The sequence below is a fragment of the Hydrogenophaga sp. genome, from assembly GCF_050250835.1.
Classification (GTDB): domain Bacteria; phylum Pseudomonadota; class Gammaproteobacteria; order Burkholderiales; family Burkholderiaceae_C; genus Hydrogenophaga.
The window spans coordinates 505,148-615,842 of the sequence record NZ_JBFWNX010000001.1 but is presented as its reverse complement, the minus strand read 5'-3'; the positions used below and the strand labels follow the sequence as shown (position 1 = coordinate 615,842).

General features: G+C 66.7%; 113 protein-coding genes (2 of these 113 cut by a window edge). 59 read left to right on the top strand and 54 right to left on the bottom strand.

Translation table 11 applies throughout. The annotated features are described in order from the left end of the window. Nucleotides 1–102, top strand: the end of a protein-coding gene (locus AB7F11_RS02950; RefSeq protein WP_428289225.1) for an ankyrin repeat domain-containing protein. 312 nt of this gene lie to the left of the window's left edge; 102 of the gene's 414 nt are visible here — the last part of the coding sequence; the start codon falls outside the window, past its left edge; the stop codon is at nt 100–102. Here the strand turns inward: AB7F11_RS02950 and atpE are convergent. Next, nucleotides 97–339, bottom strand: coding sequence for a F0F1 ATP synthase subunit C (atpE, locus tag AB7F11_RS02945; protein WP_428289226.1), 243 nt, complete (start codon nt 337–339; stop codon nt 97–99). The genes AB7F11_RS02950 and atpE overlap by 6 nt on opposite strands. Nucleotides 340–1,337: 998 nt before the next feature. Here atpE and AB7F11_RS02940 point away from each other — a divergent pair. The 13 genes from AB7F11_RS02940 to AB7F11_RS02880 all read left to right on the top strand — a co-directional run bounded on the left by AB7F11_RS02940 (nt 1,338) and on the right by AB7F11_RS02880 (nt 13,183). Beyond that, nucleotides 1,338–1,784, top strand: a complete 447-nt coding sequence (locus tag AB7F11_RS02940) for a lytic transglycosylase domain-containing protein (RefSeq protein ID WP_428299782.1) — start codon at nt 1,338–1,340, stop codon at nt 1,782–1,784. 132 nt (nt 1,785–1,916) lie between these two features. Next, the gene (locus tag AB7F11_RS02935) at nt 1,917–2,390 is read left to right on the top strand and encodes a CesT family type III secretion system chaperone (RefSeq protein WP_428289228.1); all 474 of its coding nucleotides are present in this window, start codon (nt 1,917–1,919) and stop codon (nt 2,388–2,390) included. A 200-nt stretch (nt 2,391–2,590) separates the two neighbouring features. Beyond that, entirely contained in the window at nt 2,591–3,112 is a 522-nt protein-coding gene (locus AB7F11_RS02930; protein WP_428299783.1) for a hypothetical protein, read from the top strand. Nucleotides 3,113–3,295: 183 nt separating this feature from the next. Next, complete coding sequence (locus AB7F11_RS02925; protein WP_428289230.1) at nt 3,296–3,661, top strand: TrbC/VirB2 family protein; 366 nt, start codon at nt 3,296–3,298, stop codon at nt 3,659–3,661. Nucleotides 3,662–3,685: 24 nt separating this feature from the next. Then, a complete protein-coding gene (locus AB7F11_RS02920) occupies nt 3,686–3,811 on the top strand; it encodes a hypothetical protein (protein WP_428289231.1) in 126 nt (41 codons plus the stop codon). Nucleotides 3,812–3,838: 27 nt separating this feature from the next. Then, nucleotides 3,839–4,204 carry a type IV secretion system protein VirB3 gene (locus AB7F11_RS02915; protein ID WP_428289232.1) on the top strand — a complete coding sequence of 122 codons (366 nt, stop codon included), beginning with the start codon at nt 3,839–3,841 and terminating at the stop codon, nt 4,202–4,204. Nucleotides 4,205–4,215: 11 nt separating this feature from the next. After that, entirely contained in the window at nt 4,216–6,669 is a 2,454-nt protein-coding gene (locus AB7F11_RS02910) for a VirB4 family type IV secretion/conjugal transfer ATPase (protein WP_428289233.1), read from the top strand. Then, nucleotides 6,666–7,757, top strand: a complete 1,092-nt coding sequence (locus tag AB7F11_RS02905; RefSeq protein WP_428289234.1) for a type IV secretion system protein — start codon at nt 6,666–6,668, stop codon at nt 7,755–7,757. Before AB7F11_RS02910 ends, AB7F11_RS02905 begins: the two co-directional genes overlap by 4 nt. 14 nt (nt 7,758–7,771) lie before the next feature. Then, complete coding sequence (locus tag AB7F11_RS02900; protein WP_428289235.1) at nt 7,772–8,485, top strand: VirB8/TrbF family protein; 714 nt, start codon at nt 7,772–7,774, stop codon at nt 8,483–8,485. Nucleotides 8,486–8,493: 8 nt separating this feature from the next. Continuing rightward, nucleotides 8,494–9,339, top strand: a complete 846-nt coding sequence (locus AB7F11_RS02895) for a TrbG/VirB9 family P-type conjugative transfer protein (protein ID WP_428289236.1) — start codon at nt 8,494–8,496, stop codon at nt 9,337–9,339. A gap of 50 nt (nt 9,340–9,389) precedes the next feature. Then, nucleotides 9,390–10,514, top strand: coding sequence for a TrbI/VirB10 family protein (locus AB7F11_RS02890; RefSeq protein ID WP_428289237.1), 1,125 nt, complete (start codon nt 9,390–9,392; stop codon nt 10,512–10,514). 11 nt (nt 10,515–10,525) lie between these two features. Beyond that, nucleotides 10,526–11,539 (top strand): P-type DNA transfer ATPase VirB11, encoded by a 1,014-nt coding sequence (gene virB11 / locus AB7F11_RS02885; protein ID WP_428289238.1) that lies wholly within the window; start codon nt 10,526–10,528, stop codon nt 11,537–11,539. Nucleotides 11,540–11,548: 9 nt separating this feature from the next. Continuing rightward, nucleotides 11,549–13,183 (top strand): type IV secretion system DNA-binding domain-containing protein, encoded by a 1,635-nt coding sequence (locus tag AB7F11_RS02880; RefSeq protein WP_428289239.1) that lies wholly within the window; start codon nt 11,549–11,551, stop codon nt 13,181–13,183. Here the strand turns inward: AB7F11_RS02880 and cls are convergent. Further along, nucleotides 13,180–14,565, bottom strand: a complete 1,386-nt coding sequence (gene cls, locus AB7F11_RS02875; protein WP_428289240.1) for a cardiolipin synthase — start codon at nt 14,563–14,565, stop codon at nt 13,180–13,182. The genes AB7F11_RS02880 and cls overlap by 4 nt on opposite strands. Nucleotides 14,566–14,744: 179 nt before the next feature. On the opposite strand from cls, the gene AB7F11_RS02870 reads away from it, so the two are divergent. Next, complete coding sequence (locus AB7F11_RS02870) at nt 14,745–15,791, top strand: TRAP transporter substrate-binding protein (protein WP_428289241.1); 1,047 nt, start codon at nt 14,745–14,747, stop codon at nt 15,789–15,791. Between the two features lie 6 nt (nt 15,792–15,797). Here AB7F11_RS02870 and AB7F11_RS02865 read toward each other — a convergent pair whose 3' ends face one another. From AB7F11_RS02865 to AB7F11_RS02850, 4 genes are all read right to left on the bottom strand, one after another. After that, on the bottom strand, nt 15,798–16,856 hold the full coding sequence (locus AB7F11_RS02865; RefSeq protein ID WP_428289242.1) for a pyridoxal phosphate-dependent aminotransferase: 1,059 nt from the start codon (nt 16,854–16,856) through the stop codon (nt 15,798–15,800). A 40-nt stretch (nt 16,857–16,896) separates the two neighbouring features. Then, complete coding sequence (locus tag AB7F11_RS02860; protein ID WP_428289243.1) at nt 16,897–17,712, bottom strand: S1 family peptidase; 816 nt, start codon at nt 17,710–17,712, stop codon at nt 16,897–16,899. Between the two features lie 143 nt (nt 17,713–17,855). Beyond that, nucleotides 17,856–20,366 (bottom strand): ABC transporter permease, encoded by a 2,511-nt coding sequence (locus tag AB7F11_RS02855; RefSeq protein WP_428289244.1) that lies wholly within the window; start codon nt 20,364–20,366, stop codon nt 17,856–17,858. Continuing rightward, a complete protein-coding gene (locus AB7F11_RS02850) occupies nt 20,350–21,039 on the bottom strand; it encodes an ABC transporter ATP-binding protein (protein WP_428289245.1) in 690 nt (229 codons plus the stop codon). The genes AB7F11_RS02855 and AB7F11_RS02850 overlap by 17 nt, the downstream gene beginning before the upstream one ends. 142 nt (nt 21,040–21,181) lie before the next feature. Between AB7F11_RS02850 and AB7F11_RS02845 the strand changes: the two genes are divergently transcribed. The 5 genes from AB7F11_RS02845 to AB7F11_RS02825 are packed head-to-tail and all read left to right on the top strand — an operon-like array spanning nt 21,182 to nt 26,052. After that, complete coding sequence (locus tag AB7F11_RS02845) at nt 21,182–22,171, top strand: ABC transporter substrate-binding protein (RefSeq protein WP_428289246.1); 990 nt, start codon at nt 21,182–21,184, stop codon at nt 22,169–22,171. Then, nucleotides 22,168–24,048 (top strand): sensor histidine kinase, encoded by a 1,881-nt coding sequence (locus AB7F11_RS02840; protein ID WP_428289247.1) that lies wholly within the window; start codon nt 22,168–22,170, stop codon nt 24,046–24,048. Before AB7F11_RS02845 ends, AB7F11_RS02840 begins: the two co-directional genes overlap by 4 nt. Beyond that, complete coding sequence (locus AB7F11_RS02835; protein ID WP_428289248.1) at nt 24,045–24,467, top strand: response regulator; 423 nt, start codon at nt 24,045–24,047, stop codon at nt 24,465–24,467. Before AB7F11_RS02840 ends, AB7F11_RS02835 begins: the two co-directional genes overlap by 4 nt. Before the next feature lie 36 nt (nt 24,468–24,503). Beyond that, nucleotides 24,504–24,953, top strand: a complete 450-nt coding sequence (locus tag AB7F11_RS02830; protein WP_428289249.1) for a universal stress protein — start codon at nt 24,504–24,506, stop codon at nt 24,951–24,953. 7 nt (nt 24,954–24,960) lie between these two features. Further along, entirely contained in the window at nt 24,961–26,052 is a 1,092-nt protein-coding gene (locus AB7F11_RS02825) for a hypothetical protein (protein ID WP_428289250.1), read from the top strand. Nucleotides 26,053–26,110: 58 nt separating this feature from the next. On the opposite strand, the gene AB7F11_RS02820 is transcribed toward AB7F11_RS02825, so the two are convergent. Further along, the gene (locus tag AB7F11_RS02820) at nt 26,111–27,655 is read right to left on the bottom strand and encodes a methyl-accepting chemotaxis protein (RefSeq protein WP_428289251.1); all 1,545 of its coding nucleotides are present in this window, start codon (nt 27,653–27,655) and stop codon (nt 26,111–26,113) included. A 196-nt stretch (nt 27,656–27,851) separates the two neighbouring features. Here AB7F11_RS02820 and AB7F11_RS02815 point away from each other — a divergent pair, with 196 nt between their 5' ends. After that, nucleotides 27,852–28,454: a hypothetical protein gene (locus AB7F11_RS02815; protein ID WP_428289252.1), complete on the top strand. Its 603-nt coding sequence runs from the start codon at nt 27,852–27,854 to the stop codon at nt 28,452–28,454. A 23-nt stretch (nt 28,455–28,477) separates the two neighbouring features. Here AB7F11_RS02815 and AB7F11_RS02810 read toward each other — a convergent pair whose 3' ends face one another. The 6 genes from AB7F11_RS02810 to AB7F11_RS02785 form a co-directional block, all read right to left on the bottom strand. After that, nucleotides 28,478–29,569 (bottom strand): protein-glutamate methylesterase/protein-glutamine glutaminase, encoded by a 1,092-nt coding sequence (locus AB7F11_RS02810; RefSeq protein WP_428289253.1) that lies wholly within the window; start codon nt 29,567–29,569, stop codon nt 28,478–28,480. An 18-nt stretch (nt 29,570–29,587) separates the two neighbouring features. Next, on the bottom strand, nt 29,588–30,214 hold the full coding sequence (gene cheD, locus AB7F11_RS02805) for a chemoreceptor glutamine deamidase CheD (RefSeq protein ID WP_428289254.1): 627 nt from the start codon (nt 30,212–30,214) through the stop codon (nt 29,588–29,590). A 135-nt stretch (nt 30,215–30,349) separates the two neighbouring features. Next, nucleotides 30,350–31,234, bottom strand: a complete 885-nt coding sequence (locus tag AB7F11_RS02800; RefSeq protein ID WP_428289255.1) for a CheR family methyltransferase — start codon at nt 31,232–31,234, stop codon at nt 30,350–30,352. Between the two features lie 52 nt (nt 31,235–31,286). Then, a complete protein-coding gene (locus tag AB7F11_RS02795; RefSeq protein WP_428289256.1) occupies nt 31,287–33,389 on the bottom strand; it encodes a chemotaxis protein CheA in 2,103 nt (700 codons plus the stop codon). 123 nt (nt 33,390–33,512) lie between these two features. Continuing rightward, nucleotides 33,513–33,875, bottom strand: a complete 363-nt coding sequence (locus AB7F11_RS02790) for a response regulator (protein WP_428289257.1) — start codon at nt 33,873–33,875, stop codon at nt 33,513–33,515. Nucleotides 33,876–33,953: 78 nt separating this feature from the next. Further along, entirely contained in the window at nt 33,954–34,397 is a 444-nt protein-coding gene (locus AB7F11_RS02785) for a hypothetical protein (RefSeq protein WP_428289258.1), read from the bottom strand. Nucleotides 34,398–34,554: 157 nt separating this feature from the next. Between AB7F11_RS02785 and AB7F11_RS02780 the strand changes: the two genes are divergently transcribed. From AB7F11_RS02780 to AB7F11_RS02770, 3 genes are all read left to right on the top strand, one after another. After that, nucleotides 34,555–35,703, top strand: a complete 1,149-nt coding sequence (locus AB7F11_RS02780; RefSeq protein WP_428289259.1) for a response regulator — start codon at nt 34,555–34,557, stop codon at nt 35,701–35,703. Then, nucleotides 35,681–36,310 carry a response regulator gene (locus AB7F11_RS02775; protein WP_428289260.1) on the top strand — a complete coding sequence of 210 codons (630 nt, stop codon included), beginning with the start codon at nt 35,681–35,683 and terminating at the stop codon, nt 36,308–36,310. Before AB7F11_RS02780 ends, AB7F11_RS02775 begins: the two co-directional genes overlap by 23 nt. A gap of 145 nt (nt 36,311–36,455) precedes the next feature. After that, the gene (locus AB7F11_RS02770; protein ID WP_428289261.1) at nt 36,456–38,030 is read left to right on the top strand and encodes an MFS transporter; all 1,575 of its coding nucleotides are present in this window, start codon (nt 36,456–36,458) and stop codon (nt 38,028–38,030) included. A gap of 16 nt (nt 38,031–38,046) precedes the next feature. Here AB7F11_RS02770 and AB7F11_RS02765 read toward each other — a convergent pair whose 3' ends face one another. After that, a complete protein-coding gene (locus AB7F11_RS02765) occupies nt 38,047–38,601 on the bottom strand; it encodes a glycine zipper 2TM domain-containing protein (RefSeq protein ID WP_428289262.1) in 555 nt (184 codons plus the stop codon). 188 nt (nt 38,602–38,789) lie between these two features. Continuing rightward, nucleotides 38,790–39,122, bottom strand: a complete 333-nt coding sequence (locus AB7F11_RS02760; protein WP_428289263.1) for an RNA recognition motif domain-containing protein — start codon at nt 39,120–39,122, stop codon at nt 38,790–38,792. A gap of 228 nt (nt 39,123–39,350) precedes the next feature. On the opposite strand from AB7F11_RS02760, the gene AB7F11_RS02755 reads away from it, so the two are divergent. Both AB7F11_RS02755 and AB7F11_RS02750 read left to right on the top strand, forming a co-directional pair. Beyond that, on the top strand, nt 39,351–40,373 hold the full coding sequence (locus AB7F11_RS02755) for a methionine synthase (RefSeq protein ID WP_428289264.1): 1,023 nt from the start codon (nt 39,351–39,353) through the stop codon (nt 40,371–40,373). Between the two features lie 2 nt (nt 40,374–40,375). Continuing rightward, entirely contained in the window at nt 40,376–41,584 is a 1,209-nt protein-coding gene (locus tag AB7F11_RS02750) for a serine hydrolase domain-containing protein (protein WP_428289265.1), read from the top strand. 195 nt (nt 41,585–41,779) lie between these two features. Here AB7F11_RS02750 and AB7F11_RS02745 read toward each other — a convergent pair whose 3' ends face one another. Together AB7F11_RS02745 and AB7F11_RS02740 are read right to left on the bottom strand one after the other, a co-directional pair. Beyond that, nucleotides 41,780–42,673, bottom strand: a complete 894-nt coding sequence (locus AB7F11_RS02745) for a c-type cytochrome (RefSeq protein ID WP_428289266.1) — start codon at nt 42,671–42,673, stop codon at nt 41,780–41,782. A gap of 60 nt (nt 42,674–42,733) precedes the next feature. Beyond that, the gene (locus AB7F11_RS02740) at nt 42,734–43,261 is read right to left on the bottom strand and encodes a DUF2889 domain-containing protein (RefSeq protein WP_428289267.1); all 528 of its coding nucleotides are present in this window, start codon (nt 43,259–43,261) and stop codon (nt 42,734–42,736) included. A 130-nt stretch (nt 43,262–43,391) separates the two neighbouring features. Between AB7F11_RS02740 and AB7F11_RS02735 the strand changes: the two genes are divergently transcribed. Next, nucleotides 43,392–43,877 carry a cupin domain-containing protein gene (locus tag AB7F11_RS02735; protein WP_428289268.1) on the top strand — a complete coding sequence of 162 codons (486 nt, stop codon included), beginning with the start codon at nt 43,392–43,394 and terminating at the stop codon, nt 43,875–43,877. 22 nt (nt 43,878–43,899) lie between these two features. Here AB7F11_RS02735 and AB7F11_RS02730 read toward each other — a convergent pair whose 3' ends face one another. Beyond that, entirely contained in the window at nt 43,900–45,117 is a 1,218-nt protein-coding gene (locus AB7F11_RS02730; RefSeq protein WP_428300718.1) for an MFS transporter, read from the bottom strand. Between the two features lie 95 nt (nt 45,118–45,212). Between AB7F11_RS02730 and AB7F11_RS02725 the strand changes: the two genes are divergently transcribed. Beyond that, a complete protein-coding gene (locus AB7F11_RS02725) occupies nt 45,213–46,166 on the top strand; it encodes a LysR family transcriptional regulator (RefSeq protein ID WP_428289270.1) in 954 nt (317 codons plus the stop codon). Here AB7F11_RS02725 and AB7F11_RS02720 read toward each other — a convergent pair. The 14 genes from AB7F11_RS02720 to fliF form a co-directional block, all read right to left on the bottom strand. Beyond that, on the bottom strand, nt 46,120–47,682 hold the full coding sequence (locus AB7F11_RS02720) for a methyl-accepting chemotaxis protein (protein ID WP_428289271.1): 1,563 nt from the start codon (nt 47,680–47,682) through the stop codon (nt 46,120–46,122). The genes AB7F11_RS02725 and AB7F11_RS02720 overlap by 47 nt on opposite strands. Nucleotides 47,683–47,796: 114 nt before the next feature. Beyond that, a complete protein-coding gene (fliR, locus tag AB7F11_RS02715; RefSeq protein ID WP_428289272.1) occupies nt 47,797–48,564 on the bottom strand; it encodes a flagellar biosynthetic protein FliR in 768 nt (255 codons plus the stop codon). Nucleotides 48,565–48,688: 124 nt separating this feature from the next. Further along, a complete protein-coding gene (gene fliQ, locus AB7F11_RS02710) occupies nt 48,689–48,958 on the bottom strand; it encodes a flagellar biosynthesis protein FliQ (protein ID WP_428289273.1) in 270 nt (89 codons plus the stop codon). 10 nt (nt 48,959–48,968) lie between these two features. Next, entirely contained in the window at nt 48,969–49,820 is an 852-nt protein-coding gene (fliP, locus tag AB7F11_RS02705; RefSeq protein ID WP_428289274.1) for a flagellar type III secretion system pore protein FliP, read from the bottom strand. Beyond that, entirely contained in the window at nt 49,813–50,166 is a 354-nt protein-coding gene (locus AB7F11_RS02700; RefSeq protein ID WP_428289275.1) for a flagellar biosynthetic protein FliO, read from the bottom strand. The genes fliP and AB7F11_RS02700 overlap by 8 nt, the downstream gene beginning before the upstream one ends. A gap of 19 nt (nt 50,167–50,185) precedes the next feature. After that, nucleotides 50,186–50,611, bottom strand: a complete 426-nt coding sequence (fliN, locus tag AB7F11_RS02695; protein WP_428289276.1) for a flagellar motor switch protein FliN — start codon at nt 50,609–50,611, stop codon at nt 50,186–50,188. Further along, complete coding sequence (fliM, locus tag AB7F11_RS02690; RefSeq protein ID WP_428289277.1) at nt 50,601–51,605, bottom strand: flagellar motor switch protein FliM; 1,005 nt, start codon at nt 51,603–51,605, stop codon at nt 50,601–50,603. The genes fliN and fliM overlap by 11 nt, the downstream gene beginning before the upstream one ends. 15 nt (nt 51,606–51,620) lie before the next feature. Continuing rightward, on the bottom strand, nt 51,621–52,160 hold the full coding sequence (locus tag AB7F11_RS02685) for a flagellar basal body-associated FliL family protein (RefSeq protein WP_428289278.1): 540 nt from the start codon (nt 52,158–52,160) through the stop codon (nt 51,621–51,623). 265 nt (nt 52,161–52,425) lie between these two features. Further along, nucleotides 52,426–53,733, bottom strand: coding sequence for a flagellar hook-length control protein FliK (locus AB7F11_RS02680; protein WP_428291595.1), 1,308 nt, complete (start codon nt 53,731–53,733; stop codon nt 52,426–52,428). Next, complete coding sequence (gene fliJ, locus AB7F11_RS02675) at nt 53,730–54,209, bottom strand: flagellar export protein FliJ (protein ID WP_428291594.1); 480 nt, start codon at nt 54,207–54,209, stop codon at nt 53,730–53,732. The genes AB7F11_RS02680 and fliJ overlap by 4 nt, the downstream gene beginning before the upstream one ends. Before the next feature lie 134 nt (nt 54,210–54,343). Beyond that, the gene (gene fliI, locus AB7F11_RS02670) at nt 54,344–55,807 is read right to left on the bottom strand and encodes a flagellar protein export ATPase FliI (RefSeq protein ID WP_428291593.1); all 1,464 of its coding nucleotides are present in this window, start codon (nt 55,805–55,807) and stop codon (nt 54,344–54,346) included. Continuing rightward, nucleotides 55,800–56,486: a FliH/SctL family protein gene (locus tag AB7F11_RS02665; RefSeq protein WP_428291592.1), complete on the bottom strand. Its 687-nt coding sequence runs from the start codon at nt 56,484–56,486 to the stop codon at nt 55,800–55,802. The genes fliI and AB7F11_RS02665 overlap by 8 nt, the downstream gene beginning before the upstream one ends. 104 nt (nt 56,487–56,590) lie before the next feature. Beyond that, nucleotides 56,591–57,589, bottom strand: coding sequence for a flagellar motor switch protein FliG (gene fliG, locus AB7F11_RS02660; RefSeq protein WP_428291591.1), 999 nt, complete (start codon nt 57,587–57,589; stop codon nt 56,591–56,593). 30 nt (nt 57,590–57,619) lie between these two features. Further along, nucleotides 57,620–59,311, bottom strand: a complete 1,692-nt coding sequence (gene fliF / locus AB7F11_RS02655; RefSeq protein ID WP_428291590.1) for a flagellar basal-body MS-ring/collar protein FliF — start codon at nt 59,309–59,311, stop codon at nt 57,620–57,622. A gap of 188 nt (nt 59,312–59,499) precedes the next feature. On the opposite strand from fliF, the gene fliE reads away from it, so the two are divergent. Then, nucleotides 59,500–59,814 (top strand): flagellar hook-basal body complex protein FliE, encoded by a 315-nt coding sequence (fliE, locus tag AB7F11_RS02650; protein WP_428291589.1) that lies wholly within the window; start codon nt 59,500–59,502, stop codon nt 59,812–59,814. A 118-nt stretch (nt 59,815–59,932) separates the two neighbouring features. Here fliE and AB7F11_RS02645 read toward each other — a convergent pair whose 3' ends face one another. From AB7F11_RS02645 to AB7F11_RS02630, 4 genes are all read right to left on the bottom strand, one after another. Further along, nucleotides 59,933–60,235, bottom strand: coding sequence for a flagellar protein FliT (locus tag AB7F11_RS02645; protein ID WP_428299785.1), 303 nt, complete (start codon nt 60,233–60,235; stop codon nt 59,933–59,935). 2 nt (nt 60,236–60,237) lie between these two features. Further along, a complete protein-coding gene (gene fliS / locus AB7F11_RS02640) occupies nt 60,238–60,651 on the bottom strand; it encodes a flagellar export chaperone FliS (protein ID WP_428291588.1) in 414 nt (137 codons plus the stop codon). A 240-nt stretch (nt 60,652–60,891) separates the two neighbouring features. Beyond that, nucleotides 60,892–62,301 (bottom strand): flagellar filament capping protein FliD, encoded by a 1,410-nt coding sequence (gene fliD, locus AB7F11_RS02635; protein WP_428291587.1) that lies wholly within the window; start codon nt 62,299–62,301, stop codon nt 60,892–60,894. A gap of 147 nt (nt 62,302–62,448) precedes the next feature. After that, entirely contained in the window at nt 62,449–63,240 is a 792-nt protein-coding gene (locus AB7F11_RS02630) for a flagellin (RefSeq protein ID WP_428291586.1), read from the bottom strand. Between the two features lie 483 nt (nt 63,241–63,723). Between AB7F11_RS02630 and flhD the strand changes: the two genes are divergently transcribed. The 15 genes from flhD to AB7F11_RS02555 all read left to right on the top strand — a co-directional run bounded on the left by flhD (nt 63,724) and on the right by AB7F11_RS02555 (nt 76,744). Further along, nucleotides 63,724–64,059: a flagellar transcriptional regulator FlhD gene (gene flhD / locus AB7F11_RS02625; RefSeq protein ID WP_428299786.1), complete on the top strand. Its 336-nt coding sequence runs from the start codon at nt 63,724–63,726 to the stop codon at nt 64,057–64,059. Between the two features lie 150 nt (nt 64,060–64,209). After that, the gene (gene flhC / locus AB7F11_RS02620) at nt 64,210–64,746 is read left to right on the top strand and encodes a flagellar transcriptional regulator FlhC (protein ID WP_428290436.1); all 537 of its coding nucleotides are present in this window, start codon (nt 64,210–64,212) and stop codon (nt 64,744–64,746) included. Between the two features lie 158 nt (nt 64,747–64,904). Further along, nucleotides 64,905–65,762 carry a flagellar motor stator protein MotA gene (gene motA / locus AB7F11_RS02615; RefSeq protein ID WP_428290435.1) on the top strand — a complete coding sequence of 286 codons (858 nt, stop codon included), beginning with the start codon at nt 64,905–64,907 and terminating at the stop codon, nt 65,760–65,762. A 117-nt stretch (nt 65,763–65,879) separates the two neighbouring features. Then, a complete protein-coding gene (gene motB, locus AB7F11_RS02610; protein WP_428290434.1) occupies nt 65,880–66,860 on the top strand; it encodes a flagellar motor protein MotB in 981 nt (326 codons plus the stop codon). 46 nt (nt 66,861–66,906) lie between these two features. Further along, nucleotides 66,907–67,293: a chemotaxis response regulator CheY gene (cheY, locus tag AB7F11_RS02605; RefSeq protein WP_428290433.1), complete on the top strand. Its 387-nt coding sequence runs from the start codon at nt 66,907–66,909 to the stop codon at nt 67,291–67,293. 14 nt (nt 67,294–67,307) lie between these two features. Then, a complete protein-coding gene (locus tag AB7F11_RS02600; RefSeq protein ID WP_428290432.1) occupies nt 67,308–67,922 on the top strand; it encodes a protein phosphatase CheZ in 615 nt (204 codons plus the stop codon). A gap of 172 nt (nt 67,923–68,094) precedes the next feature. Further along, complete coding sequence (locus AB7F11_RS02595; RefSeq protein WP_428290431.1) at nt 68,095–69,252, top strand: EscU/YscU/HrcU family type III secretion system export apparatus switch protein; 1,158 nt, start codon at nt 68,095–68,097, stop codon at nt 69,250–69,252. Next, entirely contained in the window at nt 69,249–71,327 is a 2,079-nt protein-coding gene (gene flhA, locus AB7F11_RS02590) for a flagellar biosynthesis protein FlhA (RefSeq protein ID WP_428290430.1), read from the top strand. The genes AB7F11_RS02595 and flhA overlap by 4 nt, the downstream gene beginning before the upstream one ends. Nucleotides 71,328–71,347: 20 nt before the next feature. Further along, a complete protein-coding gene (flhF, locus tag AB7F11_RS02585; RefSeq protein ID WP_428290429.1) occupies nt 71,348–72,868 on the top strand; it encodes a flagellar biosynthesis protein FlhF in 1,521 nt (506 codons plus the stop codon). After that, entirely contained in the window at nt 72,861–73,661 is an 801-nt protein-coding gene (locus tag AB7F11_RS02580; RefSeq protein ID WP_428290428.1) for a hypothetical protein, read from the top strand. Before flhF ends, AB7F11_RS02580 begins: the two co-directional genes overlap by 8 nt. Nucleotides 73,662–73,663: 2 nt before the next feature. Then, nucleotides 73,664–74,380, top strand: a complete 717-nt coding sequence (locus tag AB7F11_RS02575) for an RNA polymerase sigma factor FliA (protein ID WP_428290427.1) — start codon at nt 73,664–73,666, stop codon at nt 74,378–74,380. A gap of 208 nt (nt 74,381–74,588) precedes the next feature. Beyond that, complete coding sequence (locus tag AB7F11_RS02570; protein WP_428290426.1) at nt 74,589–74,858, top strand: DUF1272 domain-containing protein; 270 nt, start codon at nt 74,589–74,591, stop codon at nt 74,856–74,858. Nucleotides 74,859–74,880: 22 nt separating this feature from the next. Continuing rightward, entirely contained in the window at nt 74,881–75,291 is a 411-nt protein-coding gene (locus AB7F11_RS02565; RefSeq protein ID WP_428290425.1) for a PaaI family thioesterase, read from the top strand. 92 nt (nt 75,292–75,383) lie between these two features. Next, nucleotides 75,384–75,941, top strand: coding sequence for a hypothetical protein (locus AB7F11_RS02560; RefSeq protein WP_428290424.1), 558 nt, complete (start codon nt 75,384–75,386; stop codon nt 75,939–75,941). Nucleotides 75,942–75,943: 2 nt separating this feature from the next. Beyond that, nucleotides 75,944–76,744 carry an alpha/beta fold hydrolase gene (locus AB7F11_RS02555; protein WP_428290423.1) on the top strand — a complete coding sequence of 267 codons (801 nt, stop codon included), beginning with the start codon at nt 75,944–75,946 and terminating at the stop codon, nt 76,742–76,744. A 72-nt stretch (nt 76,745–76,816) separates the two neighbouring features. Here AB7F11_RS02555 and AB7F11_RS02550 read toward each other — a convergent pair whose 3' ends face one another. The 3 genes from AB7F11_RS02550 to flgA form a co-directional block, all read right to left on the bottom strand. Continuing rightward, nucleotides 76,817–77,194 (bottom strand): hypothetical protein, encoded by a 378-nt coding sequence (locus AB7F11_RS02550; protein ID WP_428290422.1) that lies wholly within the window; start codon nt 77,192–77,194, stop codon nt 76,817–76,819. 22 nt (nt 77,195–77,216) lie between these two features. Further along, on the bottom strand, nt 77,217–77,540 hold the full coding sequence (gene flgM, locus AB7F11_RS02545; RefSeq protein WP_428290421.1) for a flagellar biosynthesis anti-sigma factor FlgM: 324 nt from the start codon (nt 77,538–77,540) through the stop codon (nt 77,217–77,219). Nucleotides 77,541–77,671: 131 nt separating this feature from the next. Continuing rightward, nucleotides 77,672–78,415, bottom strand: a complete 744-nt coding sequence (gene flgA, locus AB7F11_RS02540) for a flagellar basal body P-ring formation chaperone FlgA (RefSeq protein ID WP_428290420.1) — start codon at nt 78,413–78,415, stop codon at nt 77,672–77,674. Nucleotides 78,416–78,600: 185 nt separating this feature from the next. Between flgA and flgB the strand changes: the two genes are divergently transcribed. From flgB to AB7F11_RS02480, 12 genes are all read left to right on the top strand, one after another. Further along, a complete protein-coding gene (flgB, locus tag AB7F11_RS02535) occupies nt 78,601–79,002 on the top strand; it encodes a flagellar basal body rod protein FlgB (RefSeq protein ID WP_428290419.1) in 402 nt (133 codons plus the stop codon). Nucleotides 79,003–79,019: 17 nt separating this feature from the next. Further along, on the top strand, nt 79,020–79,424 hold the full coding sequence (flgC, locus tag AB7F11_RS02530) for a flagellar basal body rod protein FlgC (protein ID WP_428290418.1): 405 nt from the start codon (nt 79,020–79,022) through the stop codon (nt 79,422–79,424). A 3-nt stretch (nt 79,425–79,427) separates the two neighbouring features. Then, nucleotides 79,428–80,090 (top strand): flagellar hook assembly protein FlgD, encoded by a 663-nt coding sequence (locus AB7F11_RS02525; protein WP_428290417.1) that lies wholly within the window; start codon nt 79,428–79,430, stop codon nt 80,088–80,090. Nucleotides 80,091–80,142: 52 nt separating this feature from the next. Next, complete coding sequence (gene flgE / locus AB7F11_RS02520; RefSeq protein WP_428290416.1) at nt 80,143–81,366, top strand: flagellar hook protein FlgE; 1,224 nt, start codon at nt 80,143–80,145, stop codon at nt 81,364–81,366. A gap of 37 nt (nt 81,367–81,403) precedes the next feature. Continuing rightward, nucleotides 81,404–82,141 (top strand): flagellar basal-body rod protein FlgF, encoded by a 738-nt coding sequence (gene flgF / locus AB7F11_RS02515; protein WP_428290415.1) that lies wholly within the window; start codon nt 81,404–81,406, stop codon nt 82,139–82,141. A gap of 123 nt (nt 82,142–82,264) precedes the next feature. Beyond that, the gene (gene flgG / locus AB7F11_RS02510; protein WP_428290414.1) at nt 82,265–83,047 is read left to right on the top strand and encodes a flagellar basal-body rod protein FlgG; all 783 of its coding nucleotides are present in this window, start codon (nt 82,265–82,267) and stop codon (nt 83,045–83,047) included. Between the two features lie 9 nt (nt 83,048–83,056). Continuing rightward, complete coding sequence (locus tag AB7F11_RS02505) at nt 83,057–83,749, top strand: flagellar basal body L-ring protein FlgH (protein ID WP_428290413.1); 693 nt, start codon at nt 83,057–83,059, stop codon at nt 83,747–83,749. Nucleotides 83,750–83,795: 46 nt separating this feature from the next. Beyond that, nucleotides 83,796–84,920 carry a flagellar basal body P-ring protein FlgI gene (locus tag AB7F11_RS02500; protein WP_428290412.1) on the top strand — a complete coding sequence of 375 codons (1,125 nt, stop codon included), beginning with the start codon at nt 83,796–83,798 and terminating at the stop codon, nt 84,918–84,920. A gap of 244 nt (nt 84,921–85,164) precedes the next feature. Beyond that, nucleotides 85,165–86,016: a flagellar assembly peptidoglycan hydrolase FlgJ gene (gene flgJ, locus AB7F11_RS02495; protein ID WP_428290411.1), complete on the top strand. Its 852-nt coding sequence runs from the start codon at nt 85,165–85,167 to the stop codon at nt 86,014–86,016. Nucleotides 86,017–86,031: 15 nt separating this feature from the next. Then, nucleotides 86,032–87,945 carry a flagellar hook-associated protein FlgK gene (gene flgK, locus AB7F11_RS02490; protein WP_428290410.1) on the top strand — a complete coding sequence of 638 codons (1,914 nt, stop codon included), beginning with the start codon at nt 86,032–86,034 and terminating at the stop codon, nt 87,943–87,945. An 11-nt stretch (nt 87,946–87,956) separates the two neighbouring features. Next, entirely contained in the window at nt 87,957–89,174 is a 1,218-nt protein-coding gene (flgL, locus tag AB7F11_RS02485; protein WP_428290409.1) for a flagellar hook-associated protein FlgL, read from the top strand. A gap of 13 nt (nt 89,175–89,187) precedes the next feature. Continuing rightward, complete coding sequence (locus AB7F11_RS02480; protein WP_428290408.1) at nt 89,188–90,387, top strand: HDOD domain-containing protein; 1,200 nt, start codon at nt 89,188–89,190, stop codon at nt 90,385–90,387. A gap of 23 nt (nt 90,388–90,410) precedes the next feature. Here the strand turns inward: AB7F11_RS02480 and AB7F11_RS02475 are convergent, their stop codons facing one another. Beyond that, nucleotides 90,411–91,568 (bottom strand): ankyrin repeat domain-containing protein, encoded by a 1,158-nt coding sequence (locus tag AB7F11_RS02475; RefSeq protein ID WP_428290407.1) that lies wholly within the window; start codon nt 91,566–91,568, stop codon nt 90,411–90,413. A 329-nt stretch (nt 91,569–91,897) separates the two neighbouring features. Beyond that, a complete protein-coding gene (locus AB7F11_RS02470) occupies nt 91,898–93,151 on the bottom strand; it encodes an ankyrin repeat domain-containing protein (protein ID WP_428290406.1) in 1,254 nt (417 codons plus the stop codon). A gap of 232 nt (nt 93,152–93,383) precedes the next feature. Here AB7F11_RS02470 and queC point away from each other — a divergent pair, with 232 nt between their 5' ends. Beyond that, nucleotides 93,384–94,139 carry a 7-cyano-7-deazaguanine synthase QueC gene (queC, locus tag AB7F11_RS02465; protein WP_428290405.1) on the top strand — a complete coding sequence of 252 codons (756 nt, stop codon included), beginning with the start codon at nt 93,384–93,386 and terminating at the stop codon, nt 94,137–94,139. Here the strand turns inward: queC and AB7F11_RS02460 are convergent. The 13 genes from AB7F11_RS02460 to gspG form a co-directional block, all read right to left on the bottom strand. After that, a complete protein-coding gene (locus AB7F11_RS02460; RefSeq protein WP_428290404.1) occupies nt 94,118–95,890 on the bottom strand; it encodes an ABC transporter ATP-binding protein/permease in 1,773 nt (590 codons plus the stop codon). The two genes, queC and AB7F11_RS02460, sit on opposite strands and share 22 nt — an antisense overlap. A gap of 12 nt (nt 95,891–95,902) precedes the next feature. Then, entirely contained in the window at nt 95,903–96,799 is an 897-nt protein-coding gene (locus AB7F11_RS02455; RefSeq protein ID WP_428290403.1) for a 5'-nucleotidase, read from the bottom strand. 2 nt (nt 96,800–96,801) lie between these two features. Continuing rightward, nucleotides 96,802–98,031: a type II secretion system inner membrane protein GspF gene (gspF, locus tag AB7F11_RS02450; protein ID WP_428290402.1), complete on the bottom strand. Its 1,230-nt coding sequence runs from the start codon at nt 98,029–98,031 to the stop codon at nt 96,802–96,804. A gap of 8 nt (nt 98,032–98,039) precedes the next feature. Continuing rightward, complete coding sequence (gene gspE / locus AB7F11_RS02445; RefSeq protein WP_428290401.1) at nt 98,040–99,482, bottom strand: type II secretion system ATPase GspE; 1,443 nt, start codon at nt 99,480–99,482, stop codon at nt 98,040–98,042. A gap of 10 nt (nt 99,483–99,492) precedes the next feature. Then, entirely contained in the window at nt 99,493–101,697 is a 2,205-nt protein-coding gene (gene gspD, locus AB7F11_RS02440) for a type II secretion system secretin GspD (RefSeq protein ID WP_428290400.1), read from the bottom strand. A 59-nt stretch (nt 101,698–101,756) separates the two neighbouring features. Then, nucleotides 101,757–102,539 (bottom strand): type II secretion system protein N, encoded by a 783-nt coding sequence (gene gspN / locus AB7F11_RS02435; protein WP_428290399.1) that lies wholly within the window; start codon nt 102,537–102,539, stop codon nt 101,757–101,759. A gap of 37 nt (nt 102,540–102,576) precedes the next feature. Then, nucleotides 102,577–103,110, bottom strand: coding sequence for a type II secretion system protein GspM (gspM, locus tag AB7F11_RS02430; protein ID WP_428290398.1), 534 nt, complete (start codon nt 103,108–103,110; stop codon nt 102,577–102,579). A gap of 3 nt (nt 103,111–103,113) precedes the next feature. Further along, on the bottom strand, nt 103,114–104,427 hold the full coding sequence (gene gspL / locus AB7F11_RS02425; RefSeq protein WP_428290397.1) for a type II secretion system protein GspL: 1,314 nt from the start codon (nt 104,425–104,427) through the stop codon (nt 103,114–103,116). Nucleotides 104,428–104,540: 113 nt separating this feature from the next. Further along, entirely contained in the window at nt 104,541–105,614 is a 1,074-nt protein-coding gene (gene gspK, locus AB7F11_RS02420) for a type II secretion system minor pseudopilin GspK (protein ID WP_428290396.1), read from the bottom strand. A gap of 425 nt (nt 105,615–106,039) precedes the next feature. Then, nucleotides 106,040–106,735, bottom strand: coding sequence for a PulJ/GspJ family protein (locus AB7F11_RS02415; protein WP_428290438.1), 696 nt, complete (start codon nt 106,733–106,735; stop codon nt 106,040–106,042). A 362-nt stretch (nt 106,736–107,097) separates the two neighbouring features. Continuing rightward, nucleotides 107,098–107,466 carry a type II secretion system minor pseudopilin GspI gene (gene gspI / locus AB7F11_RS02410; RefSeq protein ID WP_428290395.1) on the bottom strand — a complete coding sequence of 123 codons (369 nt, stop codon included), beginning with the start codon at nt 107,464–107,466 and terminating at the stop codon, nt 107,098–107,100. Further along, nucleotides 107,463–107,927, bottom strand: coding sequence for a prepilin-type N-terminal cleavage/methylation domain-containing protein (locus AB7F11_RS02405; protein ID WP_428290394.1), 465 nt, complete (start codon nt 107,925–107,927; stop codon nt 107,463–107,465). Before AB7F11_RS02405 ends, gspI begins: the two co-directional genes overlap by 4 nt. A gap of 548 nt (nt 107,928–108,475) precedes the next feature. Then, nucleotides 108,476–108,946, bottom strand: a complete 471-nt coding sequence (gene gspG / locus AB7F11_RS02400; RefSeq protein ID WP_428290393.1) for a type II secretion system major pseudopilin GspG — start codon at nt 108,944–108,946, stop codon at nt 108,476–108,478. 99 nt (nt 108,947–109,045) lie between these two features. On the opposite strand from gspG, the gene AB7F11_RS02395 reads away from it, so the two are divergent. Both AB7F11_RS02395 and AB7F11_RS02390 read left to right on the top strand, forming a co-directional pair. Further along, nucleotides 109,046–109,558 carry a type II secretion system protein N gene (locus tag AB7F11_RS02395; protein WP_428290392.1) on the top strand — a complete coding sequence of 171 codons (513 nt, stop codon included), beginning with the start codon at nt 109,046–109,048 and terminating at the stop codon, nt 109,556–109,558. A 169-nt stretch (nt 109,559–109,727) separates the two neighbouring features. Further along, nucleotides 109,728–110,695, top strand: partial view of a DUF294 nucleotidyltransferase-like domain-containing protein gene (locus AB7F11_RS02390; protein ID WP_428290391.1) — the 5' portion only. The gene runs 832 nt beyond the window's last position; the window shows 968 of its 1,800 coding nt (coding positions 1–968); its start codon is at nt 109,728–109,730; the stop codon falls past the right edge of the window.

The following is a 110,695-nucleotide window of genomic DNA, read 5'->3' as shown; positions in this document are numbered from 1 at the left end:
CGGATGGACGTGCGCAACCACGGCGGGCTCACACCCGCGGACCTCGCCGACCTGTACGGGCACGTGGCCATCCTCGACTGGACGAGAGGCCCCGCCTCATGAGCTGAAGGGGTCCGCCATGGCGAACCACACGCCCAGCGCCACCGAAATGATGAACGCGCCGTCGAGCAGGCCCGCCAGCAGGAAGACCTTGGGTTGCATGGCTTCCATCATCTCGGGTTGCCGGGCCGACGCCTCCAGGTACCTGCTGGCCATGATGCCGATGCCGATGCAGGAACCGAGTGCGCCCAGGCCGATCATGTGACCGACCGCGAGGGGGAGGCTGCTGAGCTCTGACATGGTGGGCTCCTTTCGCTGAGTTGACTCCACTGTGCCGGTGCGGCGCGCAGAAATCCATGACCTCACAGGTGATGGCGTGTATGGCGTTCAAGTGACGGCGCTTCGTGGTGCATGGGTCTTGTTTCATGCCTTGGACAGGCGTTTGGTGACAATTTCCAATCACCTCGCCAGCCATGCCCTATCTTGCTGACTCATTTGCTCGAGCCATGCCACCAGCCGAAAATTACATTCCTCCCCCGTCCGGAGCCGTCGATGCCAATTCCGGTCGGCGTGCCACCATTGCAGGTGTCGCGCGCAACTTGCTCACTTCGTGGGGAGGCGTAGTGGCACTTGCAGGCCTGGTGCTGACCGTCATCGGTCTGTGGCCAATCGGGGTGATCCTGATGGGTGCGGGCGTTGTAAAGAGCGCGCGGGACGGGGTTCGCCACACGCCAGTGCCTGCCGGGAGCGAGTTCAGCCCCGGCTCTCACCGGCCGTCTGACGCAGCTCCGCAGCTTGGCGAACATCTGCAGCTTGGCGCAGCTCCGCAGCTTGGTGCAGATCCGCAGCTTGTTGCAGCTTCGCAAGTTGACGCAGCTCCCTCACTGCACTATGCAGATGTGCGGCAAGGCCCCCCCCACTGCGAACGGGTGCCCAGGGTCCGGAATCCGTCAGTTCCATCGGCAGGGCGTTGATCGCCAACGACATGGAAGACCCGCTTCTGATCAAGCGCACAGCGCGGCTGGTACAACCCTTGGCGCTTCTGCCAGCTCCGTTGGCCGAGTCGCATTCCGCCGAGCTCGGCACCTTGGCCCCCGAGACGACCGGGCGCGAAGCGCCAAGCGCCCCTCAATCGCCTTCGAGCCCCTCGCCTGCGCGTGGCGGCCTGCACTACGCCGAACTTCTCCGCGATGTCAGCCGCAAGCGGGGCGAGCCCTGAAGGTTGCAGCTGTACCGTGCTGAAGGACTGGCGGCTCCTCGGCAGCGCTCTGGCTCGCACGCGGTGGCCCTTGCTGGCGATGGCCGCCCTGTTGGGTGCGCTGTGCGGTGATGCCCTGGCCAGGCAAGCGGCGGGCGAAGACCGGGGCATTGGCAAATGCGTGTCGGCCGCGAGTCTGCGGCATGGGGTCAATCCCGACCTGCTGCGGGCCATTCTTCAGGTCGAGTCCGGCTTGCAGGCCCATCCCGTACGCCGCAATGCGAATGGGAGCATCGACGTTGGCATCGCGCAAATCAACAGCATTCATTTCCCCGAGCTTCGCCGTCACGGCGTTGAGTGGCCGCATCTGCTGCAGCCCTGCGTTGGCATCCACGTGGCCGCCTGGCACCTGAAGAACCAGATCCTGCGCCACGGCAACACCTGGTTTGCGGTGGGGGCCTACCACAGCGTCACGCCTGCCCACAACCGCGCCTATCAAGACCGCGTCGTTCGCGCATTGAAGCGCATGGGCCGCCTTCCATCCTGAGTTCCGCTGCTTGAATGGACCGTTCGTGGCAAAAAACTGTTCACTCGTTCCTTTAATCTGACGAAGTGAAGCTTTGCCGTCATGATCCGCGTCGCACCCAACAAGAGCGTCGAGACACGGGAGGCAAACGGCATGTCAGATTCCAGCGAAACGGCCATCTACCGGCAGGTGATCGGCGATTTCTGCGCGCGCATGGACTTGAGCGACCAGGAGGCTGTGGCCCAGGGTGCATCCATTGCCATTGAAGGTGTGCAAATGGCCATCACCCTGAACCAGTTGGTTCCCAGGGCGCCTGCCGTTTCGATCTATGTTGATGTGGGCCTGCCGCCGCGCGGGGGCGAGGCATCGGTGCTCCGCATGTTGTTGCAGCAAAACTTCAACAACTCCAGCAGCCGCGGCCTGACCTATTGCATTTCTCCGGCCACCGGGCATGTGGTCGGCGCCATCCACGTTGGCCTGGGTGGTTTGGAAGGGCAGGGCCTGGAGGCCATGGTGAACATGCTGGTTGACGTGTCGCTCGAGTTTCGCGAGACCTATTTTCTGTGGGACAGGTCTGCCGCGCCACAGGTGCGTGCAGGTGGTGCCACCCCTGGCAGTCTGTGCTGAGGTGCGGGTTCATGTTTCCCCAAAGGAATGCCCTGCTCCCACCCCTTTCCAGGAGCGACACCGGGCACGTGTGCGCTCCGGCCGTGCCAGTATCTGCTGCCCTCGATGCGCGCATCGCGGACCCTGACTACAACCTCACTTTTGATCAGGTCCGAGGTGCCGTGCGCGCATACGTATCCGGCGTTGCGAGTCCCAAGGATATGGATTTGCTGTTTTCCCGCAACCCCTGGCACCAATCCATTGCGCATTGGGCCGCCGCCAACGATCGCTCTGATGTCCTGGTCGCGATCGCCGCGCCGCTGGCGACGCGAACACCGAGCCTCGGCCAGCGCGAGGCGCTGCGCAGATTGCTCATGCAGACCGACGAGGGCCCGATGAGAAAGTCCCCCGCTCACGTCGCCAGCGCTTGCGGCCGCCTGGGCATGCTGAGGCTGTATGCCCACCCCCGCCTGGGCATCTCTGCTGCTCTGGAGGCTCCGGATGCCACCGGCAACAACGTGGCGCACCAGTGGGTGTTGGGCGGGCGCAGCGTGCAGGACCTGCACGGCCTGGCTCGTCACATGCAATTGCCCCGTGGGCACTCTTTGCAGATGGCCTTGACCCGCAGGAACGGGCAGGGGCTGTTGCCAGCAGACATGAGTCGCGAGGCATCGCCCGTGCCGGAGGTCCGCCCTGCCGCTCAGGCCAGGAGCGGGGACAGATCGACTGGTCCCAGCCCATGACGCCAAATCCGGTCATTGCGGCGGTGCCTCGTCTGCGCTTGAGCGCTTCTCGCCAACGCCTGATGCTTGTATTTCCGTGTTTCGTGAGGAAGGTCAACCGACTTTGCTCATTTGCTTAAATTCGACCCGCCGCGCGAGCCGACTCCCGCGCGATCCAGCGCAGCATCCAACAGGAAGTTTTTCATGAAAGAAGTTCATTGCTTCGGTCCCGGCCCGGTCCGTTTTGAATGCAGTGCTCAGCGCCTCGCTGTCTTGTGTGTGGTCGCCGTGGCCTTGTTCGTCTTCAGCCATCCGGCGCTGGCACAGACCGCTGCTACCGCAGATCCCTTCGCCAAGACCGCACTGGCCACCGCGCTGGGCAGCCTGGTGGCCGCATTGAACGGCGCCATTGCGCGTTCTCTTGCGATCATTGCCGTCATCGGCATGGGCATTGCCGCGCTGACCGGGCGAGTGGAATGGAGCCGTGCCATTGTGGTGGTGCTGGGCGTCGGCCTGATCTTCTCGGCTGGGGTCATCATCAACGCGTTGTTCCCTGTGCCGACGACCTGAATGAAACACCTTGTCGCTTCCCTGATGATCGTTCTGCTCCTCCAGGCCTGCACCGCTGGCAGACTGGCAGCGCCCCCCACGCCTTGCGCCTCCACCGAGCGCGATTGTGGGCCAGCCCAGCCGCTCAACACCACGGCTGCACTGGCCTGAGCGCCTGGCAGACAGTTCACACGCCACATGGCCGACGCATCGCTGAAATGTGAGTCCGACCCCGTGTTCCTGGGGCTCACCCGACCGCCCATGTTTTTCGGGATCACCGACGCTTATGCCGTGTTCATGACCTTCGTCGTCATGCTGGTGTTTCTCGGCCTCGGGGGCATGAAGGGCATCGTGTACGGGCTGATGTGCGCACCCTCGCTGTATGTGTTTGGCTACGCCATGTGTGAACGCGACGCCCGGGTGTTCCAGCTCTGGACCACCAAGCTGTCCCAGTTCTCCCCGGGCAGGCGCCGCGCCGCGTACTGGGGTGGCACGTCCTTCGATCCGGGTGGCGCATCGCCATCGGCGAAGCCGTTGCGTGCCAGGCCGGTAGCGCCGCGCTGAGGGGCACTCCCATGTGGCGCCACCTCAGCAGCGGGGCGGACGAAGCTGTCCGCAAGGTCGATCACGAGGCCCAGGCCTCGCGCTGGTGCGTTCCCTACGTGTCGCACTTCGACGCGAACACGCTCAGGACGCAGGATGGCAGCCTGTTGCAGGTGCTGCACCTGGGTGGGCTTCCCTTTGACACGGCGGACGCCGATGAACTGGATCTGTTCAAGCGCATCCGCAACCAGCTCTGGAAAACGTTCAGCACCTCCAACCTGGCGGTTTACCACCACCTGGTGCGCCGCCGCCGTGTGACGTTGCCGGAAGGCCATTTCGATGCGAACGGAGGGTTTCCGGCCCAGTTGAACGACGCCTGGTGCGAGCGCCTGGGGCAGCGCAGGCTCTACGCCAATGACATTTACCTCACGCTGGTGCACAAGCCCGGCGAAGGCGTGGCCAAACGACTGGACCACCTGCTCAGGTCGCTGTCGGAGCGGCTGGACGACCAGGAGCGCGAGCAGTACGAGCGCAAGGCGTTGCAGGCGCTCAACGACGCCATGCGTGCCCTGCTCGAAGTGTTCAAGGCCTACCAGCCCCGGTTGCTGGGCGTGCAGCCCAGTGAGAACGGCGTGCCGTGCAGCGAGCTCATGCAGCTCTATGGCTTTTTCATCAACCTGCAGGATCGGCGCTACGCGGTGCCCGAGCGCCCGGTCTGCGAAATCCTGCCGGTGGCGCGTGCCATCTTCCGCAATGAAATCGTGGAGCTGAGGCACGCGGCGCGCACGTTGTATGCAGGCGTGGCATCGGTCAAGGAATACCCTTCCCGGACCGCAGCCACCATGTACGACCGGCTGTTGACGCTGCCGTTCGAGTTCTGCGCCACCCAGTCGTTCCGCTTTGAAGAACGCTCGCGCAGCGAAGCCGCCATCAAGCAGCAGCAAAACCGGTTGCTGAACGCGGGCGACGTCGGCCAGTCGCAGATTCGAGCACTGGACATGGCCATGGAGGAAACCAAGGGTGAAGCCGGCTTTGGCCTGCACCACCACACTCTCATGGTCTGGGACGAGGATGCCGCTGCCGTGGCGGGCAGGCTCGCCACCGTGGATGCCGAGCTGGCGGAAAACGGCATCACCAGCGTGCGCGAAGACGTCAACCTGGAGGCGGCCTTCTACGCGCAACTGCCGGGCAACTTCCGCTTCATCGCCCGGGGCGCGCGCATCTCCACCAAGAACTTTGCCTCGTTTGCCAGCTGCCACAACTACCTGGGTGGCCGGTCCCGCTCCATCTGGGGGCCCGCCATCACCGTGCTGCCCACCGCCTCCGGCACGGCGTACCACTTCAACCTGCACGTGGCAGACCGGGGCAACACCCTGGTGCTGGGCCCCACCGGCCAGGGCAAGACGCTCACCACCTCGTTCCTGTTTGCGCAGAGCCTCAAGCTCGGTGGGCGCCGCGTCTTTCTCGACAAGGACCGCGGCATGGAAATTTTCGTGCGCGCCATTGGCGGGAGCTACTTCCGCATCGAAAGCCAGCGGCGCACCGGCTGGAACCCCTTGCAGCTGCCCGACACGCCGACAGCGCGCGGCTTTCTGGTGGACTGGTTCGAATCGCTGCTCACCGATGAAGGCGGTGCGCCGGTGGACGCCGAAGACCGTCAGCGCATCCGCCAGATTGTCTCCAGCGTGTTCGACCTGGCGCCCGAGCTGCGTCAGCTCTGCCACGTTGCGCCCATGTTTGGCAACGCGGAGCAGGACAAGCTGGCCAAGCGCCTGCTCGACTGGTATGTGCACCCGCGCTATGGCCGTGGGCAGCATGCCTGGGTGTTCGACAACCCGCACAACGCGCTGGACATGAGCAACCCGGTGGTGGGCTTTGACATGACCTATGTGCTCGACGCCCGGCAGATTCGGCCAGCGGTGCTCACCTGGCTCTTTTACATCGTCGAGAGCCTGCTCGATGGCCAGCCCATGGCCATCTTTGCCGACGAAGGCTGGCGCCTGCTCGACGACGAGATCGTGGCCCGGCGCATCGAAAATTTCGAGTTTGTCATTCGCAAGAACAACGGCCTGCTGGTGTTTGCCACGCAAACGCCCGAGACGGTGATGCAGTCGCACATTTCGGCCGCGCTCAAGCAGCAGTCCGAGACTTTCATCCTTTTTCCGAACCCCAAGGCTGAGGAGGATGTGTACCGCGGCTATCTGGGCTTGAACGAAACGCAGTTCGACATGATCCGCAACGACCTGCCAATGCGCCCGGGACGTGGCTGGTTTCTGGTGAAGAACAGCCTGGGGGTGAGTGTGTGTCAGCTCGACATGCAGGGCATGGACGGCCACATCGCGGTGCTCTCGGGCAACAAGAACACCGTGGCGCTCATGGACCGCCTGATGGCGCAGCACGGCGAAGACCCGGCCGCCTGGCTTCCGCATTTCATGGCGGGGCATCGCAGTGCGGACAGCGCAGAGGTGGTGGGGAGGTTGGTTTGATTTTCTATGTGCTGGAGGGCGTTGACCTGGCGTTGGTGACCAAAGTGATCAAGCCCGGCTATGGCGCGCTCAGTTCATTTGTTGCTGCGCCCTTGAGATCGGGCATGGTCCTTCTGGTAGCGGTTCACGGGTTCAACCTGATGAAAGGGCACACCCAGGGGCTGTCCGCTGTCGACGTCGGTTGGCTGATCCTCAAGATGGGTCTGGTGTCCGAACTGCTGATCAATTGGGGTTTCTTCAACACCTGGGTTTACGGAACGATCTGGAGCACCTATACCGGGCTTGCGGATGTGCTTGCCAAGCCACTGATCGCCGCCGGATTGAGCAGCCCGCTCGGTCTCGGTTCAAGTGCGCTCGACAGCGCTTTCATGGCGCAAATGAAGTCTGCCTTTTTGCAGATGGTGAGCGTACCCACCGACTCCGTGTCGATCGCATTTATTGATATCCCCATTCCTTTGCTCGGAGAAGCACTCAAGATACCCACTGGGATTCCGTTCCCGAACCTCATCCAAAACATCGCCGGACTGATCAAGTTCGTCATGACGATCGTTCTCTTCGCCAGCGTTTTCATCGTCATGCTGCTGTCCCGCCTGGGTCTGACCAGTTGCCTGGCCGTCGCGCCTGTCTTCATCGCGTTGGCCCTTTTTCAACACACCCGTTCCTATACCGATGCCTGGTTCCGTGGCATGTTGGGCTTTGCGCTGACGCCAGCGCTGCTGATGTTGGTGCTGATGGTGGCCAATGCGAGCATCGCCGTGTTCAACGCGGGGCCGCCTGCGGGTTGGGCACCGATTCCCGCCGCGGTGGGCGTGATCGGCCCGGCTATCGCCTACCTGATTCTCTACTACGCGCTCGCCAAGTCCGTCGCCAGCATTCCGCAGTTCGCCTCGGGCATGGTGGGCTCCTTGCTGACGCACATTGGTGATGGCGCTGCGCACCAACTCATCGGTGGCATCCACAAGGGCCTTGACGTTGGCATTGGAGCCGCCAAGGGAGCTGCGGGGGGCTTCGTCAAGGGGGGGCCGGCCGGGGCGAAGGTGGGCGCTGCTCAGGGCGCTGCGGCCGCCATGGGATCCGCTACCCGTTAACCCCACGAGACCACATGCCGCCAGTCCCCATGAACCCGATGACGCATCCCGAGACCGAACGTTCGCCCGCCGAGGCGCACTACTACGCGGCCGCTTCCACCTGGGACGCCGAACTGATCCGCAATGTCCGCGTGGCCCGCAATCGGGCCTACGTGTTTGCCGCTCTGAGCTGGGTGGTGACCTTCGCCGCCACCATCGCCATGGCCTTGGTGTTCTCGCGCGAGAAGGTGGAGGTGGTGACCATCGCCTACAACGACGCGACGCAGACCGTGCGCCATGTTCGCTACAACGTGGACGATGCGCAGCGCCTGACCGGCATGGAAGCGGTGCGCAAGTTTCACATCAACCAGTGGATGATGGCCGCCGAAACCTGGAGCCATGCGGACGTGCAGAGCCGCGTCAAGACCTTGCGCCTCTTCGCTTCTCCCACCGTCGAAACCCGGTTGTCGTCGCTGTTTGGCGGCACGGCACAGGATCGGGCGCTGGGGCAGCGCCTGGAGCGGTTGCCCAAGATCCACTCGATCTCGCTGCTCAAGGACGGCGTGGCCCATGTGCAGTTCCAGACCGAGGAGTTCGTCGACGGGAAATCGACCGGCCTGTACGAATGGGCTGCGATCGTCGAATTCCGGTTCACCCACCGACCGAGCGTCGGCAGCGACCTCGTCAACCCGTTCGGCTTCCAGGTGACGGGCTACCGACGCGACGCCGCCACCGTGCGCAATCCATGAAAGACCCCATGAAAGCCATGCCTCTCCTCATGGCCGCCTGCATCGCGCTGAGCGCTCAGGCGGCAGACGCGTCCTCACGCAAGCGCTCATCCAAGACCCCAGTGTCGAAAGTGGCTGCCCCCGATGGCGAGGCCAGGCCCGCCCGGGCCGACGAACGCATTCGCGTGGTGGCCTACGACCCGGAAGCGGTGATCCGCTTGCAAGGGGCCTATGGCTACACGCTGGCGGTGGAGTTCGGCGTCGATGAACAGATCGTCAACGTGTCCCTCGGCGACAGCGTGGCGTGGCAGGCCGTTGCGCGAGAGAACGTGCTGTACCTCAAGCCGCACGAGGACAAGGCCGAAACCAATCTGCTGGTGCAAACCACGCGACGCTCCTACACCTTCACACTTCAGGCATTCCAGCCGCTGGGCGCCGGTGACGGCCGCCTCACCTACCGGGTTCGCTTTCGCTATCCGCAGGACGAGACCCGTCAGCTGGAGGCGCGCAGCACCGTGGGCATGCCCACGGCGCTGGCGGCAGGGCTGTCTTCACAGTCGCGCAGCAAGCTGCCATCGCAATGGAACTTCAAGTATTCGTTCAAAGGCTCACGTGTGGCAGCGCCGGTGCAGGTGCTGGACGATGGCGAGTTCACCTACATCCGCTTCGCTCGACACGAGAACACACCCGCCGTGTTCGAGGTGGACACGCAGAAAAATGAAACGCTGGTGAACTTTCGCCGCGAAGGCGAATGGCTGGTGGTCGAGAAAGTGACGCGCCAGCTCGTGTTTCGCAGCGCGGGCAATGCCGAGGTCGCCTGCGTGTTCAATGATGCGTTCCCGAAACGGCCCGACACCGGCCTGCGGGAGCGTTGATCCCATCCAGGCATTGCCTTCGCCACAGACCTGCCTTCTGATCTCGCGCCATGCAAAACGAACAAGCTTCTTCGCCTGAGCCGCCGGCCTCCCTTGCACCCAGGGAGCCCATGGGTCGTTTCCACCGCAAGGTCCCGACCCGATGGAATCGGCTCGTCTGGCCGCTGTCGCTCGGCCTGGCGAGCTTGCTGGTCTACGGCGCCTGGAGCGGCGATGTGGACACCAGGAATGTGGGGCTGGAAGAGCCTGAGCCGGAGCTGCTCAAGCCCTCGCCCCGCGTGATGCCTCCCCCGCCCGAGCCGCTGTTCGTGCCCACGCCGGTGGCCGCCGCCGTGCCGCCCCTGCCCCCGTCCGCCCCGTTGCCACCCGTCGATTCCACCGCGGCGAGAGACGCCGCCGAGTTTGCCCTGCTTCGGCGCAGGGCGCCGTTGCTGGTGCCTGTATCGGGCACCGCCAAAGTGGACGCTGCCAAGCCCCAGGAGGAGGGCGCGGGCGTGGTTCAGGCGATGGCCCCCAAGCCCGCGCCAGCGATGCATGCCGACGCTCGTTTCGTGTTCACTGCGCTGGAGCCGGACGACCCCTCCCTGGATCAGAAGATCCTGCAGGGCAAGACGATCTCGGCGGTGCTGGAAACCTCGATCCATACCGCGCTGCCCGGCCAGGTGCGCGCGATGGTGGACGAAGATGTCTATGGAGAATCGGGGCGCCGGGTGTTGATACCCAAGATGTCCCGACTCGTGGGTGAATACGAGACCGCGCGGATTTCCGCCGGGCAGTCGCGTGTGATGGTGATATGGCAGCGCGCCATCCTGCCCGACGGAACGAGCGTGCGCCTGGCGAGCCCGGGGACGGACGGCCTGGGCCGTACTGGCGTCACCGGGGAGGTCGACAACCACTACCTCGAACGCTTTGGTGCGGCCTTCCTCGTGTCCATGATGGGTGTTGCCGTCGAAGAGGCCGCGGTCTCCAGCCGGGTAAGCCAAAGTGCGGGCGGACTGATCATCGTGGATCGGACCCGCAGCGAGGCGGTGAATGGCCTGCAGTCCACGGTGGAGAGCATCCTGAAGTCGCAGGCCAACATACCGCCCACGATCCAGGTCGTGCAGGGCAGCCGCATGCGCGTGTTCGTGGCGCGCGATCTGGACCTCTCGTCGTTGACCTCCAAGCCCCGCTGAGGCACCGAGTCATGAGCACCGTTGCACTTCGTTCGTACCTCACGCCTCTGCGCCCGCTGCTTGAAAGCGCGGGCGTCGAGGAGATCATCGTCAACCGGCCAGGGGAGGTCTATGCCGAGTCAGAGGGAAGCTGGGTGCCGCATGAAATTCCCGAGTTCGACCAACGCCGGCTCAACCAGCTGGCGGAACTGATTGCCACCTATTCCCACCAGACCGTAGGCCCTCGGCAACCGCTGCTGTCGGCCCAGTTGCCCGAAGGGCAGCGGGTGCAGGTGGTCATGCCCCCGGGTTGCCTGCCCGAGATGTTCGGACTGGCGATCCGCATGCCTTCGCGCAAACGCTTTTCACTCGAAGACCTGGATCGAGACGGTGCCTTGCGGCCGTGCGAGACGGTCGGTGGTGGCGCCGAAGACGATGCCGAACTCACCGCCATGCTCGAAGGTGGCGACATGGTGGGCTTTCTGCGGGCGGCGGTGCGTCTGCGCAAGAACATCATCATCTCGGGCGGCACCTCCACGGGCAAGACCACGGCGCTGCGTGCGCTCACCGACGAGATGGGCCGAGACGAGCGCCTGGTGACCATCGAAGACGTGCCCGAGATCGCGCTGTCCCAGCACAACCGCCTTTCGCTGATCGCCAGCAAAGGGGGGCAGGGCGTGGCCAAAGTCGGCGTGACGGATCTGCTGGAGGCCTGCATGCGCCTGCGGCCCGATCGCATCCTGCTTGGTGAGATCCGGGGTTCCGAAGCGGCGGATTTCCTGGAGCTCATCAACTCGGGGCACCCGGGGTCCATTTCCACCATCCACGCTGACAGCCCGCGCCTGTGTTTCGAGCGGCTTTGCTTCATGGTGAAACGCCGTGAAGGTTTCCAGGCCATGAGCAACCAGGCGCTCCTGCCATACATCCAGTCGGTCATCGACGTGGTGGTGCAATTCAAGCGCTTCGACAATGGCGCCCGCCGGATCTCGCAAGTCTGGTTCGGCCCGCGTGACCGCCTGGATCTGCAAGGCCTCAAGGGCGCCTAGGGACACGCCTTGCGCTTGCTGCTGTTGAGTCTGGTGGGTGTGCTGGGCGCGCCCCTCGCGAGCGCACTCGTGTGGCTGCTGTGGGTGGTCCAGGCCTTCGACTTGAAGCCTCCGATGGCGCACGACCTCCTGGCTGCCGCCTCGCTGGCCTTCCGCGCGCCGAACCTGCTGACCATCACCTACGCCAGCCTGGCCTTGGGCGGGGGTTTTGTGGGGGTGGTGGTGTGGCTGGCCTGGATGCTGGGCAATCCGCACAGCAAGCCGGTGCGCCATGTGCGGGGCGCCACCTTCACGACGGTGGCGGTGCTCCGCCGCATGACCAGCGAGCAGACAGTCCGCAACCGGCTGATCCGGGTGCGGACGGCCTTCCAGTTTGCGCAGATCAAGCCTCGCCCGTCTCAGATCTGGCAAGACTTCTGGCGCACCGTGCCCCAGGCCACCGTGGGCGGGGTGCCGATCCCGGTGTCGGTGGAGCCCTTGCACATGCTGGTGGCGGGCACGACCGGTGCCGGCAAGTCCCAGGCGATCAAGGAGATCCTGTCGGGCGCGGTCCGGCGCGGCGATCGACTGCTGGTGGTGGACCCCAACGGCGACTACTACTCGATCTTTGCGCAGCCAGGCGACCTGTTGCTCAACCCCTTCGATCGCCGCACACCCGGCTGGTCGATCTTCAACGAAATCCGGTCCGCCTACGACTGCGAGCGGTTTGCCCGCAGCGTGGTGCCCGACGGCACGGGTGACATGCGCGAGTGGAACGGCTACGCGCAGTTCCTCATCAAGGAAGTCATGCTCAAGCTCTGGACTCAGGGCTGCCGCGAGACCAGCGTGCTCATCAAGTTCGTCTGCGAACTGCCCATCGAGACGCTGGCGGAATACATGGCCGACACGCCTGCGGCCTCGATGTTTGCCGAGGGTGCGGAGAAAACCATGGGTTCCACGCGCTTCATCGCCACCAAATACCTGGGGCCACACAAGCACATGCCGCCGGGCAACTTCTCGCTGCGCGACTGGCTCGAAGGTGCTCCGGGCAACCTCTACATCACCTGGCGCGAGGACATGGCCGATGCGTTGCGTTCGCTCATCTCCACCTGGTTCGATGTGGTCATCACCGCCACGCTGTCGGCCCCGGTCAATGGTCCGCCGCGCCCGACCTGGTTCGTGTGCGACGAGCTGGCCTCGCTGGAAAAGCTCAGCAGCCTCGAGGCGGGACTGACCAAGGGGCGCAAGCACGGTGCGCGTTTCCTCTGTGGCATCCAGTCCACCGCGCAGCTCGACGACCTGTACGGCAAAGAAAAGTCGGTCACGCTGCGCAGCTGTTTTCGAAACCTGCTGTTTCTCAACATCCCGCACACCGACCCCGCCACGGCGGAGGAGCTGAGCAAAGGCGTCGGCGAATCGGAGTTTGTGCGCAAGGAAACGCAGCGCTCGGTGGGCTATTCCATGAAGAACAGTTCACGCACCATCTCGCGCCGCAACGTGACCGAAAAGGTCCTGCTGCCCAGCCAGATCCAGGACCTGCCCAACCTCAAGGCCTATGTCTCGTTTGCGGGCGACTACCCCTTGTGCAAGGTGTCGCTCGCCGCACGCCTGTTTCCGAAGGTGGGCGTGCCGTTCGAGCCACGCGAAGAGAAGCGACCTGGCTAGAGCCAGTATTCCCAGAGCCGGGCAAAGCCTTCCAGGAAGCGGTTGTCGATCGAGCGCCGTTTCCACTGGGCCAGCGTGATCTCGCTGGAACCGGCCAGGTCCCTGTCGAACATGGCCTGCACCTGCGCACCGAAATCCGCCCCCAGCACCACCGCATTGAGCTCGTGGTTGTGCAGGAAGCTGCGCCAGTCGAGGTTGGTGGAACCCACGGTGGCCCAGACGCCGTCGATCAGACCGGTCTTGGAGTGCAGGATCACGCCCTGGCGCTCGAAGATGCGCACGCCGGCGCGCAGCAGGCGTTCGTAGTAGCCGCGCCCGGCGTGAAACACCAGCCAGGAGTCGGTCTTGCTCGGCAGGATCAGCCGCACATCGACCCCGCGGGCAGCGGCGTCTTCGAGGGCGGTCAGCAACTGCGGGTCTGGAGCGAAGTACGCGTTGGTCAGGTACACGCTGGTTTCGGCGCTGCCGATGGCCGAGAGCAGCGTGGCATAAATCTGGCTGTACGGTTCTTCGGGTGAACTCCCGATGGCGCGCACCACATCGTTGCCCGCCTTCACCGGTGACGGGTAGTAGTTGCGTTCAACCATCGGCTCGCCCTTCTGCTGGGCCCAGGTCGCCATGAAGAGTTTCTGAAAATCGGCCACGACAGGGCCCTGGATCTGCACATCGGTGTCGCGCCAGGCCGCCTCGCCATGCGCCGCCAGGCGCGAGAACGAGCCCGATGAACCGCTGGTGTACACCCCGCTGATGTTGATGCCGCCCAAAAACGCCGTGCGACCATCCACGATCAGCAACTTGCGGTGGTCGCGCTCGTTGAGCTCCCAGTCTTTGCGTGCGCGCGCCGGGTTGACCGGGTTGAACTCCAGCACCCGGATGCCGGCGTCGGTCAGTTGCTTGAAAAACGCCAGCGGGGTGTTGATCGTGCCCACGCTGTCGCGGATCACATGCACCTGCACGCCAGCGCGCTGCCGTTCGATCAGCGCCTGCGCAAAGCGCTGGCCGACCTCGTCGTCATCCAGGATGTAGGTCTCCATGTGGATGTGGTCCTTCGCCGCCGCGATGGCCGCCAGCATGGCCCGGTAGGTGGCTGGGCCGTCTTCCAGCAGCAACACCCGGTTGCCGGTGGTCAGCGGGCTGCCGACGATAGCCTCCTCCAGCGCGAGGTGGCGCGCGAAGATGCCGGTGTCCTGGCCGCTGCCGCGCAGCCGGTCCAGAACGGCCTTGCTCTGGGCGGCCGTCAGTGGACCCCGTGCGCCCTCCAGTTGCACCTTCTGGCCCGAGCGCGCCTGCGCCAGGTCGGGCACGATGATCGGCAGGCTCTTGCAGGCCGACAGGGCCAGCACGCAAGTCAGCAGCATCCACCATCGGCAAGGCAGGGTCATTCGGCGTCTCCTGGAATCGCGCGAGGATACCTGTGTGGGTCGCCCCGGGGCAGGATGCCAGCCATTGCCCCGTCGACCTGCTGGCCTTTCAAGGGTTTGAAACCTTGAACCATTCGACGGATTCGTGTTGACGATTCAACCTAATTGCTCCATAGTCCCGGTTCTTACAGGAGACTCGAATGATCGACAGAAGAACGCTGATGAAGGCCGCCGCCGCCGCCAGTGTGGCCGTGCCCGCCTTGCCTGCCCTGGCCCAGAGCGTGACCACCTTGCGGTTCCACACCTTCGTGCCCCCCACGTCCAACGTCTGGAGCCGCGTGATCGTGCCGTGGATGGCCAAGATCGAGAAGGAATCGAATGGCCGCATCAAGTTCGAGGGCTTCACCTCCATGCAGATGGGGGGCGCTCCCGCCCAGCTTTACGACCAGGCGCGCGACGGCGTGGTCGATATCGTGTGGTCGCTGGCCGGCTACACGCCCGGCCGCTTCCCGCGCTCCGAAGTGATCGAGCTGCCGTTCTTTACCTACGACGGCGAAGGTTCTTCCAAGGCGGCCTGGGAATACCTCACCACCTACGCGCCCGATGAGTTCAAGGACGTCAAGGTGCTGGCCTTCCACACCCACGGCCTGAACATCCTGCACAACAAGCGCCGTCCGGTCACCAAGGCCGCCGACCTGCGTGGGCTGAAGATGCGCGGCCCCACGCGCGTGTCCACGCTGATCCTGAGCGCCGTCGGCGCCACGGCGGTGGGCATGCCCCTGCCCCAGATTCCGGATGCGTTGTCCAAGGGAGTGATCGACGGCGCCATCCTGCCCTGGGACACGGTGCCTGCCGGCAAGCTCGACGAGTTGACCAATTTCCACACCGAGTTCGCCAAGGGGATGCCCGGCTTCAACAACAGCGCGCAGTTCATGGTGATGAACCGCGCCCGCTACGAAGCGCTGCCGCCCGATCTCAAACAGGTCATCGACCGCAATGCCGGCCTGGAGACCTCGGGCATGTTCGGCCGCCTCATCGCCGACTACGACCCGGTCGTGCGCAAGGCCGTGGTCGACCGTGGCAACACCGTGACCGTGATGGGCACGGCCGAGACCGAAGAGTTCATCAAGCTCTGCGCGCCCATCGTCGACCAGTGGGTGGAAGACATGAACCGCAAGGGCTTTGACGGCAAGAAGCTGCTGGCCGGTGGACGGGAGCTGATCCAGAAGTACCGCCCCAGGAACTGAGCTCGCTCAAGGCGACAGGCCGGCCGTGCGCAGGAAGGTGTCGTTCTCGGCGGCGGTGCCGATGGTCATGCGCAGGCAGCCTTCGAGTCCGTGCAGGCGGTCCTGCCGCCGCACCAGCACGCCTTGCGCGAGCAGCGCGGCGTGGGCCTGTGCCGCGTCGGGCGTGCGCACCAGCAGAAAATTCGCATGCGACGGCATCACCTGCCAGGTCGGGTGCGTTTGCAGCACCTGGAACACGCGCTCACGCTCGCGCAGGGTGTGGGCAACGCGTTCGCGCAGGTAGCCTGGTCGTTCCAGCGCGACCAGCGCGCAGACCGTCTGCAGAACCGACACGCCGAACGGCGGCACCAGTTTGCGCAACTGGCGTGCCACCTCGTCCCCCGCCAGTGCGTAGCCCAGCCGGAGGCCCGCCAGCCCCCAGGCTTTGGAGAAGGTGCGCAGCAGCACCACGTGGGGATGGCGTCTTGCAAGCTCGCGCGCATCGTGTGCCGTGAAGTGGTGGTAGGCCTCGTCGATCACGAGCAGCCAGCCGTCCTGGCAGGCGCGCGCCAGCCGTTCCAGGTCGTCCAGTCCGCACAGCGAACCGGTGGGCGCGTGCGGTCTGGCCACAAACACCACGCCACGCGCGGGTGCCTCGTCCAGCGCGGCGATCAGGGCGTCGACGTCGGTGCCCAGGTTCGTGTGCAGCGGCACCTCGGTGAGCGCAGCGCCTAGCAAGCGGGCGTCCAGCCCGTACAGCGCGAAGTTGGGCTTGACCGTGAGCACGCGCGCACCCATGCCCGCGAGCTGGACCAGCAGCGCGATCAGCACGTTGCTGCCGGTGGTGACCACGGTGCCTGAGGCCGCCCAGCCGTCGTGGCGCGCCACGGCATCGCACAAGGCCTCGGCGTGCAGGTCGGTGTAGCGGTGCCAGGGCAGTTCGCGCAGGCGCTCCAGCGCAATGGCCTTGAGCTCGGCGGGAAAATCGGCAAAGGACTCGTTCTGATCGAGCTTGACGGGGGCCTCGATGGCCGAGAAAGGGTAGTCGGGGCTGGCCTGGACAGCGGGGCGAATGGGCAGGGACATGCTCCGCATTGTCCGGGGAAATCAGGGCACAGCAGATCGCCTAGCCGCTGCGGGGCTCGGTCAGCGTGAGCAGGATGTCCGCGTACCAGGCGCAGTTCAGGCCCAGCGATTCGTCGAGCACCAGATCGCGGTTGCCCATGTCCATGCGAGAGGAGTGCACGCCCAGCAGCTTCCAGGGCAGGGCTGCCGTCGCCTCGCCCGGGCTGGCGTCGCGCATCACCACCGCCGCGCCGCTGGTGCCCCGGTGGGTGCGCGCGTCGGTGAGAAAGTAGCCTTGCCCCTGGAAGCGGATGCCGTAGGGCGAGGCGATCACCGCATGGCGCAGCACAGGCAGGTGGTGCAGCGCATCGTGAAACCCCAGCGGAAATCCCACCACCAGCAGCGATTCACCGGGGCGCACTTCGTCAAACGCGGTCTGCAGGTGGGCCGGTGTGAAGGCTCGGATCACGGCATCGTCGGGCAGCGCGCTGCGATCGAGTTCCAGCACGGCCACGTCGATCTCGCTGCCGCTGTCGCGGCCCTGGCGCCAGGCGGCCACGCCCTCGTCGTACAGCAGCACGGAAAAGCCGGTGGATCGCGTGAGGTTGGAGGCGTTGATGTGCAGCTCGATCTCCAGCCGGTCGGGCAGGTGGCGGGTGTCCTCGTCAATCACCACGTGGCGGCTCGTCACAAGGTACAGGCGCTCATCGCGCTCGAAGAAAAAGCCGCTGGCGTTGGTCAGGGGCTGGGTGCCGAGGAAGGTGGACACGCGCGGCGCCGCCAGGAACAAGGGGTCCACGGGCGCGGTGTCTGGCGCTTCACGGGGTTCGGTGGCGGCGGGCGCGGCGGCGGGCGGGGTGGTGGCGGGGCGGTTCATGGTGCAGTGTCTCATCGTTCAGGTGGTTGCGGGCGCGGCCTGTCGGAACCGTCGCGTTGCAGATGCCCCACCTGCCGTGCGCTGTCGAAATCTCCAGGGGCATCGAAGGGGGCAGGAACTGACAACGCTCTCGACGGTGGCATTCACGCTCCATCTCGCAGCAGCAGGGCGGGGTTCAGTCGCATCTGGGCGAGCAGGTAGCGTGCGCCCAGCCCCAGGCTCACCGAGCTCACGCCCAGTGCGGTGAGTGCGCCGGTCCAGTAGAGGCCGGCGGGATCCAGGTCCAGTCGCCATCGCAAAAGCGCCGCGGCCAGTGCGCTGCCCACCACCATCGCGAAGGCGGCGGTGATCACGGCCAGCAGCAGGTATTCCCAGTACAGCACACGCCGCAGGCTGGAGAGGCGCGCGCCCACCGCGTGCATCACCGTGGCTTCGAACACCTGCCGCGCGCGGCTGCTGGCCACCACACTGGCCAGCACCAGCAGGCTGGCCGCCAGGCACACACCAGCCACCAGCGCCAGGCCGGTGCTGGCGCGGGCCATGAGCGCACGCGTCTCCACCAGCAGTGACTCGGTGCGCACGCTGGCGATGTTGGGTGCTGCGCGGGCGAGTTCGTCCTGCGCGCGCTGCGCGCCGGCGGGGTCCAGGTGTGCGGCTCCCACATGGCGCGTGATGAAGGGGTCGAGCACACCATCGCTGAAGATGGCCTCCAGCCACAGGCGCGCCTGCAGTCGGCGCTGGCTGTAGATCGCCACCAGCTCGGCCTCCACCGGCGCGCCCATGATGTCGAAGCGCAGCCGGTCACCCACCTTCAGGCCAAGCTGGTCGGCCTCGCGGTCTTCCATCGCCACCTGCGGTGCGCCCTCGTGGCCGGGCGTCCACCAGGCGCCTTCGCGCAGCACCACATCGTCGATGTTGCCGGCCGCGTTGCTCAGCTTCTGTTCGTCCCGCGCCTCGCGCACGCGCTCGCCGTCGCCGCTCTCGCGCAGCGCCTGGCCATTCACAGCGGCCACGCGGCCCAACACCAGTGGCGCGGTGGTGAGCTGGCGCAGGCCAGGCTGGGCCTGCAGGGTGGTGCGCAGCAAGGGGATCTGCTCGGTCTGCACGTCGTAGAACACCAGGGCAGGTGCGTTCTCGGGCACGGTCTCGTTCACGGTGCGCAACACCGCTGCCACCACGAGCGCACAAGCGACCAGCAGCGTGAGTGCCGCTCCGAGCGAGAGCAGGGCCGCGCGCAGCGGGGAGTCCGTGCGCTGCAGGCCGGCCAGTGCCAGCCGCAGTTCCACCGGCATGTGCCATGACGGCCTGGCGAGGGCCGCGCGCGCCAGGCGCCGCAGCAGGCGCGTGAGCCCATCGAGCACCAGCAGCAGCGCGGCCGTTGCCAGGACGAAAGCCGCGCCAAAGCGCGTGTCGGGCACGCTGGTCACCACCAGCACGGCCACCAGTGCGGCCGCTGCGCCCGTGAGCAGCCAGACGCGGCGAGGTGCGCGCAGCCGCGTCCCGTCGATGCCGCGAAACAGCGCTGCTGGCGAGACTGAAAGCGCACGTCCGAGCGCTGGCAGCGCAAACGCCAGCGCCGTGAGCACACCAAAGCCCAGCGCCATCAACGAAGGCGCCCACAGCGCGCGCAGCACCGGGGCCAGGGGCAGGCGCTGCGCGGCGGCCCAGGTGCCAGCCATGGCCAGTGCGTTGCCGATCAGCACGCCGGCCAGGCTGGACAGCAACGCCAGCATGAGGATCTGCAGCAGCACCAGGGCAGCCAGGCGGCCGTCGCGCAGGCCCAGGGCGCGCAGCGTGGCCAGCGTGCCGAGCTTGCCCTGCAGGTAGGCCTGCACGCTGTTGAACACCCCCAGCCCGCCAATGAAGAGAGCCGAGAAGCCGATCAGCAGCAGACCCGAGCCCATCTGGCCCAGCACCTCGGCCAAGCGCTGGCTGCGTTCCTCGAAGGTCTGTACCTCGGCGTCGATGTCGGGGAAGGCGGCGACGAAGGCGTCGCGCCACGAGGCCAGCGGTTCGCCCGTGCGCACGCGGTAGTGGTATTCCACACGGCTGAGCGGCTGCACCAGCCCGCTGGCTTGCAGCGCGCCATCGGCCACCAGCACCGGCGCGCCGCTCCAGTCGGCGCGCAGGCTGCGATCGGGCTGGCGCAGCACCACGGCGCGCACCATGAGGCTGAGGTCTCCCACCTCCACGCGGTCGCCCACCACCAGGCCCAGGCGCTGCGCCAGGGCGCGGTCGATCGCCGCGCCCCAGAAGCCTTCGCGCTGGCCCAGTGCCATGTCCAGGGAGCTGGCGGGTGCGAGCTCCACCGTGCCGTAGAGAGGGTAGCGTGCGTCCGCGCTCTGCAGTTCGATCAACTGGGATCGGCCGTCGCTCGTGCGCAGCATGGTGCGCAATTCGACCAGGCGTGAGACCTCACCGCGCGTGGTCATCCAGGCCAGCACGTCGTCGCGCAGCGGCGCGGTGTGCTCCACCGCCAGGTCGCCGCCGAAAAGCTGCCGTGCGTCGGAGCGCAAGGCATCGGCCACCTGGCGGTAGAGACCACCGCCAGCGGCCACCAGCGCCACGCCCAGCACCAGGCAGGCGCAGAAGATCCACAGGTGGCGGCCACTTGCGCGCAGGTCGCGCCAGGCCAGGCTAAGCAGGAAGCGCATGGGGCGGGGTGGTGGCTTCGTGCAACTGGCCGTCGTGCAGACGCAGCACGCGGTCGCAACGGGCCGCGAAGTCGGGATCGTGCGTGATCAGCACCAGTGTGGCGCCGGTCTCGCGGTTCAGATCGAACAGCAGCGAGCGGATGGCCTCGCCGGTGTGATCGTCCAGATTGCCCGTGGGCTCGTCGGCCAGCAGCAGGCGCGGGCGGTGCACCAGGGCGCGCGCGATCGCCACCCGCTGCTGTTCACCACCCGATAGTTGGCCCGGATGGTGCTGAAGGCGGTCGCCCAGGCCTACACGGTGCAGCAATTCGCCGGCGCGCTCGAACGCATCGCGCCGGCCCGCCATCTGCAGCGGCAGGGCCACGTTGTCCAGAGCGCTCAAGCTGGGCAGCAGGTGAAACGACTGGAACACGATGCCCATCTGGTCGCGCCGCAGGTCGGCCAGGGCGTCGGCGTCCAGGCCCGCGAGCTCGGTGCCGGCCATGCAGATGCGGCCTGCCGTGGGCCGTTCCAGGCCGCTGAGCAACAGCAGGAGTGAGGTCTTGCCCGAACCCGAAGGCCCGGTGATGGCGATGCGCTCCCCGCAGGCGATGGAGAGGTCCACCGAGCGAAGCACCTCGATGCGCCGGGGACCCAGCGGGTAGTGAAGGGACAGGCCGGAGACTTCAATCATGCGGTGTGAGGGGCGCTGGCGGCGGGAAAGTTCAGTGGTCGGCGCGGGAGTGGCTCGGTGCGCTGCTCAAGATTGCGGAGGCCGGACCGATGAAGATCTGTGATGGTGACAGAATGTTTCAATGAATCAGGGAGTGTTTGGCATGACGGGATGGTCAGAGCGGTTCCGGGCAGTGTGGGTTGCAGCCTGCCTGTCGATCGGGCTGTCGGGCTGTGGCGAACCGCCCCGGCCACCGCTCACCGTGGGCATCAACACCTGGGTGGGCTACGACCCTCTGGTGCTGGCGCGCGACCGGGGCATGACCGACCGCCAGATCGTGAAGGTGGTGGAACTCATCTCCAGCGCCGAGGCGCTGCGGCACCTGCGCAATGGCCTGCTGGACGCAGCCGCCCTGACGCTGGACGAGACCCTGCGGCTGGCCGACAGCGGTTTTGACGTGCGCATCATTGCCCTGCTCGACACCTCCGACGGCGCTGACGTGGTGCTTGCGGCGCCAGACGTCCGGGCGCTGGCGGACCTTCGAGGCCGGTCCATTGCCGTGGAAGAGGCCAGCGTGGGCACGTTGGTGCTCGAACGCCTGTTGAAAAAGGCCGGCCTCACGAGCGCGGACGTGTCGGTGGTGAAGATGGAGTCCACGCAGCACCTGACGGCCTTGCAGAGTGGCCGGGTGAGTGTTGCGGTGAGCTATGCGCCGATCGAGGGCGCCATTCGCCGAGCCGGCTACCGGCGCATTTTCGACAGCCGCCAGATGCCGGGCGAGATCCTGGACGTGCTGGTGGTGCGCGGCGAAGTGCTGCGCGAACGCCCGGCGGCGGTGGATGCGCTGCTCGCTGCCTGGAACGGTGGCCTGAACGTGCTGCGGCTCGACGCGGTGGGCGCGGCCGCCTCGCTGGGCCCCGGCGCGGACCTCTCGACACGGGACTACCTGGACGTGCTCAAGGGCCTTCGCTTTTTCTCGCCCGATGAGTCGCTGCACCTGCTGGCCGGTTCCGAACCCGGGCTGGTGGGCCTGGGCCAACCGGTCGCCGAGACACTCATGAGCCTGGGCCTGCTGAGCAAGTTTCCCAACTGGGCGGCCCTGATCGACAGCGCGCCGGCCGAACGCGCGCCGCAGGCGGGACTCCTGCCATGAGTCGGTGGCCCGGCCTGGTGTCGATTCCGGGGCGCTGGCTCGCGCCGCTGTTGCTCGCGGTCTTCGCGCTCACCGCCATCACCGCTGGCTTCGCCCTGCAATGGCGCGACGTCGATCGGCGCGTCACCGAGCTGGAAACCCGGCGCCTGCTGGAACGCCTGGGTGTGGAGCAGAGCCGCCTGAGCGCGCAGTCGGGCCTGGCCAATGCCTTGCTGGTGCGCCGCCTCGTGGGCGGCCTGGGCGTCTACAGCGGCATGCTCAATGCCTACCTGGTGGACGACACCGGCCTGGTGGTGGCTTCGCTGGCACGCGCCGACATCGGGCGTGGCCTCGGCGAGGTGCTCGATCGCCATCCCGAGCTTGCAGGACTGAGCGAGCGCAATGCCCTGCTGCTGGAGGGCCGCTCGGTGAAGGTGATCCGGCCCCCCGGCGCGCCATACCTGTTCGGGCACGCTTCCATCGACACCGGCGGCCACCTCCTGACCGTGGCCGACCTCAGCCTGCCACTGGCGCAGCGGCACGCGGGCCTGCGCGAGCAGGTGATGCGCGAGGCGCTGCTGCTGACCTTGCTGGTGGGCTTGCTGGCGGTGCTGGCTCACCTGATCTGGTTTCGCCGCGCGGAGCGCCTGGCGCGCACGCTGGCCACCATGGGCGAAGGGCAACTGCAGGTTCGAGCCGGCTTGCAAGGCTTCGATGAGCTGGCGCTGATCGGTGCCCAGGCCGATCGCATGGCCGAACGCCTGCAGGCCGGGCAGGCCCAGTTGCGGCACATCAACGCGCTGGTGGACCGCTCGCCCGTGGTGGTGATCGAGTGGCGCAACGAAACCGGTCGGCCCATGAGCTACATCAGCCGCTCGGTCGCGCAGTGGGGCTACCAACCCGACCAGCTTCTCCTCATGGATCTCCGCTACCACGACCTGGTTCATCCCGACGACATTGAACGCATCACCGCCGAAAGCGCCGCCTTCCACGAGCGGGGTTTCGACGAATACCGTCAGGAATACCGGCTGCGCCGAGCCGATGGGCAATGGGCCTGGGTGGACGATCGCACCTCGCTCACGCGCGACGCCGAAGGCAAGGTCAGCAGCATCAGCGGGGTGCTGCTTGACATCACCGCGCTCAAGCAGGCGCAGACCAGGCTGGAACACCACAATGCCGAACTGGAACTGCGTGTGGCCGAACGCACTGCGCAGCTCAGCGCCGCCAACGAAGAGCTCGAAGCCTTTTCCTACACGGTCTCGCACGACCTCAAGGCACCGCTGAGGGGCATCGACGGGTACAGCCAGTTGCTGGAAGAAGAGTACGCCGAACGCCTCGACGACGAAGGCCGGCAGTTCATTGGCCGCATCCGCCGAGGCGTGCATCAGATGGGCGCGCTCATCTCCGATCTGCTGGACTACTCGCGCATGGAACGTCGCACCATGGAGTCCCAGCAGGTGGACCTGATGCCGTTGATCGAACTCGTCATCGAAGGTCACGGGGCCGATATCCGCACCGCCGGCACGCAGTTGCATCTGAAGGTGGAGCCCATGGTGCTGCAACTCGATCGCGAAGGCCTCGCCCTGGTGCTGCGCAATCTGGTCGGCAACGCCGTGAAGTTCAGCAAGGGGCGTTCGCCACCGGTGGTGGAAATTGGCTCCCGCAGCGAAGCAGGGCGCCGCATTCTCTGGGTGCGCGACAACGGCGTGGGCTTCGACATGAAATACCACGACCGCATCTTCGGCATCTTTCAGCGCCTGCAGCGAGCCGAAGACTACGCCGGCACGGGCGTGGGCCTGGCGCTTGTGGCCAAGGCGGTGCAGCGAATGGGCGGCCGCGTGCGGGCCGAAAGCCAGCCGGGCGAAGGCGCCACCTTCTTTCTGGAGTTCCCCGAGTGAAACCCTTGCCGCCGATCCTGCTGGTCGAGGACAACCCCATGGACCTCGACCTCACCCTGCGCGCCTTTCGCAAACGCCAGCTTGCCAACCGGATCGAGGTGGCACGCGACGGCGAAGAGGCGTTGGCCTGGGTCCCGCGCTGGGAGGCGGGCGAGCCCTGGCCGGCGGTGATCCTGCTCGACATCAACCTGCCCCGCCTGACCGGGCTGGAGGTGTTGCACCAGCTCAAGCGCCATCCACATTTGTGCCGAATCCCCGTGGTGGTTCTCACTTCCTCGAGAGAAGACAGTGACCTCAAGACCGCCTACGATCTGGGGGTCAATGCCTACATTGAGAAACCGGTGAGCTTCAACAAATTCCTGGAAGTGGCGGAGCACATCGAGCAGAACTGGTGTGTGCTCAATGAACGGGCATATTGATACCAAAGGACTCAATTTTTCCACCCCGGAGCTTCCATGCTGAAAATCCTCATTCCCGTTGACGGCTCCGAGCCCTCCTTGCTGGCGGTGCGCCATGCGCTGCGCCTGGTGGGCGCGGGTTTGAAGGCGCGCTTCGTCGTGGCCAACGTGCAGGAGTCGGCCAACCTCTATGAACTCGTGGTGGCGCACGATCCCCAGGTGTTGCAGCAAGTCAGCGAGGCCGCGGCCCGCGATCTGGTGCGCCCCGCCGTGGCCCTGCTCAGCGCGGCCGGCCTGCAAGTGGAGACCGCCCTGGCCAGTGGCGATCCTTCCCACATGCTGGCGGAGATCCTGGAAAGCCATGGCTGCGATGCCGTCATCATGAGCGCGCGCGGTGGCGGCCTGCGCGCGGCGGTGCTGGGCTCGGTGTCACAGGAAATGGTGCAGCGTTCGGCGGTGCCCGTCACCCTCGTCAAGGTGCCCGACGAGGCGCCAACCGACGGCTGATCTGGCCGTGGGCAAGCTTTTTGTCGCCCTCGATGCCGGGGGTGATATGCGATTCATTGGTGAGGTGGAGCGAGGCGCCGAGTGTGGTTGCGTGTGCGTCGAGTGCGGTGGTCCGCTGGTGGCCCGCCAGGGCATGGCCAACGACTGGCACTTCGCGCACGAGGCCGCGCAGGAGCGACCCGAGTGCGACACCGCCGCGCAGCGCCTGCTGCGGCGCTTCGTCGTCCAGCATGTGCAGGGCCGACTGGGTGCCGCCGGCTTCAACCTGCCCATGGTCCGACAGGATGTGACGCTGACGCGCTCGCTGGTGCACCTGCGCGAGGAAGTGCAGTGGAATGCCCAGATCCTGGGCGATCTGCAATGGGCTCTGGAGGAAGGAGAAGGCGCGCCGGTGGCCTTTGCGCGGCTGGATACCGGTGTTGATCTGCAGGTGTTCGTGCGCCCGGCGGATGCGGTGCCATCCTCCGAGCCGACCGACACCGATGTGGCGCGCCTCGCCTTCGTCTATCGGCCGATGCCGGCCTCGGCCCTGCGAGACCGCCGGCTGGCCGAACAGCACCTGGAATCGGCAGGCGAGCTGGTGTGGGAGCACCACCCCGACACACACGGTTACGTGCGCGCCGCGAGGGAGCGCCTGGATGAGCGCGGCTACCGGATCTACAGCAACTGGTTGTCGATGGTGGATGCGAAGCGCCAGGCCCTGGCCGATGCGGCCGCCCCTGCCGCCCCTCTCTTCTACGGGCCGAGTTCGCCCGACAGCCCAGACGCCGCTGCCCGCCATGCCTGCGCGCCGGGGCATGCACCGAACGTCAATTTCACCTTTTACCGCCTGAGCGACCAGGAGGCCTGGCTGCTCTACCTGCTGGAACGTGTAGGCCCCAGCGACTGGCGCACTGCGCAGCAGAAGTTTTATGCCCTCGCTCCTTACCCGGGGCCTTTCGAAGGCTGGACGCAGGCCGTGCCCACGGCGGTGGGCACGGTGGACGAGCCGATGGGCATCGTGCGACTTGCCGGCTTTCTGGACGCCGTGACCTACCTCTCGCGCCGTGCCCGCGTCACCCGCAGTCACCGCAATCCGGCGGCGTTTGAAGGACTTTGAGTCGCGGCTGGTGTGGGAAAACAGGATCTGACGCGTGTGGGGAGTCCGAGTGGTTCTTTCAGCGGAACACGCTCACCGCTTCCACCAGGCGCTGCGTCTGCTGCTGCAGGCTTTGCGAGGCGGCAGCGCCTTGCTCGACCAGGGCCGAGTTCTGCTGGGTCACCTGATCCAGATGGCCCACCGCCTGGCTCACCTGCTGGATGCCGCCGCTCTGTTCGATGGTGGCCGCGCTGATCTCGCTGATGAGGTCGGACACCCGGCTGACCTGCTGCACGATCTCTTCCATGGTCTTGCCTGCATCGTCCACCAGGCGAGTGCCCGACTCGACCGTGTCCACGCTCGCGCCAATCAGCTGCTTGATTTCCTTGGCCGCCTCGGCGCTGCGCTGCGCCAGGCTGCGCACCTCGCCCGCCACCACCGCGAAGCCCCGTCCCTGCTCGCCGGCCCGCGCGGCTTCCACGGCGGCGTTGAGCGCGAGGATGTTGGTCTGGAACGCGATGCCGTCGATCACGCCAATGATGTCGCCGATGCGGCGCGAACTCTCGGTGATGCGGCCCATGGTGTCCACCACTTGCGCCACTGCCTGGCCGCCGCGCGAAGCGGCTTCGCGGGCCGAGCCCGAGAGCTGGTTGGCCTGGCGCGAGGTGTCGGCATTCTGTCGCACGGTGGCCGTCATCTGCTCCATCGAGGCAGCGGTTTCCTCCAGGCTGGACGCGGCCTGCTCGGTGCGCTGGCTCAGGTCGTTGTTGCCCTGCGCGATCTCGCTCACGGCGGTCTGCACCGTCAACACCTGTTCGCTCACATCGTCGATCAGCCAGCGGAACATCAGCCCCAGCTGACTGATGGTGCGCAGCGTCATGCCGATTTCATCGACCCGTTCCATGTGCGCCACGGTCTGGCTGTCGCCGCTGGCCACACGCAGCGCGGTGTGGCGCAGCTGTTCCAGCGGGCCGGCGATCTGGGCCTCCAGAAACCAGGCCGCCAGGCCCACAGCCACCGCCGAGAGCCCGGCAAATGAAGCCCACTGCACGCCTTGCAGGCCGAGCATCCAGGCGCCGCCGACCAGCAAGGCCAGCAGGCCCGCCAGCGGCAGGCGGATGCGTTGGCGCACGCGCATGGTCTTGAACATGGAGCCCAGACCCCACAACCCCTTGCGCATGAGCAGGCCCTTGTGCAGCCGCAGATGGGTGGCGCGCCCCTCACGCAGGTCGGCGTAAAGCTTCTCGGCGCCCGCAATCTCGTCGGGCGAGGCCTTGGTGCGCACCGACATGTAGCCTTGGTGCTGGCCGTTGCGGATCACCGGCGTGGCATTGGCACGAACCCAGTAGTGGTCGCCGTTCTTGCGCCGGTTCTTCACCAGCGCCGTCCAGGGCTCGCCACCCTTGAGCGTGGCCCACATGTCGGCAAAGGCCTCCTTGGGCATGTCGGGGTGGCGCACCAGGTTGTGCGGTTGGCCCTGAATTTCCTCCAGCGCATAGCCGCTCACGGCAACGAAGGCGGCGTTGGCGTAAGTGACATGGCTCTGCGTGTCCGTGGTGGACATCAGCGTGGCGTTGTCGGGGAAATCGTATTCGCGCTGGGTGACGGGGGTGTTGACGCGCATGGGAACCTCGGTTTCGTGGGTGTTGAGTCACCTGATGTCTTCGGCCTGCATGCCCGCGACTTGTGCGGGGAAACGGCGACGCTTGACCAGAAACAAGAAGACTTGAAACAGGCCTCAAGTTTTCGGAAAAGCGGTCGAAACGCAGGGGAGAACACCGGGCCTGTTTGTGCCCGTCGCCTGTTTGAGAGGGAATGCCATGATCAACCTGCCCAGCTCCAGTGCCGTCTCCTGGCCGACGCCGCCGTCGGCTGCCGTCGCGCCCGTCTCGCCGGTGCCTGCCGTGCCGGCGCTCCAGTCGGGTGGTGAGAGCCAGACCGGGCCTCGCTCTGGCCACAACGGCCGAGGGCATGCGTTCCCTTCCCCCGGGCAGCGGCCATCGCATGGCCAGACCACCGTGGCGGGCGATACCCCGGCGGCGGCCAGGCCGACCGCCGGCGACCACCAGACCCAGGCGGTGCAGCGCAAGGCCGAGCTCGAGGCGCACGCCGCTCGCGAACGGGAGAAGCAGGCCATGGAGCACCTCAAAGAAGTGCTCACCAATGTGTGGCAGGCAAGTGCCGCCGTGGTGGACCGGGCGCTGGGCCGAGACCCCTCGGCGCCTGGCACGCAAAGCGACACCGCCCCCGACCTGTCGCAGGTGGCGGCTTCCCTGATCTCCCGCCGCGTTGTCGCTTCACCCTCTGCGGCGTCCGCACGTTCAGGTGCCGCGCCCCACAACGCCAACCACGGCTACGACGCGCAGGGCAATCGCCGCGCGGAGACAAAGGAGACAGGCAGCCTCCTCAGCCACCGAGTCTGAGTGCCATTGCGGCCGCGCCGGCCTCAGATGCGGTGCCGCACACCCGAAGGCGTCGCCGCAAGACGCGCCAGCAAGGCCGGGGCGATCTGTGTGAGGGGCAGCACTTCATGCGCTGCTCCATGCTGAATGGCCATGCGCGGCATGCCGAACACCACGCACGTGGCTTCGTCCTGCACGTAGTTGTAGCTGCCGGCATCCTTCATCTCGCGCATCGCGGCGGCGCCGTCGGCGCCCATGCCGGTGAGCATGATGCCCAGCGCGTTGGGGCCGATCACCCGCGCGGCAGACCTGAACAGCACTTCCACCGAAGGGCGGTGGCGGTTCACGGGTTCGGTGTCTTCCACCACGGCCACGTAGTTGGATCCGTTGCGGTCGATGCGCAGGTGGCGACCGCCTGGCGCGATGTACGCGTGGCCCGGCAGGATGCGGTCACCATCGCGTGCCTCCTGCACGCGGATGCGGCACAGCGTGTCGAGCCGGTGCGCAAAGCTGGTGGTAAAGCCCGGCGGCATGTGCTGGGTGATGACGATGGCGGGCGAATCGGCCGGCAGCGGCACCAGCACCTCGCGAATGGCCTCGGTACCGCCGGTGGAGGCGCCGATGCAGATGATCTTTTCGGTCGAGACGCGCGGCAGCATAGCGCGTGGGGCCTGCGGCGTGCTGCTGGCTGCGACGGTTGCACCAGCGGCAGGTGCAGACGGCAGGCGCTTCACATGCGCGCCGGCCGCCACGCGGATCTTGTCCACGATGTCACCGGCCAGCTCCTGCAGCCCGCTGCTCACGCCGATGCGCGGTTTGGCCACGAAGTCCACGGCACCCATCTCCAGTGCGCGCAGGGTGATCTCGGCGCCCTGCTCGGTGAGGGTGGAGACCATCACCACCGGCATGGGGCGCAGGCGCATCAGGCGAGAGAGAAACTCCAGCCCGTCCATGCGCGGCATCTCCACGTCGAGCGTGATGACGTCGGGGTTGAGTTCGCGGATCATCTCGCGCGCCACCAGCGGGTCGCTGGCTGCGCCGATGCACGCCATGTCGCTCTGGCGATTGATGATCTCGGTGAGCAGGCTGCGCACCAGCGCCGAGTCGTCCACCACCACCACTTTGATCTTGGCCATCTTGTTGTCTCCCTGCACTCAGAACAGATCCACCGATCCACCAGACGTTGTCCTGGCCACCACGGCCGCGCTGCCCTTGCGTTCCTGGGTCTCCAGGGTTTCGGGGTGCGAGTGCGCGAGCCGCTTGACCATGGCCTTGCCGCTGGCCGGGAAATAGCACACCTTGCGCGGATGGATGTCGAGCACGTCCTTGGAAATCACCGCGATGCGCTCGGTCTGCAAGTAGTCCAGCACAAAGGCGGTGTTGCGCTCACCCACGTTCATGGTCGTGAACGAATGCATCACCTGCCCGCCACCAAACACTTTGGCCTGCATGCTCTCGCGTCGGGCGCCGAGTTTCATCATTTCGTTGATCAGCAGTTCCATGGCGTAGGAGCCGTAACGGCCACTGGTGTCGCCGCCGCCTTCGGGCAGCATGAAGTGGTTCATGCCACCCACACGCACGCGCGGGTCCCAGATGCAGGCCGCGATGCACGAACCCAGCACCGTCATCACCATCAGGTCGTCGGCGGTTACAAAGTATTCACCTGGCAGCACCTTCACCGCATCGTGGTGGAAGTGGTGGTCCTGGTAGAAAAAACTGGCCTCACCCGGTTTGCGCGGGCGGGCTTTCAACATTTCCAGAGACGAAGGCGCCGAGATCATGCCGGGCCTCCGCCATGGCAGTGGTGCGAGTTGCCGCGTTCCAGAACCACCGCGGAACCGCCCCTCGACAGGCTCAGGACGGGCCGCTGGTGTTGTCCCGAAGAGGGGAAGGCGCGCAACGACGCTGGGGGGTGTTCAAAGCCGCTCATAAACCGTCTTTCCCCTGAGCGCAAACAGGTTGCGCGCATCGCTGAAATTTTCGGCGTGTCCCACGAACAGCATGCCGCCGGGTTTCATCACGCGGTGGATGCGCTCCAGCACCTGGCGCTGGGTGGTGGCGTCGAAATAGATCATCACGTTGCGGCAGAACACCACGTCGAAGGGTTCGCGAAACGGCAGGTCCTGGATCAGGTTGACGGTCTGGAAACTCATGTGCTTCTGCAGCTCTGGCTTCACCCGCATCAGGCCAGCGTTGCTGCCCTTGCCGCGCATGAAGAAGCGCTGCAGGCGCTCCGGGCTCAGTCCCTTGACGCCATCGACCTTGTAGACACCGCGCTGAGCCGTGGCGAGCACCTGGGTGTCGATGTCGCTGTTGACGATCTGGAACGAGCCATTGGCGCCCAGCGCCTCGGTGGCCGTCATGGCGATGGAATATGGCTCTTCACCGGTGGAAGCTGCCGAGCACCAGAAGCGCCAGGGCTGCGAGCGCGCCGCGCCGAGCAAATCGGCGAGGATGCCGAAGTGGTGCTGCTCCCGGAAGAACGCCGTGAGGTTGGTGGTGAGCGCGTTGATGAACTCCTGCCATTCACCCCCGTCGTGCTGTTCCAGCCAGTCCAGGTAGGTCCTGAAGCTGTCGTGGCCGGTTTCGCGCAGGCGGCGCGAGACGCGGCTGTACACCATCGCGTGCTTGCCGTCGTGCAGGCTGATGCCGGCCTTCTTGTAGATCAGCGCCTTGATGCGGGCGAAGTCCGCATCGGACCAGATGAACTCGCGGCCCTCGGCCAGCGGGCCGTCCTGCGTTGCGGGTACCCGAGGTGGCACGACCGGTGCGCGGCGGGGAGGTGTGGTCTGGAGCAACATGGTGGGCTTGCGGCGTGTTGGGGAATTCCGGGCCGCTGGCTGTGGCGGAGGGTCAGTGCCGGGAGCGGCGTACGAGGCCGGAGGTGTCCAGGATCAGAGCGACCTTGCCGTCGCCCAGGATCGTGGCGCCCGAAATGTTGGGCACCTTGCGGTAGTTCGATTCCAGGTTCTTGATCACCACCTGTTGCTGGCCCAGCAGCTCGTCCACCATGAGTGCCACGCGCGAGCCATCGGCCTCCACCACCACCATGATGGGGCTGGCACCGTTGTGCTCGAAGCGCGGCACATTGAACACGCGTTCGAGCTCGATCACCGGCATGTATTCCTCGCGCACCTTCACCACCTGCGCGCCTTGCGCCAGGGTGTTGATGTCGCTGGGCTTGACCAGGAAGGACTCGACCACGTTGGACAGCGGCAGGATGTACACCTCGTCGCTCACGCGCACCGACATGCCGTCCATGATGGCCAGCGTGAGCGGCAGGCGCACCGAAACGCGCATGCCGAAGCCCTCGGCCGAGTCGATTTCCACCGTACCGTTGAGCGCGGTGATGTTCTTCTTCACCACGTCCATGCCCACGCCGCGACCAGAGACGTCGGTGACCTCGTCGGCGGTGGAGAAACCGGGCGCAAAGATCAGGTTCCAGACCTCGGTGTCGGTCATGGAGTCGGGCGCTTCGATGCCCTTCTCGCGCGCCTTCTTCAGCAGCTTTTCGCGCGAGAGGCCCTTGCCGTCGTCGCGCACCTCGATCAGGATCGAGCCGCCTTCGTGCGTGGCCGAGAGCGTGATGGTGCCGTGTTCGGTCTTGCCCCTGGCGCGGCGCTCGTCGGGCATCTCGATGCCGTGGTCGCAGCTGTTGCGAATCAGGTGGGTCAGCGGGTCGGTGATCTTCTCCACCAGGCCCTTGTCGAGTTCGGTGGACTCACCTTGTGTGACCAGCTCGACCTTCTTGCCCAGTTTGCTGGCCAGGTCGCGCAGCATGCGCGGGAAGCGATTGAACACCACCGACATCGGAATCATGCGGATCGACATCACCGCTTCCTGCAGGTCGCGGGTGTTGCGGTCCAGGTCGGCCAGGCCCGCCAGCAGAGGCTGGTTGGCGTTGTCGTCGAGCTCGCGGCTCTTCTGCGCCAGCATGGCTTGCGTGATCACCAGCTCGCCCACCAGGTTGATCAGCTGATCCACCTTGCTCACCGAGACGCGCAGCGTGCTCGATTCGAGACCGGTACCGGCGTTGCCGCGCCCTTCTGCCTTCGGCGCGGCACGGGCCGCGCTGGCGATCTCGGAGGCGGCCGCACGGGCGGGCACGCCGGGCGCGCCTTCGAAAAATCCGTAGTCGCGTCCCTCGGTGGTCGGGTTCGGGTGGCCTGTGCCCACCAGGTGGTCTTCGTCGATCGCGGCAACCACCGGAGCGGCCTCTTCGACGATGCGGATGTCGTCCTTGCCCACATGGAAGGTGAACAGGTCCATCAGGTCGGCGTCGCTGGCCGAGGTGCGCGCGCGCCAGGCGCGGTGGGTCGTCAGATCGCAGGGCAGGGCTTCGACGCTGCCCAGGCCCGGGATGTCCCGGAAGAGTTCGGCGATGCCGTCGGCCTGCGCGGGGTTGTCCAGCGGGCCGATGTGGATCTCCAGCTCGCGCTCTGCCTTGGCGGCGGGGCGCACCGGAGCGGGCGCCGCAGCGACCGGGGCGGCAATCGCTGCCACAGGAGCGGGTGCGGGCATGGGTTGCGTGGCATCGCCATGGGCGAGCACGCTGATGCGGTGCACCAGGTCGCCGGTGGCTGGTGGCGTTGCTCCCCGGCCCTGGTGGCCGGCCAGCAGGCCGCGCAGTGCGTCGGAAGACTCCAGCAGCACGTCCACCATGGCGCTGGTGGGTTGCAGTTCGTGGCGGCGCAGCTTGTCCAGCAGCGATTCCATCTGGTGCGTGAGTTCGGCCACATCGGCAAAGCCGAAGGTGGCGGCACCGCCCTTGATCGAGTGGGCACAGCGAAAGATCGCGTTGAGTTCTTCGTCGTCGGCCTTTTCGACGTCCAGCGCGAGCAGCATCTGCTCCATCTGGTCCAGGTTCTCACCCGCTTCTTCAAAAAAGATCTGGTAGAACTGGCTCAGGTCGATGTCGTCACCGACGTGGTGACCTTCGTTCATCATTTCACCCATGGTGAACTCCTGAGGTGGCGAGGTGGGGCGAGGTCATTTCGAGAGACACCGAGGAACCGGCGTAGCCCTGCCTCTGGTGTCGCCCTCTGGAGGGGGAAGCGCGATGCGCTGCGGGGATGGGATTCATCGGATGACTTTCTGGATCACTTCGATCAGGCGGCCCGGATCGAACGGCTTGACCAGCCAGCCCGTGGCGCCAGCGCTGCGGCCGGCCTGCTTCATCTGATCGCTCGATTCGGTGGTCAGGATCAGGATGGGGATGGTCTTGAACCTGGCCTGCTCGCGCAGCTTGCGCGTGAGGCCCAGGCCGTCGAGGTTGGGCATGTTCTGGTCGGTCAGCACCAGGTCGATGCTGTGGGTTTGTGCCTTCTCGAAGGCGTCCTGGCCGTCCACGGCTTCCACGACGTGAAAGCCGGCCCCTGTGAGGGTGAAAGACACCATTTTTCGCATGGAAGCCGAGTCATCTACGGCAAGAATCGATCGCATGGTGTACTCCGTGTTGGGTCAGGTATCGACCGCATGGGGGTCGACTTGAATCGCTGGGTCATTTTTGGGGCTGTGTGTTCAGAACAATTCGACGGAACCGGCGTCCATCTCGCTCTGAGTGACCGGGCTGGGCCGCTCGGGCATGGGGTCAAGCTCCATGGGTTGTTCGTCCTCCTCGGGCTCCATGGCCTCTTCGGCGAGGCGCCAGGCACAGCTTTGCAGCACCTTGCCGGTGTGCACGATGAGCTGGGTGGCCATGTCGTGAAACTGAAGCTCGGTCACAGCCTGGTGCAGTGCCTGGCGAACCGGCGCCAGTTCTCCCGCGTGCTCTCCCTCATACTGGCCGAGCGTGCGGTTGGCCGAGCCAAAGCGATCCAGCAGGTTGGCCGTGGCGTGGTCAAGCAGTCCTTCGAGGCGCTGCAGGTCGGTCATGGCCATGAGCAGCGCGTCCTGCAGGCCCGCGACCAGGTGCACCGGCAGCGAGACTGTCGGGGGTGGATGCGACATCGTCGGTTGGGTCATGGGATGCGTCGTGGGCTGATTAGGGGGGTGGGTATTACAATTTTCGAGATCTGTGCCTCGGTGTATCGACAGATAACGGCCCGAATTCAGCACCAATTTCCCGTGTCAAGGTCCCCCTGGGGACACGCGCGGCGTGCAGTCCCCACCCATCCAGACCATGAGCGCCCTGCCTGAGACGACGGAAAAACGCCCGGTCCGCATCCTCCACCTGGAAGATTCCCGGGTGGACCACGCCCTGGTGAAATTCGCCCTGCAACGCAGCCAGCTCGTCTGCGACGTGGTGCTGGTCGACACCGTGGACGACTTCCGGCGCGAGCTGCTTTCGGGGCACTACGACATCGTCCTGGCCGACTACCACCTGCCCGGCTTCACGGGCATGGACGCCTGGGAAGTGGTGCGCGAACTCCAGCTCGACGTGCCCTTTGTCATCCTTTCCGGCGCCATCGGCGAGGCCGCTGCGGTGGATGCCATGCACCGGGGGGTGAGCGACTATTTGCTGAAAGACAGCATGCACCGGCTTTCGCATGTGATCCAGCGCGCCATCGAGGTGCGTGAGACCCGGCAGGCCAAGGCGCTGGCCGATGTCGAGCTGGCTGAGTCGCGCCAGCGCCTGGCCGAGCTGGCCGAGCATTTGCAGACCGGCATCGAACAGGAGCGCGCCGACATTGCGCGCGAGATTCACGACGACATCGGCGGCGCGCTCGCCGCCGTGAAGCTGGACCTGGCCTGGGTCGGGCGTCGCGCCAGCGACGAGGAGATGCGGCGCCACGTGGGCTCTGCGCTGGAGATGCTGCAGCATGCGCTGGGCGCGAGCCAGCGCATCATGATGAACCTGCGCCCGCCCATCCTGGACCAGGGCCTGGTGGCGGCGGTGCAGTGGCTGGCCTCGGGCTTCGAGCGACGCACCGGCCTGCGCGTGACCGTGCGCCGCTCCTCCGACCAGCTGGATGTGCCGCGAGAAGTACAACTGGTGGCTTACCGCACTGCACAGGAAGCGCTCACCAACATCACCAAACACGCGCAGGCCAGCTCGGTCGATATCGACCTGAGCGACCGCGAAGGCGTGCTGACGCTGGAAGTGACCGACAACGGCCGAGGCCTGGACGCACAGGCGTTGCGCAAGGCCAACTCATTCGGTTTGCTGGGTTTGCGCGAGCGAGCCGCCAAGGTGGAGGGCTGGCTGGACGTGAGCTCTTCGCCCAAGGGCACTTCGGTGATCCTGTCGGTGCCGCTGCAGCCTTCCACGAACCCGGACAACGCGGCGAACGCCGATGAGGAGCCCCATGATCAAGGTGATTTTGTGTGACGACCATGCGGTGGTGCGGCGCGGCATCCGGGACACGATTTCCGAGGCCACCGACATCCAGGTGGTCGGCGAAGCCGGCAGCTACCCTGAATTGCGCGAACTCATGCGCAAGGTGGAATGCGATGTCCTGATGCTCGACCTCAACATGCCCGGGCGCGGCGGGCTGGAGGTTCTGGCGGCGCTCAAGGAAGAGGGCTCAGCCGTCAAGACCCTGGTGGTTTCCATGTACCCGGAAGACCAGTACGCCATTCGGTGCCTGCGTGCGGGTGCGCGCGGTTACGTGAACAAGGCTGGTGAACCCGCCGAACTGGTGGGCGCCATCCGCACCGTGCAGCAGGGCCGAAAATACGTCACGCCCGAGGTGGCGCAGATGCTGGTGGACACCCTGAGCTCCCCCGAGACCGAGGAACTGCACGCGGCCTTGTCCGAACGTGAGTTGCAGACCTTGCAGAAGATCGCATCGGGCAAGAAGCTCTCCGACATCGCGGAGGAGCTCATGCTCAGCCCCAAGACCGTGAGCGTGTACCGCGCACGCGTGCTGGAAAAGCTGCACCTGGCGAACAACGCCGAACTCACTGTCTACGCGATCCGAAACGGAATTGTCTAGGTGGAAACCGCGCCACGCTTCGTTGCACTCCTAGGCCAGACACCCGGTCTGGCCGTCGTCGCGCGCCTCGATTGGCGCTGTTTCCACCCCATTCGCACTGGGAAAATAGTGTGAACAGGCCCTAGCTGGCGTGAGCCCGCGCTGAATGTCCACCTCGATCTGGAGCCCGCTCCGACAGCCCGCCTTTCGCGGCCTGTGGTTCTGTGGCGCGGTGTTCTTCATCGGCAGCGGCATGCAGTCGATGGCAGCGGCCTGGCTGATGATCGAGCTCACCGGCTCGTCATTCCTGGCCGCGCTGGTGCAGACGGCGGTGTTCATGCCCATGTTCCTGCTGGCGCTGCCGGCTGGTGTGCTGGCCGACACCACCGACCGCAGGCGCCTGATCTCGGGCGCGCTGCTGGCCCAGGTGGCCGCCTGTTCCTTGCTCGCGCTGCTGGTGCTCAGCGGGCATGGGGGACCAGCGTCGGTGCTGTTCCTGGTGTTCGTTTGCGGCTGTTGCACGGCGGTGCTCACACCGGCCTGGAATTCCTCGGTCATCGACCCGGTCCCGCGCGCCGAATGGCCGCTGGCCATCACCGCCATCAGCATTGCCTACAACGCGGCACGCGCCATCGGCCCCACGCTGGCGGGCCTGTTGTTTGCCTGGGCCGGCGCGGGCTGGGTGTTCCTCATCACGGTGTTCACCACGCTCGTCATGTGGGAGTCCATTCGTCGCTGGCCGCCACGCGCACACCCGCCGTCCAACCTGCCGCCTGAGCGGCTGTGGGGCGGCACGCTCAGCGGCCTGCGCTTCGCCTGGCATTCGCGCATCATCCTCGCGCAGCTCGTGCGCGTGATGGCTTACAGCGCGGCGGGTTCAGCGCTGTGGGCGCTGCTGCCTGTGATTGCGCAGCGCCAGCTCGGCGCAGGCGCTGAGGGCTTCGGCCTGCTCATGGGTTGCCTGGGTACCGGGGCTGTCATCTCGGGCCTGATGATCGGCCGCATGCGTGCGCGTTTCAGCCTGGACCGCATCGTCGCCGTGGCCTGCGTGGTGTTCGCCGTCGTCATGCTCGTCGCCGCGCTGGTGCGCATTCCGGCGCTGGTGTACCTGGCCATGGCGGTTGGCGGCGGCGCATGGATGTCGGCCATGTCCACCCTCAACGCCGCCACCCAGGGCAGCGCTCCGCCCTGGGTGCGCTCGCGCGCCGTGGCCATGCACATCGTTGCCGCGCTTGGCGCCTTTGCCATGGGTTCCGCTTTCTGGGGCGCGGTGTCCGACATCGCCGGCCTCACCAGCGCGCTGGTGGCCGCCAGCGTGTTCATGGCCGCCGGCCTGCTGCTGGTGCGGCCATTCCCCCTGCGCGTGGGCGGCGACCAGGACGTGACCCAGGGCACGCCCTGGGACGAACTTTTCGTGGAGGCGGAGCCCGCGCCCGAGGCCGGCCCCGTGGCCGTGGAAGTGGGTTACCGCATTCGCCCCAATGAAGACCGCGCCTTCCTCGATGCCATCAGCCGGATGAAAGCCCCGCGACGGCGCGATGGCGCCACCTTCTGGCGCGTCTATCGCGACCTGGGCGAACCCTCACGCTACGTCGAACGCTTCATCGTCGAATCCTGGGCTGACTACCTGCACCAGCGCGCCCGCGCCACCGTGGCAGATCGCGCGATAGAGACCGAGGTAAGGGCGTATCTGGCCGAGGGCGAGAGCGCAAAGATGTCGCACTACATCGCGGAGCGGTGATCGCGCCCCCTCCTGGTCAGGACTTCGCTGGCTGCGCCGGCGGTGTCGTCACCACCTGACCGTCCTTCACCGGCAGCGTGGCGCCAGGCTTGAAGCTCGTGCGCACCGTGCCATCCTTGCCTTCGAGGCGGTAGGTCACGTCGTAGCCCTTGAGCTTTTGCGACTTCTCGTTCACGGTGCGGCAGCGCTGTTCCACCGACGTGACCACATCTTTCTGCTGCATGTTCTTTTGCACCTGGTTACCGGCATAACCGCCTGCAACAGCGCCTGCGACCGTGGCCACGGTGTTGCCGCTGCCTTTGCCAATGGTGCTGCCCAGCAGGCCGCCCGCGATGCCGCCGATGGCGGTGCCCGCCAGCCGGTTCTGGTCCTTCACCGGTGCCTGGCGCTGAACCTGCACGTTTTCACAGTGTTCACGTGGGGTCACCACGGTTTCCATGACCTCCTTCACCGCGACCACTTCGGCCTCTTTGGGCTGCATCAGCGTCCTGTAGCCGGTGACGCCGCTGGCGCCCAGCACCACCATGGCCAGACCGCCCACGGCGATCCCCTTGATCATTGACTTGTCCATCTGCCGACTCCTGGTTGGATTGCGAAACCCAATTTAGTCTCGAATCCATGCGCTGCTGTGACAAACCGTGTCGCAGGCGTGAAGCCTGGAAACGGGAGGCAACCGGCATGAAGAAAAAAGGCCTCGGAACGGAAGTTCCGAGGCCTTGTGGTCCTGGTGTGCGGGCCTGCAGGCAGGCCCGCCAGGCATCAGTAGCGGCCGCCGCCGCCGTAGCCGCCGCCGCCGCCGGAGCGGTCACCACCGCCGTAGCCGCCGGAGCGCGGAGGACGCGCTTCCATCGGGCGCGCTTCGTTCACCGTGACGCTGCGGCCGCCGAGCGACTGGCCGTTCATGCCGCTGATGGCGGCCTGCGCTTCTGCATCGCTGCCCATCTCGACGAAACCAAAACCCTTGGAGCGGCCGGTGTCGCGTTCCATCATGACCTTGGCGCTCGTCACCGAGCCGTATTCGCTGAACGACTGCTGGAGGTCTTCGTCGCGAACGGTGTACGGCAGGTTGCCGACGTAAAGTTTGTTGCCCATGGGGGACTCCTCAAAAACATAGAAACAAAAGCGATGGGGGTCCCGTAAGCACAACAAACCCGAAAGTGCGCCGTGGCGCGCGAAACTGACCGATCACCCAAACTGTGCCGTCGCATCGCGACGAGCACCCGTGTATTGTGCTCCTTTGGCCGGCCCCCCTCCTGAATGGCGATATTTCGACCGAAAACTCCCTGCAAAATGCCGCAAGACAACGACTGGAGACAACGCATGTTCGAAACCGCGACCGCAGGCAGCCTGCCCAAACCAGCCTGGCTGGCCGAGACCGAAAAACTCTGGCCTCAGTGGAAAGCCGCCGGCCCCGACCTGCTGCAGGCCAAGGCCGACGCCACGCTCTTGTGGATCAAGGCGCAGGAAGACGCGGGGCTCGATGTGATCGGTGACGGCGAGCAGGCGCGCCAGCATTTCGTGCACGGCTTCCTCGAACAGGTGGATGGCATCGACTTCGCCAACAAGGTGAAGATGGGCATCCGCAACAACCGCTACGACGCGATGGTGCCGCAGGTGGTGGCGCCACTGCGCCTGAAAGGCCGCGTCCATGCCTTCGAGGCGCAGCTGTCGCGAGCGCACACGCAGAGAAAGCTCAAGTTCACGCTGCCTGGCCCCATGACCATCGTCGACACCGTGGCCGACCGTTTTTACGGTGACAAGGTGAAGATGGCCTTTGCGTTTGCCGAACTGCTGAACCAGGAAGCCCTGGCCCTGCAGGCCGATGGCGTGGACATCATCCAGTTCGATGAACCGGCCTTCAATGTCTACATGAAGGAGGCTGCCGAGTGGGGCGTGGCCGCGCTCGAGCGCGCTGCTCAGGGACTGACCTGCACCACGGCCGTCCACATCTGCTACGGCTATGGCATTCAGGCCAATGTGGACTGGAAGCAGACGCTGGGCGAAGAATGGCGCCAGTACGAGCAGGTGTTTCCCGCGCTCGCCAGAAGCAGCATCCGGCAGGTGAGCCTGGAGTGTTTTCATTCGCATGTGCCCCCCGACCTGATGAAGCTGCTGGACGGCAAGGACGTGATGGTGGGCGTGATCGACGTCGCCAGCGAAGTGGTGGAAACGCCGGAGCAGGTGGCCGACACGATCGGCCTGGCCCTGAAGTACGTGCCCAGGGATCGGCTGATCGCCTGCACCAACTGTGGCCTGGCACCCATGAGCCGCGAGGTGGCGGTGGCCAAGCTGGAAGCCTTGGCCAAAGGGGCGGCCTTGGCCAGACAACGTTACGGAGCATGACCATGCACGGTTTGCCAACGGCCGCACCGGCCGAGGTGGGGCTGTGCCCCGAACGCACCCAGCGCATCGTGCAGGTGCTGCAACGCGATGTGGACCGCGGTCGCCTGCCCGGCGCATCGGTGCTCATCGCGCGGCGCGGCCGCGTGGTGCTCGACACCGCCGTGGGCCGGCTCGACCCGGCGCGTGATGTGCCCATGGGCAACGACGCCATCTTCCGCATCTATTCCATGACCAAGCCCATCGTCTCGGTGGCGGCCTTGATGCTTGTGGAGCAGGGTCGGCTGCTGCTGAGCGACGCGGTGGGTCAGTACGTGCCCGGCTTCATGCGGCAGCAGGTGGCCGTGCCCGGATCGCAGGGCATCGCGCTGGTGCCCGCCGCGCGGCCCAGCACCGTGCAGGACCTGCTGCGCCACACGGCGGGGCTCACCTACGAATTCACCGGCAACGAGCACGTGAACCAGCTCTATTCGCAGGCCGGACTCGGCGACAGGCAACAGACCAACGCCGAATTGTGCGAACGCCTGGCTGCGCTGCCGCTGGCCCACCAACCCGGCACCACCTGGGCCTACAGCCGCGCCACCGACGTGCTGGGTCGCGTCATTGAAGTGGTCACGGGCCAGACCCTCGGCGCGTACTTGCGCGACCACATCCTGCAACCGCTGGGCATGAACGAAACCGCTTTCTTCGTGCCCGAAGAACAACACCAGCGCATTGCCGAAGCGTTCGAACACGACCCCGACGGCGGCACGCAGATGCCCATGCACGATCCGCGGGAAGTGCCCGCGCTGGAGATGGGCGGCGGCGGACTCATGTCCACGCAGCACGACTACGCGCGCTTCCTGCAATGCCTCATCCATGGCGGGGAGCTCGATGGCCAGCGCCTGTTGTCACCGCACACCCTGGCCTACATGACGGCCGACCACCTGGGCAGCGCCATCGCCCACACCGACAACCCCCTGCTGCCCCCCGGCCACGGCTTCGGCCTGGGCTTTGCCGTGCGCACCGAAGCCGGCGTGGCGCCCGTGCCCGGTTCGCCGGGTACCTACCACTGGAGCGGCATCGGCGGCACGCACTTCTTCGTCGACCCGGCAGAGGAGCTGTTCGCCATCTTCATGGCGCAGGCACCGAACCAGCGGGTGTTCTACCGGCAGTTGATGCGTGGGCTGGTGTATGGGGCGGTGGTGCAACCGAACTCCACCCTGGGTGGGTGATGTCGTAGGCCGGGGCCAGTACCCTCTGGCCAGTTCCGCGCTGCCGGCACGAGAAGCTCCTGGTGCGGGCGTCGTTGTTGACCGCCAGGACGTGGACGGGATTTCCCTGCCAGTGGCTTTCCATCTCCCATGCCCGCGCAGGACGACCACGGCCATCGACACCGTGCCTGCAGCCCGCTCATGGGGGGGCAGGTCTCAGCCTTTCCCCGGCAGCGCCTTCAGGTAGAGATGCAATGCCCGCAGATCGGTGTCGCTCATCTCGCGCAGCGATTCGAACGGCATCACCTTCACCGCAGAGCCATCGGCTCGCTTGCCGCTGCGGAACAGGGCGATCAGGGATTCGGCGTCGGGGTAGCGGCCCATCACGCTGCCTTCGCCGGGCGCGAGTCTGGAAGCCGCTGGCCAGTCGGGCGGGCCGCCGGGGATCTTGCCGCCGGTGTAGTCTTCCCGGTGGCAGCCGATGCACATGTTGGCCACGTATTGCCCGTGTGCCGCGGTCACGCCTTCGGGCACAGGTGGTTGCGGTGGCAGGCTGTGGTCGATGCGGGCGGCGGCATCCTTGATGGCGCCAAAGCCGTACAAGGCCTTCACGGGCAGGGGCAGTTTCAACACCGTGCCTTGTCCGCTGGCGGGCGGCAACGAGCGCACGTAGGCCACGAGCGAGGCCAGGTCGTCGTCGGTGAAGCGGTTGTAGTCCTCACTGGGCATGATCATCAGCGGGCGGCCCTGGGGGCTCACGCCGTGGCGAATGGCGCGCACCCAGTCCACCGGCTGGTAGCCGGCCACCACGCCGCCGGGGCCGGTGGTGATGTTGGGGCCGGCAATCACCAGGCCGCCGTCTTCGGCAAAAGTGCGGCCGGTGCCATTGCTGCCGTGGCATTCCATGCAGGCGCGTGAAGCAAACAGGTATTTGCCACGTTCCAGCGAGGCAGTGTCGTCGCGATACGCCACCGGCCTGGCCGGTACGTCCACGAAGCGCTGCATCTTGCGCTCGGCGAGCAACACGCCCAGGCCGAGTGCCATGGTCGCCAGCAGCACGAGCGCGCCCAGTCCCGCGAGCAGTGCCCGCATCCACGATCTCTTCTTCATGGTTCCGCCTCCTGTGGTGCCACCCACCGGCGGCATTTCACGCGAGTGGGCAGGGCGGTGTCAAGCGGCGCTGTCGCGCACGGGCGGCTGCCAGCGGAAGAACATGGGGTAGACCTCCTTCACCACCGGGCCGTTGAAGTCCCAGCCCACGCATTGCCCCAGGTGGGCGGGCGGTCGGCCGTCTGCGGAGGGCGCGAACACGCCGGTGCGCGTCTGGAAGGCAGCGGTGGCCAGGTTGAACAGCAGTTCGCGCAGGTGCGTGCAGCCCTGGATGCCGCCCAGGTGGCGCTGGATGGTGTGGCGCCACCCTTTGCCCAACACCTCGCCCACCATGCCTTGCATGGGCGGCATGGCCTGCGGGCAGGGTTCGTGAGGAAAGGCGTCCATGGCCACGGCGATGTCGCGGATCACCATGCTGTCGTCGAAAGTCACGCGCAGCCGCATGTGGTGCACCGGCTCGCCCGGCGCCAGTTGCCCCCCGCCCTTGATGTCGATGGCGTGCGGCTTGCTGTCGTGCAGCTCGCCTTCAATGTCCCAGAGGCCATCGTCGCGGCGGAATCCGCGGTATTCCACGCGGCGGGTGTGCATGGGAGTGCGGGCTTGGGGCGGGGGCAGCGGCAAGGCGAGATCTCCATCGGGTCAGGGGGAAAGAGGGATTTTCGGTGATGTGGCGTGGATCGGGTGGCACACTGCACATTCCCTCATAGCCCGACCCGCCATGACACACCATCACCCCGATGCCACCCCGGCCTGGAAGCACGACGGCGTGCGCGTGATTCCTGGTAACCAGCTCGACGGCAACGTGCCTTCCACACCGGGCATGGACCGCAAGGCCGCGATCAACTTTGCGCGTGTGGGTGCGCAGAAGCTCTGGGCGGGCACGGTCACGATCCACGCCAACGCCAAGACCGGCGCCCACCACCACGGGCCGCTGGAGAGCGTGATCTATGTGGTGCGGGGCCGCGCGCGCATGCGCTGGGGCGAGCATCTGGAATTCATCGCCGAGGCCGGCCCTGGCGATTTCATCTACGTGCCGCCCTTCGTGCCGCACCAGGAGATCAACGCCAGCCCGACCGAGGTGCTTGAATGCGTGCTCTGCCGCAGCGACGGCCAGGCGGTCGCGGTCAACCTGGACATCGAGCCGGTGGAGAAGCCCGAGCAGGTGCTGTGGGTGGACCCCACGCATCCCACCGGCGGCGTCTGAGCCGCGTGGGCACCGCCCCCGATCAGGCCCGCGCCGCCCGCCAGCGGATGGCCCATCCCGCCAGGCCTGAGCCGGTGGCCAGTGCGGTCACGCCCATCCAGCCGGCATGGGCGTACAGCGTGCTGCCCAGTGCGGCGCCCACGCCCATGCCGGTGAACATGGCCACGAAAAGCAGGGCATTGAGGCGGCTGCGCGCAGCGGGGTCGGCGGCGTAGATGATGGTCTGGTGCGAGACCAGGGCGCCCTGGAAGCCCAGGTCGAATCCGACGATGGCCACGGCGAGCCAGGCCAGTTGCCAGGCTTGCGGCAGCCAGGGGATGGGCGCCATGAGGGCAAAAGAGATCGCCGCCAGACCCGCAGCGAGCAGCGATGTGCGCTGCGCGCCCCGCCGATCGGCCAGGCGGCCGAACACCGGAGCAGCCAGTGCGCCCACGGCACCGGCCAAGCCAAATGCACCAGCCGCCGCGCTGCCCAGGTGAAAGGGCGCGCCATGCAGCCACAGCGCCAGGGTGGACCACACCGCGCTGAAGCCCACCGCCAGGGAGGCCTGCGCCAGCGCGGCCTGCCGCACCGAACCGTGCTGGCGCCACAGGCCGCGCAGAGAGCCCAGCAGGGCGCCATAGGCCAGCTGCGTGGTCGGCCGGAAGTGGGGCAGGAAGCGCCAGAGCGCCAGGCCCAGCGCCGCGCTGGCGATGGCTGCACTGAGGAACAAGGCGCGCCACCCCAGGTGTTCGGCGGTGAATCCACTCACCACGCGCGAGAGCAGGATGCCCAGCAACAGACCGGTCATGACCGTGCCCACCACCCCGCCGCGCCGGGCCTCGGGGGCCAGCGTGGCGGCGGCGGGCACGATGTCTTGCGCCAGCGTGGCGGCCACGCCCATCGCCAGGCTGGCCGCCAGCAGCGGCGCCACCGTGGGCGAGACCGCCGCCGCCAGCAACGCCAGCACAAGCAGCACCACCTTGACCAGGATCAGGGTGCGGCGGTCGTGCCGGTCGCCCAGAGGCGCCGTGAAAAGAATCCCGGCTGCATAGCCGAGTTGCGTGAGCGTGGGCACCAAGCCCACGGCCTGGTCGCTCGCGCCGATGTCGGCACCCAGCACGCCCAGCATGGGCTGGCTGTAGTAGAGCGATGCCACGCTGAGCCCGGCGCCCGTGGCCAGCAGCAGCGTGAGCCCGCCGGAGAGGCCGGTGCCGGTGAACGGGGCAGCCAAAGTATTCGGAGACGGAATGACAGACACGTGTAAACCCTAGGTTTTTGACTGGACGAGAGTCTGTCACAGCAAAAATCGGGCTGGTAGAGGGAGAGTTGGCACTTCAGATATACGATTGACGCATGAATACGACCGCCACTGGTGACCGACTGGACCTGTTGCAGACCTTTGTGCGCATCGTGGAGGCGGGCAGTCTTTCCGGTGCGGCGGCGCAGATGGGCACCACTCAGCCCACCGTGAGCCGGCGCTTGCAGGCGCTGGAACGCTCGCTCGGACTGCGCCTGCTGCAACGATCGACCCGCGGCATGCGGCTGACCGACGACGGCGAGCGCTGCTTCGAGCGCGCCAAGGCCTTGCTGGAGGGCTGGGAGTCGTTCGAATCCGAGCTGCGCGGCGTGGGCGAGGAGGTGCAGGGCAACCTGCGCGTGCTGGCGCCCCACGCCCTGGGGCAGGAGCACTTTGTGCGGCCGCTCACCGAATTCCTGCAGCGCAACCCCCGCGTCAATGTGGACTGGCTGCTGCGCGACGACGAGCGTGATCTGATTGGCGAGGGCATCGACTGCGCGCTGCGCGTGGGCGAGGTGCGCGACCCCTCGGTGGTGTCGATCAAGCTGATGGATGTGCCGCGCATCGTGGTGGCAGCGCCGGGCGTGTTGCGCGGCGCGCGGGTGCCCGAACACCCCGACGAACTCGCCGGCCTGCCCTGGATGGCGCTGCGGACCTACTACCGCACCGAAGTCGCGTTGTCGCACGCCGCCTCGGGCGAGACGCGACAGGTCGCCATCCGGCCCCGCCTGAGCACCGACAGCCTCTACGCCCTGCGCAATGCGGCGGTGATGGGTCTGGGGGTTTGCGTGGCGTCGGCCTGGATGCTCACGGACGACCTGGCGCAAGGCCGCCTCGTTCACCTGGCACCGCAATGGCAGGCGGCGGCGCTGCCGCTGCACCTCATCTATCCCTACGCGAGCTTTTACCCCGTGCGCCTGAGGCGTTTCGTGCAGGCCATGCGCGAAGCCGCGCCCACCGCACTCAGGACTCCACCGCCATTCCCAGGCGCGGCTCCCGGTTCGTTTTGAACACGGCGACCGCCTGCACCAGTTGCAGGGCCTGGGCTTTCAGGCTGTCGGCGGCGGCGGCGCTTTCCTCCACCAGGGCCGCGTTCTGCTGGGTGACTTTGTCCATCTGGCTCACGGCCTCGCCCACCTGGCCCACGCCCTGGCTCTGTTCGCTGGTGGCACTGCTGATTTCGGCCACCAGATCCGAGACGCGGCGGATCGCTTCCACCACGCCCTGCATGGTCACGCCGGCCTGATCGGCCAGCACCGAGCCATCGGCCACGCGTTGCACGCTGGCGTCGATCAGACCCTTGATCTCCTTGGCGGCCTGCGCGCTGCGCTGCGCGAGGTTGCGCACCTCGGCGGCCACCACCGCGAAACCGCGTCCCTGCTCGCCCGCCCGCGCCGCCTCCACCGCTGCGTTGAGCGCGAGGATGTTGGTCTGGAAGGCGATACCGTCGATGACGCCAATGATGTCGGCGATGCGACGCGAGCTGTCGTTGATGCCCTTCATGGTTTCCACCACCTGGCCCACCACATTGCCGCCCTGGGCCGCCACCGCTGAAGCATCGCGCGCCAGGGTGTTGGCCTTCTGTGCGTGTTCGGCAGTCTGGCGCACGGTGCTGCCCAGCTCCTCCATCGACGCGGCGGTCTCCTCCAGTGCCGAGGCTTGCTGTTCGGTGCGGGTCGAGAGATCGGTGTTGCCCTGGGCAATCTGGGCGCTGGCATCGGACACCAGGGCCGCGTTGTCCTGCACATGGCTCACCGTATCGCTGATGCGCTGCTGCATGGTGCGAAGGGCTTCGAGCAGTTGGCGGGTGTCGTCGTTGCCCACCACGGCGATGGGCATGGCCAGGTTGCCTTGAGCCAGGTGACCCGCCGCCGCCACCGCCTGGCCCATGGGAACGGCCAGGAGTTGCGCCACCCAGAGCGCACCGAGCACCAGCGTCACCGTGGCCAGCAGCACCGCCATGCCCAGCGTCCACAGCGACTGCGTCACGCTCGAGGCTGCCGCCTCGGAGATGGTCGCACCATCTTCTTCGATCATGCCGGAGAGCTTTTCCAGCTCGTCTTCGAGCCGGGCAAAAGTCTGGTTCAGCGCCGGCAACTGGGCCTCGGCCTGTGCCACGCCCAGGGCCGATCCGGCCACCACCGCCTGCGCGGCCTCGGTGTATTGCCTGACCACCGGCAGTGCGCTGTCCAGTGACTGACGCGCCTGGGCGTCGATACCCGAGTCGGCGATCTTTTTCAGCGCAGCGTCGAAGGTGGCCACGTGATCGTCGAGGTCGGCGCGTGCGGCGGCGATGGTGGCGGTGTCGCCTTTCATGGCCGCGAGCAGGGCACGCAGTGCATCGCCGCGCAGGGCGTCGTGCATCATGTCCGCGCTCAGCGTGGCTTGCAGCGCCTGGCTCGACAAGGCCGAAGCTTCCACCTTCACGGCCATGGAAGAGACTGCCAGCAGGCCAATGCCACCGGCCGCCGAGACCAGCGCAGCGCCCGCCAGGCCCAGGCAGAGAATTTGAGTTCGAAGTTTCACGGAGATTCCTGTCGGATATGGCCGCCAGGCGGATGCGCTGGCGATCGTTGTTCCCGTTTCGGCGCCTCCCGGCACTTGTGTAGCGCGGGCTGACCGGCGGTCGGCGCGCGAACCTCAGCCGCCGGTGAAGATCTCGGTGGCGAGCTTCATGAGCGCGACGACGGGTGCGTCAAGCATGGGCAGGGTGAACGCAATGCCGAGAAGACCCGCAGAGAGCGTGAGTGGAAAGCCGATGGCGAACGCGTTCATCTGCGGCGCGATGCGCGAGACGAACCCGAGCACGATGTTGATGAACAGCAGCATGCCGATCATGGGCAGGGCAATCCACAGGCCATAGCGGAACACCACCGCACCCAGCTCGTGCAGGCGCATGCGGTTGATGGATTCGAAGGCGCTGGCTCCCACGGGAAACATCTCGAAGCTGGAGATGACCGCACCCAGCAGCATGAGGTGACCGTTGAGCACCACGAACAGCAACATGGTGGTGTTGCCGAAGAAGCGGCCCACCGTGCTCGACTGCGAGTTGGTGGACGGATCAAAGAAGCCCGCGAAATTCAAGCCCATCTGCAGGCCGATGAGTTCACCCGCAAGTTCCACCGAGGCAAAAACGATGCGCACCGCCAGACCAATGGCAATGCCCACCACCACCTGCTGCATGACCACCGCAAACGCACCGGGATCGGTGAGTGCCACCATGGGCTGCTCAGGCATGCCGGCCTGCGCACAGACCGCGACGATGAAGGCCAGCGCCACGCGCGTGCGCATGGGGACCGAGCGCGCCGAGAAAATCGGCGCGCTGGAGAACACCGCGAGGATGCGCAGAAACGGCCAGAACACCGGAGAGACCAGCGCCATCACTTGCGCTTCGGTGAACGTCGGCATGTCAGGTACGTGGAGCGCAACGAATGAGGAGGCCCCTTCGAGAGATACCGCCGGGCCGGCTTTGCCGGACGGCTGGTATCGCCCCCTGGAGGGGGTCCCGCGAAGCGCGGCGGGGGTGTTCCATCTAGATCGCGTAATTTGGAATGGACAGGATCGTGTTGCGGATGAACTCGACCATGGTGGTCATCATCCACGGGCCGGCGATGGCGAACACCGCGATGGCGCCGATGAGCTTGGGTACGAAGGACAGCGTGGCTTCGTGAATCTGCGTGATGGCCTGGAACAGGCTCACCACCAGACCGATGCCGAGCACCGTGGCCAGCACCGGCGCGGCCACCATGAGCAGCAGAAAGAGGGCGTTCTGCCCCATCGTGAGGGCGGCTTGGGGATCCATGTGTCTTCCTCTAGGTGGCAAAGCTGGCCGCGAGCGAGCCAATCAACAGATTCCAGCCATCGGCCAGCACGAACAGCATGAGCTTGAACGGCAGCGCCACCAGCACGGGCGACAGCATCATCATGCCCAGCGACATCAGCACGCTGGCGACCACCATGTCGATCACCAGGAAGGGGATGAAGATCATGAAGCCGATCTGGAACGCGGTCTTGAGTTCGCTGGTGACGAAGGCGGGCACGAGCACGCGAAAGGGCGCAGTCTCGGCGGTCACTTCGTTCGGCAACTTGGCCAGTTTGGCGAAGAGTTCGAAGTCGGACTGGCGCGTCTGCTTGAGCATGAAGGCGCGCATGGGCGCCTGGCCACGCTCCAGGGCCTGCTCGAAGCTGATGGCATTTTTCGAGTACGGGTCGTAGGCGTCGGCGTAGACCTTGTCCAGCGTCGGGCCCATCACGAACAGCGTGAGGAACAGAGACAGGCCCACGATCACCTGGTTGGGCGGTGCGGACTGCGTGCCCAGCGCCTGGCGCAGCAGCGAGAGCACGATGACGATGCGGGTGAAGCCGGTCATGAGCAGCAGCACCGCCGGCAGGAAGGACAGCGCGGTGAAGAACAGCAGCGTCTGGATCGGCACCGAATAGGTGTTGCCACCCGCGCCCTGGCCGACCATGAGCGGCAGCGACGGGCCGGAGGGTGCAGCCTGAGCCCACGCTCCTGTGGCGACCAGCAGTGCCAGAACGACCGGTACGGCTTGCCCGAGACCCTTCCATCCAGTGGTGCCGCGGAACCGGCTTTGCCGGGCCGCAGGCGCCGCACCATCGAGGGGGTCGCGCGCAGCGCGGCGGGGGAGGGTCGTTTCAGGCATCGGGTTTCTTGGTGAGTTGGGCCAGGCGCGCGGCAAAGCCCGTGGCCGGCGGCATCTGGCCAGGTGTCACCACTTCAGGCTCCGCCGGCATCGGCATCTGGTGCAGCGCGCTCACGCCACCGGGCGCCACGCCCAGCACCAGGCACACGCGCTCGTCGCCCTGGCCCACCTGCACCGTCACCACCCGTTGCTGCGGCCCCAGCGAGAGGCTGGAGAGCACGCGCAGCGCCGGGCCGTTGCCCTGGCCCGCGACGCCGGGAATGCGGCCACGGGCCCATTTAAGGGCGAAGGCGATGCCCACCATGAGGGCGAGCAGAAGCAGCGCGGGAATCGCGTTTTGCAGCATGTCGGTCTCGGTGTGGGGATCAGGTGCGCGAAACCCGGCGCATGCGTTCCGACGGGGTGACGATGTCGGTCAGGCGGATGCCGAACTTGTCGTTCACCACCACCACCTCGCCCTGCGCGATCAGGTAACCGTTGATCAGCACGTCCATGGGTTCACCGGCCAGTGCGTCGAGTTCGACGATGGAGCCTTGCGCCAGCTGCAGGATGTATTTGATCGGCACGCGGGTGCGACCCAGTTCCACCGAAAGCTGCACCGGAATGTCCAGCACCATCTGGATGTCCTGCATCGGGTTGCTGGCGCCGCCCGGTGTCACCGGTACGGCACTGGCCTCGAATTCAGGGGCGCCATCGGCGTGGGGGGCGGCCGAGCCGGCCTGTTCTTCCAGGGCCTGGGCCCAGTCGTCGGTGACGGCGTCGTTCATGGTGTTGGTGGTCTCAGTTGACATACGAATCTCCCAGCCAGTTCGCGTCGATGCCGCGCAGGTTGCGTTCCACGCGCAGTGCGTATTTGCCCTTGTGAGTGCCGTACTGGCATTCGAAGACCGGCACGCCGTCCACATGGGCCTGGATCGTGGGCGTGCGGTCGAGCTCGATGAAGTCGCCGATCTGCATGGCCAGCAGTTGCTCCACCGTGGCCTCGGTCTGCGCCAGTTCGGCCACCATGTTCACTTCGGCGGCCTGGATTTCGTGGCTGAGCAGCTTGACCCAGCGGCGATCCACCTCGATGGCGTCGCCCTGCACGCTGGAATACAGCACGTCCCGGATCGGCTCCAGCGTGGCGTAGGGAATGCAGATGTGAAGTGAGCCCGAGATGTCACCGATTTCCAGCGTGAAGCTGGTGGAGACCACGATCTCGCTGGGGGTGGCGATGGTGGCGAACTGCGGCTGCATCTCCGAGCGCTGGTAGGCCAGCTCGATGGGGTACACGCCGCGCCAGGCCTTCTTGTATTCCTCGGCCACCACCTCCACCAGGCGGTTGATCACGCGCTGCTCGGTGGGAGAGAAGTCGCGGCCCTCGATGCGGGTGTGGAACTTGCCGTTGCCGCCGTAGAGGCTGTCGATCACGCCGAACAGCAACGTGGGTTCGCACACGACCAGGCCGTTGCCACGCAGCGGGCGAATGGCCATGATGTTGAAGTTGGTCGGCACCACCAGCTCGCGCAGGAAGGCGCTGTATTTCTGCACCTGCACCGCACCCACCGAGATTTCCGGACTGCGGCGGATGAAGTTGAACAGTCCCAGGCGCAGGTTGCGCGAAAAGCGCTCGTTGACGATCTCCATGGTGGGCATGCGCCCACGCACGATGCGCTCCTGACTGGAGAGGTTGTAGTTGCGCACCCCATCGGTGGGCACTTCTTCCTTGGCCAGCTTCTGGCTCTCGCCCGTGACGCCTTCGAGCAGGGCGTCGATCTCTTCCTGGGACAGAAACGATTCGGACATGGTGTGTCGTCCTGTTCACTGAACGATGAAGCTGGAGAACAGCACGGCCTGCACCGGGTTCGGAGCGGCCTTGCTGCTCTTCTTGTTGTCGGCGTAGCCCATTTCCCTGGAGACGGCGGCAATGATGTCGGCCGAGAGCTTTTCCTTGCCCTGCACCTGCAGCATCTCTTCGGCGGTGCGCTGCGAGATCAGCACCAGGATCTGGCTGCGGATGCTCGGCAGGTAGGTCTTGACGGCGGTTTCGGTGGCCGCGTCCTGAAGCTGCAAGGTGAGGCCGAGCTGGACGAAACGGTTGCCACCGGCATCGGCCAGGTTGACCACCATGTTCTCCAGCGGCAGGAAGGTGGGCGGCGTGCGCTTGTGGTTTTCTTCCGCCACGGCTTCTTCGTCGCCATGCTCGTCGGCGGTGTTCTTCTTGAGGATGAACAGCGCTCCACCCGCACCCGCGAGAGCCAGCACCAGCACGCCGGCAACGATGAACAGCAGTTTCTTGCTCTTCTTCTTCGGGGCTTCAGGAGCGGCGGCGGTGGCAGTGGCGGCGGCAGCGGCGGACATGGTCTTCCTTCGGGGAAACACGCGGAATGCGTGTGGGGTTGAAGGAATTATTGGGGGCGCTCCCCTGGGCCATTCGTCGGAAAAAGACCCGAAAAGGTGGTCTTTAACCGGGCTGGCGGGGGCTTCGACAGGCTCAGCCCGAACGGAATTGGCTCAGCCCGAACGGTGCTGGTTCAGGCTGAGCTCACGATCCCCGTTCGGGCTGAGCTCACGATTCCCGTTCGGGCTGAGCCTGTCGAAGCCCTTCCAGCGACTCAACCCTGACTCAGACAAACAGGTCCAGCGGACGGCTGCCGTCGGTGCGGGGGCTGGGTGGGGCCGGTTGAGGGCCCGGTGCTTCCGCCCGGCCCGCCATCTCACCCCGACTGACCGTGGGCGTGTGCGGCGCAGCGCCACCGTGCTGCTGTCCCTGCGCGCCCACCGACACGTTGCCCAGGTGGATGCCGCTGCGCTGCAGCAGCTCGGCCAGCGCCTCGCTGGCGCCTTCGCGCAGGCTGGCACGGGCTTCGGCGTTGTCGCTCTGGAAGGCCACCTGAACCTCCTGGCCCTTCATGGAGAGCTGGATGTCGATCGCGTCCGCGCTGGTATCTCCGACCCGCAGGCTGGCGTGGCGAAGGTGTTGCGTGCCCCAGTGGCTCACGGTGGGACCTTCGGCTTCTGGCTCGGCGCGGGTGCCGTCGAGGGCTTGTCCGGGCTGGTCGCCGGGCAGGGCGTCGCCGGCTGAACCGCCCGTGCTGTCACCGGCTGCGTTGCCGTCCACGCTGCCGAGGCTGTTCACGCCGGGCAGGTTGTCCGGGGAGGCTGCGCGGGTGCCGCCGCCGGCCGGCAGCGCCAGCTCGACGCCGGGCTCGCGCGGCGCGGAGGCCAGGAGGGTGGTGAAGCGTTCATCCAGCGCCACGGTGCTGCGCACGTGGTTCGCCGCCGGGTTGTGCGGGTGTTGCCATGCCTGGCTGGCGTACTGCTGCTGCAGCGCATCGGTGCCGGAGACGGCGCCGCGTTGCCACACCATGGCCGGTGTGCCGCCCGGCGCGGCAGCCTCGGCACGGCTGGCGAAGGTGGGTCGCGCCGCCGGGGTGGCGAACGCCGGGCGCGCCGGTGCACTGGCTGGCAGGGCTTGGGGGGGCAGTTCGGCGGCGGGCGGGGGCTCGTGCGCCACCGGCGTCATGCCGGTGATGTCGATCCCCTCCGCCTGGACCGCGCCCTGGGCCGACAGGGCGGGTGCGGCGGCGTGTGGCGAGGCCAGGACGTCGGGGGTGGACACCGCGCCAGGGGCACCAGGGCTCGTGCTTGCGGAGGCCGCGGGTGCGCCGGTTGCACCGACCGGAGCCGCCCAGGCCAGCAGGGCAGCCAGCGGGTTGGGGTCTTCCGTGGTCTGCGTGAGCGCGTCGCTCGCAGCGGGTTCACTCGGCGGGGACGCCATGTCGGGCACCAGGTGGGTGTCGCTCACCAGGCTGAGCAGGCTGGAAAACAGGTCCGGCTCCGCCGGCTTGTCGCTGGCGGCCTTGCCCTGATGCGGCGGCTGCGCAGGCCGCTGAGGTTCAGCGGGTCTGGAAACGGTGTGTGCAGCGCTCATCGGGGGTGTCCTCCGTGGCGGGCCTGGGCCAGCGCCAGGCTCTGGCGCAGATGGATCGCCAGCGCCATTTCATCGGTTTGCTTCTGGTCCTGGCGCTGCGCCCGGTGCGTGATGGCCTGTTGCTTGCGGTCGGTGAACTTGCGCAGCCCGGCCAGATCGCGTTCGGCGGCATGCACCTGCTCCTGGCCACGTTCGATCATGGCCTGGCGTTCACTCAGCACACCGCGCTGGAATTCCATGGCGTGGTCGATCTTCTGCATGAACTGGCGGTGGTGCATGAGCAGGGCGGTGTCCACGCCGACGCTGCTGCGCGCCTGCCAGCGCGCTTGCGATTCCTGCGCGTAGGCGCTGAGCTGGTCCATCTGGTCCTGTGCAATCTGCAACTCGCGCTGCATGCGGCCCAGGTTGCCCAGGGCTTCGTCGCGCCGCTTCTCGGCCAGTTCCACCACCTTGTTCAGCGTCTGGATCGTCGTCATGTCAAGCTTTCATCGTCCGATAGGTGGAACGTGCTGCGAGAGGCAGCGCCCATCCAGAAACTCCACGGAACCGGCTTTGCCGGGCCGCAGGTGTTGCCCCCTTGAGGGGGTGGTGAGAAGCGCCGCGAGGGTGTTCAGTTGTCATAGGGGTTGTGGTGTGGTCGGGCTTGCCGCTGCTGCGTCGGCTTGTCTTCCTGCAGGGCCGCCTGCAGTTGCTGCAGGCTGTTTGGCAAGGTGGCGGCTTCGTGCATGTCCTGCATCAGGAAGCGCTGCAACGCGGGGTAGAGCACGATCGCGCGGTCGGTCTCGGGGTCGCTGCCCGGCACGTAGGCGCCGAGCTGAATCAGGTCGCGGCTCTTCTGGTAGCGCGAGTAAAGGCCCCGGAAGCGGCGCGCCAGTTCCAGGTGCACCGCTCCGGCCACGTTGTGCATCACACGCGAGGCCGAAGCCTCGACGTCGATGGCCGGAAAGTGCCCGGACTCGGCCAGCGCGCGCGAAAGCACGATGTGGCCGTCCAGGATGGCGCGCGCGGCGTCCGCGATCGGGTCCTGCTGATCGTCGCCTTCGGACAGCACGGTGTAGAAGGCGGTGATCGAGCCCACGCCGTTGGGGCCGTTGCCACTGCGCTCCACCAGCTGCGGCAGCTTGGCGAAGCATGAAGGCGGGTAGCCCTTGGTGGCCGGGGGCTCGCCGATGGCCAGCGCAATCTCGCGCTGCGCCATGGCGTAGCGGGTCAGCGAATCCATGAGCAGCAGCACATCCAGCCCGTCGTCGCGGAAACGTTCGGCGATCGCGGTGGCGTAGGCCGCGCCCTGCATGCGAACCAGTGGCGGCGCGTCGGCTGGCGCAGCCACCACCACCGAGCGCTGGCGACCGTCGGCGCCCAGAATGTCCTCGATGAATTCCTTCACCTCGCGGCCACGCTCGCCGATCAGGCCGACCACAATCACGTCGGCCTTGGTGTAGCGGGCCATCATGCCCAGCAGCACGCTCTTGCCCACGCCCGAGCCGGCGAACAGCCCGATGCGCTGGCCGCGGCCCACGGTGAGCAAGGCGTTGATGGCGCGCACGCCGGTGTCCAGTGGTTCGCGAACCGGAGCGCGGTCCATGGCGTTGAGCGGCGCGCGGTCCATCGGCTCAATGTCCACGTTGAGGATCGGACCCTGGTGGTCCAGCGGGTTGCCGTGCGAATCGACCACGCGGCCGAGCAGGCCCCGGCCCAGTGGAAGGCGCAGGGTGCCCCTGTCGTCGGGCGAGGGCGGCTTGTTGGCGTGGCCCACGCGCGGCACGGTGCGGTACGGCGCGAGCGGTGTCACGCTGGCGCCGCTGGCCAGGCCGTGCGTGTCGCCGGCGGGCATGAGGAAGGCGCGGTCGTTGGAGAAACCCACCACCTCGGCCAGCACCGGTTCCTTGCGGCCGTTGCTGATGAGGCACTGCGAGCCGACGGGCACTTTCAGCCCCACGGCCTCCAGCACCAGGCCAGCCAGGCGGGTGAGCGTGCCACGCACTTCCAGCGGAGTGTCCACCTTGGCGTTGGCGCGCACGTCTTCCATGAAATGGCCCCAGCGGCTCTCGGCGCCGAACACACTGTCAGACATCGGCGTTCTCCGGGTTCCAGCTGGCATTCAAGCCAAGATTTCCCACGGCGCGGGCCCAGCGTTTCTCGATGGTGGCGTCGACCGCCATGGTGGCCGATTCGATCACGCAGCCACCCGGGCTCACGCTGGCATCGGCCACGAATTCAGGCACGGGGCCAGACAGGGTTTCCTGCAGCGCACCGCGCATGAGCGTGAGGTCGCCCGGGTTCATGCGCACGGTGGCGGGCAGGCCATCGTCCACCAGTTGAGAGAGTGCCTCGGCAATCACCGGCTTGAGGTGGTTGGGGTCGCCCTGGAGTTCGCGGCGCACCACCTGGCGCGCCAGGTCGCAGGCGATCTCCAGAATCTGGCGCGAGATCTGTTCTTCGCTCTTCTTGAGATGGTCGCGTGTGTTGCGCAGCAACTGCGCCATGCGCACGGCGGTTTCCTCGGCGGTCTTGCGCAACGTGGCTTCCAGCGCGTCGCGCACCTCCTGCGCACCCGCATCGTGGCCACGCGCAAAACCCTCGGCGTGCGCCTGCTGGCGGGCCTGCTGCAACACCTCGGTGGTCACACCTTCCTGATCGGAGCCCGCGCTGGTGTCTTCACTGCCATCGACGGCCGAGAAATGCCAGGCGGCGACGCCGTCGATCTCCTCGCGCGGAATGAAGCGTGAATGCGGGTTGGGCTTAGTGGCCATGCGCTACCCCCGCTTCCAGAGACACCAAGGGTCCGGCTCCGCCGGCCCAAGGTGTCGTCTCCCTTGAGGGGGAAGGCGCCGAAGGCGACGCAGGGGGTGCTTCCTCATACAAATGCCTCATCTTCGCCTCCGCCGCTGATGACAATTTGACCTTCGTCGGACAAACGGCGAACCACTTTCAGGATTTCCTTCTGTTGTGCTTCCACTTCCGAGAGTCGCACCGGCCCACGCGATTCGAGGTCTTCGCGCAGCGCCTCGGCGGCGCGGGTGGACATGTTGCCCAGCACCAGTTCGCGCAGCTCGGTGGTGGCCCCCTTGAGCGCAATGACCAGCGAGTCGGACGCCACTTCCTTGAGCACCATCTGGACCGACTTGCCTTCGAGCTTGAGCAGGTCCTCGAAGGTGAACATCTTGTCCATGATCTTCTGCGCCAGGTCGGGATCGAACTCGCGGATCGAGTCGATCACCGAGTTCTCGATCTGGGTCCCCATCATGTTGATGATCTCGGCGGCGGTCTTCACCCCGCCCATGGAGGTCTTGCGGATCTTGTCGCCACCGGCCAGCACCTTGTAGAGCACCTCGTTGAGGTCTTTCAGGGCGGTGGGCTGGATGCCTTCCAGCGTGGCGATGCGCAGCATCACTTCGTTGCGCGTGCGCTCGGTGAAGTTCTTCAGCACGCCGGCGGTCTGGTCGGATTCGAGGTGCACCAGGATGGCGGCCACGATCTGCGGGTGTTCGTTGCGCAGCAGTTCGGCAATCGACAGCGGGTCCATCCACTTCAGGCTCTCGATGCCCGAGACGTCGCCGCCTTGCAGGATGCGGTCGATCAGCAGCGAGGCCTTGTCGTCGCCCAGCGCCCGCTTGAGCACGGCGCGCACGTAGTTGTCGGTGTCGGAGACCAGCAGGCTCTGCGAAGAGGCTTCGCTGGCGAACTTCTGCATCACCTGGTCGACCCGGTCGTGCGAGACCGCGCGGGTCTTGGCGATGGTCTCGCCCAGCTTCTGCACTTCCTTGGGCGAGAGGTGCTTGAACACCTCGGCCGCTTCCTCTTCGCCCAGCGACATGAGAAAAATCGCTGCGTCCTGGATGCCTGTGTCTTCCATGCTCGTGTTCCGGTGGTGTGCGTTGAACGGTCAGGCCGGCGCTTCGCCGTTCACCCAGCCTTTCACGATGTTGGCCACTGCGGCGGGGTTCTCGAGAGCGAGGCGCCTGGCATCGGCCAGCCGCAAAGTCTCGGGCGTGGGTTCGTTGCTGGCACCCGGCATCGGCAGGCCCGGGCGCTCTGGCGCTTCGTTGAGCACGGCGTTGAGTGGCTGCGATGGAGCGTTGGCGCGGCCGTCGGCGGGCGTCTTGATCAGCTTGAGGCTGGGGCGAACGAGCCCCATGAGCACCAGCAGGCCCATGCCCACCATGCCCAGCGGCCAGGCCAGGCTGCGCAGCAGGTCCTGGTTGTCCGACTGTTGCCACCACGCCGGCTCGCTCACCTCGGTGCTGACGCGTTCCACGTTGAAGGCCGCGTTCACCACGTTCACCGAGTCGCCACGGTCTTTGTTGAAGCCGATGGTCTCGCGCACCAGCGCGGTCATCTGCTCCAGCTGTTCGGCAGGGATTGGCGCGCTGGTTTCCTTGCCCGCCTTGTCTGTGCTGGTGCGGTGGTTGATCACCACGGCCGCGCTCAGGCGTTTGATCTGGCCGCTGGCTTCGCGCACCACCTTCACCGTCTTGTCCACTTCGTAGTTCACCACCGATTCGCGGCGCAGCGAGCCGGGCTTGTCGGTGCCCTGGCCGGTCACGCCGGTGGGGGCGGCTGCGCCGTTGATGGGGGCGGTGCCGGTGGCCGGTGGCTGGTTGCTCACCGCGCCGGGTACGCCCGAAGGCCGGGCGCTGGCGGCCGTGCCATCTTCCACGGTCTGCTGGCTGCGCACCGCGCTCGGTTCGTTGCCCTGGTTGGGCTTGTGCAGTTCGCTGGTGGATTCCACCAGCGAGAAGTCCACCTCGGCGCTCACCTGCGCCTTGACGTTGTTGCGGCCCACCAGCGGTTCGAGCATCTCGGTGATGCGGCGCGTGTAGAGCTGTTCGAGCTGCTGCACGTATTGCAGCTTCTGGGTGTCGGCGCCCTGGGCCTGGGCATCGGGTGGGGACGAGAGCAGGTTGCCGGCGTCGTCCACCACGCTCACCGCCTTGGGGTTCATCTCCGGCACGCTGGCGGCCACCAGGTGCACGATGCCGGCCACCTGGGCGCGGTCCAGCGTGCGGCCAGGGTGCAGGGTGAGCAGCACCGAAGCACTGGGCTTCTGCTGCTCGCGGAAAAACCCGTTCTGGTTCGGCAGCGCCAGGTGGATGCGCGCACTCTGCACCGAGGAGAGCGACTGGATGGAACGGGTGAGTTCGCCTTCCAGGCCGCGCTGGAAGGTCAGGCGTTCCTGGAACTGCGTCATGCCGAAACGGTTGGATTCCATCAGCTCGAAACCGGTGACCGAGCCCTTGGGCAGGCCCTGCGAGGCCAGGCGAAGGCGGGTGTCGTGAACCTTGTCGGCCGGCACCATGATGGCCTGGCCGCCCTCGGCATGCTTGTAGGGCACGTTCATCTGCGAGAGCTGCGCCACCACCGCACCGCCGTCCTTGTCACCCAGGTTGGCGTAGAGCACGCGCCACTCGGGCTGGCGGCCCATGAAAAAGAAAGCCAGGGCCAGTGCCAGCAGGGCCATGGCGCCCAGGCCCAGCTTGAGCTTCTGCGAAGCATCCATGCGGGCGAATCCCTCGCCGAAGGCGCTGCGGTTGTTCGCGGGCTGGATGTCCAGTTCGGCAACTGCGGTGGTGCTCATGGGGGTCGGTGCTCGGGTGAAATGGGGTCGACTCCAGGGCGGGATACACCCTGTTGCAGTCGATTATTCGGTCCCGGTGCCTCGGGCATAGCCGTGAAAAGGCGGTGCTTTGTGCCCTTTTTCCCGACCCGTGCAGGCGGCACGGCGCCTAGCATCAAGGCGTTGTTTCAATGTCGAAGGAGTCCGCCATGGACATGCGCATTTCCTCTGTGGGCAGCCAGGCCCTGACCGGCATCGGCCCGTCCGCCCTCAAGCGACCCGGCGCCGCCGGTGGCGTGGAAACGGGCTTTGCCGACAACTTCAAGGCCGCCCTCAAAGGCGTCAGCGCGGCGCAGGAAGACGCCTCCCGCCTTCAGACCCAGGTTCAGCTGGGCAACCCCAAGGTCAGCCTGGAAGAAACCATGCTGGCCATGCAGAAGGCCCAGGTCGGATTCCAGGCCACGCTGCACGTGCGCAACCGGATGGTCCAGGCCTACAGCGACATCATGAACATGAGTGTTTGAGGCTCCCCCCGCGCCGGCCTGCGGCCGTCACCCCCCAGGGGGCGATGCCTGCGGCCCGGCGAAGCCGGTTCCGCGGCATCCTCGACCAGTCACTTCGCTCCGGCCATGCCATTGACTTTCAGTGCATCGGGGCCGGGCTGCTTTTGTCAAAGATCTGAGCGAGGTCGTTCAGCCAGGGCTCGGCCAGGCAGCGGATCTCGGCGTCGGTGCGCAGGATGCGCTGCATGATCTTCACCTTCTCCTTGCGCTCGTCGGGTGCCAGGTCGGCACTGCGCGATTTGTGGCGCAGTTGCGCGATCAGCACGGCGCAGGCGCCTTCCAGGCGCACCACCTGATCCCAGTTCTCGGTCTGGGCGGCTTCGAGCATCTGGCGGCTCGTGTTCTCGATCGCCTTGTAGTAGTCGAGCAATCCGTGTTCCATGGTCAGGCTCCCCGCGCGGGCACCGCGCCTCGAATGTGTTGCCAGGACTGAGCGATCGGTTCGATCAGGTCCACCACCTCGGCGATGGCCGCGCCGTCGTTGCGCAGGTTGGCGTGGGTCAGGCGCTGGATGCCGTAGTCGTAGAGGCGGTGCAGGTTGCCCGCCAGTTCACCGCCTTCGCGCAGGTTCAGTCCGGCCTTGAGCCCCTCTTCCAGGATGCGCACGGCTTTCACCAGCGACGCACCCTTGATGTCGATCTCGCCGCGCTCCAAGGCACCCCGTGCCTGATTGAGCGACTGCACCAGGGCGTCGAACAACAGGCCCACCAGCTGGTGCGCGTCGGCACCCTGCACGCCGGTCTCGGCGGCAACCCGTTTGTAGGCAGATGAAGCGCGTGTGCTGACAGAGGTGAACATGGCGTCGGTTCCTTGTGCTTGATACCTTTCAGTATCGGCAAGCGACCGCATGACTGTAGGCTCCGGGCGATGAAATGGAGGCGAAAAGTTCATGTTTCAGTACCCTTCGAAATGCGGCAACGCTGTCCGGAGACGGCGAGGGTCCGGCTCTGCCGGCCCAAGCCGTCGTCCCCCCTACCAGCGCCGCAGGCGCGCCAGAGAGGGGGGAAGCCGCGAAGCGGCGCAGGGGGGCGTTCCGAGTCAGGCCGTGCTCTTGTTCCAGAGCGCGATCTGCTGGGTGACGAAGGCGTTGAGACCGCTGAGTTTGCCGACGTTGGCGTCCATGGCGTTGTACTGGGCCAGCAGGCGCACCTCGGCGCGCGCAGCGCGGTCGTTGACTTTGTCCTGCTCCTTGCCGTTGCGGGTGATCGCGTTCTGGATCGCTTCGGAGCGCGTGGTCACCAGGCCGTCGGAGTCGATCAGGCCCTGCGCGAAGGTCCGGATCTTGAGGCCGAAGCCCTGCGCCGTCGGGTTCTCGTTGGCCACCGTGAACAGCTGCTTGAGCCCTTCGTAGTTGCTGCCGAGCACGGCGTCGAACTTCTCGGCCTTGATGCTCAGCTCGCCGCCGCTCTTGGCTTCGATGCCAACATCGAGCAGGCGTTCGAAGGGGCTGCTGGCGGTCACCGAACGCATCATGCTGCGCAGCGCGTTCTGCAGGCCCACGGCGGTGGCGTCGCCCTGCAGGGCGCCCGCCGTCTTGGACGCGGGGTCGTACTTGGTCGCATCGGCCAGCGTCTTGGTCAAGGTGTTGTAGGCATCGACGAAGGCCTGGATGTTCTTGCGCGCACCCTCGGGGTCCACGCTGACGTCGATCTCCACCGGCGCGGTGGTGACCTGCGAGAGCTGCACCGTCAGGCCCGGCAGGGTGTCGGTCATCTTGTTGGTGGCCGAGACCACCGCCACACCATTGATGGTGGCCAGGGCATTCTGTGCCGCCTGGGTCAGGCCCATGCCGGTGGCCACGCCGGGGTCGTAGGCCAGGCGCGAAAGGCCGGCGCCACCGGATTCGGCAACCTCGATGCGAAAGCCATTGGCTTCGCCGGTGGTGGACGAACGCATCAGCAGGCGTTCGCCCGAGGCATCGCGCAGCACGGTGGCGCTCACGCCCGCACCGGCCTCGTTGATCTTGGCCGCGATGGCAGTGAGCGTGTCTTCGCCCGGATTGATGGTGATGTTCACCGGCGTGCCGGTGCCTGCCGTGAAGGCCCCACCCGACCAGGTGCCGAGCGAAATGGTCATGGTGCCTGCACCCATGGCGCTGTCGGTGGTCACGGCGGTCGATGCGGTCGACTGGGCCTTGGCCAGTTGTTGCACTTCCAGTGTGAGGGCGGTGGCTGCCGCACCGGCTGCGGCGGTCACGCTCACGGCCGAGGGGTTCGAGGAGGTGCTGGTCACGGCATTCCAGCCGGCCGAGGTGGAGAGCTTGGCCGCCGCATCGCCCAGGGCCGAGACCTGCGACTTGATGGTGCCGTAGAGGGACAGCCTGGTCTTGAACGAGGTGGCCTGCGTCTCCAGCTGCTTGAGCGGCGCTTTTTCAATCGCCACCAGCTGCGACACGATGCTCTGCACATCGAGGCCGCTGCCGATGCCGGGAGATGAGATGGTGGCCATGTTCGCTTCCTCAGGATGGACGCACCGCACGCGGTTGCATGCGGTCTGTGCATCCCGCAAAGCCCGAGGCGGCGAAAGCAGTTGACTGCTTCGCCGCCCGGGACGCCGCGCGCGAACGCGCAGCGCTTTTGCGGATCGGCAGGCCGATCAGCGCAGCAGGGCCAGCACGCCCTGGGGCAGCTGGTTGGCCTGGGCCACCATGGCGGTGCCGGCCTGTTGCAGGATCTGGCCGCGCGACAGGTTGGAGGTTTCCGTGGCGAAGTCGGCGTCCATGATGCGGCCGCGGGCTGCAGCCTGGTTTTCAGAAGCGATGCGCAGGTTGCTGATCACCGATTCGAAACGGTTCTGCACGGCACCCAGCGTGGCGCGGTTCGTGTTGACCGTGTCCAGGGCGGTGTCGATCAGGCCGATGGCGGCGGTGGCACCGGCGGTGGTGGCCACTGCACCGGCGATGGTCGGGGCGGTCGTGGCGGCCACAGCGATGGTGTCCGTTGAATCGGCGCCCACCTGGAAGGTGACGGCGGCGCCGAACACGGCGGTGCCGTTGAACTTGGTGGCCGTGCCCAGGCGGGTCACTTCGGCCACCAGCTGCTGGTATTCCGCGTCGAGGTTGGCCAGGTCACCGGTCTGGTTCACGCCGTTGGCGCCCTGCACAGCCAGTTCACGCATGCGCTGCAGTGCGTCGCCGATCTTGCCCAGCGCGCCGTCGGCGGTCTGCGCGAAGGAGATCGCGTCGTTGGAGTTGCGGATGGCCACGTTCATGCCACGCACCTGAGCGTCCATGCGGGTGGCGATGGACAGGCCTGCGGCGTCGTCCTTCGAGCTGTTCACGCGCAGGCCGGAAGACAGGCGCTGCATGGAGGTGGAAAGCGAACCGGCCGAGGTGGCCAGGTTGCGTTGGGCATTCAGGGACTGAACGTTGGTGTTGATGGTCGACATGACTAACTCCTAAAGGTGGATAAAAAGTAATCCGGCATTGCTGCCAATCTCAACGCCAGCCCGAAGGCTGGCCGCCATGACCGGAGCTGGGCGCATCTCATCGGCGGACCCCCCTGGGCCTGGTCACCGTCTCGCCACTTGCACTTGCCGGACGACGAACCTGTTTTAGAAGTTCGTTGGTTTCAATTTCGGTGACATGCAGGGATTCTTTAGCGCCGCTTGTTTTTCATTGCCCCGAACAGGCCATGGGGAGTCGCCCAGTTCGCCTCTTTCGGCCCCTGGTTCGTGCAGCGCGTCACGAATGGACGGGAACTGAGAACCAAAGATGTAGGCATTGCGCTGACAACGCCACAGCGCGCTCCTGACAGCGCTTACAGCGTTTCGCCGATTCAAGAAACTTTACCGATCGACACAATTACACACATCGGAAACGCAGACCGCAGGCAACCCGCCAGCAAGCAGATCCCACCGAAGGAGCCCCACATGGACAACGAACAACTCTTGGCCGAAATCCGCGAAGCCAACCTGACCTATCTCATGCTGGCGCAGAACCTGATCCGCAAGGACCGCGCTGAAGCCCTGTACCGCCTGGGCCTGACCGAAGAAGCCGCTGACTTGCTGGGCATGCTCTCCACGGCGCAACTGCTCAAGATTGCTTCGAGCAACATGCTGCTGTGCCGCTTCCGCGTGGACGACGACCTGGTGTGGAACCTGCTCACCAGCCACAACGTGAAGAAGGTGGACAACAGCACCACCACGCAACTGCACGCCAGCATCCTGATGGCTGGCAAGTTCGCCGAGTCCATGTCGGCTCACTGATACACCCCCCGCGTCGCCTTCGGCGCCACCCCCCTGAGAAGGGGGCGATACCTGAGGCCCGGCAGAGCCGGTTCCTCGGTATCTCTCGAAGGGACCTTGGCGCGCTGACATCTTCTCTCTCTCTTCTTTCTTCATCTCCAGGAGCCCACCATGGCCGCAGGCAAGAGCATCCTCAACGAATCGCGTGACATCGAGCGCGCGATTTCCCTGATCCAGCTCGGCGCCCGCCTGCAGGTGCTGGAGTACGAAACCAGCCTCTCCTACGAGCGCCTGCTGCGCCTGTACAAGGAAGTGGCCGGCAAGTCGCCCTCCAAGGGCCAGCTGCCCTTCTCGACCGACTGGTTTCTGACGTGGCAGCCCAACATTCACGCCTCGCTGTTCCTCAACATCCACGAATACCTTTCCAAGACGAGCGAGCTGGAGGAGATCGACACGGTCATCAAGGCCTTCCGTCTCTACAGCGAGCAGATGCAGGCCAGCGCCATCGAGCCGCTGCTCTCCGTCACCCGCGCCTGGCGCCTGGTGAAGTTCGTCGACAACGGCATGCTCACGCTGACCAAGTGCTCCTGCTGCGGCGGCCACTTCGTGACCGAGCCCTACGAGAACCGCCATTTCACCTGCGGCCTGTGCCAGCCACCGGCACGCGCTGGCAAGGGTTCGAACAGCGGTGGACTTCGGCTCCACTGAAAACGGCGCGCAGCCTCAAGACTTGAAATGGACCCCGATGAGGGTCCATTTCGCGTTTATGGGCCGGCTCAATCGCCCCTAGAGTTGGTCGATAGAAAAGGAAACCCTCCAAGTCACGCGCGCCCGATGGCGATGCGTCCTCTTCCAGGCTCAAGAACATGTTCGTCATCATTGGTTTCGTGGTCTCGATGCTGTGCATCTTCGGCGTGTTCATCATGCACGGGGGCAACATCGGCGTGGTGCTCAAGGCCTTGCCCTTCGAGATGACGACCATCCTGGGCGCAGCCCTGGGCGCTTTCCTGATCAACAACCAGATGAAAGTCGTCAAGGCCTCGTTCAAGGGCCTGGCGACCTGCTTCAAGGGCAGCCGCTACACCAAGGCGCGCTACATGGAACTGCTGGCGTTGCAGTTCGACATCCTGCAGAAGGCCCGCAAGGAAGGCCTGATGGCGATCGAGCAGGACGTGGAGAACCCGCACGAGTCGGCGCTGTTCAAGAAGTACCCCACCATCGCGGCCGACCACCACGTGGTCGAGTTCATCACCGATTACCTGCGCATGATGGTCTCGGGCAACCTCAACGCGCACGAGATCGAGTCGCTGATGGACGCCGAAATCGAGACCCATCACCAGGAGGCGCACGCGCCGGTGGCCGCCATCGGCCGCCTGGCCGGCGGCCTGCCGGCCTTCGGCATCGTGGCCGCCGTGCTGGGGGTGGTGAACACCATGGGGTCGGTGGGCCAGCCCCCCGCCGTGCTCGGCGCCATGATCGGCTCCGCGCTGGTGGGTACCTTCCTCGGCATCCTGCTCGCATACGGCGTGTTTGAACCGCTGGGCGGCCTGATGGACCAGAAGGTGGAAGAGGGTGCCAAGGAACTGCTGTGCGTGAAGACCACGCTGCTCTCCAGCATGCAGGGGTACGCACCACTGACCGCCATCGAGTTCGGTCGCAAGGTCCTGTTCGCCGACGTGCGACCGACCTTCAACGAGCTTGAGTCGCACGTCAAGAAAAAGTGACCATGCACCTCGCGCAGACACACCATTCCAGGGTGCCGCGGATCTGGCTTCGCCAGGCGGCAGGCACCGTCCCCCCTCAGGGGGGAACACGCCCAGCGCGGCAGGGGGGAGCTCGGTATGGCCGGTGATGGCAAGAAGCTTCAGCCGATCATCGTCAAGCGCATCAAGAAAGGTGGGCATGCGGCGCATGGCGGCGCGTGGAAGATCGCGTATGCCGACTTCGTGACCGCCATGATGGCGTTCTTCCTGCTCATGTGGCTGCTCGGCTCCACGGCCAAGGGTGAGTTGCAGGGCATCGCCAGCTACTTTGCCAACCCGGTGAAGGTCTCGCTCATGGGCGGGCCGGGAACCGGCAACAGCAGCAGCATCCTGCCGGGGGGCGGGCGTGACCTGAGCAAGGCCTTTGGCCAGATGGACAGCGGCGACTCCGAGCGCGCGGCCAAGATGATCGGTGCGCAGATGGCTCGGGCCGAACAGTCGCGCCAGGACGCCGCACGCATCGACGCGCTGGAGCGCAAGATCTCCACGCTGATCCAGAACAACCCCAAGCTCTCGGAATACGGTTCGCAGATCCAGCTGGAGAAGACCGCCGACGGGCTGCACATCCAGATCGTGGACCAGCAGAACCGCCCCATGTTCGACACGGGGTCGGCGCTGGTCAAACCTTACATGCGCGACATCCTGCGCGAGATCGGCACCGCGCTGGGTGACGTGGACAACCGCATCGCCCTGGCCGGACACACCGACGCCACGCCCTACGGCAGCGGCGAGCGCGGCTACAGCAACTGGGAACTCTCGGCCGACCGAGCCAACGCCTCGCGCCGCGAACTCGTGGCCGGCGGCCTGCCCGACGACAAGCTGCGTCGCGTGGAAGGGCTGGCCTCCAGCCGCCTGCTGCGTCCGGAAACCCCCACCGATCCGATCAACCGCCGCATCAGCATCGTGGTGATGACGCGCGAAGCCGAGGAGCGCATGCTGCAGGGCACATCGCCAGCCGCACCTGCCGTGGTGCCTGCGCCCGCATCCACCACGCCCGCGACCGCCGCGCTTCAGATTCCCGCTGAACTGACGAAAACTCCCTCACGGCCTGGTGTCTGAAGCGCCCGTCCAGATTTTCCCGTTTCTTCCCTCCCCGGAGGCATCCATGACCAGCCCGATGAAATTCCTGATCGTTGACGACTTCTCCACCATGCGCCGCATCGTGCGCAACCTGCTCAAGGAGATCGGCCACGCCGATGCCGACGAGGCTGAAGATGGCGTGGCCGCGCTGGCCAAGCTTCGCAACGGCGCATTCAATTTCGTCGTCTCCGACATCAACATGCCCAACATGAACGGCTTCGAACTGCTGGCCGAGATCAAGAAGGACGAGAAGCTCAAGCACCTGCCCGTGCTCATGGTCACGGCCGAAGCCCGCAAGGAAGACATCGTGATGGCTGCCCAGAACGGGGCCGCAGGGTACATCGTCAAACCCTTCACCAAGGCCACACTCGAGGACAAGCTCGCGAACATCTTCAAGAAGCTCGGCCTTTGAGGGAGCACCGCACCATGAATCCACGCGAAGAAGAAGCTGCCTCAGGCAGCCCCGCCATGTTCCAGCAACTGGGCTCCATCACCCGGCAGCTGCACGAAGCCCTGAAGGAACTGGGCTACACCGACAAACTCAAGGGCACCGTGGACCAGCTGCCCGATGCGCAGAGCCGTCTCTCGTACATCGCCCGCCTCACCGGCGAGGCCGCCGACAAAGTGCTCAACCACGTGGAGCTGGCCAAGATCGAACAGAGCCTGATCGCCGAACGCGGCCGCCAGCTGAGCTCCACGATCGCCCGCGTGCCGGGTCTGGCGCGCGCCATGCCGGAACTGGTCGAATGGTCTGATGAGATGGTGGCCACGAGCGAGAAGACCGATGCGCGCCTGACCGACATCATGATGGCGCAGGACTTCCACGACCTCACGGGCCAGGTGATTGCCCGTGTGGTGCAACTGGCCGGCACCATCGAAGAACAGCTGCTCAGCCTGCTGCTGCAGTCCGCGCCGTCTGGCCAGCCGGGCCAGGACCATGCCATCGAGCTGGCAGGACCGGTGGTCAACCCAGAAGGTCGCACCGATGTGGTGAGCGACCAGAAGCAGGTCGACGATCTGCTGGCGTCACTTGGATTCTGACCCCCGCGGCATGTCTGGACGCTGGCGCCACGCCGCTCTCCCTGAGCCTGTCGAAGGGCTGTGCGAGCCCACTCCTGGTTTCTGAAAAGCACGGTTTCGAAGCGTCTTATTCCCCTTTAGTTTTTCCCCCCAACTTCCAGAATCGGTTTCATCAATCGCATGAAACCGAGTCATGGAATCTTCCAGTCAGGACAAGAACCTACCCGCCACCGCGCAGCGCCTGAAAAAGGCCCGCGACGACGGCCAGGTGGCGCGTTCCAAGGACCTGTCCAACCTGGCCGTGCTTGGCGGCGGCGCCCTGGTGCTGCTGGCCTTTGCGCCCATGGGGTTCGAGCAGCTTCGCACCGGCCTGCGCAACCAGCTCACCTTTGACCACCGCGCCCTGCAGCAGCCCGAACTGGCGCTTCAACGCCTGGTGGACGGCTTCTCGCAGGGCCTCATGCTCTACCTGCCGCTGGGCTTGCTGGTGCTGGCCATCGCCCTGGCCGCCGTGGTGGCCTCAGGCAGCTGGACGCTCAGCACCAAGCCCATCACGCCCGATCTGAATCGCCTCAATCCCCTCGCCGGCATGGGTCGCCTGTTCTCGAAACAGCAACTGGTCGACACCGCCAAGCTCGCCGGCATCACCGCCGTGGTGGGCGTCGTTGCCTGGCAGTTCATCGCCTCGCACGTCGAGCTCTTCGGCACCCTGGTGATGCAGCCACTCGAATCCGCCCTGGGCCAGCTCGGCAGCTGGATGACCCTCGGTGTGAGCCTGCTGCTGCTGGTGGTGGTCTTTTTTGCCGTCATCGACGTTCCCGCGCAGAAGTTCCTGCACAACCAGCGCCTGCGCATGTCGCACGAGGAAGTGAAACGCGAACATCGGGAAGCCGAAGGCGACCCGCATGTGAAATCGCAACGGCGTGCGCGCCAGCGCGAAATGGCCCAACGCAACAGCGTGGGCGCTGTGCCCAGGGCAGACCTGGTGGTGATGAACCCCACCCACTACGCCGTGGCCATTCGCTACGACGACGCCAGCATGAACGCGCCACGCGTCATCGCCAAGGGCGCCGACCTGATCGCCCTGAAGATCCGCGACGTGGCGCGCGAGCACAAGGTGCCGGTGCTGCAGTCGCCCATGCTGGCGCGCGCCCTGTATGCCCACGCCGAGATCGACGACGAAATTCCCTCGGCCCTCTACACCGCCGTGGCCCAGGTGCTGGCCTACGTGTACCAGCTCAAGGCCGCCATGAAGGGCGTTGGCGCCATGCCCGGCGAGATGCCCACGCCGCAGGTGCCGCCCGAGCTCGATCCCCATTTCAAGAAATCCGCCCCGGAGGCCACTGAATGAACGTCCTGCAACCTGTGCAGCAATGGTTCCGGCGCAATGCGTCCTGGGCTGGCGGCCTGGCCGCGCCCATGCTGGTCATCACCATCCTCTCCATGATGGTGCTGCCGCTGCCGACCTGGCTGCTCGACACCTTCTTCACCCTCAACATCGCGCTCGCCCTCGTGGTGATGATGGTGGCGGCTTACATGCGTCGCCCGCTCGATTTCTCGGTGTTCCCCACCGTGCTTCTGCTCACCACGCTGCTGCGCCTCTCGCTCAACGTGGCCTCTACCCGCGTGGTGCTGCTCGAAGGCCACACCGGTCCGGGCGCGGCCGGCGCGGTGATCGAGGCCTTCGGCCACTTCCTGATTGGCGGCAACTTCGCGGTCGGCTTCATCGTCTTCGTGATCCTGGTGGTGATCAACTTCGTGGTGATCACCAAGGGTTCCGAGCGCATCGCCGAGGTGTCGGCGCGCTTCACCCTGGACGCCATGCCCGGCAAGCAGATGGCGATTGACGCCGATCTCAATGCCGGCCTGATCGACGAGAAGGAAGCCAAGCGCCGGCGCGCCGAAGTGGGCGAGGAAGCGGAGTTCTTCGGCTCCATGGACGGCGCCTCCAAGTTTGTGCGCGGCGACGCCATCGCCGGCATCCTGATCCTGATCATCAACATCATTGGCGGCTTTGCCATCGGCATGATGCAGCACGGCCTTTCCATGGGAGCCGCGGCCGACAGCTACATCCTGCTGGCGGTGGGCGACGCGCTGGTCGCGCAGATTCCTTCGCTGCTGATCTCGGTGGCCGCGGCCATGGTGGTTTCGCGCGTGGGCAAGGACGAGGACCTCGGCGTGCAGGTGATGGAGCAGATGTTCCTCTCCGCCAAGGTGCTGGGCATCGTGGCGGCCGTGCTGTTTGCGCTGGGCGTGGTGCCGGGCATGCCGCACCTGTTCTTCCTGCTGTTTGCCGCCGTGTTCGGCGCGCTCGCCTGGTGGCGACTCCAGGTCGAAAGCCGGCCCGCGCCCGAACCCGAGGCGGTCGCCCCCCAGGGCGACGGCGAGGCCACCTGGGACGACCTCCAGCCGGTGGACCTGCTCGGCCTGGAGCTGGGCTACCGCCTGATTGCCATGGTGGACAAGACCCGCCAGGGCGACCTGCTCACCCGAATCAAGGGTGTGCGCAAGAAGTTCGCCCAGGAGGTGGGATTTCTGCCGCCCGCCGTGCATGTGCGCGACAACCTGGAACTGCGTCCCAGTGGCTACCGCATCACGCTGCGCGGCGTGGTGGTGGGCGAGGGCGAGGTCTTCCCTGGCATGTTCCTGGCCATTGATCCGAGGGGCATCGGCACACCGCTGATAGGCACGCCCACCACCGATCCCGCCTTCGGCCTGCCTGCGCACTGGATCGACGAAAAGCAGCGCGAGAGCGCGCAAATGGCCGGTTTTACCGTGGTTGATTCCGAGACTGTGCTGGCCACGCATCTTTCACACTTGATGCAAGTCCAGGCCGCGCGCTTGCTGAGCCGGACGGAGACCCAGGACCTGGTTGAACACGTCACCCGCCTGGCCCCCAAACTGATCGAAGAAGTCGTGCCCAAGATGGTTCCGGTTACCACCTTCCAGAAAGTTCTGCAGCTGCTGCTGGAAGAGTCGGTGCATGTGCGCGACATCCGCACCATCATCGAAGCGCTGGCCGAGCACGCCACCGCCACCACCGACCCGGTGGAGCTGGCCCGCCGCGTGCGCATGGCACTCGCTCCGGCCATCGTTCAGCAGATCTATGGCCCGGTCAAGGAACTCGAAGTCATTGCCATCGAACCCGGCCTGGAACGCCTTCTCATGCAGGCCCTTTCCGGCGCGGCCAATGGTGCCCTGGACCCCGGTGTGGCCGAGATGCTGAGCAAGTCCGCCACCGACATCGCCAACCGCCAGGAAGAGAAAGGCGTGCCGGCCTGTCTGCTGGTCCCCGACGCCATCCGCAACGCCATGGCGCGCCTGCTGCGCCGCGCCGCGCCGCGCCTGCAAGTGCTGGCGCACAGCGAGATTCCTGAAACCCACCTCATCCGCATCGGCCCGATTCTGGGCGAGCTCGCGACTTGAAGCACAGAGAGGCACCTAGCATGAACATCCAGCGTTTCACCGCCCCCACCTCGCGCGAGGCCATGGCCAAGGCGCGCCTGTCCTTCGGCGACAGCGCCGTCATTCTCTCGACACGCTCCACCGGCGACGGTTTCGAGGTGATGGCCGCCGCAGAGGAAAGCCTGGCTTCGCTGGCCGACCGGGGTGGCAGCCCGGCACCCGCGCAGCGCAGCGCACCGGCGCCCCGCACCAGGGCAGCGGCCGCCACGCTCGCTGCCACGGACTCGGTCTCCAGCGACACCGAAGCCATGGCGATGAGCACGCTCTCTTTCCAGGACTACGTGCGCGAACGCATGCTGCGCAAGCGCCGCGCCGCTCTGCACGAGGGTGCTGCGCCCGCCGCGCCAGAATCTTTCGATCCCCCGCGCCGCACGGCGGTGGCCCAGTCCGCGCCGGTCCCTGTGCAGGCCGCCGAACCCATCAGCGTGCCGGTGCAACGCTTCAACGATCCCGAGGCGCTGTTGCCCCGTGCGCCGCAGGCCATTCGCACCCGAGCAAACCCCGAGCCCGCCTGGGAAGACTCGCAGCCGTCCACCCGCTTTGGCAACCACGACGACAGCCGCATGGCGGTGGAGCTCTCGGCCCTGAAAGACATGATCGAGGAGCGCTTCAACACGCTGGCCTGGCTCGGGTCGTCGCGGCAGAACCCGATTCAGTCCAACCTCATGCTCAAGCTGATCCGCGCCGGCTTTTCGCCAGCGATGTCGCGCGCCGTGCTCGAACGCGTGCCGGCGGATGCCGCCGCGCCCGAAGCGGTGCGCTGGCTCATGGACGTGATCACCCGCAACGTGAAGGTGGCTGCGAACGGCGCCGGCCTGTGCGACGAAGGCGGCGTGGTCTCGCTGATCGGTGCCACCGGCGTCGGCAAGACCACCACCGCTGCCAAGCTGGCCGCCCAGTGCGTCAAGCAGTTCGGCGCCGGCAGCGTGGGACTGATCACGCTCGACACCTACCGCGTGTCGGGCTACGAACAGCTGCGCGCCTTTGGCCGCATGCTCGGCGTCGTCGCGCACCAGGCGCAGGACCGCGCTGCGCTCAAGGACCTGCTCAACCTGCTTTCGGGCAAGCGCATGGTGATCATCGACACCGCTGGCCTGGGCCAGCGCGACCAGCGCGTGCAGGACATGCTGGATCTGCTGGACATGCCTTCGGTGAAGAAAACGCTGGTGCTCAACGCTGGTTCGCAAGGCGACACCCTCGACGAGGTGCTGACCACTTTCAAAGCCAGCAAGCTGCATGGCGTGGTGCTCTCCAAGGTGGACGAGGCTGTCAAGCTTGGTCCGGCGCTGGACGCACTGATGCGCCACGGTGTGACGCTGCGCGGCGTGGCCAACGGCCAGCGCGTGCCCGAAGACTGGCAGAACGCCGATGCGGCTGCGCTCGTGCGCCAGTCCATGGTCGCCCAGGGCAAGTCGGCCTACGACCCTCAGCCCACCGACATGGGTTTCTACTTCTCGCCGGCATCGGCCAGCGGCATCACGCTGGGGGCTTCGCATGTTTGAACCCGGCTTCGACCAGGCCGCTGGCCTGCGCGCCGAGGTGCCCACGGGCAGTGCCGCTCTGGTGCCTGTGGCCAGCCCGGCCCAGCCCGCGCGCGCCTACGAATGGCTCTGCACGCTCGCCGGCACGCTCGCCGCGCAAGGCCGCGCGGTCGTCGTTGTGGACGCCACGGCGCCTGAGTCCACCCGAGGCGAAACGCGCGATGGCACCCACCTGGGTCTGTTGCGCGCGCTGCAAGATCCTTCCATTGCGAATCTGGAACGGCCCGCCGATGGTGTCGACTGGCTGGTGATGCCCGGCGCCCATGGCCTGCGCACCTTGTGCGAGACCGCGCAGGCCGCTGGTTCGCAGGTGGCCATCTCGCGCCTGCTCGCACCATTTGCTTCGGGGGTCCTGGTGCTGCTGTTTGCGCCGGCGTTCGATCTCGCGGGGCTGCTGCCCGGCCTGGGTGCGCGCGCCCTGGTGCCTGTGATTGAACAGCCGCAAGCGAGCATCGACGCCTACGGCGCCGTCAAGCTGTTGCACACCGCAGGTCTCGCACCGGTGCTCGCGCCGCTGGCCAGCGGCGCGCCGGCTTCGTTGCAGCTGGTGGTGAACACCGTGGCCGACACCGCGCAGCGTCACCTGGGCCTGGCCCTGGAGACCTGGCCGGTGGCGAGCTGGGCCCGGCGCGTTCAGGCCGGCGCCATCGAGCGGCCTCGCAAGGCCAGTTCTCACAACGACGGATACCACGGCCTTGTGCCGGGTGGCTGGCAAGCGGGTCGAGCGAGTGCGACCCAACCTCTCTGGAGCTGAAGATGTACACCGCCAAAGGGACCCTCAACCGCGACGACCAGCTGAAGAAGTACAGCCCGCTGGTGCGCCGCCTGGCCCACCACATGATCGCCAAGCTGCCGCCCAGCGTGGAACTGGACGACCTGATCCAGGTCGGCATGATCGGCCTCACCGAAGCCATTGCGCGCTTCGAGCCCACGCAGGGCGTGCAGTTTGAAACCTTTGCCAGTCAGCGCATTCGCGGCGCCATGATCGACGAACTGCGCGAGGGCGACTGGATGTCGCGCGGCTCGCGCAAGAGCCAGAAAGACATCGAGCAGGCCGTCAACCGCCTTCAGCAGAAGTTGCACCGCGTGCCGCGCGAGAGCGAGATTGCCGAAGAGATGGGCATGAGCCTGGTCGACTACCAGCACCTGCTGGCCAAGGTGCGCGGCACCCAGCTCGTGTACCTGGAAGACATCAGTGGCAATGGCGACGATGACGATGGCTTTCTCGACCGCCACGTGGGTGATGAAGACGCCGATCCGTCGGCCAAGCTGCAGGACCACCGCATGCGCACCGCCCTGGTGGCCGCCATCAAGGTGTTGCCCGAGCGCGAGCAGCAGATCATGAGCATGTACTACGAGCACGACATGAACCTGAAGGAAATCGCCGCCGTGCTCGGCGTCACCGAGTCGCGCATCTGCCAGCTTCACAGCCAGTCGATCGCGCGGCTTCGGGCCAAGCTGCGCGAGCATTAGAAACACCCCCCTTCGCCGCTGCCGCGGCTTCCCCCCTCACTGGCGCGCCTGTCGGCGCTTGGAGGGAGAGCGACAGCTTGGGCCGGCGGAGCCGGACCCTCGCTGCCTCTGGGTGGGCGTGTGCATTTCGAGTCATGGGGGCGTTGCGCTGCGCAATAGGGGCCGTTAGAGTGGACTTCTTTTTTTGGCGAATGCCCGGAGGGACACCATGCTGGAACTGCGACCGGGTTGCGAATGCTGCAACCGCGACCTGCCGCCCGACTCCACCGAGGCGCTCATCTGCACCTTTGAATGCACCTTCTGCGCGAGCTGCGCACAAAGCAAGCTGGGCGGCGTGTGCCCCAACTGTGGCGGTGAACTGGTGCGCCGGCCCCGGCGGCCTGCGGGCAAACTCGGCAACAACCCGGCATCCACCACGCGTGTCTTCAAGCCCGAGGGCTGCGCCCAGGCGGCATCTGCGGCGACATCCCATGCGTGAACCGGATCGGAGTACCCTTCCCATGCCCGACATCGACGCCATCCAGAAAATCATCGAGCCCCTGTTTCCCGGCCTCATGGGTGTGCGGCTGCTCGAACTGGCGCCCGACCGCGTCGTGGCCGAGCTGGAGGTGCGGCCCGACCTGTGCACCGCCGGCGGCATCCTGCACGGCGGCGCCTACATGGCGTTTGCCGACACCTTGGGTGCGGTCGGCACGGTGGTCAATCTGGCACCGGGTCACCACACCACGACCACGGATTCGAGCACCAAGTTCATTGCAGGGGCCAAGGTGGGCACCTCGGTGAAGGGTGAGAGCGTTGCGCTGCACCGGGGCCGCACCACCATGGTGTGGGAGACCCGCATCACCAACGCGCAGGGCAAGCTGTGTGCGGTGGTGTCGCAGACGCAACTGGTCATGGAAACCCGAGGCTAGGCCGTGCTGTTTCGCACGCGTGCCGGCCAGGATGCTGCCAGATAATCCAGAGCGCTGACCACGCTGGCAGTGTCTTTTGAATGAAGGTTTCCATGCGCTTGCACCTGTTCGCCCTCGCACTCGTCTCCCTCCTCGTTGCCGCCTGCGGCACCCAGTTGAAGGTGGCGCCCGTCGACCCGCAAACCGGACTCATCAAGTCGGAGAAGGGCACCGTCATCGAGGCCACTGTGGTCACCTCACGCAAGTTTCCGCTCGCACAGCACAAGGGCATGGCCTTCGTATCGGGTGGCGGCACCTACGCCGTGGAACAGATGCGCGCGCTGGGCTACTTCGACCAGGTGGTGAGCTACGACGATCTGCAGAAGATCGTGATCGCCAACCGCCTGCAGGAGCAGGTGCCCAGCCTGAACGAGCCGATCGGCCTGAACAGGCTCTACCGCGCCTACAAGCCTTTCCTGTGGGTGCATTTCAAGCGTGTGCAGCGTGAAAGCAAGACCTACCTGCAGCTCTTGGCCATCAACCCCGACACACTGGATGAAGTGTTCGTGAGCGAGGTCCACATGGATTTCGTGTGGGCCGGCGTGACCGACCAGAACGCGCGCTATCCGCTGTTCAACGCGTTCAATCGCTGGGTCCAGCAGAACCGTTGAACATGACACGGCCGCTGCCCTTCGTCCGAGAAGCCGGCGCCGGTCCAGGGGTGGTGTGTCTGCATTCGAATGCCAGTTCGTCCAGCCAGTGGCGCGGCCTCATGGATCGCCTCTCGCCACGCTTCCGGGTGGTGGCGCCCGATTCTTACGGCTCGGGCAAAAGCCCGGACTGGTCCTCCGACCGCACCATCTCGTTGCGCGATGAGGTGGACTTTGTGGAGCCTGCGTTCGCGCGGGCGGGCTCTCCGCTGGTGCTGGTGGGGCATTCGTATGGCGCGGCCATTGCACTGATCGCCGCCCTGGCCAACCCGCAGCGTGTGCGCGCCCTCGTGCTGTACGAACCCACGCTGTTTTCGCTGCTGGAAGCCGAGCGACCCTCCCCCAACGAGGCCGATGGCATCCGCCATGCGGTGGCCGCTGCGGCCGCCGCGCTGGACGCCGGCGACGAGGACGCGGCCGCACGTCATTTCATCGACTACTGGATGGCCCCTGGCAGCTGGCAGAACACGCCCGAAGAACGCAAACCCGCCATGGCCGCATCGGTGAGGGCGGTGCGCCGCTGGGCCCACGCGCTGATCACCGAGCCCACACCGCTGGCGGCATTTCGCGGGTTGCAGGTGCCGGTGCTCTACATGGTGGGCGAGCGGTCCACCGTCTCGGCGCATGGCGTGGCGCGCCTGCTGGGTTCAGCGCTGCCTCAGGTGGAGATGCGCCGCTTCGACCGGCTCGGCCACATGGGGCCGATCACCCACGCGGAGTTGGTGAACGAAGCGATCGAGCGGTATCTGGATGGGCTGGCGTGATCGCCTTCACCCATGCCTTCAGTCAAAAAAAACGGCCCTCAATGGGCCGTTTTTTCATGGAAGAGGTACCGCTCAGGCACGCAGGAAACCCCGGCCTGCGCCACCCATGGCATTGGGCTTGACGATGCGGCCGTAGGTGGGCTGCTGCTGCAGGGCTTGCTGGGGCAGCAGGCTGCCTACGGCGCGTTCGCTCTGGGCGTTGGCGCGCAGCACGGCCGAGCGCAACTGGGCGAAGCGCTGGGCGGCGTTCTGCATGTCGTGCCGCAGGGTGCTGCCGGGCACGGCGAATTCGCTGGTCTTGGGCGCCTGCTGCAGCACCGACTGCATGGCCGCGCTGGCCTGCTCGACGCCAGCCGCATCGCCCTTGAGCAACGCGGTCTCCAGGGTGTCCAGGCTGGCTTGCAGCGTGGCGATCCAGGGGTGGGCGTTGTTCGCGGGCGAGTGGTTCATGGCGATGGCTCGGTTTGAAAAATCAGGCTCGTGCCCCTGACAGCATTTCGGCCGCATTGGCCAGCATCTTGTCCGCGATGGCCTCGGCGTTCACCTGGAACGTGCCGTTGGCAATCGACTGTTTCATGGCTTCGACCTTCTCCGCGTTGAACACTTCGCCGCCGCCGCCCGGGCCCATGGCCGAGACGGTGGAGGGCGAGAGCGTCACCGTGACGCCGGCCGCCTGGGGCTTGCCCGCAGGCGTGCCAGCAACGGCTTCGGAGCCGGCAACGGGCTTGTCGGCCGCCTTCTGGGGGCCGCCAGCCACGGAACCTATATAGGAATCGGGTGAAGAATCGACTTTCATTTCACGCTCCAGACCCTGGTTTCAGGGCAATGTCATGAAACTATCGACCGGGGTTGAGCGAACTTTAAACATATTTGCTGCACAGTCTTGCGCAATCCGTCACGCCCCGCAGCGGGTGGCGGACGTCCGGCTTACAGGGGGAGCTCGACGGTCTGGTCGGGCTGCACCAGGCCGTTGACGACCTTGCCGCCGGGCAGCCTCACCCGGGCGTTCTGCCCCACGAGGCCAGCGGTGAGCGCCTGGCCGGTGGCGCTGATGCGAAATCCCTCGCCGCCGCCCATCACCCGAACCTGGGCGCCCGCCTCGAAGGCCTTCATCGGCCGGACCATGTGTTCACGAAGCGCCTGGCCCGGGGTGAGGGCGAAGGCGGTTTCCATGCCCACCCAGCGTTCGGGCGTGCCCAGCACGCCGGCGCGGTGGGCTGCCCAGTCCACTTCGGCCAGTTCGGCGTCTTCTTGAGTGAGGGTGGCGCCGGCGCCCACGGCGCGCTTGAGCACCCAGGCCGGGCCGAAGGCCTTCACCGTGACCGGCAGGTACACGTTCCAGCGGCGCGCGCCTTCCACACAGCGCAGGCCGATGCGGCTGCGGCCCCACAGGCGCGAGCCCGGTGGCATGAAGGGCTCCACCTTGTCGCAGGGGGCCAGGCGCAGGCGGCTGTCCAGCGATCCCACGTCCACCTCGGTGCGCAAAGGGGCCGCCCCCCCGGTGGGCAGGGCAGCGGCCAGCGCGGGTTGAATCCAGTCGCGCGCTGCCTGCTCCAGGGCCTGGGCTTCGCTGGCGCGGGCGGGGCTGCCCAGACACACGAAAGCCAGCAGCAGGCCCATCCATCCCGCTCCTCGGGCGCCGGAGCGCGGGGTGCAAAAGGGGTCTGGCATGGGCTTCTCCTGGGGGCGTTCGGGCGGGGACAGGTGAGCACTTTAGGCGCGAGCAGGCCAGGGCAAAGGTGGGAAATGCCTTGCAAAGCGCCGCTTGTTCGGCCCATTGCCGACCCTCAAGATTTTCATAATTCCTTCACGCCCCGGTCCCGCAACCGGCCTCCCCAACCCGCGCAGAGGTGAACATGCTTGAACAGATGACCGCGAAGCTGGACTTCCACGCCAACGCCCTGTTGCTGCGTTCGCAGCGCCAGCAGGTGATTGCCAGCAACATCGCCAACGCGGACACACCGGGATACGTGGCGCGCGATTTCGACTTCGCGCAGGCGCTCAAGAACGCATCCGGCGCCCTGGGCGGTTCCGCCATGGCCGCCACCGACACGCGCCACATGCGCCTGGGCGGTGGGCAGGGCGGCCAACCCGAGCTGGCCTACACCCTGCAGACCCAGCCCAGCCAGGACGGCAACTCGGTCGACCTCGACCGCGAGCGCGCCAACTTCGTGGACAACAGCGTGCGCTACGAATCCACGCTGCGTTTCATCAACGGGCATGTGAAAACCATGCTCTCCGCGATCACGGGCCAGTGACCTGAAAGGAATTAGCCATGTCGATGTTCTCCATCTTCGGTGTCTCGGGCAGCGCGGTCAGCGCGCAGTCGCAGCGGCTCAACGTGGTGGCCAGCAACCTGGCCAACGCCGATGCCGTGGCCGGGCCCGATGGCCAGACCTACAAGGCGCGTCACATCCTGTTCCAGACCGAACCCATGGGCGGCCAGGGCAATGCCGGCGTGACCGTGAAGGACATCGTCGAGAGCCAGACCCCGGGCCGCCGCGAATACAACCCCAGCCACCCCAGCGCCGACGGCGAGGGCTACGTGACCCACTCCAACGTGAACCCGGTGGAGGAGATGGTCAACATGATCTCCGCCTCGCGTTCGTACCAGAACAACGTCGAGGTCATGAACACGGCCAAGTCGCTGTTGCTCAAGACCCTGCAGATGGGGCAGTAAACCATGTTCATCCAGCCGCTCGACCTCACCACGCTCGGTACCACGCCGGGCAGCACCACCGGCACGTCTGCCAAGAACAACATGGACCCGGCGGCGTCGCAGGACCGGTTCCTCAAGCTGCTGGTGGCGCAGCTCAACAACCAGGACCCCCTGAACCCGATGGACAACGCGCAGATGACGACCCAGATGGCGCAGATCAACACGGTCAGCGGCATTCAGGAACTCAACGCCACGCTCAAGGGCATGGCCACGCAGTTCTCCTCGCTCACGCAACTGCAAGGCACCTCGCTGATCGGCCGCGAAGCACTGCTGCCTGGGTCCACGCTCACCTACAAGGGCGACAACGCCAAGGCCGCTTTCTCACTCGACGCCCCGGCAACCGATGTGCGCGTGGACATCATGGGCACCAACGGCGAGGTGATCGACACCCTGCAGATGGGGGCCATGAATGCGGGCCTGCACGGCTTCGACTGGAACGCCGCCGGCATCGACCCGGCCACGGTCAAGGGATTCCAGGTGCGGGCGTTCAACGGCACCCAGTCGGTCAGCGCCCTGGCGCTGCAGCGGCTCTCGGTCGATTCGGTGAGCTTCTCTTCGGGCTCCATTCAGATGCTGCTGCAGGACGGCAGCTCGCGCACCTACGACCAGGTCCTCGCTTTCATGTGAGCCCTGACACCTTCCGTCTACCGCACCCCATTCCAACCCAAAGGACACCACCATGGCATTCCAGCAAGGTCTCTCCGGTCTGAACAGCGCCAGTCGCAACCTCGACGTGATCGGCCACAACATCGCCAACGCCAACACGGTCGGCATGAAGACCTCGCGCGCCGAGTTCGCCGAGCTCTACGCGAGCTCGGTCAATGCGGCCGGTGGGAGCAACAAGGGTATCGGCGTGACCGTGGCCACCGTGTCGCAGCTCTTCACGCAGGGCAACATCACCGTGACCGGCAACGACCTGGACCTGGCGATCAACGGCAATGGCTTCTTCGAGGTCACCCAGCCCAACGGCACGCTGGCCTACACCCGCGCCGGCATGTTCAAACTGGACCCCGATGGCAACATCATCAACCAGCAAGGCGGCCAGCTCATGGGCTACCCCACCGACGCCGCAGGCAACCGCCTGAGCTTCGACAGCCAGCCGCTCTCGCTGCCCACCGGCGCCCCGATACCCGCGCGCCAGACCAGCGGCATCGTGGCCGAGTTCAACCTGGATGCGCGCGCACCCATTGCGTCCAGCGTCACGCCGCCCACGCCCATCACCACCTACGGCACCTCCATCGTGGCCTACGACCCGCAAGGCATGGAAGTGCCCGTGGGCCTTGCCTTCACCAAGACGGCCAACAACAGCTGGGAGGTCTACACCAGCGTGAACGGCAGCGCGCCGGCACCCTTCGTACCGCCGGTGGTGCTGAACTTCAATGCCGACGGCTCGCTGAATCCGGCCTCCATCACACCCGCTCCCACCATCACGCTGGCCTCGCCCAACGACCCCGCCGTGACCTTCCCCGTCACCCTCGACCTCACCAATGCCAGCCAGTTCGGCACCAGCTTTGCCATTCACGATCTCGACCAGGACGGCTACTACCCGGGTGAATTCGTGAGCCTCACCATCGACGAAAGCGGCGTGGTCACTGGCAGCTATTCCAACGGCGAGACGCGTGCGGCCGGCCAGGTGGCGCTGGTCAACTTCCGCAACACCCAGGGCCTGTCGCCCTCCAGCGGCGGCAACTGGACCGCCACCTTCGCCTCTGGCGAACCGGTGCGCGGCGAGCCCGGTTCCGGCAACTTCGGCGGCATTCGTGCCGGCGCGCTGGAAGACTCCAACGTCGACCTCACCGGCGAGCTGGTCAACATGATGACCGCGCAGCGCGCCTACCAGGCCAACGCACAGACCATCAAGACGCAGGACCAGGTTCTCAGCACCTTGCTGAACATGCGTTGATGAACGCCTGACCTGAATCGAACCCAAGGAGCCCCGCATGGACCGTTTGATCTACACCGCGATGACCGGCGCCAACGCCGCGCAGCATCGTCAGCAGGTGTTGTCCAACAACCTGGCCAATGCGTCCACGCCGGGTTTTCGCGCCGAGCTCTCCACCTTTCGCGCCGTGCCCGTGCGAGGCGACGGCGCCACCACGCGCGTGTTTGCGCTGGAGTCCACGGCGGGCCACTCCAACCTGCCCGGCGCCGTGACCGAGACCGGCCGCAACCTGGACGTGGCCGCACAGGGCAATGCCTACTTTGCCGTGCAGGCCTTCGACGGCACCGAGGCCTACACCCGCGCCGGGGCGCTCGAAGTGAACACCGAAGGCACTCTGGTGAATCCGCAGGGCATGCCCATGCTCGGCGATGGCGGCCCCATCGTGATCCCCGAAGGTGCGCGCGTGGACATCGCCACCGACGGAACCGTGAGCACGCGGGTGGGTGAAGAGCCGCCGCAGACCGTGGGCCGCATCAAGATGGTGGTGCCCGATGCCGACAACCCGCTGCGCCGCAGCGAGGACGGCCTGTTCCGCGGGCTGCAAGGCGACCCGCTGCCCGCCAGCGACGTGGCCCGCCTGCAGGACGGCGCCATCGAGGGCTCCAACGTGAATCCCATGGAAGCCATGATCGGCATGATCGCCGTCGCGCGCCAGTTCGAGGTGCAGATGAAGATGCTGCAGAACGGCGAAACCAATGACAAGACCGCCAGCCAACTCCTCAGCATGAACGGCTAAGGATGAGAGAACACCCCCGCGTCGCTTCGCGCCACCCCCCCAGGGGAGCGATACCTGAGGCCCGGCAAAGCCGGTTCCTCGGTATCTCTGGTCCAGATCGCCTCCACTGAACAAGGAAGAACCATGATCAATTCCCTGATGATTTCCAAGACCGGCATGCAGGCGCAGCAGATGCAGCTGGACGTGATCTCCAACAACCTGGCGAACGTGTCCACCACGGGCTTCAAGCGCGCCACCGCCGTGTTCGAAGACCTCATGTACCAGAACCTGCGCCAGGTGGGTGCCAACTCGGCCGAGCAGGCCGAGCTGCCCACCGGGCTGCAGGTGGGCCTGGGTGTGCGCACCGTGGCCACCACGCGCAACTTCAGCCAGGGCAGCATGCAGCAGTCCGACAACCCGCTGGACCTGGCCATCAACGGCAACGGTTTCTTCCAGGTGGAAATGCCCGATGGCACCACCGCCTACACGCGCGATGGCGGCTTCAAGCCCGACGCGCAAGGCCGCATCGTCACCTCCAGCGGCTACCCGCTCACCGCCGGCATCACGGTGCCCGCCGAAGCCCAGAGCATCACCATCTCCAGCGATGGCGTCGTGACCATCAAGCTGCCGGGCAATGCGGCTCCGCAGCAGGTGGGCGTGATCGAACTGGCCAGTTTCATCAACCCGGCCGGTCTCGAACCCATGGGCCAGAACCTGTATGCCGAAAGCCTGGCCTCGGGCAACCCCATCAACGGGGCGCCTGGCTCGGCCGGCATGGGCACGCTGATGCAGGGCTTCGTGGAGACCTCCAACGTCAACGTGGTGCAGGAACTGGTGACCATGATCCAGACGCAGCGCGCCTACGAGATGAATTCCAAGGCGATCCAGACATCCGACCAGATGCTTCAGCGTCTCAGCCAACTCTGAGGATTCGCCATGCGCATTGCACTCACTCTGCTGCTTGCCCTGCTCGCCACCGGTTGCGAGACGCTGCAGCGCACGCCCCAGGTCGACCTGGTGCCGGCCGCCCCGGTGCGTTATGCGCAGGCGCCGGCGCTCGCCGCGCCCGCCACCACGGTCTCGCCCAGCGGTGGCCTGTTCCAGGCGGCCAGCTACCGGCCGGCGTTCGAAGACCCGCGCGCGCGCCTGCCGGGCGACACGCTCACCATCCAGATCACCGAGCGCATCAGCGCCAGCCAGAGTTCGTCGGCTTCCATCGACCGCAGCGGTGACGCTTCGGCCGGTGTGTCGGCCATTCCGTTTGTGAGCCCGGGCAGTTCGCTGCTGGGCAAGCTGGACCTGGGGGCCAACTCGTCGAACAAGTTCTCGGGTGACGGCAGCACGCAGAGCGCCAACACTTTCTCAGGCTCCATCACCACCACGGTGCAGGAAGTGCTGCCCAACGGCCACCTGCTGGTGGTGGGGGAAAAACAGATCGGCGTGAACCAGAACGTGGACGTGCTGCGCTTCTCCGGCACGGTCGATCCGAGACAGATCCGCCCCGGCAACGTGGTGGCTTCCACGCAGGTGGCGAACGCACGCATCGAGTCGCGCGGGCGCGGCGCGCAGGGCGAAGCGCTCTCAATTGGCTGGCTCGCACGGTTCTTTTTGACGGTTCTGCCGTTCTAGCTCCGAACCACAATGGACCACGGACTGTCCTCATAGGAACCTTGCGGTGAAATCCCTTTCATACCTCTTGCGCACGCTGACCCTGGCCCTGCTTCCCGTGGCGGTGGCGCTGCCAGCGGCCGCCCAGGCCATCCGCGTGAAGGAAATCGCGTCGGTGCAGGGAGTGCGCTCCAACCAGCTCACGGGCTACGGCCTCGTGGTGGGTCTCGACGGCACGGGTGACCAGACCACGCAGATGCCGTACACCGCGCAGAGCCTGAACAACTACCTCCAGCAACTCGGCCTGTCCCTGCCACCGGGCGCCAACATGCAGTTGAAGAACGTGGCGGCCGTCATGGTCACCGCGCAACTGCCTGCCTTCGCCCAGCCCGGCCAGATGATCGACGTCACCGTTTCCTCCATCGGCAACGCCAAGTCGCTGCGCGGCGGCACCCTCATCACCACACCGCTCAAGGGCGCCGACGGCGAGATCTACGCACTGGCCCAGGGCAACCTGCTGGTGGGAGGCGCGGGGGCTTCGGCCGGCGGCAGCAAGGTGCAGATCAATCACCTGAGCGCGGGGCGCGTGCCTGGCGGCGCGCAGGTCGAACGGGCGGTGGCCACGCCGTTCGCTTTGGGCGACACCATCGACCTGGGCCTGAGCTCCAACGATTTCCAGACCGCCAGCCGCGTCACGGACGCCATCAACAAGGCCATGGGTGCCGGCGTGGCCAGCGCGGTCGATGGCCGCGTGGTGCGCCTGCGTGCGCCGGCCGATCCTTCGGCCCGCGTGGGCTTTCTGGCGCGTGTGGAAGAGGTGCGGCTCGACGCCGCCGTGCCCATGGCGCGCGTGATCATCAATTCGCGCACCGGCTCCATCGTCATGAACCAGGCCGTCACGCTCAGCGCTTGCGCGGTCTCGCACGGCAATCTGTCGGTGAGCATCAGCTCCACGCCCGTCATCAGCCAGCCCAACCCGCTGTCGGTGGGCGGGCAGACCGTGGTGAGCGAAAAGGCCAACATCCAGATCAGCCAGGACAAGGGATCGCTCATCCAGATGGATGCCGCGCCGCAACTCTCGGACGTGGTGCGCGCGCTCAATTCGCTGGGCGCCACGCCGCAGGATCTGCTCGCCATCCTGCAAGCCATCAAGGCTTCGGGTGCCATGAACGCCGAGCTTGAGGTGATCTGATGTTGTACGGATCTCTTGTTCAGATGGGCCGCCGTTCGAGCGAGGGCTTCGACAGGCTCAGCCCGAACGGGAATCTGTGGCTCAGCCCGAACGGAGATGTGTGTCTCAGCCCGAACGGAGATGTGTGTCTCAGCTCGAACGGAAATCTTCTCGCTCGTTGGCTCCAGTCTCCGTTCCTCGGGAGATGCCTGCACACCCCGTTCGGCCTGAGCCTGTCGAAGGCTTTGCGCGGGATTCGCCAACCATGAACGCCAATGCCCTCAAGCCCACCGGCCTCGCCGCCGACCCGACCGCGCTGAACGCCCTGCGCTACGGCTCGGGCAAGGGCAACGACCGGGCCGCGCTCAAGGAAGCCGCCAAGCAATTCGAATCGCTGTTCATGCGCGAGCTCATCAAGAGCATGCGCGAGGCCACGCAGAAGTCAGGCCTGATGGACGGCGAGGGGAGTGACATGGGCACGGACCTGCTGGACCAGCAGTTCGCGGTGCAGCTCTCGGGGCTGCCCGGAGGATTGTCCGAAGCCATCGAACGCCAGCTGGCGCGCCAGATGAAGGGTGCCGACGCTGCCAGCCCGTTGCCGGAAACTGGCGAGGCCAGCACCGTCGGCCGTGCCAGCGCCGGCCCGCGTCAGGCTGGTTTTGTTGATCAGCACGGCGCTGCCGCCGCCGAAGTGGCGCGCGAGTCTGGTATCCCCGCGAGCTTCATGATTGGGCAGGCGGGCCACGAAACCGGCTGGGGCCGCAGCGAGATCCGGCATGCCGATGGAACGCCTTCGCACAACCTGTTCGGCATCAAGGCCACGGGCAACTGGAAGGGCAAGGTCGCCGAGATCACGACCACTGAATACGTCGACGGCGAGGCGCGCAAGGTCACGGCGAAGTTCCGCGCCTACGACTCGTATGCCGACTCTTTCCGAGACTACGCCCAGCTCATCAGCCAGAGCCCGCGCTACGGACAGGTGATGGAGCAACTCGGTTCGGTCCAGGGCTTTGCCAGCGGTCTGCAGAAGGCCGGTTATGCGACCGACCCTCAGTACGCCGCCAAATTGAGTCGCGCCATCAACACCACCCTGAACCTGCAGCGTGCTCAAGGATAAAGAGGCCACTCCCCCATGTCATCGCTGAACATCGCCACCCGTGCGCTCACCAACAACCTGGCGGCCTTGCAGGTGGTGGGCCACAACATCGCCAACGCCAACACGGTGGGCTATTCGCGGCAGAACGTCGAGTTGCAGGTCACCGGCTACCAGCGCATGGGCAACGGTTACTTCGGCAAGGGCATGGAGCTGTCCACGGTCGAGCGTTCGCACAACGAATTCCTGACCCGTGAGGCGCGCAACACCGGCGCTGTCGCCGCGTCCGATGCGCTGCGCCTGGCGCGCCTGGAGCAGCTCGAAGCCGCGTTCCCCACCGGCACCGCCGGTTTGGGTGCGGCCATGAACGACATGCTCAATGCGTGGAGCGATGTGTCCTCTTCGCCCGGCAACCTGACTGCGCGGGTGGTCACCATTGCACGCGCTGAAGAATTCGCCTCGCGCCTGCGCAACACGGCGGGCACGCTCGATGCCCTGGCCGCCAGCACGCAGCAGCAGGTGGGTGGTGCCGTCAACACCATCAACTCCATGGCCAGGGAACTGGCCCAGATCAACCAGCGACTCACCGAGGCGGGCAGTCAGACACACGCGCCCAACGACCTGCTCGACCAGCGCGACCAGTTGCTGCGCGACATGGGCAAGCAGGTGCAAATCAGCACGGTGGAGGCCAGCAACGGCAGCGTGAGCGTGTTCGTGGCGGGCAGCCAGCCCCTGGTGCTGGGCCAGACTGCGAACCAGCTCGCCGTGACGCGCGACCCCAACGACAGCCAGCGCGTGGGCCTGTCGTTTGTGCAGGGTGGCGTGGCCACCCCGCTGGACAGTACGACCCTGGGGGGCGGTGAGCTGTCGGGGCTCATGAAATTCCTCAACAACGACCTGGTCGATGTGCAGAACCTGTTGGGCCGCATGGCCCTGGCCACGGCCACCACCGTCAATGCGCAGCACGCGCTGGGCGTGGACCTGCAGGGCAATCCCGGCCAGAACTTCTTTGTGCCGCTCGCTGCAGCCCGGGGGACGGCAGCGTCCGCCAACCTGGGCACCGGTGCCGTGAGCGCCAGCGTGAGCGACCCGGCGGCGCTGATCGCATCGGACTACGAAGTTCGCTTCGAGGCGGGTGGTGTCAGCGTGATTCGCCTGTCGGATGGCAACGCCACGACGGTGCCGGCGCTGCCCACCGAAATCGACGGGCTCACATTCAACCTCGACGTGGCCGGCGCGGTGCCGGGCGACAGCTTCAAGGTGCGGCCGTTCGAAGCCGCCGCGCGCAACCTCCAGCTCGCCATCGGCTCGCCCGAGCGGCTGGCCGCTGCCAGCCCGGTGCTGGTGACGCCCGGAACCGGCAACAGCACGGGCCTGAGCGTGGAAGGCCTGTACGCCACATCCGCCTCGGCCAACCTCACCGACCCGGTGACCATCACCTTCCAGGCCGACGGCACGTTCACCGCCACGGGCCTGGGCCCGGGCAACCCCGCACCCGACAACCCAGGCCCGCCAGCGAGCTACAACTTCAAGCCCGGTGAGCCCATGGTCTTCAACGGCTGGAGCCTCACCTTGCGCGGCAGCCCCACGGCGGGCGACAGTTTCAGCGTGGGCGCGGCACCTCCCGGCTCGACCACGCAGAACTCGGGCAACGCGTCGGCCATGCTGGCGCTGCGCGATCGCGCCACCTTTGAAGGCGTGCCGCTGGCCGACGGTTATGTGAGCCTGTTCTCCGACGTGGGCACCCGCGTGCAGGGCGCGCAGTTTGCGGCCGAGTTCTCCGGCCAGGTGGCCACCACCGCCGAGACCGCGCGCGCCAACGTGTCCGGCGTCAACCTCGATGAAGAGGCGGCACGGCTGCTTCAGTACCAGCAGGCCTACCAGGCGGCGGCCAAATTCCTCCAGGTCGCTCAAAGCACCTTCGACAGCTTGCTGCAAACGATCGGTCGATAAGGAACATCACCATGCGAGTCTCCACCGCCAATGCCTACGACAACACCGTGGCGCTGCTCACGCGCCGCCAGGCCGAGCTGTCGAAACTGCAGGAAAACCTGGCCACCGGCAAACGCGTTCTCAGGCCCAGCGACGACCCCGTGGCCGCCACGCTCGCCGAGACGGCCGCCAACCGCCTCTCTCGCACCCAGGCCGACCTGCGCGCGCTCGACGCCGCCACCACCAGCCTGCAGCAGGCCGAGAGCGGCCTGGCCGAATCCAGCGAACTGATCATCAAGGTGCGCGACCTGCTGGTGACCGCTGGCAACGCCACCTTTACCAGCAGTGAACGCGAGGACGTGGCCAGACAGCTGGAAGGTCTGCGCGAACAGCTGATCGACGTGGCCAACCGGAAGGACAGCGCCGGGCGCACGCTCTATGGTGGCCTGGGCGGCGCCTCTACCCCGTTTGTGGACCTGTACGGTCCCAGCGGTGCGGGCGTGCAGTTCCAGGGCCAGCGCGGACAGGCCGCAGCCGGCGCCGCCTCCTTGCCTCAGGCCTTCGATGGCGAAGCCATCTGGATGCGCGTGCCCCAGGGCAACGGCAGTTTCACCATCGGCCTGAATGCGGCCAACACCGGCGGCATGAGCACCGACATGGGCCAGGTCGCCGACCCCGCCCTGCTCACGGGCGACGCCTACCGCATCGACATCGCCGACGTGGCCGGCGTCTTGCAGTACACGGTGACCAACACCACCACCGGCACACCGGTGGCGGGGCACACCGGCGTGCCCTATGTGGCCGGGGGCACCATCAGCTTCGACGGCATGTCGCTTCAAATGCGCGGCACGCCCGCTGCTGGCGACCGCATCGACGTGGCGCCGGTGAGTGGCAACACCGACATTTTCGAGGTCGTGCAGAACGCGGTGAATGCGCTGCGCAGCGGCACCGCCGGCAACAGCGCCGCGCTGTCCCAGGATCTCGCGCGCGCCATGACCGAGCTCGATGCGGGCCACGATCGCGTGTTGCTCGCGCGGGGACGCGCGGGCGAATGGCTCAACCGCTCGGACTCGCTCAATGGCCTCATGGAAGACCGCAGCGTGGACCTGAAGGCCGAGAAAGCGCGGCTCGAAGAGATGGACATGGTGCAGGGTCTTTCAGACTTCAAGACGCAGGAACTGGGTCTGGAGGCCGCCATCAAGTCGTACGCGCAGGTGCAGCGGTTGTCGCTGTTCTCGGTGATCGGTTGAGGGTTCCTTTTTCATGTTGAGTCACACCGTTCTGGACAGTGTTGCGCTGGGTTACGAGCCGGTGTGGAACCGCGGCCGCGAACTCGCGGCGGTGCGCCTGGGCGTGCGTGCGGTGCACCCCGAGTCGGTCGATGCCACGCACCTCATGCAGGCGCTGGGCGACGACTGGCCCGCCAGCGCGCCCGTGCTCATCCTCGCGGTGGAAAGCCCGAAGCTGCTGCAACAGGCCATGGCCTGCCCACCGGTCCACAACACCTGGCTGGAAGTGCCCGGCACCTGGTACGAAGACCCCGAAGCGCTGGCCCGCCTTGCAGCGGCTGCCCGACGCGGCCACAAATTGCTGCGCCGAACCGATCTGGACGCGGTGCGAGGGCAGGGCGTGGCCCCCGTGGACACGCGCAACCTGCTGCGCCTCGGTGCAGAATCCGCGCCCCCGTCGGGCCTGAATGGCCAGCTGGTGGAAGGCATCACCAGCGCCACGCTGGCGCGCCAGTGCCTGGACCAGGCCGGTGCCTGGGGCGTGCTCGGCTGGCCCGATAGCGACGTGCTGTACGCCCACCGCCACCAGCCCCTGAACTACGACGCCGATGTGATCCGCCAGGTGCTGCGCGCCACGGAAGACGAAGACGGTTCGCTCGAACACCTGGAACGCCTGGTGCGGCAAGACCCGGTGCTGGTCTACCGCATCCTGCTGCTCGTCAACTCGGCCGCCTACGGCCTGCGCCATGAAATCGCCTCATTGCGCCACGCGCTGATGATGCTGGGCTTTCGTGAGCTCGGCCGCTGGCTCGTGGAGCAACTGCCCGGCAGCGAACCCGACCGCGACCTCCACCCGGTGCGCTACGCCATGGTGATGCGCTCACGCCTGGCCCAGCACCTGCTGGCCACGGGTTCAGACGACAACCTGCGCGGCGAGGTCTACACCACCGCCCTGCTGGCCCAGCTCGACCGCCTGCTGCACCAGCCCCTGGGCGACCTGCTGCACCGCCTGCCGCTGGCCGGGCGCGTGTTCGACGCGCTGCTGCGCCACGACGGGCCCTACCACCCCTTGCTGGACGTGGCGCGCGCGCTCGGCGAGCCCGGGCAACTGCACCGCGTGCCCGCCATCTGCAACCGCCACGATGTGAGCCTGGAACACGCCAACCGCGCGCTCATTCGCATGTTGGCCACCAGCCGGGATCACGCGAGCAAGCGATCAGAGCGCTTGACGTAGCGGCTGACGTGCTGTGTCGACGTCTACAGGGCGGGGCCGCCCCGATCAGGGCGAGGAGCTGCTGCACCCCCGCCCGCCCCGGCTGCGGCACCTGCGCCCTGGGTGGCGAGAATGGCCCGGAAATCAAGTGGGGCTGGGGCCGCAACGGCAGCGGCGGCCTGCGCAGCCGAAGCCGCAGTCGCGGCCGCAATGAGCGCCTGCGGTGACCTGTCGGTTTGCCGACAGGCCTCCCCCACCGCTGTCACCAGCGCCAGGCGAGCGGGATCGCCTTGAACGAAACCCGGGGAATGCAGAAATGCCCGCGCCTCGTTTTCTAAGAAAACGCGCTTGGTCATGGGGTCGCTCGGGGGTGGACGGCCGTGGTCGCCCAACACCCCTGGCTGCATGCACCTTGCCGCTGCGGCGGCGGACAACACGCTGCCTGTGATGGGGCGCTTGGTGCGGGGATCGATGCCATCGGGGAGTTTGACCGGTCGGGTATCTCCGCGCGAGGTGTACGGCGTGGCCAGGATCTGGCATGTGAGATCGGCTGCCAGGTTTTTATGCGACTGCTCCGAACTGGCATCGAGCGCCGTGGTCACCCGGGTCATGAGCGCGGTCTCAATGTAGGAGGGGAAAGCGTTGGCCAATGCCTGGCGACCTGCAAACGCCGCCAGGTTGGCGGGGGTTAGTCCATCGCGGTCCGTCGCATCCAGGTTCGCGCCGGCATCACGCAGGGCGGTGATGGCTTCCGCATGGCCGTGAAAGGCTGCCATGTGAGAGGGGGTGTGTCCATCGATGTTGGCTGCATCCAGGTTCGCACGGGCTGCACCCAGGGCGGTGATGGCTCCCGCATGGCCGTGAAAGGCTGCGATGTGAGCGGGGGTGTGTCCATCGATGTCGGCTGCATCCTGGTTCGCGCGGGCTGCACCCAGGGCGGTGATGGCTCCCGCATGGCCGTGAAAGGCTGCGATGTGGGCGGGGGTGTGTCCATCGATGTCGGCTGCATCCAGTTTCGCACGGGCTGCACCCAGGGCGGTAATGGCTCCCGCACGGCCGTGAAAGGCTGCGAAGTGGGCGGGGGTCCATCCATTGTTATCTTGGGCATTCAGATCCTTCTCTGCCACTCTCAGTCGCTCGATGATTGCCTGGATACTCTGTTCATCCCCGCCATTTGCAATGGCGCTTATCAGTTCGTCCATGTCTGTGCCGTTTTGTGTCCAAAGAAGAGGGGTGGCGAAAGAACAACCCTTCACTGCCAGACCAAGAATCTAGCTGGCCTGCCTGTCGAGCGGTTGGGCATGGCCCCAGATGCCGTGCTGATCAAACGGATAGACGGTCAGGGGCATGGAATGGCTTGACGTCGGCCTGCAGCGATTCGGCGATGGCGTCAGACCTGCACCCTCCACCGGTCTGCAGGGGCAACGGGGCGAAGGCGGGCCACGAAATCGCCTCGCTGAGCCATGAGCCTTGATCACGCGAGCAAGCGTTCAGAGCGCTTGACGCAGCGGCTGAAGCGCTGTGTCGACGTCTACAGGCTGTGGCCGCCCCGACCAGGGCCAGGGCCAGGACCAGGACCAGGACCTGCTGCGGCACCTGCGCCCTGGGTGGCGAGAATGGCCCGGAAATCAAGAGGGGCTGGGGCCGCAACGGCAGCGGCGGCCTGCGCAGCCGAAGCCGCAGTCGCGGCCGCAATGAGCGCCTGCGGTGACCGGTCGGTTTGCCGACAGGCCTCCCCCACCGCTGCCACCAGCGCCAGGCGAGCGGGATCGCCTTGAACGAAACCCGGGGAATGCAGAAATGCCCGCGCCTCGTTTTCTAAGAAAACGCGCTTGGTCATGGGGTCGCTCGGGGGTGGACGGCCGTGGTCGCCCAACACCCCTGGCTGCATGCACCTTGCCGCTGCGGCGGCGGACAACACGCTGCCTGTGATGGGGCGCTTGGTGCGGGGATCGATGCCATCGGGGAGTTTGACCGGTCGGGTATCTCCGCGCGAGGTGTACGGCGTGGCCAGGATCTGGCATGTGAGATCGGCTGCCAGGTTTTTATGCGACTGCTCCGAACTGGCATCGAGCGCCGTGGTCACCCGGGTCATGAGCGCGGTCTCACTGAGACTGATCAAGGCGTCGGCCAAAGCCTCGTGACCTGCGGCCGCCGCCAGGTCGGCGGGGGTATGTTGCCCTAGATCCGGCGCATTCAGGTTCGCACCGGCAGCATGCAGGGCGGTGATGGCTTCCACATGTCCATGCTGGGCTGCGATGTGGGCGGGGGTCCTTTCAAATCGATCCCTCGCATTCAGGTCCGCGCCGGCAGCATGCAGGGCGGCGATGGCTCTCACATGGCCGCTGTCGGCTGCGAAGTGGGCGGGGGTTAGTCCATCGGGATCGGGCGCATTCAGGTTCGCGCCAGCAGTACGCAGGGCGGCAATGGCTCCGGCATGGCCGTAAATGACTGCGAAGTGGGCGGCCGTCCATCCATTGGGATTCGGCGCATTCAGGTTCGCGCCGGCAGTATGCAGGGCAGCAATGGCTTCCGCATGACCCTCCATGCTTGCCATGTGGGCGGGGGTCCATTCATTGCGATCCTTCACATCCAGGTTTGCGCCGGCGGCACGCAGGGCCGTGATGGCTCCCGCATGGCCACAGAGGGCTGCGATGTGGGCGGGGGCATCTCCATCGCGATCGAGCGCATCCAGGTTCGCGCCTTCCTCTTTCAATCGCTCGATGATGGCCCGAATACTCTGGTCATCCTTGCCATTCGCAATGGCGTGGATCAGTTCGTCCATGTTTGGGTCGTCTTTGTCAAAGGGAGATGGGTGATGAATGTGTAGCCACCCGCCGCCAAGCATTGAATCTAGCCAGGCCGCCTGGCAAGCGGTGAAGGATTGCCCCAGGTGCCTTGACGCTCGAACGGATGGGCTGGCAGGGGCCTTGAATGGCTTGACTTTGGCCCGCAGCGTGTCAGCGACAGCGTCAGACCAACCCGGGCAGAGTGCTCGGCGAGCTACCATCCGGCTCATGATTGCCACAGCGCTAACCACAACGCCCCACCACACCAGCGCCCTGGTGCTGTTCTCCGGAGGCCAGGACTCCACCACCTGCCTGGCCCATGCCCTCTCGCGGTTCACGCGAGTGGAAACCATCGGTTTCGACTACGGCCAGCGCCACCACGTGGAGATGCAGGCGCGGCACGTGGTGCTGCGCGAGTTGCGCCAGCGGTTTCCGGCCTGGTCGGAGCGACTGGGTGAAGACCATGTGCTGGATCTCGCCGTGCTGGGCAAGGTGAGCGAGACATCGCTCACGCGCGACATGGCCTTTCGCATGGAAGAGAGCGGCCTGCCCAACACGTTTGTGCCGGGGCGCAACCTGCTCTTCATGACGCTGGCGGCGGCGCTGGCCTACCGGCGTGGCATCCAGGTGATCGTCACCGGCGTGTGCGAGACCGATTTTTCAGGTTACCCGGACTGCCGCGATGACACCATGAAGGCGCTGCAGGTGGCGTTGTCGCTGGGCATGGACCACCGTTTCCTGATCGACACGCCGCTCATGTGGATCGACAAGGCCGCCACCTGGCGCCTGGCCCACGACCTGGGTGAAGCGGCCAGCCTGGTGGGCGGAGGCAACGCGCTGGTGGACCTGATCGTGGAGCACACGCACACCTGCTACCTGGGCGACCGCGAGCACCGCCATGTGTGGGGTTACGGCTGTGGTGGCTGCCCGGCATGCGAACTGCGCGCCCGGGGCTGGCACGGCTACGTGGCGGCCAGCCGGTAACGCGCACCCGCTTCGCCACCGGGCTCCAGCGTCCACCGCGACCGGTGGAATTGCGCCACCGCCGGGCGGTGTGCGATCGACACCAGCGCGCCGTTCGACGCTGCCACCAGGGCCTGCAGGCGCGCGTAGAGCGTGGCCTCGGCCGCTTCGTCCAGCGCACTGGTGGCTTCGTCCACGAACAGCCAGCGCGGCTTTTTCAGCAGGGCGCGGGCAATCGCGAGGCGTTGCTGTTCGCCGCCCGAAAGTTTCTGGCCCCAGGTGTCGTGTTCGTCCAGGCGCGAGGCGAGCTCGGGCAGCAGGGCCTCACGCAACGCCTGTTGCAGGTCGGCGTCGCTGTACTTCGTGGCAGGCTCAGGGTAGGCCAGCGCGTCGCGCAAAGAGCCGTGCGGGAAATAGGGCCGCTGCGGCAGGAACATGGCGCGTTCCGAGAAGTCTGCCGGCATGCGCAGGCGGCGCTCCGACCAGGGCCAGATCCCCGCCAGGCCACGAAACAGGGTCGACTTGCCGCTGCCCGATGGCCCCTTGACCAGCACGGTGTCGCCCGGCGCAATGCGCAGGCCGTGGGCCGAGAGCAGGGGCACGTTGCCCGGCAGTTCGAGTTGCAGGTCTTCCACGGACACTGCGTCTTCGGTGTTGGCGTTGGTCGCCGCATCGGTGGCCGGCACTGAAAGCGCCTGGAAACTTTCCTCGAAACTGGTGATGCGGTCGGTGGTGGCCCGCCAGGCGGCCAGGCTGCTGTAGTTGTCCACGAACCACGAGAGCGAGTCCTGCACGCGGCCGAAGGCCGACGAGATCTGGATCAGCTCGCCGAGCTGAATGGCGCCGCTGAAGAACCGTGGCGCGGCCACGATGAAGGGGAACACCACGGCGGCCTGGCCGAAGCCGTTGGTGAACCAGATCAGGCGCTTCTGTGCGTTGATGAGCTTCAGGTAATTGGCCAGCAGCGTGGTGAAGCGCTCGCCAAGATGCTGGCGTTCCACCGGCTCGCCCTTGTCCAGTGCAATGGATTCGCTGTACTCGCGCACCCGCACCAGGTGGTGGCGAAAATCCGCTTCAAAACGCTGCTGCTTGAAGTTCAGCGCGATCTGCGGGCGACCGATGTAGTGCGTGGCGATGCTGCCCAGCAGGCAGTAGAGCACCGCCATCCACACCATGAAGCCGGGGATGGTGTATTCGCTGCCGTTGAAGCTGAACGCAAAACTGCCCGAGAGTGTCCAGAGGATGCCGACAAAACTCACCAGCGTGACCACGGCGTTGAGCAGGCCCATGGACAGTGTCACCGAATAGCTGGTGAAGAGGTTCATGTCTTCGGCGATGCGCTGGTCCGGGTTGTCGGGCGGCGCGTCTTCGCCCTTGGCGAAGCGGGAAAGTTCGAGCTGGTAGAACGCCTTGTTCGACAGCCAGCGGTCGAGGTAGTGGCCGGTCATCCAGGCGCGCCACCGCATTTCCAGCAACTGCGTGAGGTAGAAGCGGTAGACCGCGATGATGATGAAACCGAAGGCCAGGTAGGTGAAGCGTCCGAGCTCGCGCCAGAACACCGCGGCGTCCTTGTTCTGCAGGGCGTCGTAGAACACCCGGTTCCACTCGTTGAGCAGCACCAGCATGTAGACCGCGCCCAGGTTGAGCAGCACGATGGCAGCCAGCAGGCCGCGCGCTTTCCATTTTTCTTCCGAATGGAAGTAGGGCGCGGCGAGCCGGTGTACCTTGCCGGCAAATTCTCGAAAGTTTCGGAATTTCTCGCTCAAGGTCATGGGGTCACCTGTTCAGGGGTTGGAAATGCCGCTGGCGACATGGCCCGCGGGGACATGCCGGGATGCCGACTCGATGTGGCCGGTCTGGTCGTCGAAGAAAAAATCGGGCTCGAACTCGCGCAGGAATTCGCCCTTGGGCAAGCCACCGAGGAACATGGCTTCGTCCACCTCGATGTTCCAGTTCATCAGCGTGCGGATGGCGCGTTCGTGTGCCGGCGCGCTGCGCGCCGTGACGAGCGCGGTGCGCACGCGCATGAGCGGCGTGCCTTCGCTCTGCAGCCGGTGCAAGGCTTCGAGCAGTGGCTTGAACGGGCCGCCGGCCAGCGGCAGGCTGGCGTTGGTGGCTTCGTGCGCCTGGAAGGCCGAGAGCCCCTGGGCCTGGTACACGCGCTCGGCTTCGTCGGAAAACAGCACGGCGTCGCCGTCGAAGGCGATGCGCACCTCGTGCGGATGCGCGTCGCCGGCATGAACGGACTGTGGGTACACCTGTGCAGCGGGCACCCCGGCGTCGAGCGCGGCGCGCACGTCGGCCAGGTGGGTGGAGAGGAACAGGTTGGCCCGCAGCGGGCGAAGGTAGCGCCAGGGCGGCTGGCCGCGCGTGAAGCTGCCGCGCTGGATGGGGAGGCCGTAGTGCTGCGCCGAACGGAACACGCGCATGCCCGAGACCGGGTCGTTGCGCGAGAGGATGACCACCTCCACGCGCTGCGCGTGCGCATCGTTGAAGGCCAGCAGCTTGTGCACCAGCGAGAACGCCACGCCGGGCGCGGCAGGCTGGTCCAGCCGGTCGAGCTGCAGCTTCATGTAGGCCCGGTCGTCGCCAGTTTCGAAGACCTGGTTTTCTTCTTCGAAATCGAACAGCGCACGCGAAGAAATGGCAACGACGAGTTTGCCTTCGAGGGTGACACCCATCTTCAGGTGACCAGTTGATTCAGTTGAATGATGGGCATGAGCACCGCAAGGACGATGAGCATCACCACCAGACCCATGCCCACGATCAGCAGAGGCTCCAGGATGGTGGCCATGTGCATGGCGCGGCGCTGCACTTCGGCGCCGAGTTGCGCCGCAGCCCGGTCGAGCATGGCGGGCAGCTGGCCGGTCTGTTCACCCAGGCGGGCGAACATGGACACCAGTGGCGGAAAGCGCTTCTTGCTGCTCAGTGCCGTGGCCAGCGGTGCGCCCTCGCGCACCAGCACCAGCGCGTCGAGTGCATCGGCGCGCATGGCCTGGTTGCCCAGTGTCTCTGCGGCCGTTTGCAGCGCACGCAGGATGGGCACGCCCGCCGCTGCGAGCATGGACAAGGTGGAGGCAAAGCGCGCTGCGTTGTAGCCGCGCGCCAGTCGGCCCACCAGCGGCAGGCGCAGCCAGGCCGCGTCCATGCTCAGCCGCAGGCCTTCGTTGCGTCGCGCCAGCCCCACACCCACGAAACCCAGCACCAGCGCGGCCAGCATGAACCACCCATAGCTGCGCACAAACGCGCTCAGGTCCAGCATGACGACCGTCAGGAAGGGCAGGGCGCGCTTGCTGCCGGCGAACACGTTGGCCACCTGTGGCACCACGTAGGAGACCAGGAACACCACGATGACGATCGCCACCAGCGTGACGATGGCCGGGTAGAGCGAGGCCGCCACTATTCTGTTCTTGAGCGCTTCACGCGCTTCCAGGTCGTCGGCCAGCCGCTCCAGCACGGCGCCCAGCATGCCGCTCTGCTCGCCAGCGGCGATCACGCCGGTGTAGATGGGTGAGAACTCGCGTGGATGCTGGGCGAGGGCGCGTGCAAAGGGCGAACCGCTGTTGACCTCGGATCGCAGGGAGGCCATGAGGTTGCGCTGCTTGTCTTCCTCGGCCTCTTCGGTGAGCGCCGTGAGTGCGCGTTCGAGAGGCAGGCCGGCGCTCACCAGGCCGGCGAGCTGGCGGGTCCACACCGCCAGTGCGGTGGCGCTGAACACCCGGCCGCCCCAGAGCGTGACGTTGAGTCCGCCAGACTTTTCACCGCTCGACGCACCAGAAGCTGGCTCCACCAGCAGCGGCACCAGGGCGCGTGCGCGCAACATGCTGCGCGCGGCGCGCGCGGTGTCGGCGTCGATCAGGCCTTTCTGGGTGGCGCCCTGTGCGTCGAGGGCTTCGAAGGTGTAGGCGGGCATCGCGTGCTTCAGTCACGAGTGACCGACATCACTTCCTCCGGTGAAGTGATACCCGCTTCGATCAAGCGCTGCCCGTCCGCGCGCATGGATCTCAGGCCAGCGGCCTCGGCGGCGACGAAGACCTTGCTCTCGGCGGCCCGGTTGTGGATCAGCGAGCGGATCTTGTCGTCGGCCACCATCAACTCGTAGATGCCGGTGCGACCCTTGTAGCCGCTCTGGTTGCAGTGCTCGCAACCCACTGGATGCCAATGACCCTTGTCGTCCTGACGGCGGCAGTGCATGCACAGGCGGCGCACCAGGCGCTGGGCCAGCACACCCAGCAGCGAGGAGCTGAGCAGGAAGGGCTCCACGCCCATGTCGGTCAGGCGCGTCACGGCGCTGGGCGCGTCGTTGGTGTGCAGCGTGGCCAGCACCAGATGGCCGGTGAGCGAGGCCTGGATGGCGATCTGCGCGGTCTCGAAGTCGCGGATCTCGCCGATCATGATCACGTCCGGGTCCTGCCGCAGGATGGCGCGCAGTGCCTTGGCGAAATCCAGGTCGATCTTGGCGTTGACCTGCGTCTGCCCGACGCCGGGCAGCTCGTACTCGATCGGGTCTTCGACCGTCATGATGTTCTGCGTGTTCGCGTCCAGCCGCTGCAGCGCCGCGTACAGCGTGGTGGTCTTGCCCGAGCCGGTGGGGCCGGTGACCAGAATGATGCCGTGCGGCTGGCCGATCAGCTGGCGGAAACGATCAAGCACATCGCCCTGCATGCCCACCGCTTCCAGGCTGAGCTTGCTCTCACTCTTGTCGAGCAGGCGCAGCACCGCGCGCTCGCCGTGCGCGCTGGGCAGGGTGGACACGCGCACATCGACCGCGCGCGTGCCGATGCGCAGGGAAATGCGGCCGTCCTGGGGCAGGCGCTTTTCGGAGATGTCGAGCTCGGCCATGATCTTCAGGCGAGAGATCAGCGCGGCGTGAAGCGCCCGGTTGGGCTGTACCACCTCGCGCAGCGTGCCGTCCACGCGGAAGCGCACGCTGGAATGGCGCTCGTAGGGTTCGATGTGGATGTCACTCGCGCCGTCGCGCGCGGCCTGCGTGAGCAAGGCGTTGAGCATTCGGATGATGGGTGCGTCGTCGGCCGTTTCCAGCAAGTCTTCAATGGCCGGCAAGTCCTGCATCATGCGGCTGAGGTCGGCGTCTCCCTGCACCTCGCTCACCACCGCGGCGGCACTGGACTCGCCCTGCGCGTAGGCCGCGCTGATGCGCTGCTTGAGCGTTTCGCCTTCTTCCCAGAGGATTTCGCGCACCTCGTGGCTGCGCAGGATCTCGGTGAGCGCCGAGAGGCGGCGCGTGCGGGCAGCGGTGTCGGCGGCGGGCGTGCTGCTGCCCAGCAAGGTCTGGCGGGTGCCGTCGTCTTCCAGCAGCCAGTGGTGCTCGCGGGCAAAGGCGTAAGGCAGCGGGTACTTCACGGCCGCCGCTTCACTTGGGGGTGTTGCCGTTCTGGGGCGGCGGAATCACCGGTGGCGTGGTGTTCGGATCGGCCAGCGAACGCACGGGGGGCGCGCTTCCGAGTGGCGGCACGGGGGAGGTGGGCGGCGCTTGCGGCGGCATCACCGGCGCTTCGTTCACGCCCAGCACGCCGCTGCGCACCGGTTGAGAGTCCTTTTGCACCGAGCGCATGAGTTCGTAGCGGTCCAGCGCCAGGTTGCTGGTCTCGCGGGCATCGCGCATCACCACGGGGCGCAGGAACACCATCAGGTTGGTCTTGCGGCGCGAGCGGGTTTCGCTGCGGAACAGGTTGCCCAGCAGCGGCACGTCGCCCAGGCCGGGCACCTTGTCCTGGTTGCCCGCGTATTCGTCCTGCAGCAGTCCGCCCAGCACCACGATGGCGCCATCGTCGACCAGCACGGTGGATTCGATGGTGCGCTTGTTGGTGATCAGTCCGGTGGCGGAGTTGATCGAGGACGCCTGCACACTGCTGACCTCCTGGTAGATGGTCATCTTGATGGTGCCGTTCTCGCTGATCTGCGGTTTCACCCGCAGGGTCAGGCCGACGTCTTTGCGCTCGATGGTCTGGAATGGATTGACCGAACCGTTGTTGGCGCCCGTGTTGGTGAACTGGCCGGTCACGAAAGGCACGTTCTGCCCGATCACGATCTTGGCCTCTTCGTTGTCCAGCGTGAGCAGGTTGGGGGTCGAGAGGATGTTGCCCTCGCCGTTCTGCTGCAGGAAACGGGCGAGGAAGCCCAGCACGTAAACGCCGTTGGTGCGCCGTGCAGCGCCCACGTTGAGACCCGGCGCCGGGGTGGCTTCACCGGTGGCAAGGTTGAGGATGTTGCGGCCGCCTTCGCCGAAGTTGGTGCCCAGCAGGCCAATCACACGGTCGCCCGAATTGCCAATGGCGCCCTGCCACTGAATGCCGAACTCGGCTGCGCGGTCGGCGTTCACCTCGGCTATCAGGCTCTCCACGTAGACCTGGGCGCGGCGCGAGTCGAGCTGGTCGATCACGGCGCGCAATTGACGGTATTGCGGCTCGGGCGCGGTGATGATGAGCGAGTTGGTGGCCGGGTCAGCCTGGATCTGGCCGCCGGTTGAAGGCTGCGCACTGGCCGAGACCGGCGTTGAGCCCGGCGATGCGCCGCCGGTCGCAGCGGTGGCGGTGCCCGTGAGGCGGATGGGGCTGCCGGCCGTGCCGGCGCTGGAGGCGCCGCTCGAGGAGGCGCCCGATTCCCCCGCCATGGCCGCACGCAGCGTGGCGGCCAGCGCGGTGGCGTCGGCGTTCTTGAGGTACACCACATGGATGTTGCCGCTGACGTTGTCCGACGACGGCTGGTCCAGCTTGGTCACGAGCGCGCGCACCAGGGCCGCGCGCGCCGGGTTGGCCGCACGAAGCACCAGGCTGTTGCTGCGTGGCTCGGCCACCAGCGTGGTCTTGTAGGAGGCGTCGTTCTGCGCGCCGCCGCCAGCCACGGCCGGGTCGATCAGCCGGCCCACCAGGGCGGCCATGTCCACCGCCACCGCATGCTGCAGGGGAATGACCTCGACGTCGGTCGCGCCAGCCACGTCCAGCGCGGCGATGATGCGGCCGATGCGTTGCAGGTTGTCCGCGTAGTCGGTGATGACGAGCGAGTTGTTGCCCGGATTGACGTTGATGGTGTTGTTGGGCCCGATCAGCGGGCGCAACACGGGCACCAGGTTGTTGGCCGACTCATGGTTCAGCCGGAAGATCTGCGTGACCACGGTGTTGGATGCGGGCAGGGCCGACACCCGGCCAGCGCTCACCACATTGCCCTGCAGCTTGGCGTCGGCCTCGGGCACGATCTTGTAGAGCCCGCCCGTGTCCACCAGCGAGAAGCCCTGCAAGCGCAGCACGGCCGCAAACTGGTTGAGCGCGGCGGTGGGCGTGACAGGTCGCTCCGTGGCGAGGTTGATGGTGCCCTTCACGCGGGGATCGACCACCACATTGCGCCCGGTGATGGCGGCCATGGTGCGCGCCACCGATTCGATCTCGGCTCCGACGAAGTTCAGTGTGACGGGCTCCCGCGTCTGGGCGTGGGCCGAAGGCAGGCTGCCATTGCCTGCGATGAGCAGCAGGGCCAGCGCCATGGCTGTCAGACCGCCGTGCGCCAGCGCAGCGGGCCGCTTCGGCCGGGCGGGGGCGACACGGGTGGGGTTCGGTTTCATGGGGCGATCGTATCTTGAGTTCGTGAGTAACAAAGCGTTCAAATGTCAACCGGTGTGTCTCAACCGATGGTCAGCAGGGATCGGGCGCCCTGGCGGCGGCCCACGATGTTGAGCAGGTTGGCCAGCGCGGCCTCGCTTTCGGGGGCGGCCTCGGCCACGCCCTGGAAGCGCAGGCGCCCACCTACCCACTGGCCCGAGCCCTGCAATTGCAGCGCGCCGCGCAGGGTGGCCAGGTCGAGTGTGGTGGTGTTGCCTTCTGCGTCGGCGCGCAGGGTCAGGCGGTAGCTGCCCAGCGGGCGCAGGGTGGACAGGCGGGAGACCAGGTCCACGGCCTCCACCGCCGCCTCGCCTTGCAGGCTGGCGCGGCCCTGGTCGAAGCGAAGGGTGAGGCCGGGCGTCTGCAGCACCAGCTGGCCTTCCATGCGCAAGGTGTTCCAAGGGGTGCCCAGGCCGGTGAGCAGTTCGGCCGGCCAGCGGCTGCTGTTGCCGGCGATGCGGAGCTCGGTGCCGCCCAGGTGGGGCAAAAGCGTCATGGCCATCGGTTGCGGGGTGCAGCAAGGCGCCGTGAGACGCAGCGACACAGCGGGTGAACCCGATGCCAGCGCGGGCCGCAGACGCCACTGAAGGCCCTGTGGCAGGGCGGTCTGGGTGCGGCTGCCTTCGCCGCCGGTGAACACCAGGTCGGCCTGGCCGTTCCAGACCGAACCGCGTGCATTCACGAGTTGCAGCTGGCCACTGGTGGCCGCACCAACCCGATCGGTCAGCCAGCGCGCGGGCGCGAAGAACACCAGCGCGGCCAGCAGGCCCACAAGGCCACCGGTCCAGGCCAGGCGGGAGGTCACAGGAGGGCCTCCGTGTTTCGCACAGCGGCGCAGGCACTCATGAACCCTGCCCCAGGCTGGGGCCCGAAAGCACCACGGTGCCGTTCCAGCCGGGATTGCCCGCTTCGCGAGAGAGCTGCGACTGCACCGGGATCAGCCGGGCATTGATGCGCACTTGCGAGAGCCATTGGGCCAGCGCATCCGGCTGGGTGTTGCGAAGCGTGACGGTGGCTCGGTCGCCCAGCACCGAAAGCTGGGCGGTCCCACCCAGGCCGTTGGTGGCCACTTCCAGCGTGCGAAGCACCTCGTCGCGGCTGGGGGGCAGGGCCGTGTTCTGGCCGCGAAGGGCTTCGGCGGCAGTGGCCATGCGCTGCATCTGGCTGAGCTGTGCGTCCAGTCGGGCATGGCGGGCGCCGGCCTGGAAAAGGGTATCCAGCGCTGGCGCCACCGCCAGCCACCACACCAGGCCCAGGCCGAGCACCCAGGCGGCGGCGATCACCGCGCGCCGCTCGCGCGGGGCCAGTCGGGCCAGCGTCGTCGAGGCGGTGGCGCTCAGGCGCCGAAAGGCATTGGGGTTGGGGGTCAAGGCCATGGCTCAGGGTTCCGGTGGTCGCAGGGCGATCTCGTTGCCGTCGAAACGCACGCGCCAGCCGCTGCGTTGCAGCGATTGCTGCAGCGCCCGCAACTGGTCTTCACTGGCGCGCCATCCCTTGAAGCGGCCTTCGCCCTGGGTGTACTCGATGTTCGACGGCACCAGGGCTTCGCCGCCGGAGGCCTGGTCGATGGCGGCCAGCAGCGCTTCGAGGTCCCCCGGCGTGAGCGCGCCGCTGGCTTGTTGCAGTCGGGCCAGTTCACGCTGCATCTGCACCGGAGCGTCCAGCACCAGCGTGACCTGCGGAAAACTGCCCTGCAGCGTTTGCTGTATGGCCTGTTGCTTGGCTGAGAGCAGGCTGCGCTCGTGCCAGGCGGCGGCGTTGAGGCCGAGCAACTGGGCGCCCACGAGTGCCGCCAGGCCCCAGCGGGCGGGGCGCCAGGCGGGCGCGCTGCGCCACTGCCGCAGCGTACGGCGCAGGCGCTGGCCGCGACGTGCTCCGGCGGAAAGGCTCAGGTCGAACTGCGCCAGATTCCAGTCGGACTGGGCGCAACGCAGCAGCCAGGCCGGGCGAGCGACGAGCTCGAAGCGTTGCTGCAGCGCACGTTCTGCCAGTTCGGCCACGCCAGGGTCGGCCAGCCAGACGTCGAAATCGCCCGGGTCACCGGGCAGGTCGGAGCCGGGGGGCATGAGCGCGGTCACCACCGCGCTGGCGGTGGCACCACCGGCCATGCCGGCAGCAGGTTCGCGCAGCGGCATGCAGCTCACGCCCAGCAGGCTGGCGCTGCCCAGCCATGCCTGATCGCCCTCGTGATGCGCCCAGTGGATCGTGGAGGGGACTTCCAGCGCGAAGCTGCGCGATGCGCCAGGCGCGGCGCCGACCGCCTCGTATTCAACCAGTGGCCACAGGGCTGGCACGATGCGCGAAACCGGGCGGCCCGCCGATTCCAATGTCTGCAGCCAGCCGCGCAGCCAGGTACGCTGGCAGGCCGCGACCCAGACCGTCTGGCCGGATCGACCACCGGGTTCCATGGCGAAGTGCAGGTCGGCCGTGTCGCTCAGCACCCGGTCTTCGAGCAGGCCGTCCAGCGCTGCTCGCAGGCGCGCCGCCGCCACCTTGGGCAGGGCCACGCGATGCCAGGACACCGCACGCGGAGGCAGCACCAGCACCACGTCGTCGTCGCGCGGGAGCAGCGATGCCGCGCCCTGGCCGTGGTCGGCCACCTGCTGACCATTGGCCGAGGTGGCCCAGTCGAACAGGGCTGCCGGCCCCGCCGGCGGGGCGGCTGAAAAATCCGAAGGGGTGACGATCAGCACGAAGGGGTGGGTATGGGAGGGTGGACAGCCATTCTAGATACGCCCGGTGTCAGCGCGCAGCAAATCCGGGGAGATGGCGCCACGGGGCGCTCGGAAGGCGCTTTGTGGCGCGGTCAGGGGCGCGAGAAGCGCTCGCGCCAGTAGATGCGCATGTCAAGGTTGTTTCTCACCACCAGCGAACGCTCCTCGATGAGCGTGTTGTCCAGCCGCAGGCGGCCGCGAACCTCGAAATGATCGCTGCGCACACCGTGGTATAGATCAGACAGTTGGCCCGTCATGGCCGGCAGGACGTTGCCCACGTCGGCCAGGCTCTTGAACGGCTTGCTCTCGCGTGCGCTCACCAGTTGGCGCGCCTGGGCCAGGTCCATGCCGGGCACGCTGGCAAAGATGGCCTGGGCACTGGCGGTGTTCAGGTTGAGCGTGGTGCGCACGGGCAGCACCGTGGCATGGGGCTCCAGCGCGGCCAGGCTGGTGCGGCTCACGCCCAGCCAGGCCAGTTGTGCAAACTTGCGAGGCAGCAGAGCGGTGCGCGAGGGCATGGGGTCGGTCAACGCCAGGTGGGTGGTGGTCTGCAGTTCTCGGGCGGCTGCATTGAGCTCGGCCTCAGGCAGGCCGAGTTGCTGGTAGAGCCGGCTGAAACTGCGCAGGTCGGTGGCGGAGATCTCGGTCTTGGCGGTGGCGCCGCTGCCGACCGTGCGCACCAGGTTCGTGAAGTTCATGCGCGATTGCAGGTCGATCACCTCGCCTGAGAGAAACGCCTGCAACGCGCTGTCATCGGCGTTGTTGCCTTTGTCAACCGCCAGAAAACTGGAAAGCCGCGCTTCTTCCAGCGGCATCGCCCAGGGCTCGCCGAAATGGTCGCCGTTGCCGCTGCTCTGATTGCTGCGCGCGTCTTCGCGAAGAATCAGGCGCGCCCAGTCCAGCGCCCCCGTGAGGATCCACCCCGCCTGCACCCTTTGCCGGTCGGCCTGCTCCACCTCGCTCGCGCGCCACTGCTGCCACAACGCCGCCGAAGCCAGCGTGGCCACCAACGTGACCGTGAGCATGGCCAGCAGGAGGGCCGCGCCGCTTTGCGAAGTACGGGAAGACCCCGCGCGCAGCGTCGGGCCAGCCGCCGGGCCGCCCCCAAGGCAGGCCCAGCCCCCTCGGGGGGCAGCGACCCGCGCAGCGGAGGAGCGTGGGGGCAAGGAGGCCGAAGCGCCGGGCCGCCCCAAGCGAGGCCAACCCCCTCGGGGGGCAGCGACCCGCGCAGCGGAGGAGCGTGGGGGCAAGAAGGCCGAAGCGCCGGGCCGCCCCAAGCGAGGCCAACCCCCTCGGGGGGCGGCGACCCGCGCAGCGGAGGAGCGTGGGGGCAAGGAGGCCGAAGCGCCGGGCCGCCCCAAGCGAGGCCAGCCCCCTTGGGGGGCAGCGACCCGCGCAGCGGAGGAGCGTGGGGGCAAGGAGGCCGAAGCGCCGGGCCGCCCCAAGCGAGGCCAGCCCCCTCGGGGGGCAGCGACCCGCGCAGCGGAGGAGCGTGGGGGCAAGGAGGCCGAAGCGCCGGGTCGCCCCAAGCGAGGCCAACCCCCTTGGGGGGCAGCGACCCGTGCAGCGGAGGAGCGTGGGGGCCACATGCTCATCCGTTCAGCCTCCCGGCTTCGAGCGTTGGCCGAACCCAATCGCGGACGATGGCGCCGCTCAAGCCTTGCCCGGGGCTCAGCACCAGTTCCAGTCGCACGCCGTTGGGGAGGTTGCCGATGCCCGGCAGTGCGCTGCCGGCGCCTTCGCTGCCCACCGACGAAAGCGGGTTGCCCCAGGTCTCGCCCCTGTGATAGAAAATTTGCCACTGGTCGATGCCGATCAGGGCGATCGCGCTTTCGGTGCTGGCGTTGCCGGTCTGTGAGGGCACCGACCCCCGGCCCCATTCACCGGCGCGCTGCCAGGCTCGCGCGAGTTCGTCGCGGCGCAACAGCGGCCCCGATTGCCAGCGCATCCACTGGCCTCCGCTGGCGCCGCCCTGCCGCGCCCACGCCACCACGCGGATGCCCCGGCTGTCCAGGCCGGTCTCACCGCTGTCGCGACGGGTCATGCGCAGCACCTGGCCGTTGAAATCCAGCGCGGCCACCTCACCGGTGTCGATCGCAGCATCGAGATCGGCGACCCATTGGCCGAGCGTCGCCTGCACACGCAGCAATGCGTCGGCGCGTTCCTGTGTGATGGTCTGCGTGCGCGACATGCCGTCGAGCGAACGCCAGCTCAGCAGCGCCAGCATCGACATGACCACGATGGCCACCAGCAGCTCGATGAGCGTGAATCCGCGGGCGCGCCCCAGTGGTCCACAAGCGACAGACGGCCGCAGCGCAGGGCCGCCCCAAGCAAGGCCAGCCCCCGTGGGGGGCAGCGACCCGCGCAGCGGAGGAGCGTGGGGGCAAGGAGGCCGCAGCGCAGGGCCGCCCCAAGCAAGGCCAGCCCCCGTGGGGGGCAGCGACCCGCGCAGCGGAGGAGCGTGGGGGCAACGAGAACGGGCCAGCCGCAGGGCCGCTCCCAAGGCAGGCCCAGCCCCCTCTGGGGGCAGCGACCCGCGCAGCGGTGGAGCGTGGGGGCAAGAAGGCCGAAGTGCCGGGCCGCCCCAAGCGAGGCCAGCCCCCTCGGGGGGCAGCGACCCGCGCAGCGGTGGAGCGTGGGGGTTCATGTTCAATACCGTCCGAGCACGGTGGACAGGGTGAGCAGGCGCACCGTGTCGGCGTCGACCACCGCCTCGACCACCGCGTCCACTCGGCGGAAGTTGGGGTTCGGCGTGGGCAGCACCGCCAGGCGCACGCGCATTTCGCGGCCGGCCTGAACGCAGGCGTACTCGCTGTCGCCCACACCGGGCAACTGGCGCTGCAACCGCAGGCGGGTGAGTTCGTTTTCGGCACAGAGCTGAGCGAGCCACTGATCGCTCTGGCGGGCCGAAGCGCGTGTGAGTGCGCCGGTGGCCTGCAAGCCGGCCGTGAGCGTGATGGCCACCACCGCCAGGGCCACCAGCACCTCGATGAGGGTGAAGCCCCGGGTGCGTTTCATGGCACGGCGGCCAGCACGGCGAAGGGCGCCAGGCCGTCGGTGGCCAGGGTCAGGCGGCGTTCGCCCTGCACCAGCTCAACCCGCTGCGCGGCGATCAGGGGCTCGGGGCCGAGCACCAACACCTGCGAGCCCGGCGGTTGCAGCACCATGGCCTGAGTGTCGGGATTCAGCCAGCCGCGCGCTCCGGCCAGAGAGCCGGGCAACGGCCGCCCGTCGCGCGCGGTGGGCAGGCCAACAAACTCGAAGCCCTGAGGCAGCAGGCGCCAGACCACCGGCAAACCGCTGGTGCGCGACTGGGCGCGCGCCGATTCCAGCAAGGCCGAAAGCCGCAAGCCTTCGCGCTCCAGCCGCGTGCCACCGTCGTCGCGCAGCGCAAAAGTTACCGCCGCTGTGGCGAGCGCCACCAGCGCCACCACCACCATCAGCTCCAGCAAGGTGAAACCTCGAGACCTGTGGAGCATCGGATGACCTCAGCGCCAAATACGAACAGAAGGGCCAGCCGCCGGGCCGCCCCCAAGGCAGGCCCAGCCCCCTCGGGGGGCAGCGACCCGCGCAGCGGCGGAGCGTGGGGGCAACGAGAACGGGCCAGCCGCCGGGCCGCCCCAAGGCAGGCCCAGCCCCCTCGGGGGGCAGCGACCCGCGCAGCGGCGGAGCGTGGGGGCAACGAGAACGGGCCAGCCGCCGGGCCGCCCCAAGGCAGGCCCAGCCCCCTCAGGGAGCAGCGACCCGCGCAGCGGCGGAGCGTGGGGGCCAGGGCCAGCCGCCGGGCCGCCCCCAAGGCAGGCCCAGCCCCCTCGGGGGGCAGCGACCCGCGCAGCGGCGGAGCGTGGGGGCAAGAAGGCCGCAGCGCAGGGCCGCCCCAAGCAAGGCCAGCCCCCGTGGGGGGCAGCGACCCGCGCAGCGGCGGAGCGTGGGGGCAAGAAGGCCGCAGCGCAGGGCCGCCCCAAGCAAGGCCAGCCCCCTCGGGGGGCAGCGACCCGCGCAGCGGCGGAGCGTGGGGGCACTCTCGTCATTGCCAGCTACCGATGTCGGCATCTTTGGCTTCGCCGCCAGCCTGACCGTCCGCGCCCAGTGAGAGCACGTCCACTTCGCCATGCAGCCCAGGGTTCAGGTACTGGTACGGCCTGCCCCAGGGATCGGCCGGGAGCTTGTCCAGGTAACGCCGCCAGTTGGGTGCGGCGGGTCCTGCGGTGGGCTTGTTCACCAGCGCATTGAGTCCTTGCTCGCCTGTGGGGTAGCGCTGGTTGTCCAGGCGATACAGCTTGAGCGCCTGCATGAGGTTGTTGACATCGGTCTTGGCGGCGGTCACGCGCGCATCGTCGGCACGGTCGAGCACGTTGGGCACGATCAGTGCGGCCAGCACGCCAATGATGACCAGCACCACCATGAGTTCGATCAGGGTGAAGCCACGCTGAAGGGCGCGCCAGGGTGTCGCCCTGGTGGGCGCGCGGGGCGATGCGGGGGGGGTGAGGTGGTTCAAAGGGATCTCCCGCCAACGCGGGCCGACAGGTGGCCGAGAGGCCGGCACCGCCGGTGGCGGATGGGCCGTGAAACGCTGGCGGTCGATCATAATGCGCGCATGAACAAGGCACCGTCGTTCGGCCATTCGGGCTTCCTCATGGAAAGCCCTGCAGCCCTGCAGCAAAGCGCCTCGCGCCGAGGGCCGGCGCTGGTGGCCGGCCTGCTGTGGCTGGCGGCGGGGCTGAGTGCCGGTTACTGGGTGTTGCAATTCATGGGTCGTTCCTCGGTGACGCCGGTGGTCACCGTGGCCACGGCGCCTGCAACTCCTGACCCCATGGCGGTTGCGCGCACCTTGGGCGCCTTGCCTGTGGCGGCGGCGGGCTCCGCACCCGTGGCTGCCGCACCGGCGCGCTACGTGCTGCTCGGCGTGGTGGCCACGGGAACCGATGGTGGCGCTGCGCTGATCGCCGTGGACAGCCAACCACCACGACCCTATCGCGTGGGCGCTTCGCTCGAAGGCGGATTGGTGCTGCAGGCCGTGACGCGCCGCACTGTCCGCCTGGGCCCTTCGCTGGATGCGCCGTCCAGCATGGAGCTGTCCTTGCCCGAGAAGGCAGCCACGCCTTCCTGAGGGCCCGCGTTCGCCCGAGCGCAGCGGCTACCTGCCCATGGCTTCCCGATCCGACAGGACACGCACCTTGGCCACGGCCTGGTTGCGGCCATCCGGCCCGACGTTGAAAAATCTCAGCGACGAGCTGCGACATCACCCCCCTTTCAATGAAATGGAGGAGGCTCACGTGATGGCTTTCGTGGAGGCTTCGCGCCAGGGTTTTTTTGCGCCAGGCGAAGCGGTGGTGCGGCCCGAGGACGGGCCGGCGCGCGAGCTGTTCTTCATCCGGAGGGGAGCCGTCACCGGCAAGCGCGGCCTGTCCGATCTGTCGGGCGGAGCCTTCCAGTACGAGGCCGGCGACCTGTTCCCGGTCAGCGCCGTGCTGGCCCAACGCGCCCCTACCACGCTCTACAGCGCCACCGAGGACACCTTCGTGCTCGCGGTGAGCGCAGACGACATGCAGGCACTGGCCGAGCGCAGCGCGGTCTTCGGCGACTTCCTCAACCGCCGCATCCTCAAGTTCCTCGACCTCTCGCGAAGCGCGCTGCAGGTGGCGTATTCGTCCCAGGCGCTGGCCGAGCAGTCGCTGGAGACACCCCTGGCCGAACTGTGCCGTTCCACGCCGGTGACCTGCCTGCCAGAGACGCCGTTGCGCGATGCACTGATGCGGATGCATGAGCTGCACATCGGGTCCATGCTGGTGGTGGACGCCGCGCAAGCCCCGCTGGGCATTCTCACGCGCTACGACATTCTGGGTCGCGTGACATTGGCGCAGCTGCCGCTGTCCACGCCGATGCACAAAGTGATGGTGCAGCCAGTGCTCTCCCTCACCCAGAAACACACCGCGCAGGACGCAGCGCTGCTGATGTCGCGCCACGGCATTCGGCACGTGCCAGTGACGCACGAGGGTCGCGTGGTGGGCATCGTTTCCGAGCGGGATCTGTTCGCGCTGCAGCGCCTGAGCCTCAAGCAGGTCAGTGGCAGCATCCGCCATGCGAGCGATCTCGTCACGCTGCAGGCCGTGGCGCACGACATCCGCCGCTTTGCACGCAGCCTGCTGGGGCAGGGTGTCCATGCCAAACAGCTCACCGCGCTGATCAGCCACCTCAACGATGTGCTCACCTCACGCCTGGTGGAGCTCACGGCCGAGCGGCATGG

Excerpts from the sequence above, each read along its gene's own strand:
- atpE (WP_428289226.1), bottom strand. The coding sequence starts at position 339 with ATGTCAGAGCTCAGCAGCCTCCCCCTCGCGGTCGGTCACATGATCGGC.
- AB7F11_RS02940 (WP_428299782.1), top strand. The coding sequence starts at position 1,338 with ATGGCCGCCCTGTTGGGTGCGCTGTGCGGTGATGCCCTGGCCAGGCAA.
- AB7F11_RS02935 (WP_428289228.1), top strand. The coding sequence starts at position 1,917 with ATGTCAGATTCCAGCGAAACGGCCATCTACCGGCAGGTGATCGGCGAT.
- AB7F11_RS02930 (WP_428299783.1), top strand. The coding sequence starts at position 2,591 with ATGGATTTGCTGTTTTCCCGCAACCCCTGGCACCAATCCATTGCGCAT.
- AB7F11_RS02925 (WP_428289230.1), top strand. The coding sequence starts at position 3,296 with ATGAAAGAAGTTCATTGCTTCGGTCCCGGCCCGGTCCGTTTTGAATGC.
- AB7F11_RS02920 (WP_428289231.1), top strand. The coding sequence starts at position 3,686 with ATGATCGTTCTGCTCCTCCAGGCCTGCACCGCTGGCAGACTGGCAGCG.
- AB7F11_RS02915 (WP_428289232.1), top strand. The coding sequence starts at position 3,839 with ATGGCCGACGCATCGCTGAAATGTGAGTCCGACCCCGTGTTCCTGGGG.
- AB7F11_RS02910 (WP_428289233.1), top strand. The coding sequence starts at position 4,216 with ATGTGGCGCCACCTCAGCAGCGGGGCGGACGAAGCTGTCCGCAAGGTC.
- AB7F11_RS02900 (WP_428289235.1), top strand. The coding sequence starts at position 7,772 with ATGCCGCCAGTCCCCATGAACCCGATGACGCATCCCGAGACCGAACGT.
- AB7F11_RS02895 (WP_428289236.1), top strand. The coding sequence starts at position 8,494 with ATGAAAGCCATGCCTCTCCTCATGGCCGCCTGCATCGCGCTGAGCGCT.
- AB7F11_RS02890 (WP_428289237.1), top strand. The coding sequence starts at position 9,390 with ATGCAAAACGAACAAGCTTCTTCGCCTGAGCCGCCGGCCTCCCTTGCA.
- virB11 (WP_428289238.1), top strand. The coding sequence starts at position 10,526 with ATGAGCACCGTTGCACTTCGTTCGTACCTCACGCCTCTGCGCCCGCTG.
- cls (WP_428289240.1), bottom strand. The coding sequence starts at position 14,565 with ATGACCCTGCCTTGCCGATGGTGGATGCTGCTGACTTGCGTGCTGGCC.
- AB7F11_RS02870 (WP_428289241.1), top strand. The coding sequence starts at position 14,745 with ATGATCGACAGAAGAACGCTGATGAAGGCCGCCGCCGCCGCCAGTGTG.
- AB7F11_RS02865 (WP_428289242.1), bottom strand. The coding sequence starts at position 16,856 with ATGTCCCTGCCCATTCGCCCCGCTGTCCAGGCCAGCCCCGACTACCCT.
- AB7F11_RS02860 (WP_428289243.1), bottom strand. The coding sequence starts at position 17,712 with ATGAACCGCCCCGCCACCACCCCGCCCGCCGCCGCGCCCGCCGCCACC.
- AB7F11_RS02855 (WP_428289244.1), bottom strand. The coding sequence starts at position 20,366 with ATGCGCTTCCTGCTTAGCCTGGCCTGGCGCGACCTGCGCGCAAGTGGC.
- AB7F11_RS02850 (WP_428289245.1), bottom strand. The coding sequence starts at position 21,039 with ATGATTGAAGTCTCCGGCCTGTCCCTTCACTACCCGCTGGGTCCCCGG.
- AB7F11_RS02845 (WP_428289246.1), top strand. The coding sequence starts at position 21,182 with ATGACGGGATGGTCAGAGCGGTTCCGGGCAGTGTGGGTTGCAGCCTGC.
- AB7F11_RS02840 (WP_428289247.1), top strand. The coding sequence starts at position 22,168 with ATGAGTCGGTGGCCCGGCCTGGTGTCGATTCCGGGGCGCTGGCTCGCG.
- AB7F11_RS02830 (WP_428289249.1), top strand. The coding sequence starts at position 24,504 with ATGCTGAAAATCCTCATTCCCGTTGACGGCTCCGAGCCCTCCTTGCTG.
- AB7F11_RS02820 (WP_428289251.1), bottom strand. The coding sequence starts at position 27,655 with ATGCGCGTCAACACCCCCGTCACCCAGCGCGAATACGATTTCCCCGAC.
- AB7F11_RS02815 (WP_428289252.1), top strand. The coding sequence starts at position 27,852 with ATGATCAACCTGCCCAGCTCCAGTGCCGTCTCCTGGCCGACGCCGCCG.
- AB7F11_RS02810 (WP_428289253.1), bottom strand. The coding sequence starts at position 29,569 with ATGGCCAAGATCAAAGTGGTGGTGGTGGACGACTCGGCGCTGGTGCGC.
- cheD (WP_428289254.1), bottom strand. The coding sequence starts at position 30,214 with ATGATCTCGGCGCCTTCGTCTCTGGAAATGTTGAAAGCCCGCCCGCGC.
- AB7F11_RS02800 (WP_428289255.1), bottom strand. The coding sequence starts at position 31,234 with ATGTTGCTCCAGACCACACCTCCCCGCCGCGCACCGGTCGTGCCACCT.
- AB7F11_RS02795 (WP_428289256.1), bottom strand. The coding sequence starts at position 33,389 with ATGGGTGAAATGATGAACGAAGGTCACCACGTCGGTGACGACATCGAC.
- AB7F11_RS02790 (WP_428289257.1), bottom strand. The coding sequence starts at position 33,875 with ATGCGATCGATTCTTGCCGTAGATGACTCGGCTTCCATGCGAAAAATG.
- AB7F11_RS02785 (WP_428289258.1), bottom strand. The coding sequence starts at position 34,397 with ATGACCCAACCGACGATGTCGCATCCACCCCCGACAGTCTCGCTGCCG.
- AB7F11_RS02780 (WP_428289259.1), top strand. The coding sequence starts at position 34,555 with ATGAGCGCCCTGCCTGAGACGACGGAAAAACGCCCGGTCCGCATCCTC.
- AB7F11_RS02775 (WP_428289260.1), top strand. The coding sequence starts at position 35,681 with ATGATCAAGGTGATTTTGTGTGACGACCATGCGGTGGTGCGGCGCGGC.
- AB7F11_RS02770 (WP_428289261.1), top strand. The coding sequence starts at position 36,456 with ATGTCCACCTCGATCTGGAGCCCGCTCCGACAGCCCGCCTTTCGCGGC.
- AB7F11_RS02765 (WP_428289262.1), bottom strand. The coding sequence starts at position 38,601 with ATGGACAAGTCAATGATCAAGGGGATCGCCGTGGGCGGTCTGGCCATG.
- AB7F11_RS02760 (WP_428289263.1), bottom strand. The coding sequence starts at position 39,122 with ATGGGCAACAAACTTTACGTCGGCAACCTGCCGTACACCGTTCGCGAC.
- AB7F11_RS02755 (WP_428289264.1), top strand. The coding sequence starts at position 39,351 with ATGTTCGAAACCGCGACCGCAGGCAGCCTGCCCAAACCAGCCTGGCTG.
- AB7F11_RS02750 (WP_428289265.1), top strand. The coding sequence starts at position 40,376 with ATGCACGGTTTGCCAACGGCCGCACCGGCCGAGGTGGGGCTGTGCCCC.
- AB7F11_RS02745 (WP_428289266.1), bottom strand. The coding sequence starts at position 42,673 with ATGAAGAAGAGATCGTGGATGCGGGCACTGCTCGCGGGACTGGGCGCG.
- AB7F11_RS02740 (WP_428289267.1), bottom strand. The coding sequence starts at position 43,261 with ATGCACACCCGCCGCGTGGAATACCGCGGATTCCGCCGCGACGATGGC.
- AB7F11_RS02735 (WP_428289268.1), top strand. The coding sequence starts at position 43,392 with ATGACACACCATCACCCCGATGCCACCCCGGCCTGGAAGCACGACGGC.
- AB7F11_RS02725 (WP_428289270.1), top strand. The coding sequence starts at position 45,213 with ATGAATACGACCGCCACTGGTGACCGACTGGACCTGTTGCAGACCTTT.
- fliR (WP_428289272.1), bottom strand. The coding sequence starts at position 48,564 with ATGCCGACGTTCACCGAAGCGCAAGTGATGGCGCTGGTCTCTCCGGTG.
- fliQ (WP_428289273.1), bottom strand. The coding sequence starts at position 48,958 with ATGGATCCCCAAGCCGCCCTCACGATGGGGCAGAACGCCCTCTTTCTG.
- fliP (WP_428289274.1), bottom strand. The coding sequence starts at position 49,820 with ATGCCTGAAACGACCCTCCCCCGCCGCGCTGCGCGCGACCCCCTCGAT.
- AB7F11_RS02700 (WP_428289275.1), bottom strand. The coding sequence starts at position 50,166 with ATGCTGCAAAACGCGATTCCCGCGCTGCTTCTGCTCGCCCTCATGGTG.
- fliN (WP_428289276.1), bottom strand. The coding sequence starts at position 50,611 with ATGTCAACTGAGACCACCAACACCATGAACGACGCCGTCACCGACGAC.
- fliM (WP_428289277.1), bottom strand. The coding sequence starts at position 51,605 with ATGTCCGAATCGTTTCTGTCCCAGGAAGAGATCGACGCCCTGCTCGAA.
- AB7F11_RS02685 (WP_428289278.1), bottom strand. The coding sequence starts at position 52,160 with ATGTCCGCCGCTGCCGCCGCCACTGCCACCGCCGCCGCTCCTGAAGCC.
- AB7F11_RS02680 (WP_428291595.1), bottom strand. The coding sequence starts at position 53,733 with ATGAGCGCTGCACACACCGTTTCCAGACCCGCTGAACCTCAGCGGCCT.
- fliJ (WP_428291594.1), bottom strand. The coding sequence starts at position 54,209 with ATGACGACGATCCAGACGCTGAACAAGGTGGTGGAACTGGCCGAGAAG.
- fliI (WP_428291593.1), bottom strand. The coding sequence starts at position 55,807 with ATGTCTGACAGTGTGTTCGGCGCCGAGAGCCGCTGGGGCCATTTCATG.
- AB7F11_RS02665 (WP_428291592.1), bottom strand. The coding sequence starts at position 56,486 with ATGGCCACTAAGCCCAACCCGCATTCACGCTTCATTCCGCGCGAGGAG.
- fliG (WP_428291591.1), bottom strand. The coding sequence starts at position 57,589 with ATGGAAGACACAGGCATCCAGGACGCAGCGATTTTTCTCATGTCGCTG.
- fliF (WP_428291590.1), bottom strand. The coding sequence starts at position 59,311 with ATGAGCACCACCGCAGTTGCCGAACTGGACATCCAGCCCGCGAACAAC.
- fliE (WP_428291589.1), top strand. The coding sequence starts at position 59,500 with ATGGACATGCGCATTTCCTCTGTGGGCAGCCAGGCCCTGACCGGCATC.
- AB7F11_RS02645 (WP_428299785.1), bottom strand. The coding sequence starts at position 60,235 with ATGGAACACGGATTGCTCGACTACTACAAGGCGATCGAGAACACGAGC.
- fliS (WP_428291588.1), bottom strand. The coding sequence starts at position 60,651 with ATGTTCACCTCTGTCAGCACACGCGCTTCATCTGCCTACAAACGGGTT.
- fliD (WP_428291587.1), bottom strand. The coding sequence starts at position 62,301 with ATGGCCACCATCTCATCTCCCGGCATCGGCAGCGGCCTCGATGTGCAG.
- AB7F11_RS02630 (WP_428291586.1), bottom strand. The coding sequence starts at position 63,240 with ATGTCGACCATCAACACCAACGTTCAGTCCCTGAATGCCCAACGCAAC.
- flhD (WP_428299786.1), top strand. The coding sequence starts at position 63,724 with ATGGACAACGAACAACTCTTGGCCGAAATCCGCGAAGCCAACCTGACC.
- flhC (WP_428290436.1), top strand. The coding sequence starts at position 64,210 with ATGGCCGCAGGCAAGAGCATCCTCAACGAATCGCGTGACATCGAGCGC.
- motA (WP_428290435.1), top strand. The coding sequence starts at position 64,905 with ATGTTCGTCATCATTGGTTTCGTGGTCTCGATGCTGTGCATCTTCGGC.
- motB (WP_428290434.1), top strand. The coding sequence starts at position 65,880 with ATGGCCGGTGATGGCAAGAAGCTTCAGCCGATCATCGTCAAGCGCATC.
- cheY (WP_428290433.1), top strand. The coding sequence starts at position 66,907 with ATGACCAGCCCGATGAAATTCCTGATCGTTGACGACTTCTCCACCATG.
- AB7F11_RS02600 (WP_428290432.1), top strand. The coding sequence starts at position 67,308 with ATGAATCCACGCGAAGAAGAAGCTGCCTCAGGCAGCCCCGCCATGTTC.
- AB7F11_RS02595 (WP_428290431.1), top strand. The coding sequence starts at position 68,095 with ATGGAATCTTCCAGTCAGGACAAGAACCTACCCGCCACCGCGCAGCGC.
- flhA (WP_428290430.1), top strand. The coding sequence starts at position 69,249 with ATGAACGTCCTGCAACCTGTGCAGCAATGGTTCCGGCGCAATGCGTCC.
- flhF (WP_428290429.1), top strand. The coding sequence starts at position 71,348 with ATGAACATCCAGCGTTTCACCGCCCCCACCTCGCGCGAGGCCATGGCC.
- AB7F11_RS02580 (WP_428290428.1), top strand. The coding sequence starts at position 72,861 with ATGTTTGAACCCGGCTTCGACCAGGCCGCTGGCCTGCGCGCCGAGGTG.
- AB7F11_RS02575 (WP_428290427.1), top strand. The coding sequence starts at position 73,664 with ATGTACACCGCCAAAGGGACCCTCAACCGCGACGACCAGCTGAAGAAG.
- AB7F11_RS02570 (WP_428290426.1), top strand. The coding sequence starts at position 74,589 with ATGCTGGAACTGCGACCGGGTTGCGAATGCTGCAACCGCGACCTGCCG.
- AB7F11_RS02565 (WP_428290425.1), top strand. The coding sequence starts at position 74,881 with ATGCCCGACATCGACGCCATCCAGAAAATCATCGAGCCCCTGTTTCCC.
- AB7F11_RS02560 (WP_428290424.1), top strand. The coding sequence starts at position 75,384 with ATGCGCTTGCACCTGTTCGCCCTCGCACTCGTCTCCCTCCTCGTTGCC.
- AB7F11_RS02555 (WP_428290423.1), top strand. The coding sequence starts at position 75,944 with ATGACACGGCCGCTGCCCTTCGTCCGAGAAGCCGGCGCCGGTCCAGGG.
- AB7F11_RS02550 (WP_428290422.1), bottom strand. The coding sequence starts at position 77,194 with ATGAACCACTCGCCCGCGAACAACGCCCACCCCTGGATCGCCACGCTG.
- flgM (WP_428290421.1), bottom strand. The coding sequence starts at position 77,540 with ATGAAAGTCGATTCTTCACCCGATTCCTATATAGGTTCCGTGGCTGGC.
- flgA (WP_428290420.1), bottom strand. The coding sequence starts at position 78,415 with ATGCCAGACCCCTTTTGCACCCCGCGCTCCGGCGCCCGAGGAGCGGGA.
- flgB (WP_428290419.1), top strand. The coding sequence starts at position 78,601 with ATGCTTGAACAGATGACCGCGAAGCTGGACTTCCACGCCAACGCCCTG.
- flgC (WP_428290418.1), top strand. The coding sequence starts at position 79,020 with ATGTCGATGTTCTCCATCTTCGGTGTCTCGGGCAGCGCGGTCAGCGCG.
- AB7F11_RS02525 (WP_428290417.1), top strand. The coding sequence starts at position 79,428 with ATGTTCATCCAGCCGCTCGACCTCACCACGCTCGGTACCACGCCGGGC.
- flgE (WP_428290416.1), top strand. The coding sequence starts at position 80,143 with ATGGCATTCCAGCAAGGTCTCTCCGGTCTGAACAGCGCCAGTCGCAAC.
- flgF (WP_428290415.1), top strand. The coding sequence starts at position 81,404 with ATGGACCGTTTGATCTACACCGCGATGACCGGCGCCAACGCCGCGCAG.
- flgG (WP_428290414.1), top strand. The coding sequence starts at position 82,265 with ATGATCAATTCCCTGATGATTTCCAAGACCGGCATGCAGGCGCAGCAG.
- AB7F11_RS02505 (WP_428290413.1), top strand. The coding sequence starts at position 83,057 with ATGCGCATTGCACTCACTCTGCTGCTTGCCCTGCTCGCCACCGGTTGC.
- flgJ (WP_428290411.1), top strand. The coding sequence starts at position 85,165 with ATGAACGCCAATGCCCTCAAGCCCACCGGCCTCGCCGCCGACCCGACC.
- flgK (WP_428290410.1), top strand. The coding sequence starts at position 86,032 with ATGTCATCGCTGAACATCGCCACCCGTGCGCTCACCAACAACCTGGCG.
- flgL (WP_428290409.1), top strand. The coding sequence starts at position 87,957 with ATGCGAGTCTCCACCGCCAATGCCTACGACAACACCGTGGCGCTGCTC.
- AB7F11_RS02480 (WP_428290408.1), top strand. The coding sequence starts at position 89,188 with ATGTTGAGTCACACCGTTCTGGACAGTGTTGCGCTGGGTTACGAGCCG.
- AB7F11_RS02475 (WP_428290407.1), bottom strand. The coding sequence starts at position 91,568 with ATGGACGAACTGATAAGCGCCATTGCAAATGGCGGGGATGAACAGAGT.
- AB7F11_RS02470 (WP_428290406.1), bottom strand. The coding sequence starts at position 93,151 with ATGGACGAACTGATCCACGCCATTGCGAATGGCAAGGATGACCAGAGT.
- queC (WP_428290405.1), top strand. The coding sequence starts at position 93,384 with ATGATTGCCACAGCGCTAACCACAACGCCCCACCACACCAGCGCCCTG.
- AB7F11_RS02460 (WP_428290404.1), bottom strand. The coding sequence starts at position 95,890 with ATGACCTTGAGCGAGAAATTCCGAAACTTTCGAGAATTTGCCGGCAAG.
- AB7F11_RS02455 (WP_428290403.1), bottom strand. The coding sequence starts at position 96,799 with ATGGGTGTCACCCTCGAAGGCAAACTCGTCGTTGCCATTTCTTCGCGT.
- gspF (WP_428290402.1), bottom strand. The coding sequence starts at position 98,031 with ATGCCCGCCTACACCTTCGAAGCCCTCGACGCACAGGGCGCCACCCAG.
- gspD (WP_428290400.1), bottom strand. The coding sequence starts at position 101,697 with ATGAAACCGAACCCCACCCGTGTCGCCCCCGCCCGGCCGAAGCGGCCC.
- gspM (WP_428290398.1), bottom strand. The coding sequence starts at position 103,110 with ATGGCCTTGACCCCCAACCCCAATGCCTTTCGGCGCCTGAGCGCCACC.
- gspI (WP_428290395.1), bottom strand. The coding sequence starts at position 107,466 with ATGAAACGCACCCGGGGCTTCACCCTCATCGAGGTGCTGGTGGCCCTG.
- AB7F11_RS02405 (WP_428290394.1), bottom strand. The coding sequence starts at position 107,927 with ATGCTCCACAGGTCTCGAGGTTTCACCTTGCTGGAGCTGATGGTGGTG.
- AB7F11_RS02395 (WP_428290392.1), top strand. The coding sequence starts at position 109,046 with ATGAACAAGGCACCGTCGTTCGGCCATTCGGGCTTCCTCATGGAAAGC.